Genomic DNA, 99,639 nt, shown 5'->3' on the forward strand with positions numbered 1-99,639 from the left:
TTTCACTGGCTTCAACTGCTTTGACCAAGGCACTAAAATCACCCCCATCAAAAACAACTGCATTATCGGTTAATACGTCAATCAATGATGTGTTGGTAACAAAGCCAGCCTTATCAAGTGCCGCTTGGAGATTGACGCCGATTTCCTGCGAATCATCAATTGATGTTTCCGTAATGATTGCCTCAATAAACACTTGCCGTTGTGGTGTGTCGATACCGGAAATAAGCGCGTCAATTTTGGTGATTTGGTCATTGGTGCCGGTGACAATCAAACCGTTAGTTGTGGGGAGAATTTCAACCGTGTAATTGTCGATTGCATTATTGTTCACAATGGTTGTTCGAGTCGCTTTCAAGGTGGAGCCGATTAACTCAGCGACCTTTGAATTACGCACGTTTTTCAAGTGGTAGAGCTTGACGCTTGACGGTTCAATTTCTTGGATGGATTCATCCATTGGAACAACCGTATACAAACCATCGTGATACTTGACGCCGTAACCGTGAGCATAAAGAACAGAGTTAAAAAACGAGAGGTATTCGTCAGGCTGTAGGTTTGGAGCCGTAAAGCTCACCGTCCCAGATACGCCGCGACCAAGTACAATCGGTTGATTCATTTCACGCGCCGCCCAAGCCACAAATTCACTGATAGGCGTATTGGAGGTTTCAAACGTGCCAGCATCCTGAGCATGAGAGACAGGCGACAGCAACAAAAGCAGCGAGAGACTAACAGTTAACAGTTTCATTTTTGTCACCTTGACGGAATGTAATTAAGCATTTTGAAGAGGTTTCAAACGAATAGCCCATTGATGATAATTCGATGCTTGTAACTCGTTTTCCTGCTTTGTCGAGTTCGAAATAAACAGCTTGATTAGGCGCTTTCATATAACTAGCTATTCGATATCCTGAAAAATCAAAAGATTGCGGTTCGATAGTTTCGACTTGCTGAACGTCCGATTCATCAACAAGGTGAGGTATCGTGAGATAGCCAACGCCAAACGAGATCAACGCACCCACCGAAAACGCAGTGAGCCTAGACCACTTGCGGGCATAGATTTTTGTAATTCGCATAATGTTTCTCAGTGTGTAAGGGACAGTGTAACGCCCGTGTGTGTACCAAGGCGGTAAAACGGAATACGTAGTGTGTGGGTAGTTATCGGAGAACGCCTGTTTAGTGTCATAAGTGGCATAGAGGTCAGTGCCAAAAAGTATCCACTTATCAACAGTGAGTGAATTAGCATTATCACCATATTTCACAATGCCAACATGCAGTTTGGGGAGAGGCAACCGCAGTTGACCAAGCGTGACGATACTGACGATGGACGAGAGAAAAGGTATTTTCATACGGTCAAGGCGGCGACAGATAACAAGATGTTCGCCGAGTGCTAACCGCGCTTGTTTATCAACGATTGATATATCTTGAACAATGAAAATAATATCCCAGCCCAGTTTACGAGCATGAAGAAACCAATTAATAACGTCTTGCCGTGATTTATCGTTCCAAGTACGAGAGTTAAACCAAGTACCACATTCATCAAGTACCAAAAGACCATTTTTGGATTCATCATAGGATTTGTTACCACGCCCGAGAGCATTTAAATCAGCTAAAGTTGGCTTATCAGGAACGCGATATAAACGGGTATTTTTTTTGTTGCGTCCTAACATCTGCGCCAGATTAATGTTTAGGTTAGTGGCAACAGGCACACCGCGCTCAAACGCTTCACGGATGCGCCCGACAGAAGTAAGAGATTTACCTGCGCCTAATTTGCCAGTAACGAAATAAACAGCCATTAGCTGGATACCTTCATAATGGTAAAGAACTGCCATTCCCACACCCAGCGGATGATACGAGCAGAGCCAATAGCGGCAACACACGGAATTGCATTATCGGGAACAAATAAAGAAATACCCTCTGACAAATAGCTTGGAATCACAAAAGACAAGCCATTCACTATCCCATAAAGGGCAGCAGAGGTAGTCACTGTCAAACCAGCGACCATTGTTAGAATGGTAAGGTTAACCGCTAAGCGGCGGCTCATACGCTGGACAAACCAGCCTAATACCTGCGCAGCAAGATTCCCCAAAAACATTGCAATAGCTGGAATGCGCAGTGCACCGCTAACCGTACTTAATATCGGAAGTAAAAACGCGCCCATGTAACCCCCTTAGCGTCTCATGTAAGGAACGGTGCCAGCAACAGGCGTGACCGTTGCAAACAGAATGTTGATTAACTGATAGATGGTGAACATATAAAAAACAGCCGAAAGAATGGATTTCGTATTGTTTGAAAACTCGCAAGTAATAACAGCTCGTTTGTCGAAAGGTAGTGAAAATTCAAGTGCGGTACATTGACCAGGCTGTGGCAGTGCCCCCGTCAAAATGGACAATGACCCCTCAACATTTTCTCTCGCAGCAGAACTAACAGCGTTATTCATTTGAGCTTCAGTTGAGGCAATAAGGTTTCTTTCTTGCTCTTGGTATTCAGCACTGACTACGCCAACCATCTCACTAAAAATAGTGCTGGACGTTGAGAGGTCTAATCCATGGGGATTTTCACAATAATTGTTGCTTGCGGTAGGCTCACATAATTCATCACCTTGAGATAAGAGATCCTTTATTTCTCCTAAATTGCCATTGATTGCATCAAGTTTATCGCCATTGTTACCAACTGCATTAGCGACCAGTGCACCATTAGTGCCGATAGCATCGACAATGTTTGAACCAGCATTTAACACCGCGCCCGTTGTGGCGTTTTGTGCGTCACGGTTAGCCTTAGCAAGTTCATAATCTTGGTTCATTTGGTCAATGATGGATTGACCAATCGCATTGCTAGTCGAATTAAGCTGATTAAGCGCCGTGTTGGTATCAGCAAAGCCTTGATTCATGTCCGAGCTAATTTTCCCAAGGGCTTGGTTTTGGTCACGGTTCATATTTTGAATTGCATCGAGCACGGCAGTATCCGTGGTTTCGGTTGGGGTCACCGTATCGGGTTCGTCTTTTTCCCAAGGGTCATTTGGGTTTGCTGTATTTCCTGTGCCACCATCAAAGCCGCTTGGCGGTTCATCAATTGGCGCAGTGGGGTCAATATCACCTAAGCATGACGGCCAATTTTCCGCACCAAATACACACTTAGAGCCATCGACACATTTGAACTCATACGATTCGAGAAAGTTACTACAGGAGGACTCAAAGACGCCGCCAGTCTCCGAGCATTGAGCGCGAGAAAGGGCATAATCTTCTAAATAAGAATCACGCTCACAATAGGGCGTTGGCTGACACGACCACGTTAATTCGTCAAAGTATTCATCTTGAGTGCACTCCTCATCAGGCTCGATACATTCACCCGTTGAGGTATTTTCAAAAGTACCAACGGGACAACCAGAAGCAAGAGAATAAATTCCTAAATAACCAATCAAAGACCCGCCATTAGTCACAGTAACTCTACCAGAACTAAGGTAAACGCTAGTAGCATAAGCGCCAGAGCTACCACGCCAGAACCTTTTACCAATAACGCAAGATTGAATACCTGATAAGGTATACGTTGCACCTATTTTTATCGGGCACTCAGGAACGGTTGCCTTATACGAATTATGATGTTCTGTAATATAGAGATAATCCTCAGCCTGCGACTGAAAGGAAAACAAAGAAAGAAGCAAAAGTAAAAAGAGAGGCATGTATTAACCCCTATGTGAGTAAGAGGTATAAAACATCGGATGCCTTGACCATCCGACACAAAGAGAGCAGAGCAGTGATTAGGTAGCTTTGTTGATTGCTTTTTTGAATAGCTTGATTCCCGCAAATCCAGCAACAACAACGACAGCGATACCCCATGCAGCGGAAACAAAATCAGTACCCATACCGCTAACACTATCGACAGCCGCTTGAGCATCAACAGGTAACTCAGCATGAGAAGATGAAGCAACAGCAACTAGTGAAGCACCAACGACATTTTTAAGTGACAAAATTTTAACTTTCATGGTTATTTCTCCTATGTATTAACCAGATGTTGAAATCTCGACAGCACGCTTGAAAATCAATATTTGCTTTCCAATAGTGAAGCCAAGGATAAATGCTGCCGCGAATGCGCCGACCATAAACTCGATACTCAACATTTATCTTTGACCTCCAACGAACCAACCGACACCAATCAAGATGAAGAGAATCCCGATAAAAACCATGAGTTGGAGATTATCTAGACGCGCCATAAGTTCTGTAAATTGAGTGTCGGTCATAGTGATTTACTTTTGGTTTGGTTGTGGCAAAGCGAACAGATGGAAACCGTCCATTGAAACGTGTTTTCCCTCTTCATTACCAAAACTAAACTTGCGGTATTCGACATCGAAGAACATTCGATTTCCAACGCATTGCTTGAGAATTTCACCGGCTTTACCGCCATTCCAAAGGTCAGCATTGATTTTGACCTCAATGGTTTCAGTGGGATTAGTGGTAATAAGTTTAACTTTACCGACTAGCTGAGATTCACCGGTACCACGTACGGCTTTAGTTTCTTGAATGATGTCAGAGACATCGAGGATAAGACCTTCAGTTTTCATTTTGTGTTTTCCTTTCTTGACGTGAAAATTTAAAACGGGGAGTTATTGACACAAGTCCAAGGGCGAATCAATGCCTTGTGTCCGGCGGGGCTGCGCCCACCGAACACAAGCCTTCGATATCGCCTAAAAGAATAAGTGCCTCAAGCTCCTCGTAATACGCGGCTTGCGCCTCATATTCTTCATAACGTTGCTCACACATACGCTCGTACTCTTTTTCCGCTTCCAGTGCGTCAAAGTAATCAACGACGCCTGTCATAATGCGTTTCTGAGCGGCTAAGAATTTCTCTTTGTTCTCGGTTTGCCAGTTGCGGAAACGAGTAAAAAGAAAGATTTGACGGAACATAAGACCAGAGACGCGACCTTGAGCCGTATCGCCAAAACGGGTAGGAGAGAATTCGCCCGATTCCATCAATTTCTGAATGGTGTCCGGTGCGTTGTACTGAACGCGAACGGGTTGGTCTTTGCGTTTTACAAACACACCGCCCATAGCCGCGCAAAAATCTTTCCAGTCGCCGACATCCGCAGAGCGGCGAATTTTCTCAAGCAAAAAATGCTCGGTTTCGTTGAGGTCAGATAACACGGCATCTTCCTTTTCAAATTCTTCTCTTAGTCGGCGCATTTCACGCCATACAGTGACAGACGGGCCACCAATGAATTGAAATTGGCGAATCTGATTGACGCGAGACCAACACACAACACGTTCAGCCGCCTCGATACCGCTTAAAGACGAACCTTTGTCTGAATCGATGTGTTGACCGTCAATGTTTTTGCTAAGGTACTTGGCGACATAGCCAACCGCGCTTCCTTTAGAAAAATCAATATGCTCAGCCTTAAAGCGGTATTTCGCTGCGCCTTTTTCGTTTGGGGAATCTTGCAGAGCTAAACGGTGGAATTCATTGGTGACGATGTCACGATGTTCATTCGACATGAATAACAAGTAATGATGGTGCGGCGTACCGTCCTGATGTGGCTCGACAATGCGCAACCCATAGACTTTGATTTTTTGGTTAGCCATAAACTTGCCAAGCGCTTGCCAAACGCCAATCAAATGCGCATGACCTTGACGCGCATCGGGACGACCCGCTTGAACCCATTTTGAATTCACGCGACCGTTTGAAATTGGATGAAAACGGCTAGGGCATGTGGAGGTAAGAAACACCGCTGCGTGACCATTTTCTTGAGCGATTTCCTCAAAGCCGCGCAGACGAACGAACATTTCACCGCGGCGAAGTTCAGGGTTAGAAATCGACTTATCAGAAAGTTCAGCAATGGTGAACCAGTTGTCTAGGTCAGACGCATCAAACGCAACGGTATTTTCCAGCGCCGAGCGATTAGCTGTCGCACGTTCGCTTTGACGCATTACCGAGAAATCAGAACAGTAAACCTGTTTGTGCCGTTGAACCAGAGCTAAATCTCGCGCAACCTGTTCAACCTCATAAGCGTATTTACGGCGCAGTTGGCGGCGTAGGTAGATTTCATCACAGACGCGATTGACCAAAGAAAAAAGCTCACCAGCCCAAGCCTTTTGCTTAATGGTTTGCTCGGAGAACTCTAAACCGATGGAATCCAAACATTCACAGGCTTTATAAAATTGTTCCTGTTCTGTGGTAAGTTTGGATATCTCAATTTTAAATTGACGTGCCTTCGCCGCCGCAAATTGCACAATCTCATCGTCTGACATAGCGGCGCTATGACCGGACGATAACAAGCGGTCGTTCGCCGCTTGCACCATGAGAAGCGCCTCAGAGTAATTGCGTTTATCGCAGACATCGAGGAACGAGCGCGTCATGTGGCGTGAAAAATCACGGTGACGGAAGCAGGCACGGTAAACATCGTCTTTCCAAGACGTCAGCGTATTGAGTTTGGAAAGTTGGTAGCGCTCAGGTAAACGGAAATCTTCCATATATTGAGCGAATTGAGAAAGGCGGGCTTTGGTTGGGAACGCCGATTTAGACACATAGCGTTTGTGCGCAACTGGAGTTAGCGGCTCCGAGTAATGGCGCACAGGTTCAACTTGTGGCGTGTATAAATGGTTCATTCTAAGCCCTTGACGTTATGGAGATGACCACCCAACAATCGAGTCAAGGTCGAGAGTCGAGCGGTCAAATACGCGAATATGCGTAATTAAATACGCAGTTTTGCGTTGTGTAAATACGCTAATTAGCGTTGTAATGCGCTAGAATTCACTCATAAGTAAAGGTATAGGGATGCCCAAAAATGTATATAAACAAGCTACTTGACGCCTATAAAGAGCAAAAAAGCTATATACAAGACAAGCAAATTGCTCATGATTTAGGTGTAAGCACACAAAAGCTATCCGACATAAGAAACGGGCGCAGATATCTCACTGAATCAGAAGCACTTTTTCTCGCTAAGGAAGTTGGCGAAGATACAGAAACGGCATTGGTGTTCTTAGCCGCTGATAAAGCAAAAAGTTTCGAAGCCCAAGAAGCATGGAAGAACATTACAAAAAAGTTTGAACGGCTAGGATTATCAAGAATATCAGCAGCTTATGTAGGCTTAACAGTGGCATTTGCCACCCATGTTGAATCACTCTCACAGTACGCATTATATGTATTATGTTAAATAAAAGCCTAATAAGCCGCTTTATCACCATGCTTTGTTCCCTCTTGTTGGTTAATGTCTGGAAATTGGTAAATGGTATGTGCGTTAAACATAACTATTTACCATAAAATACCTAATAACCAGTGTGTTAATCTTCGAATCTCATCCTGATTATTAGGTGTCGTATCTCTATAGGCTTATTATAAGCAAATCGGCTTTAACTCAGTCACAAAATATAATGAGCAAATTAAGCTTGGTAACCATCCACACCTTTGAACGCGGAATAACCATCGTCAACCATTACCGTCGTTCCGTTAATCGCACTGGCTTCCGGCAGCGACATTAAGTAAATCGCGTTGGCAATTTCCGTTGGTTCAATAATTCGGCCTTTCATGTGTAGTTTTCCGCCAATTTCAGCAATGGGCGCGTCGATCATGTCGGTGTTCACCCAGCCAGGCGCGACAGATAACACTCTAATTCCATGGGGAGATAATTCACGTGCTAACGCTTGAGTCACCATTTTCACTCCACCTTTGCTGGCGTGATAGCCCATATTTTCAGTATTTGCTATCGTGCCACAAATTGAGCCGACATTAATAATCACCCCTGATTTTTTCTCGACCATCGCTTTACCTGCAAACTTACCCAAATTTATGGTGCCCATCAGGTTGATGTTTATGGTGTTAAATATATCATCGAGGTCGGCTTCAATCAGTTCTTCACGCTTACCGACCACACCAGCGACATTGGCCACAACATCCAGCTGTCCATACTGTTCAACAGCTTGCTCTACCGCATATTCACACTGAGCAGGATCAGCAATATTACACTCCGTAAATATCACGTCTCCGATTGCTTTTAACTCGCTCATCGCCTGTTCGATCACTTGGGGAGAATCAATGCTGGCAACAACCACTTTATCGCCGTTATTGAGAAACGTTTTCGCCGTTTCCAAACCGATTCCCCGCGTTCCTCCAGTAACAATCACAACTCGATTCATAGATACCTCTATATAACTAAAATAGTTGGTTCATTTTTGTTGATAGTATGGATAGTCGATGTATCCACGATTATCACCACCGTAGAAAAACTCTCTGATCGATTCATTTAAAGGCCAACCGTTGGCCATACGTTCAACTAAATCTGGATTACCAATGTACGGACGTCCGAAGGCCACCATGTCAACCATTCCAGTAGACAGATACCGTTCAGCAGACGACTTATCAAAACCTCCCGCAATCATTAGCACGCCCTTGTAGGCAGCGCGGAACTTTTCTACAAACCCATCTGGTAACGTGGTTGAGCCGTCTGGAACATCTTGGTTATTAAGGTGGACATAAGCGAGGTTTCGTGTTGCTAACTCTTGCCCTAAAGTCGTCCATGTAAGCTCTTCATCATCGAAAGCAGGCATATCACTAAAACGGCCAAAAGGCGAAATTCGAATACCGGTACGGTCGCTTCCAATTGCATTACATACAGCATCGGTGACTTCAAGTGCGAACCTTAATCGGTTATCTATCGTCTGAGCGCCATACGAGTCCGAACGAGTGTTAATACCTGCGTTGATAAACTGTTCTATCAGATAGCCGTTAGCGGCATGAATCTCGACGCCATCAAACCCTGCATCTATCGCATACTTCGCCGCTTTCACATAATCCGCAATGACATCTTTAATTTCGGCTACCGTCAGTCCTCTCGCACTAGACACCGCAACACGCCCTGCTTCACCATTCTCATCGAACGCAAAACAAGTACCATTTGCTTGAGTATCAACACTACTTACGGGAGATTGCCCCTCGGGTTGCAAACTGGTGTGCGACATTCGACCAACATGCCAAAGTTGGATAAAAATTTTTCCTCCTTTTTCATGCACGGCTTTTGTGGTTTGTTGCCATCCGTGCACGTGTTGGCGGTTATATATCCCCGGAATATACAAGAACCCCTGCCCCTGACGAGATATTGGCGACCCCTCAGTGGTCAGAAGTCCGGCTGAAGCTCGCTGTTGATAATAGATTGCAGTGTTTTCATCGGCAGCGTCTTGCGCGTTTTGGATCCTAGCGCGAGTCATTGGCGCCATGGCGACGCGATTATTAAGTTGCAGATGGCCTAATTGAATAGGAGAAAATAGAGAAGACATAATAACGGTACTCTTTGGCTAACCAATTGTCGTGTAAAGCTTTACAGTTACTATGAAACTTTTGATATCAAGAATAAAGTGACCAATATTCCTAACAGTTTGGAATTCAGTGCCACAATCAGACATGTGATAGATGGGGAGAATACAAGAACGAGAAGAACATGAGCAACGCGGTATCAGATAACCGCGCTGCTCAGGATGAGGTGAGTTTAGACAGAATTAGCCACCTGCTAATTTAACCGTAAACCCTTTCTTTTCTAAATGCGTTTTAATCTTATCTCTGGCATCGCCTTGAATTTCGATAGTGCCTTCTTTCACAGCACCACCACAGCCGCATACCTTTTTAAGCTCCGCTGCAAGTAATTTTAGTGGTGCATCATCCATATCCAAACCAGTAACGATGGAAACACCTTTGCCTTTTCTGCCTTTTGTCTGACGTTGTATTCTAACGATACCATCGCCTTTCGGACGTTCGACCTTCTCTTCTTCGGGCTTAATGCGCCCAGTTTCGGTAGAGTAAACTAATGCCATAACCGTACTACTTCTTCATTTGTTTCGCAGCAGCCTGCTGAGCAAGTAACTGCTGTTCTATGTGTTTTTGAATTGCGATTTTGTTACCTTTAAGCAATCGACCGTTAAAAAAACAGTACCAAGCTTTTGGATCTCCCGTGTCATTTTTTAAAACATGACCGTGGAAATTTTCTTGAGCAGGCTGAGAAGGCTCTTGACGCTTAGCTTCCAAAGAGCTGAACTCTTTGGGGTCGATAATACTGGCGGTGTCACAAAACCAATCAATACTTTTTTTAACCGCAGCCATGCTACCAGAAAGCTTATGTTTCTTGATTTTAACTTGCCATACATCAGTGGATGATCCGGCTGTAGAGAGGGTAAAACCTCGGTATGTTGCAACAGGCATAGTAATAATCAATTAAATCAAAGGTTAATTTTAATAATAATTCGATATTATGTGTTATCAAGTTTATCTGAGCAATTGTGAAAAGCGATTACAGTGCCATGCGAAAAAAAATCTTACAAATCAGCGATGAAAAGACCATCGCGACATTTATCAAACAACTTAGAAAACAGGCCACAATCGATATTCTTGATGAACTTACCGATGGTCAATATTCGAAAAATTCGCTTCTGGCGATGGTTAAAGATTGGAACTTGTTCATTGAGTTTTGCACACAAAAACACGTGTCTTCTCTTCCCGCTTCCGTTACTGCTGTTCGGCTATTTATCGAACATGAAGCGGCTCGCCGTAAATTTGCCACCATTAGGCGTTACAATGTCACAATAGGACTAATTCACCGTATTTTATCGTTAAAGGACCCCACTGCCAATCCTCAAGTTATTCATACTATGAACTTTTTTAAAGTTGAAAAGAAAAATGATACCAAAGATACCGTGCCATTCGAAAAGCAGCACCTTGAAAAGCTTAGCGCTAAGCTAATGGACTCGACGCACCCGATTGAGCGACGCAACCTAGCGGTCTATTACATAATGTTTGAGTGTGCTCTGAAACGTTCAGAATTAAAATCGCTGACGGTCAACGACATTATCTCCGATAACGGCAATAAACAGCTGGCTGTGTATGTCGGCGCTCAGCGTTATGACTTGAGTGAACAAGCTCAGCGTTCACTCAGACAGTGGCTGAGTTTATTACCTTCCATAGAAAACAATCTTCCCTTATTTTCAGCTATTGATCGTCATGGCAATATTAACTCAGTCCCGCTCGACGATTCATCGATTTATCGCATTCAACGCTATGCAAGTGATTTGCTGGGATTAAAAGTCGGGTTTTCCGGTCAATCGTCAAGAGTTGGTAAAGTAAAGGATTTAGCAAAGCAAGGAATGACGCTTAGAGACATTCAACATTATGGACGATGGCTAAGCCCTGCGATGCCAAACCAATACCTCGGTAATATTGGCAAAGCAGAACTCGAGAAAATGGTCTTTAAACGTTTTAAACCACTCGGTTAAAGTGACGACGTAACGCACTCTGCAAGGAAGTCTTTAAACTTATGACCATTGTTTTCAAGCATTTTAGGGAACATCGAAATGGGCGTCATTCCAGGAAACGTATTGACTTCATTCAGGTAAATTTCACCCTTCTCGGTCATAAAGAAATCGATACGTGATAAATGACGAAGCTTCATCTGCTCAAAAACGCGTTGGCTATAATGGCGGATCAATTCGACCTGTTGCTCGGTGAGGTTTTGAGCTTCAATATCCGTTGTTGAGTGGCTGTCTGCACTGTATTTTTCTTCATAAGTGTAAAACGCATCAGCTGGTGCCTTGACCTCTCCAGGCTTGGTGACAAACAATTCGCCATTCATCTCATATGCGGCCACTTCGAGTTCACGTGGTTTTAACGCTTTTTCAACCAACACTTGCTCAGAGAAACCAAACGCACTGTCTATGGCGTCTTTCAATTGTTGCTCACTCGTCACTTTATAGCACCCAACCGAAGATCCCTGACAAGCAGCCTTCACAAATAGCGCGCCCCACTCGTTCAACGCATCGCGGCTGCGCTCAAATGCGTTCTGACTATTTTGTGACAAAAATAGATAAGGCGTATTCGGGATACCAATCGCATCGTACCAAAGTTTGGACGTAATTTTATTGAAGCTATTGGTGCTGGCTTCGGCTCTGCAGCCTAGGTAAGGAATCCCAGCTAACTCGAGCATCGATTGAATATCGCCCGTCTCACCAGGGAAACCATGAATACAAGGCACAACAAAATCGATGTGTAATGACGTCTCGGCGAAGTTCAGACTGCCACTGTTTGTATCCAAATAAGCCAGTTCGCCATGCTGGGTATACCAACCATCCTTTTTCATCTCAACACGCACAACCTCAAAGCCATTAGTCAGTTCAAGTTGTTGTTGGATAAAATCGGCAGAAACTAGTGAGACTTCGTGTTCCGAGGAACCGCCGCCGCATAATAAAAGAATGGTAGTTTGAGTCATTGAATGCTTTCCATGAAACTGGATTTTAAAAACGATACGTCAATCATAATCAATAAGCGTGAAAGTTACACGAGTTTGAGCTGATAAAAACGTGTTGTGGATACCAATTGGTGGGGAAATAAACGAATTTGACACTAAAAATACAAAAAGGGGGCATGCGCCCCCTTTTTCATTCAAATTCAAATTAATTTAGCTTATTAAGCGCTGGGAATTCAGAATTCTTAATTTTATCAATGCTTTTGACGAAAGGCTTAAGTGATTGAAATTCTACTGGAAGTTGAGAAATCGCTTTCTTAGCCTCAGTACGCGATGCATAGTCACCGAATAGGACGGTATACCATTTTGTGCCATTAACCACTTTGTAGTTTTCCCAAATTGGCTGTCCATTCGCCGGCAATTTTTGAGCAAAACGATCAACTTTAGCTTGCGAACCTACCGCGACCACTTGGATGGTATAACCAAATCGTGGGTTCATTGCGACTTGCTTCTCTGAAGGCGCGGAAATGGCGACCGCGGGTTTAGGCTCTTTCTTAACGTTAATCGTATCTGACTTAGGCGACATAGCAACAACCGTCGGTTCAACATTTTGTTCTGAAATGCCATCCGCTGTGCCTTGAGAGGAAACCACTGGCTGTTCAATTGTGCTGTCTGCGGTTTGATAATCTTCTTGGTAACTCTCCGAAGTAACATCTGTGACATAGTCTGATGAGACACATGCAGAAAGTAGAGCCGATAAGCCAACAATTGCTATTTTTTTCATGGGTAATCACACGCCTTATGTAGAAATTACTGTAAATCATGCCGTTAGAGAGACTCAGAATCAAGCAAACAGGTTAATTATATGTCAGTACATTGTGATTTGAGGCACAAAGTCTCTTTTCTCACTGTTTGTTCGCTCAAACGCTTTCAATTTGTCACAGTCAAAACCGATAATTTTGAATACTCTTTATTATTACATATTCTGTCTTTTCGCATTTTAATGGTGCTCGTGCATGAATAGCTTAACTCAAATATTGAAACCTCGCTCTATAGCGGTCATTGGTGCCTCCACCAAGCCATTTCGAGCAGGCAATGTGGTGATGAAAAACCTGCTTCAAGGCGGGTTTGAGGGCGCTATCATGCCGGTCACCCCCAAATACTCTTCAGTCTGCGGGGTTTTGGCCTATCCAAGTGTTGCTGCACTTCCTGCAACGCCAGACATGGTCGTCCTTTGTACTCACGCCTCCAGAAATATCGAAATCTTTGAACAACTGGCAGAAAAAGGAACCAAATGCGCCATCGTCTTGTCATCGGATATGTACGCCATCTCACAAGACAACACCACATCGATACAGCAGCGCTGCGCCGAAATCGCTAAGCAAGCCAATATCCGAATGTTTGGACCGAATAGCTTGGGGATCATGCTGCCATGGATCAACTTAAACGCGACGTTTTCCCCCTCTCCCGCACGTAAAGGAAAGATCGCCTTTATCTCACAATCGGCGGCGGTATGTACCACTATCCTTGATTGGGCGAACGACAAAGATATCGGGTTTTCAGCCTTTATTTCACTCGGTAACGCCGTCGATATCGATTTTGCCGATTTACTCGACTGTTTAAGTACAGATAGTCACACCGATGCAATTCTGCTGTACGTCGATACGATAAAAGATGCTCGGCGTTTTATGTCCGCTGCGAGGGCCGCATCACGCAACCGACGTATTCTCGTATTAAAAGGCGGAAAAACCGAAGCCGGACGCAAGGCTGCCCACGCCCATACTGGGGGAGACAACACCCTTGATGTGATCTATGACTCGGCGATTCGTCGTACTGGCATGCTGAGAGTTAACAACACTCATGAATTATTTGCGGCTGTAGAGACTTTGACGCATTCGGTGCCGCTTCGCGGAGAGCGTCTTGCCATTGTCACTAATGGCGGAGGGCCTGCCATCATGGCAGTGGATACACTGATTGAACGTGGCGGAAAATTAGCGGAATTTGATGACGCGTTAACTGAACAACTTGATCAATTTTTGCCATCGAGCTGGAGCCGGGGTAACCCCATCGATATGGTCGGCGATGCTGGCGATGACCGCTATGTTAAAACCTTGAACGCGATTTTGGATCATGACTGCGCAGACGCGATCTTGGTCATGCATAGTCCATCCGCGGTCGCTGAATCTGAGAAAACCGCGAACGCGGTGATAGAAGCATTCAAAAAACACCCGAGACACCGCCGATTCAATCTACTGACCAACTGGAGCGGCGAGTTAACCGCGCGTCCTGCTCGACAAATGTTTACTCAAGCTGGCATTCCAACCTATCGCACTCCTGAAAGTGCGGTCGTGGCATTCATGCATCTTGTCGAGTACAGACGAAACCAGAAGCAGTTAATGGAAACACCAACGACCGCAGAACCGGTTCAAAGCACGGAACTCAATGCAGCCAGACATTGGGTCAATCAAGCATTAGCGCATTGTGACCACATCGCGTTGGATACACATCAGTTGGGTAATTTCTTGAAGTGCTTTGATTTTAAAGTACTGCCTACTTGGCTCGCTTCTGACCCAAGTGAAGCGGTCCATGTTGCAGAACAGATCGGGTATCCCGTTGCCGTCAAACTTCGCTCACCTGATATCGCACACAAATCGGATATCCACGGCGTCATGCTCAACCTCAGAAACAGCCACGAAGTTGCCAATGCAGCTCAAGCGATATTAGACCGAGCTCACCTCTCCTATCCTTCTGCCAACATACACGGTTTGTTGGTTCAAGGAATGGCAAAATCTGCCGGAGGCGAAGAAATCCGCATCAAAGTAAAAACCGACTTACTGTTCGGCCCCGTGATATTAATTGGACAAGGTGGCTCCGAATGGAATGAATCCATAGATGCCAGCTCAGCACTTCCTCCTTTAAACATGACACTTGCTCGCTATCTGATCGTTCGCGCCATTAAACAAGGGCACATTCGCCCCCATAAGCAGCCAGAGCCATTAAATATCGACGGGCTTGCAGAATTTCTGGTGCGCATTTCCCAACTGGTCATTGATGTTCCTCAAGTCCATGAACTGGATATTCATCCACTGTTAGTCAATGGCAAGGCGTTTACTATTCTGGATACCGATTTAATTCTTCATGCTTATCAAGGGGACGCGCATCAACGGCTGGCCATTCGGCCCTATCCTGTCGAGTATGAAGAGGTGGTGACATTACGCTCTGATGAACAAATTCTACTCAGGCCGATTTTGCCCGAAGATGAGCCCAAACATGCCGATTTTATTCATCATGTATCAAAAGAAGATCTCTATCGCCGATTTTTTACGGAAGTGGGAGAATTCAATCATGAAGCCCTCGCGAATTTAACCCAAATTGATTATGACCGGGAAATGGCTTTTGTTGCGGTTGCTGATCTAGGCGGTGAACGTTCCATTATTGGGGTTTCGCGCGCACTGATTAACCCAGATAACACTGACGCTGAATTTGCCATTTTGATTCAAACTGATCAGAAAGGGAAAGGCCTTGGTCAATTGTTGATGCGTAAAATCATTGATTACTGCCAACAGAAAGGAACTCGACAAATGTCAGGAATGACCATGCCGAGTAATAGCGGCATGCTCGGATTGGCTCGAAAGTTAGGATTTAAGGTTGATATTCAATTTGAAGATGGCGTTGCAGACATGGTGTTGCCCTTGCTCACAACGCCGCCTCACGAGTCAACACCAACACTTAAGTGACATTGTCACTTAAGTTTCCAGTTTTTCTTCAAATATTGAATACACCAAGATTTTGCTTCGCCCAACTTATTACGTCGCCAAGCTAGGATTATCTCCATATCCGTAAGTTGGGTGTCTTTAATGGGTTTCAGTATGCCTTGTTCAATTAAAGGATCAGCCACTTGTTTTGGTAATGTACCAATCCCCAAACCTTGTTTTAACGCTTCTAATTTAGCGCTAAAATTGGTGACGGTCAGTCGAGGCTGCTTGTGGAGAATGTTCACACTCAGTGAAGGTTGCTCACGCGCCGTATCAGCGATAGCGATCACTCGATATTTTTCACGCGCTGCTTCATCAAAAACCCCGGTCCGCTTATGGACATAATGGTCACTTGCCGCGACCCAAACCATCGACATGGTCCCAATCGACTCTGCTTTGACATCATGCGGGTAACTTTCTGGTTTTGGACACACCAACAAGTCAGCTCGCCCCTCTGCCAACGATTCCCAACAGCCAGCGAGGATTTCCTCCTGTAGCCTGACGCGCGTTGAACTGACGTTACCCAAGGCATCTATCATCGGGAAAAAGTTATCAATCGGGATAATACCATCAAAAGCGAGCGTAATATCTAACTCCCAACCATTAGCGAGTAAACTTGCATCGTTCACTAACTTCTCGGTGGCGACTAAAATCGCCCGGCCACGTTCAAGAATAAGCTTTCCTGCATCAGTAAAATTCGCTTTATGACCGGAACGGTCAAAAATCATCAAATCTAAATCTTGCTCTAACTTTTGAATTTGATAGCTCAGCGATGAAGGCGCTCTGTCCAACTCATTGGCGGCGGCGGCGAAACTGCCTCTTCTATCAATGGCATCGAGAATATGTAACGCCTCTAGTGTGATTGGACTTTGCACTCAAATGCTCCTTAACTGAGTGATTTACGTGACACGCTTCACAAATTTTAATCTACAAACTCAACAGTTAGCCGAGCCATAAACAAGTTAACTAACTGTAAAGTAAGAAAAACAATAACAAAAAGCAAGCGTTCAATACGATTAACCACAATTTATTTGTTAATACAAATGATAGTAATTATCATTTGTATCCACTAAAATCCGTGCTGCTCAAATAGTTCAATAAATCAAAAACATAATTAGGTATGTTGTCTATGTATAAAGTCAGTCTACTCTCTGCGTCGATTGTCGCTGCGCTATCATTCCCTGCGCTGGCGGAAGAAAACTCAAAAAGCGACGCTGAAAACGTGGTGGTATTTGCCACTCGTTCAAATGAAACCATTGATAACGCCGCCGCGTCCGTCGCCATCATTAGCGACCAAGACATTGAAAAACGGATGGCGAAAGATCTTAACGACCTCTTTGACTATACACCAGGTGTCACTTTAAACAATGCAGGTCGACAAGGTGTTCAAAGTATCAATATTCGCGGAATGGAAGGCAAGCGCGTTAAGATTATTGTTGATGGAACCTCTCAACCAAGCCAATTTGATGGCGGACGTTATGAGTTTATCAATTCAAGCGCCGTCACTATCGATCCAGATATGGTTAAATCGGTTACCGTGGTAAAAGGCTCTGCATCAAGTTTGCAAGGAAGCAACGCTTTGGGTGGCGTGGTCGCATTTCAGACCAAAGATCCAAGTGACTTCCTAGCGGGTAACAAAACCTTTGGTGGTCAGGCTAAACTGGCCTACTCGTCAGAAGACAACTCTTTCAGTGAACACGTTGCATTAGCAAACCGCTCGGGTGATCTCGAGTCATTGGTGGCGTATACCCGTCGCGACGGGGAAGAAACAGATAACTTTGCTGATAACAACGATCTTCAAAACTATTCGTTGAAATCAAAAGACACGAAAAACAATGATCTTTTGCTCAAGCTCCAATACCAAGTCAACCCAAGTCATCGCTTAGAGTGGACCGGTGAAGCTATCCATAATGACAGCACTGGCGACGTACAAAACAGCTTCTACCCTCAGTATCAGGGCGATGATGAAACCAAACAATACCGTTTGGCCGTGAAGCACATCTGGCAAACTCCCTACGCGTTTGCAGATACCATCGACACGCAAGTCTCATGGCTGGACAGAGATCAGTCTGCCGTTACAAATCGAAGTAATAGCTCTAACACGCAGCGTAAAGATTATTACTACAAAGAGCGTAAGATAGAAATCGAATCTCAATTTGATAAGGCGTTGGACAATCACTACATCGTTTACGGATTTAGCTACTCACATAATGACATTGATAACACCAATAACGAATACAACACCTCTTCTGCTGATCAACAGCTGATATATACCCCAAAAGCAAAAGAGCAAACGGCTGGACTGTTTATTCAGGATGAGATCTATCTCTTTGATGATGCGCTGAAAATTATTCCTGGTCTTCGTTACGACTACTATTCGACTGAACCATCACCTACCGCGACCGAATCATTTGAAGATAGTAGTGACTCAGCGTTGACCGCTCGTCTTGGTGCTAACTACGCTTTAAACGCGAAAAACTCTGTTTATGCGCAGATAAGCCAAGGGTTTAGAGCGCCTGCGTTTGACGAACTGTACTATACGTACGATAACCCCACTCGCGGTTATATCAATACTCCTAACCCTGATTTAAACGCAGAGAAAAGTATCGCTTACGAACTTGGTTATCGCTACCGTGGAGCTCTCTCTTCTATAGAGTTCAACATGTTCTACAGTGACTATGATGACTTTATTGAGAGAACCGTAGAAGTCCTGCCTTCAGGCATTCAAAATATGTATTACGACAACCTCAATAAAGCGACGATAAAAGGCGTTGAGTTAGCCAACAGTATCCAATGGTATGATTCGGGCCTATCTACCCGAGTAGCGGCGACCTATGCCGAAGGCGAAGATGGCGATGGTAGCCCAATCGATAGTGTCAATCCGTGGAATGGTGTTATCGCACTTAACTACAATGATGACCAAGGTCTGTGGGGAACAAGCTTAACATTCAACTATACCGCCAGTAAGCAAAGTAAGGATATCAGTGAGAGTGCACGCTCAAGTCAAACCACCTTGCCAAGCTCACAGGTTATCGATTTAACGGCTTACTACAAGCCAATCAAAGACGTAACGATTCGTGCAGGGGTATTCAACCTCACCAATGAGGAATATTACTTGTGGAATGATGTACGCGGTGATAGCGACCTGTTCAAAGATAACTCCCAAGCGAAGCGCAATTACTCGTTGTCTGTGATGTATCAATTTTAAATCTGACCAATACGACAAAAGCCAGCATACGCTGGCTTTTTACTGTCATTCATTCAAAAACGGTTTAGCAAAAGACACGAATGAATACGGTGTTGGCTTTTTAGTTTGTTGCCATCTCTTTTTTAACCATTACTGCTGCAGCAACGATAAAAGCGACGATGAGTGCGAGTTCCATGAAGTACCTCTATTAGCTTCTTTAAGGAAAAAGTGAACTTTAAGCACGGTAATTGTACCAGTGTTCGCACAAGTTGATAGTGAATTATTCGAATTTCGTACATTTTATCGACTTAGATCAACTCTGTCCCGGTGCTAAATAGTGAGATTAACGAAATGTTTTTAACCACTGACAGCAGTTTATAAAGTCGTCATCACATTCTCTATTTCACCACGACTTTGCCGCCAATGATTTTATACGCGGGCGTCCCGCGGACGAGAGTGTCACGAGCAAAAACATTCTGGCATTTAGGACATATACACGGTGTCTGAGTGTGATCGTCAAGAATTCTCTGCTTAAAGCATTTGACCATCGCCCCCTTTCCTCCTTTTGCGTATTTATACAAAAGCGCGCGGCATTGAGAGCAGTAGATAGCGACGGTTTTTGTCGGCAGTTTTTTATTGGGTTTGGCCATGGCTTGACTCTAATATTTCTGGTTTTACCCACACTTGGCTAAAGTCAAACCAACCTAAAGCGTTGCATTTGGCATTTTGCAGTGATCCACACTGATCTTTACTGATCCCTAACCAGCAATGAAAGAGAGGAATAATTTGTCGGCTCTCGATTAACGAGCGACTGAGGTGTTTAGCGGGAAACTCATTAGATTCATCTGCCATCCAATCTTCCACCAGCGCTGTCCACTCAATAAAATCCGCGCGCGGACTAAACTGCTCGATATCGCTGGTATTTAACAACCATCCCGCCAATGCATCATCACGATTTGAACTGATTCCCATCGGTTTGATCCAGATATCGATATCATCTAGCTGTTCAGGAGCCAACTCATAAGTAATTTCTTCCACGTCCAAACCGTCAGCCTTAAGCAGATTGCTCATCGCTTTCATTACCGTGGCAAACATCGGGTGCTGCGCGTGGCAAGCAATTTTCACTCGGCCACTATGCGGAGGATGAGTCGCCTTAGCGGAAGGTTGTTGCTGATACCAGCCTGGTTTTAAGCCGTGGGCTGGTAATACACCAAGTTCAATAATTTTATCTTGCGGCAATTGCCCATAGATATTCAGTGAGCTGAGAGTTTGGGAGAAGTATTCAGCCCAAGCGGGATCTTTTGGTAAACCGTGAGACCGATTGAGCAACAGATACGAACAACCTGGGTCCAGCTCAACGTCGTCGTGAACCAAGCCTGTGGTCGTATGTTTGATGGGTTTAGCCAAGCTTGGAAAAATCAACGATGAATGCTGATCGTCAATAACCCAGACCTCCACACTATCCATCAGAGGACGAAAGCCATAATAGCTATCAAACGCACTGAGTACCAAGCGTTGCTCATCGTTACGCACAACGCGATAAGGTCCAGTCCCAATTGGCAGCAAATCAAAATCATCCCCCCTTAGCGAGGCCGCTGGCAAAATTTTTGCGCATGATTCCGATAAGAAAAACGGCAATTTAGTGTCTGATTTACTCAGTTGAATATCGACAATCAGGTCACTTGGTGACGTCACCGACGCGATATGATCAAATAACGCTTTACACTTCAAAGCGAGTAATGATTCAACCACCATTTGAGTTGTCAGTAAGTCACCATTGTGAAATCGCACACCCGGGCGTAGATAAAAACGCCAAACCTGCGGAGTAAGTGCGTGCCAAGTATGAGCGAGGTCAGGTTGTAATTGCTCCTGACTATCAAGCCGCGTAAGCCCACTGAAGACTTGATGCACAATATGTTGCTCTGAACGACGCATGGGTTTGAGCGGATTAAGCATTGATAGAGGGCGATAATATGGCAAGCGTATAACATGTTGCCCTTCTCGCTGCACGACACCTAAGTAACTCTCGATCACTTGGGCGAGTTTACTGGTATCACCATCTAAAGCATTGAGTGCTTGAGCAATCTTTCCATCTTCGAGATAACGCCGGGCAAGGTTCTCACTGACATCACTACGACTGCGTTTGAAGATGAGTTGAGATAATTTGCCACGCCCAGGCGCAGGGTGCCACTCAATCCATCCTTCTTCTTCAAGTTTATTCAGTACGATACGAGCATTACGCCGAGTACAAAATAGAATGTCGGTAATCTCATCCAATTGAACACCACAATCTTTGCCATGGTAATGTTCGAACAAGGTTTCAAATTGTGACCGTAAACGTGGGCTACTCATAAAGGGGAAATTTTCTAAAACGACACGTCCCCTAAGTTTCCGTATTTTCTGGCAAAGCGCAAGTCTCGTCTTGCAGTTAGTCTATTTCAACACCAATTTCTTGGGACAGTACCTGTAATTGCTGTTCATTATCGAGTTTAATTGACCACTTTGCTTCACCTGTATTACACGCAACGACATTGGCACCGCGACCAATTAAGTTTAAGGTGTCACGGCTTGCTTGCAGCGTCACCATTTGGCTACCTTCAAGCTTTATCACCACTTCAAACGGGGTCACAATCACTTTCCCAATGCTAATAGGAATGATCATGCTTGCAGCCCTTTGATAGCATGCTGTTGATTCCGCTTTTGTTTGACCGCAATGGTCAGCCGACTGCTGCACACCAAACGATCTCGCTCATCGTTCAAATTGATTTGCCACACTTGCGTCGACACCCCGAGATGAATCGGACTTGCTTTGCCGGTAACGGTACCTGTACGCATGGAACGTATGTGGTTTGCATTAATATCTAATCCCACGCAATAACAATCATCGTCAACTGCAAAATTAGCCGCAACCGACCCTAAGGTTTCCGCCAACACCACCGAAGCACCGCCGTGTAGCATTCCAAGTGGCTGATGAGTAAAATGACACACAGGCATGGTCGCGCAAATGTAATCGTCGCCGATGTCGCTATAAACGATATTGAGGTGGGAAATTAATGTATTTTCAGAAGTACGATTTAACGTATCCAGATCAATTGGACGTTTCCATATAGCCATATTAGGATTCCACAAGTTAGGCAAAGTAATTTTAACAAGATGTTTTACATCAAATAAATGGAGAATGCTATGCGAGCATGGCAAACAACGTCATGGGTTTCAGCCGTATTATTAAGCTTAGCGGCGTGCAGTTCGTCCCCAACAGGACGCAACCAACTGATTCTTTTTTCAGATTCAGATATGAATAACTTGGGTTCACAATCATTCGAGCAGATGAAGCAACAATTGAAGATTGAAAAGGATCCGGGCGTGAATCGGTATGTACAATGTGTCGCAAAGCATATCACCGACCATGTACCTCAAAGTAAAGGTTTTCAGCAATGGGAAGTGGTGGTATTTGACAGTGAACAGGTCAACGCTTTTGCTTTGCCCGGCGGTAAGATCGGTGTCTATACTGGCTTGTTAGATGTTGCTGAAAATGAGGATCAATTGGCTACGGTGTTAGGCCATGAAGTTGCGCACGTCCTAGCGGACCATAGTAACGAGCGTTTATCACAAAATCAGATCACCAATGCGGGCTTACAAATCACGAATGTTGCGATTGGCGCTTCTGATTATGCGCAATACTCTGATCTGACCATGGCGGCGCTTGGTCTGGGTGTACAATACGGCGTCATGCTCCCCTATGGACGAACTCAAGAGTCCGAAGCCGATATGCTGGGCTTAGATTTAATGGCACAGGCCGGCTTTAACCCTCAACAAAGTATCGAATTATGGAAAAACATGGCGGCGGCATCAAAAGGACAACAACCACCGGAATTACTTTCTACTCACCCTTCACATCAGACTCGAATTAAAGATCTAACTAATAAAATGAAGGCGATGCCGAGCTACAATGTGCCCCATCCCACATGTCAGTCATAGTGTGTAGAAGGCTTAGGCGCTAAAATGGCGCCTAAGCTTAACCGTCTTCTTTCGTTACCCCACGCCGCATTTTGTGTAAAAGGCACAAAAACCCCACTCTTTCTTTGGTAATTGGGGCTAATCCCTTTATTTTCTGTGTATAAAGTGGATAATACGCGCTCACAATTTTTCCTAAGGTGAGAACGATGTCTACTGAAGCAACTTTGCTTGAACGCAGCCAATCAAAATGCGAACTATGCGGCTCTGAAAACTCTCTAGCGCCATTTGTTGTTAGCCCTCATACCCAGCTAACCGTTGACCATGCCGTCATGATTTGCAGTACTTGCAAAGATCAAATCGAAAATCCAGAAAACGTAGATGTAAATCACTGGCGTTGTCTTAATGACAGTATGTGGAGTCAAGAGCCACCTGTTCAGGTTCTTGCATGGCGTCAACTGAAAAAACTTTCAGCGTCAGAAGGCTGGGCTCAAGATCTTGTCGATATGATGTACATGGAAGAAGAGACAGCAAAGTGGGCAGAAATCGGTATGGATGATGACGCCGATAAGCCACTAGATGTTAATGGTGTTGAACTTAAAAAAGGTGACGACGTAACCGTCATTAAAGATCTACCCATCAAAGGCTCTAGCCAGGTCATTAAACAAGGCACGGTGGTTCGCAATATCAACGTATCAGACACAGACCCGACTCACATTCAAGGCAAAGTGAATGGGCAAGCGATGTACGTTATTGCTGAATACTGCCGAAAAAAATAAATTAATCTAATCCTTTTGATTGGAAAATTAACAAAAAAGCGCCTTAAAGGCGCTTTTTTTACATGAGCACTTAACGGTAAACACCGATATCTTTTTGCATATGTCCAGACAACTCATTCGTGTAATAAGCTCGAGGAGTTGTGTCAGTAAATAAAATATCCAAAAGGTGCGCAATCAATCCTTTGACGCTAACCGAATAGGTTTTTCTATCCATAGAGTGGGTTGTTGCAACTGAATCAAATTGAAGTGTTTGAGCCATAACAGCAGCCTCTCTCAATAAAGGGTTAAACGTATTTACAGCGCAGAGTTTAGGTGAATCAAACTCAATCCCCTAATGACAAATCTTTTCCATTTGGATTAGATTAACTAATGAAACAACTCGATAACACTTTAAAATATAAATGCGTTGTTGCAGTGCATGGTTACCTATTTTAAATGCACTTTATTGAATACTTTCTCATTAGACTACCAGACCCACTACCACTTATAACAAATCAGTTACAACGCGTTTTTCAGACCAAGATCATACTTGATTGGTTTGATTCTCTTTGTGCTCAACATCAGACGACTTGCGCTCTTTTAAAATTGAGGCAATGACAGCGAGCATCATGATGCAAGCAATAAACCCTAATGACCACTGAGTCTCGATTGCCCACGCCGTGGTGCTCAGAAGCATTTTAACACCAATAAATAGCATGATGACCGCAAGTGCGGGTTTGAGGTAGACGAAGCGACTGATTAGCCCTTCTAGGACAAAATACAGCGATCTTAATCCAAGAAGCGCAAAGACATTCGCCGCAAGAACCAAAAAAGGCTCTCTGGTCACAGCAAAAATAGCGGGGATGGAATCTAACGCAAATAACACGTCCATAAATGCGATAACCGCAATGACAACCACCAGAGGCGTCGCCATGCGCTTCCCGTCATTCAATCGCATTGTTAAGTGATGTTGGTGAAAATCTCGAGTCATTGGTAACCAGCGCCGTATCAGCTTTTCAGGCAGAGGGTTGACCTCTTCTTGCTGGTCTTGTTCTCTAAACAGGGATATCCCGGTCCAAATTAGGAAGGCGGCAAATAGGTATAATGTCCAATGATAGCGATTAAGTAACTCGGCACCGAGTACGATCATCATCATTCTCAACACCAATGCTCCGATGACACCATACAATAGTGCCCTTGGTCTCACATTGGTTGGAACCGAGTATTGAGAAAAAATAATCGCAAAGACAAATAAGTTATCAATACTTAATGACTTTTCAAGCAGGTACCCTGTGGTAAATGCCATCGCAGCTTGGTGTGGTGTGTACGGACTATAAGGGGCATAGAAATCCCAAAACTGGTAAATACTGGCAGCAAATAGCGCCGCTAGCACAACCCAAAACACGCTCCATAAGGCTGCTTTTTTTACACTAATGACGCCACCGCGTGTTTGCCAAATATCGAGGCAAACCATAAGGACAGTCCCAAGGAAAAAAGCAAAATAAGTCGTTGCTGGCATTCTTATCCTCCACAGCGAAGGTAAGAATCAAATAGATAGACCTTCGCATACAAATAACACCATCAAACAAGATGGCTTTGTGCGCGTTGGTCTCGTCGAAGTCAAACATCAAGGCGATGACTGACTCTTATTTGCCGGATAGGAAACAACCTAACGAGATGACGACAAATAAACTGAGGCGACTACTCCCCAAAACAAGGTAATTATAAAATTAAACGTCTGGACTCTCAAACGTTATTAGTCCTGCGAATGGAAATAAACAAAGGAGCGATAGTCTCATTGTCGCTCCTTTCATTCGCATCTCATACACCGCTAATCGGTGTAAAGTAAACTAACGCGGCCCAAATCGCGACCCAGCATAGAACGATTGCCACATCGGCCCAATCTTTACTCCACATATTTGTTCCCCTAAGTGATTGCATCAGTTTATAAATGCGACCGAATACATAGAAGATTTAGCAACCTTTATGCCATTAGATTTGGTTTTGTAACAAATGTCTTTTGGTCAGTAAGCCAGGGCGCTCTTGGAGCAACTCAATGAAGCAATCTGCCATCGATAGCTGGGAGACAAAACCGTCACTGACCATATTCAGTATCGCTTCGTACCCTTCTTTACCTTTCATGGTATAAGCCGATGAAGTGCCTCGATAAATTTTTTCATTTTCAATAGGTTGCCAGCCTTTCTCGAGAGTAAAAATAGACAACCCGGTGATCCGACTGCCCATTGGCGCATCGCTCTGATAATCAAATTTAAGGTTGTAGGTATAAGGATAGGAGCCTGACCCTGTGCCCTGGACATCATTGTTGGTTGCGTTGTTGATTGCCCCTTCTAAAATAGCGGCAATGGTTTTCCCCTTTACATCATAGTGGCCAATCGGAACCACAAACGGAAGCAGTTTTCCGGCAACATCAGCAACGGACACTTCCCCTTCTCGAATGGATGTTCTGACGCCTCCGGCATTATGAATCGCAAACGCCACCTCATGACCCCGTTTATTTAACGCGTGAACAAACGACTCGGCTACTAAAGGCGCAACTTGGCTAGGGCCTTTTTCATCCGGGACACGAATATGACGAAGCGGCTGCTCGGAAATCGCCACCACTTCTGATTGGAGCTTTCTTACTTGAGGAATGTATTTATCCGCGAGAATACTTTGAACATGAGGATCTTTTTTGCATACAACAACATTAGGGTGCTGATGAATAAACTCGCAAGCCTGACGATGATGCTGATCCTCGCCCGTTTCACTCATACTTGCATCTAAGAATAACCGCCTGCCGAGCAACAGTTCATTCCGTCCTTCAAACTGCGTAATTTTTCCATCAGCCGCAAAATGAATGTCCGCATGACCTAAACTCAAGGCATGGAAACCGGCCTGAACAACGTAAGTATCGTTAATGCACACGCCATAAGGATCGTCTTTTTCTAACCCTAGAGAACTGAAGTCGCCCTGCAAGCGATGACTATGACCACCAACAATAAGACTAATACCAGCGACTTTCTCGGCGACTTCGAGATCCATTTCATAGCCCAAGTGACTGAGCAAAACCACTTTATTGATGCCCGTTCGTTGAATGTCTTGCACCGTCTTTTTAGCCGTTGTCAGCGCATCGACAAAGGGTGTATCGCTATCGGGGTTGGCAATATCGGTCATCTTATCGAGCGATAAACCGAATATAGCAATGGGTTCACCATCAAATTCTTTGGTAATCCAAGTTGCACAGGACTTTGTGACACTGTAGCTTTTAACATAAGCATTGCCACTGAGTGTCACTGGTTTTTCACCATTCTCTTGGCTTAGATCCCAGTTGCCTGCCAACAGCGGAAAATCGATGCGCTGCGCAAACTGTGCCACCGGTAAGTTACCCATATCTAATTCATGGTTACCCAGTGCCATCGCATCTATTTCGAGCGCGTTTAACAGCTCAGAATTAGCTTCACCTTTAAAGATAGAAAAATACAATGTGCCTTGAAAACAGTCGCCAGCATGAAGAAACAAAAAGCCACGGGATGCCATTTTAGCTTGCTCCCGAAGTTGCTTAGCTCGAGTTGCTATCCGTGCGAATCCACCCGCACTCACGAACGGGTTAACCGATTTGCCATCAAGTTCAATGTTTAAAGGTAATGACGTTGGCTCGAAGTAGGAATGGGTATCGTTGATATGTGCCAGTGTAATTTTCACTGGTCTGTTATTGTGCTTTTTCATTATGTCTTCATCTCTTTCCATACTTCATTGTAGCTTGGAAATGATGACAGATTCGTTACTTTTATGAAATACGTTTGAAAGACGAATTTCTGGTTCGATGCTTCAAGCACACATAAGGCTGATCATTTTACAACCAAAGAGCCATCCCATGTTTTTTTCTAAAGAATTACTGTGAGTTAGCGTTTATCTCAATCGCCAATAATCGTTTATGCTTAGCATACGGCGGTTTGAACTGGCTCAACTGGGAGTGTGCCTATGAATTTAGAGCGAATCGAGATTTCAGGGTTTCGCGGTATTAAGCGCTTGTCTCTCGCCTTTGATGAGCTAACAACGCTCATTGGTGAAAACACATGGGGCAAATCTTCTCTGCTTGACGCATTATCTGTAGCACTGCCATCTGACGGCATACCGTATCAATTTGAAATGCTGGATTTCCACGTCGATTACGCGATATCTCATCCACAAACTCAACACTTGCAAATCGTTCTAACGTTTGGCGCTTCAGATAAACATGAACATAAGAGTGGCCGTTATCGAAAAATAAAGCCTGTATGGATTAGTGATGCTCAAGGTAACCAAAAAATATATTACCGATTAAGCGCCTCTCGTGAGCGCTATGATATTTCTACTCGCTATGCATTTCTCGATGCCGAGGGTAACGCTCTTGCTCTTCATCACTCTCAAAAGCTTGCTCAAGAGCTGATGGCATTGCATCCGGTGATTCGAATTAAAGACTCGCGACGGGTCGATAAACCAAAAGAGAACCCAGCTTTAAGCACTCGTACTGAAAAGCGGATCAATAATACCTGCCGTCGACTGATGGCCATTCCTGGTCATGTTAATAAAGGAGAAATGCGCAGCAGTTTGAATTCAATGCATACGCTTATCCAACACTATTTTTCTTTTAAAGGCAGTGCCAAATCAAAAAATAATCCCAGAACACCAAGAGACGGCATTTTTTTTACCAATTCAGGTAGTGATAAGAATGTATTGGAGGCCATGGAGGAAACTCGAAGTCGACAAACCAAATTGCTGTTTATGGGGTTACTTAATGCTTATCTGCAAGCCAAAGGCAATAGTGATCTGCGCCGCTGCGCTAGACCACTATTGATTATTGAAGATCCCGAAGGACGTCTTCACCCAACACATATGGCAAGGGCTTGGAGCTTACTGCAACTACTGCCCATGCAAAAGATCCTAACGACCAATAGTGGCGATCTTCTCGGTCAAGTTCCGCTGCACAGCTTACGACGCTTAGTAAGACATTCGGATAAAACGGTTGCCAACTATTTACCCAAACACATGTTAGGACACGACGAATTGCGACGTATTGGCTTTCATATTCGATTTCATCGTTCGAGTGCACTGTTTGCCCGCTGCTGGCTGTTTGTTGAGGGAGAAACTGAGGTATGGCTGTTTAATGAACTCGCTAACCAATGTGGCTATAACCTAACAGCAGAAGGTGTGCATATTATTGAATTTGCTCAATCGGGATTAAAAGCTTTAATTAAAGTAGCCAAAGCGTTTGGTATCGATTGGCATGTTGTAACGGATGGCGACGCAGCTGGCAAAAAATACGCGGCGACCGTGAAAAGTCAATTAGATAACGAACAAGAGAATCATCGTTTAACCGAGCTACCCGACCGCGATATTGAGCATTATCTATACAATAATGGCTTTGAATTTTTCTTTAAAGATATGGTGAAAGTCCCCCATGACCACCCTATTCCAGCCAAAAAAGTGGTGAACCGAGTACTTAAGAAATACGCTAAACCTGATTTAGCCTTGGCCATTGTGGAACATTGTGAATCCTATGGTAAGGAATGCATTCCGTTATTGCTTCGCTGGACACTCAAGCGCATTGTAACCATGGCCAACGCCAATACATAGTGCTCTAAGAGCGGTTCACAACTTGCTTTGATGCGTTCACTGGGCTTTGTTTTTTACGCTGTGCTAACCACAAACCTGAGCTTTTCATTAAGTACCCAAAAACGCCACCAAAGAGCAAAGATGGAATTACAAGTTGCCAATTACCGCTAGCGGCAAACGTCGCTCCACATCCGATGAACGTACCAGGAATGTAGGATAGCCAGGATTTTTTCGCCTGAACGCACATAAAGAAAGACACTAAACCAGTGATGATATAGCCAACAATATCCAGCGCAGCGTATTGTGAACTGGCTATAATAACCAGAGCCCAGCACACACCGGTTAGATTCGTAACAAGACTTTCTATTAGTCCTCGAACACCATCTCTAGGTGATGCAAAGTAACTGGTGCAGCCTAAAAAACCAGCCCAAGCCAATAGCCCGAGAGAAACCGCAATCCAACCCCAAAGGCCGGATAAGATACCTGTCGTCAATGCAATAGCAGTAAGTGTACTCATGGTTTCCTCGTCAGCTTGGCGGCCATTTATACCGCACGAAATCAAGGGCGTGATATTAGCGATCTGGAGGAAATTATCTAGTGATTTATGTCACATTTGGAATTTATAATTACAATCAATTTCACAAGTAATGTGATGCAAGCGATAAAACAACAGTATTTGATGGTCATTACTGCGAAAAAAGCGCCTCTGATCGACATCAGAGGCGCTTCTCGTATTTCGAACTATAGACTATAGCGTCTAAGCGTTACTGCTTAACACCTTCAACATGTAATTCCATATCAGCATAGCTTGACGCGCCCATGACTGGAATATCGAAGTCGGCCAGTTCAAGACGAGTTGTTCCCGTGAAGCCAGCGCGCTCACCGCCCCATGGGTCTTCACCTGCACCAACCAGTTCTGCGTCTATCGTGATAGGTTTCGTCACACCGTGCAAAGTGAGATCGCCGTTAATTTCCAGCTGGCCATCCCCTTTGTCCTTTACTCTGGTGCTATTGAACGTCGCAGTTGAGAACTTACCGGCATTGATAAAGTCACCACTACGAATGTGCTTATCACGCTCAGCGTGATTTGAGTCTAAGCTTGTTGTGTCAATAGTGACTGACACTTTAGATGCTGCAACATCCGCAGGGTCGTAAGAGAAATTACCTTCAAAGGTATTAAAGCGACCTTTAATGAAACTGTACCCAAGGTGGCTCACTTTAAAGTTAACGGAAGCGTGAGCACCTTTCGTGTCAATCACATAATCCGCTGCGCTGGCGCCCAAAGGCATCATTGTTGCCATTGCTAGTCCTGTCGCCAATAACGTTTTTTTCATTTTGAAGCTCCTATCATTTTGCGTAGCGTGTTGTCTTTGTTGATAAAATGGTGTTTCAAAGCAGCTGCAGCGTGTCCTGCAGCCAAGATGATGAGTCCCCATGCGGCGTAACTGTGAATCACACCGGCTTTGTCAGCTTGGCCATCAAATAATGCGCCAGCGCCTGGAATGGAGAACCAATTGAAAACATCAATTCCGCGTCCATCTTCAGTCGAAATCAAGTACCCTGAGGTGAATATAGTCAGCAATAATAGATAAATCGCTCCATGAGCAAGAATAGCCAGGCGCTTTTCAAGCAACGCGCCCTCTATCTCTGGTGACGTTGTCACAAATTTCCAAACTATACGGAATAACGTCAATCCAGTCAGCAATAGACCGATTGATTTATGCCAGTGCGGCGCGGTTCGATACCATTCGCTGTAGTAGCTGAGGTCTACCATCCATAGTCCGACAGCAAACATACCAATGATGACAATGGCAGATAACCAGTGAATCATCCTCGCTGTACGGTTGTATCGTTTAATTTCTGTGTCCATTTTGGTCCTCAACCAAGTACTTGTATCTATGTCCAGAGCTGAAACATCAGCGTAGAATTTAGATAATTGTTATCAAGAATCGTTCAGCGACCACCGTGATAGAACTGTTCATGTTGTTCTAAAATTTTGAACAACATGCATTAATACGTGATGGTTTCCACTGCCGATAGCACTACGCAAGCTTAATATACCCACCATTACGAGAGTATAATCGCTCCACACGAAATTAGGTTAACCAATTGTTAAACAATGATTTTCTTTTCCAAAAGTTGATACACGACCCATTATATTCCGACGCTATTTGATGAATAACCCACTAACACTTCCTCATAAGCGATGGGCACAAATACCGTATTTGAGCATGAAATTGACGTAAAATAAGGCCTATTTAATGTGTAACAAATCTTATCAAATTAAACTGAGCCTTGGGCTGTAGCATTGAGAAAAGTGGCCAGGATCATGAAGTTGTTAATATTCAATGGGAGATAACAAGGATTGTGATAGGCTTAGCGGGCTTTTTATCGACAAGGAGAAATTGATTGTTACTCGACCTGCTCATTCAGAGTGTCAATGAGTTTCAAGCAGATTGCATGAAACTGTGTGAAAAACACTACCCAACCATTCATAATAAAGGAATGAGCGAACATCATTTGGGGCTTGCGTTTGCGCGGCGACTTGCTCGTACGTTATTGGAGTTTGGGCATCAATGTGAGTATACATCGATCGAAAGTGCCCTTCAGCCCAGTGATCTACCCCATCATTTCCGAGTCAGTTCCGATGTGGGTACTGTATGGATACTCACGGGTCACCTCGTCAGTGCCAATGCAACGTATAGAAATAAGTTGCTCAAATCAGTTGCCCAATGGCAATCGGAGTACAGTTATGCCATTCAACCAAATGATCTTTTGCTTCTTCTCACGGATCATTGGATATCTCGTAGCAAACAAAGCCGGGAGCTACTTCACTGGTGGACAGGCCATCTTCCCGATGAAATTGATCAGTACAACGCACAAGGCATCAGCCTTTATGAGAGTGACTCGCAATTATCAACGACGTTAGAACAACAATTCGGACTTAGTCCGTATTATGTCAAGTTTACTCACCCACTAAAACGCTCGACCAACCAACAATTGGTACGCAAATACCTGCAACTGTATTCGGTGATTCAACTCAGTTAAACTTGTCATCTTTTGTTCATCCCACTGTCTTATGCTGAACGTTGCCTCCATCTGTTATCGAACGACGTGAAAAAGCTTAAACGTTATCAATATGAACGCTATGCCGTGTTGTGTAATTTGGCTTATCAAAAAGTCTTAAAACAAACCCGCTACGGCTTTGCTCCAAATGGTCAAAGAGTAATTGCCAATCGATTTGGCCAACCGATGATTCGAGTACTTTGGGGGCACCATAATGATGAGGTTATCGTGGTTATCAAAGGCTCCCATAACGTTTGGGATTGGTTGCTAAATGGACATTGCTGGTTTACCTCATGTCGAGAATGGGGATTAAACTACTCAATTCACAGCGGTTACCACAAGTTGATCTCTCAAGAGAGCATGCCGACGCATAAACATGATCATTTGGGCATTAACGTATTTGAGAGACTGCTTGAGATTCTTAGCCAATTAATTAACCAACAGAAAAAACGCATTACGTTTACCGGTCACTCTTCAGGAGGCGCAGTAGCATGTGTACTCGCAGACGCGATAGAAACGCATTTTCCACGCTCAGTGAAACGCGTGGTGACGTTTGGGCAACCCGCGGTTGGTGGGTGGAGCATGAAACGTCATTATCAACTTGGGCATAAGACTTATCGTGTCTGCTGCGATTTGGATGTCGTCACCTTCCTTCCTCCTCTGCCCTTTGTCTATTGGCACATCGGTAAGATTCTTTGGCTGTATAACGGACGTATTTATGAAAATACATCAACACTAATACGTTTGGGCCGTTCACTCACCTCTTGGGTGATTCGCCCTTTTTCTTATCACCTAATGAGCAAATATATTCGAAATAAGGATTTTTTTGACGAACGTTGAAGTAAAGTTCAAAACCTTGCCTAATATCACCCTATACTGAAAATTATGAGTTAACATTTCATTAAATATGAGCGTGAACTCATATCGTACAGTAGTCTATAACTGACATTTAATGCATAAGTTTAGAACGTCGCCTTACAAGCCTAAATGGCTTTTGATTCTTCGATTGTTATAAATCAATTAGTTATACTTACCAATTTGTAAGCGTGCATCAAGATTCAGGTGTCAGTGAATTGACTTTGACAGGTTTATGTCAATAAAATGTCAGGAAACGAACAAGCATAAACAACCAAATGTTTAAGGTGGGTTCAGTATGGCGATACACGACATCAGCCAATGTACACAATGGCTTGATATTAATAGCAATCTGCAATTTATTGCCAATTACAAGCAATGGAAACTCACCAGCGTATTCCAACCTATTTTTGATAAATTAGACAATGTCATTGGTGCTGAAGCATTAGTGCGTATTACTGATTTGGAAGGACAGATTATTCAGCCCGATCATTTCTTCCATTCAAAAACCACTCAAGAAGAAGACAAACAAAACGTCGAGCGTTTAAGCCAAGCTATCCACCTACGTAACTTCTCATTATCTAAATTTCGTGATTTAAAATTGTTTCTCAATCTGCTTCCAACCGTCGGTGAACATTACGCAACAAACGGCTTAAATAAAGATCATTTGTATCAACGTTTACGTAATTTGCATCTTAGAAGTGATCAGTTAGTCATGGAGGTCGTTGAGAGCCAAGCTAAAGACGAACGACTATTGCAAGTGGGAATGAATCGCTTAAGCGTGTACGGGGTGAATATCGCGATTGACGACTTTGGCAGTGAAGCATCGAATCAACGAAGAGTAGAAATGCTAAGGCCGCATATCATGAAGTTGGATCGCAGCCTGCTGGCTGAGTACATGTGCGGTAAGCCGTTTCGATTACTTGATGGACTTCGTCTCGCTAAGCGTGTTGGCGCGCAGACCGTCATTGAAGGCATAGAAACCTTGGATGAATATGATGCCATGCATGAATTAGATATCGATATGTTCCAAGGTTATTATCTTGGGGTTCCAGAGGCGCTACAATCGAAAATCTTTGTAGAAGCAAGTTAGCTCTGCGGATCAAGGCAGAAAAGGCGCCATAGCAAGGCGCTTTTTATTTAACATCACCGTAGCGAGCCAAGTACAGCACGGTAGCGGCCGTTCTTGATGGCACTCTTAGCTTTTTGAGCAAGCTTTTCATATGAACCTTCACCGTCGACTCCGAGATAAACAATCGATCCGCAATTTGTTTATTACGATACCCTCGAGCCACTTCTTTTAATATCTGCTTTTCACGCTCTGTAAGCTCTTCAAACACATCATGTTGATGACTACGTGTCAGCATATATTGGGCGACTTCACGGCTATAGGCCTGCTCTCCCTGTAATGAGCCACGAAGTAGCCGAATCAGTTCATCCGGTTCGGTATCTTTTAGTAGGTATCCATCGGCACCTGCTTTGATGATCGCTTCGATATCCGCAGGGCTGTCCGATACGGTGAGAATAACGATTTTGGCATCACACTCATCCGCTCGTAGCGCATTCAGCGTATCTAAACCCGACATTCCTTTCATATTGAGATCAAGCAGAATCAGGTCTGGTGATAACTCATGATTTTTCGCCACTGCATCGCTGCCATTACTGACATCGGCCACGACTTCAAAATCTTGTTCGAAACTTAATAACTGATTCAATCCTCGACGCATCAAAGGATGATCGTCGACTAATAGAACACGGCATATAGACAAAATATTATTCCTTTACTCTTGGATAGGTTAAGACGATTTCACATCCATGATCAGCAGAGGACGTCACCTTCAACTGGCCATTTAAGCGTGAGGCGCGCTCCTGCATAATGCTCATTCCATAATGATCCTGTTTCAACTCCAACTCGTCGAAACCAATACCATTATCTTTGACTGACATCACGATCAGATCGTCTTGTTCATAGCAATTGATATCGATTTTGGTCGCTTGGGCGTGCTTAATGGCATTAAGCGTTGCTTCACGGATTAATTGCAGTAAATGAACTTGCTGATGGGCATCGAGCTCCATGGAAGACAGCTGGTTTTGGCATACGATGGAAACGCTGGATGAACGCTGATCAAGTTGTTGAACCATTTCACTTAACGCCGCGCCGAAACTCCCCTCTTTTAACGACAATCGAAAGGTCGTCAATAATTCGCGCAATTGGATATAAGCCGATGATATGCCAGTATCCAGCTCAGCAATGACTTGCTCTGTTTGCGCACTCGTCTCTGTCGATGGACACGACGACAGCTGTTTTTTCAAAAGCGCAACTTGGATCTTCAAATATGATAAGGATTGGGCGAGCGAATCATGAAGCTCACGAGCAATGGTCGTCCGTTCCTCCATAAGTAACAGCTGACTTGCCTGTTGCTGGGCATGATTGTAGTAAATCGCTCTAGAAAGGATTTGTACAAAGTTATCAATCAACTCTGGATCGGGACAAGGTAACCCTGGTTTCCAAAATAACGTGCCAAGTTGCACATCGTCTAACACCAATGCTTTGGATTGAATCTCATCACTAGGCTGAATATCACCTTGAGTAAAAATCAACGGACGTTCTTCTGGCGTTGCAATTTTTAATCTTGCGGCTTTAATGCCTTCCAAACTCACCATATTTTCCAAAATCGCTTGAAAATTTTCAGCGGTAATTAATGATGCGGTGAGTTGTTGTGATGAGCGGTATAACACTTCAAGAGACTGATTGGCGATTTGTAGGCGTTGTGTTTTCTCATTCACCACATGCTCCAAACCTCGATAAAGCTTACCAAGATCACTCGCCATATTATTAAACGTACGTGTTAAAATCCCCATCTCATTATGACTATTCACACTCAGCTCAATATCAAAGGAGCGGGATTGAATCTGTTCACTGGCTAATACCAACGCATTGAGAGGACTCACAATCTCTTTGCGTATAAATCGCACCACAAACACACTAATCAAGAAGATAACCCCAAGGCCTATCCCGCCAATCCAGGCAAGCTTGATCAACTTTAACTCTGAATATTGCTGCAATTTAAAAACAAAGTCGTCTATTTGATCGACAAATCCTTCAACCAATGCCAAATATTGCTTTTGGTTGTCGCTTAAAATCACCGATTTCAACGCAAACCAGCGCTTAATCAAGCTTTGATAGTCCTCAGTAATGTCACTGGGCACCGACCAATGATTCAGTGCTTTCATTGATGGAGAAAAAATGGATTGTTCAAACATCTCTACATGAGGTAAATAGTCAGGCAACTCACTCCTTATGTCATACGCCAAACGGTAACTTTGCATACGCATAGAGCCAGATACATTTACCGCTTCCGCATCATCCAAACTCGACGCCAAAGTAAAAATAGCAAAGCCTGTCGTTGCTACCGAAAACAGTAGAATAAAAAGCAGTGATAACGCGATTGTTTTCGTCACTGACTGATTTTTTGTATGCAAATCTATTCCTTATAGGCGAAAAAGCCGTCTCAGCTGCGACTTCCAACCCAGACAAATAACAATATGTGATCACTCACCAAGTCATTTATTGATCTAAAACAACTCGACCTTTCATTACCCCTAAGGGGGTATTTATCCCATTGAGACAAAAACTACAATTTCTCTATGGGTAAAGCACCTTACAGATTAACGACTTTAAACTACGCTTTACTCATAATTTATAAAACAAAGCTCATAAACTAGGTGTTAAGTGATTGATTTTAAGAGAAGGCGCTTATTCAGTCGAACTCAAACCGATGATAAATCGCCACGTCTTCCCTGGTTGAAACAACCAGAACAGTTTACTGACCAATGCACACGCTGTGGTAAATGCATTGCGCATTGCGACACCCAAATCATCGTAAAAAGCGATGGTGGCTTTCCACGCATCGATTTCTCGATTGATGAGTGCAGCTTTTGCTACCAGTGCGCCGAAGTTTGCCCAGAGCCACTGTTTGCTGAACAAAGCCAGCTTCCCTGGGGAGCTAAGGCCAATATTAACAACGCATGTCTCGCGTTCAGCAACATCGATTGTCGAAGTTGCTCAGACAGTTGCGAAGTGATGGCAATTCAATTTCAGCTGATGGTTGGCAAAGTTGCTCAGCCGACCATCAATACCCAGCAGTGTACGGGTTGTGGAGCATGTGTCTCCACTTGCCCTACCTCAGCGATTTTGGTTCACAACCCATAGAGGGAACTTTATGTCACTGAATGAAGTGCACATTTCTAGTTTAGTCGTTCATGTGTTACCTGAACACTTAACATCAATAAAAGCGCAAATTGACCAATTTGAGAACGCCGAAATCTACGGTGACAGCCCAGAAGGCAAGATCATTGTGGTATTGGAAACAGAAAATCAGGGTTTTATTACCGATACCATTGATGCAATTAACAATTTTCCGAACGTCTTGAGTACGGTGTTGGTTTACCACCAGATCGAGACTGAACTCGACGACGAAAATAACAATAACACTGGAACGACTAACTCGCATATTGAGGGCGATGTATGAAAATGACAAGACGAGCGTTTGTAAAAGCAAACGCAGCAGCCTCAGCCGCCGCCGTTGCAGGCGTAACACTGCCAGCCAGTGCCGCAAACTTAATTACCACCTCAGATCAAACCAAAATAACGTGGGACAAAGCACCTTGCCGATTTTGTGGTACCGGTTGTTCGGTACTCGTTGGTACTCAAAATGGCAAGATTGTCGCAACACAAGGTGATCCTGAAGCTCCGGTCAATAAAGGCCTAAACTGTATCAAAGGCTACTTTCTATCAAAAATTATGTACGGCAAAGACCGTTTAACTCAGCCTTTACTAAGAATGAAAAATGGTGAATACCACAAGGATGGCGATTTTCAACCTGTCTCTTGGGATAAAGCCTTTGATGTCATGGCTGAAAAATGGAAAGCCTCACTGGCCAAAAAAGGCCCGACCAGCGTCGGTATGTTTGGTTCTGGCCAGTGGACGGTTATGGAAGGTTATGCGGCTTCTAAACTAATGAAAGCCGGCTTTCGTTCAAATAACATTGATCCAAACGCGCGCCACTGCATGGCGTCTGCCGTGGTTGGTTTTATGCGTACATTTGGTATCGACGAACCCATGGGCTGTTATGACGATCTCGAAAACGCTGATGCATTTGTGCTTTGGGGGTCGAATATGGCCGAAATGCACCCGGTGCTATGGACACGTTTAACGGATCGCCGTTTAAGCCACCCTCATGTTAAAGTCAACGTCCTTTCAACTTATTACCATCGGTCGTTTGAACTGGCAGATCACGGGTACATTTTTCATCCTCAATCTGATCTTGCGATCGCGAACTTTATTGCTAACTACATTATTCAAAACGATGCGGTCAATTGGGATTTCGTTAATAAACATACACAGTTTAAACAAGCGATCACTGATATTGGCTATGGATTGCGTGACGAACATCCACTGCAACAAGCAGCGAAAAATGCCAATTCTGGCAAAATGGATGCGATCGATTTTGAGGCTTATAAAGCCTCAGTCGCAGAATATACTGTTGAAAAAGCCTCTGAATTATCCGGGGTTTCAGAAGAGAAACTGATCACGCTTGCGAAACAATATGCCGACCCAAATACCAAAGTGATGTCACTTTGGACCATGGGAATGAACCAGCATACGCGCGGCGTATGGATGCAAAGTTTGGTGTATAACCTGCATTTGCTGACCGGTAAGATTGCGACACCAGGTAACAGTCCATTTTCATTGACCGGCCAGCCATCCGCTTGCGGAACGGCCCGTGAAGTGGGTACCTTTGCTCATCGTCTTCCAGCAGATATGGTGGTTGCCAATCCAAAACACCGTGCGATCGCCGAACAAATTTGGAAATTGCCAGAAGGCACAATTCCTCCCAAACCCGGATTCCACGCGGTACTTCAAGATCGTATGCTCAATGATGGCGTCCTTAATTGCTACTGGGTGCAATGTAATAACAACATGCAAGCAGGTCCAAACATCAACACTGAGCGTTTGCCAGGCTACCGCCGTCCTGAAAACTTCATCACAGTATCCGATCCTTACCCAACAGTCACCGCTCAAGCCGCGGATCTAATTCTTCCCACCGCAATGTGGGTAGAAAAAGAAGGGGCTTACGGCAACGCAGAGCGTCGTACCCAGGCTTGGTACCAACAAGTTGGTACTGTTGGCGACGCAAAATCCGATCTTTGGCAGCTTATGGAGTTTGCTAAGCGCTTTAAAGTAGAAGAAGTTTGGCCTGAAGAGTTGATTGCCCAAATGCCAGAATATCGTGGCAAAACGGTTTATGACGTGCTGTATCGAAATGGACAAGTTGACCAGTTCCCATTGGAACAAGCTCGTGAGCTCAATGATGATGCTCATCACTTTGGTTTCTATGTCCACAAAGGCTTGTTTGAAGAATACGCCAGCTTTGGTCGAGGTCATGGTCATGACCTCGCCCCCTATGATACCTATCACCAAGTGCGAGGGTTACGCTGGCCCGTTGTCGACGGTAAAGAAACACTTTGGCGTTATAAAGAAGGCAGCGACCCTTACGCTAAGAAAGGATCAGGATGGGACTTTTACGGTAAGCCCGATGGTAAAGCATGGATTATCTCCGCACCGTATGAAGCCCCACCAGAGTCCCCGGATGAAGAGTTTGATCTATGGCTCTGCACCGGACGCGTACTTGAACACTGGCACACAGGCACCATGACTCGACGTGTTCCTGAACTGTATAAAGCATTCTCAGATGCCGTGTGCTTTATGCATCACGAGGATGCCAAATCACGAGGATTACGTCGCGGCGATGAAATCGTTATCGCCAATAGACGCGGCGAAGTACGAGCGCGTGTAGAAACACGTGGGCGCAACAAACCGCCAAAAGGTTTGGTATTTGTTCCCTTCTTTGATGCTCGTATTTTGATCAACAAGCTGATTCTCGATGCAACGGATCCACTGTCTAAGCAAACCGACTTCAAGAAGTGCCCGGTAAAAATCACTAAGGTAAATCAGGCCTAGTTATCACTGTATTAATGGGCAATCTCATCGATTGCCCTGTGAACGAATTAAGCCATGACGGCGGAGAATTTACTCATGAAAAAATTGCTCGTTGCATTACTATCAATCGGTGCGCTGGTGACGGGGCTCGCTCAAGCAGAGCTTGACAATCCTGGTGGTGTTGGTGGCCTTGAATCATTGCGAGGCACAACGCCTATCGAGGACACGCGCGCTAGCGACAATATGAAAAAATACCCACGCGAGCAGGCTCTTGATAGTGATTTTGTCTATCAGCCTCCTCTTATCCCTCACAACATCCGTAACTATGAAGTGTCATTGAATGCCAACAAATGCCTTTCATGTCACAGCTGGAAAAACGCCAAGCAGATGGGCGCCACCAAAATCAGTGTAACGCACTTTATCAACCGTCAAGATGCGGTTCTTGCCGACGTCTCCCCTCGTCGTTACTTTTGCTTGCAATGCCACGTGCCTCAGGCCGATGCAAAGCCATTAGTTGAAAACGAATACGAAAGTGTTGATTCACTACGTTAGTCAAGCGCTTAGATATTAAATAGAGGCGAATTATGAAATTACTCAAAGCGTTTTGGAAACGATTAACAAGCCCAAGTAAAGCCGCCGTCGGCTTAGTACTTTTCATGGGCTTTGCAGGTGGTCTTCTTTTTTGGGGCGCATTTAACACTGGAATGGAAGCCACCAACACTGAAGAATTTTGCTCTGGGTGTCATGCACCCATCGTAGCTGAAATTCAGGAAACCATTCACTACTCTAACCGCTCAGGCGTTCGAGCGATATGCTCAGATTGCCATGTTCCGCATGAATGGACAGATAAGATTGTACGTAAAGTACAAGCGTCAAAAGAATTGTTGTTCCATTTTATGGGAACTATCGATACGCCAGAAAAATTTCAGGCGCGTCGTTCGCACTTAGCTGAGCGGGAATGGGCTAGATTGAAAAAAAATGACTCACTTGAGTGTCGCAACTGTCATGAATTTGAGTACATGGATTTTTCAGAGCAAGCGACTCGCAGTGCTCGGCAACACTCCACAGCTCTAGCCTCTGGAGATAAAACATGTGTCGACTGCCACAAAGGAATTGCACATAACTTACCTGACATGCATGGCGTTGAAGGCTGGCAATAAGGAGCATTACTATGAGTACATTAGAGTCTGTCATCTGGCATATTTTAGGTTACAGTGCGATGCCAGTGATCATTCTTGGTGGATTTCTCGGCGTGGCGATTGTCTCGGTGTGGCTTTTATCTTTAACTAAAGACAAACAGCCCTAATAAAGTAAAGTTGCCCGTTAGCATAAAAAAGCGGCTGTTATTCACAGCCGCCTTTTACGTTATAAATGCCTTAAATTTTATAATGCGACAATTTATCAGATAGCTCTTGCGCCATGGAGCTTAGTTTATAGCACGCATCATATGTTTCCTGAGCGTAATTGGTATTCTGAGAGCCAATATCTTTGATTCCTTCAATACTTTCACTCACCTCAGAACACGCTTGATGCTGCTGAGCTGCAGCGCTGGAAATATCGGTATTGCGATGAGATATATTCTGAACAGCCGCCAACACATCTTTCAACGCCTCACCCGCTACCTTGGCATGTTCCAGGTTATTAAGGGCCACTTTACGGTTTTCATCCATCTGTTTAGAGGCTTCCTTCCCGCTACTTTGCAAACGCGCGACCGTTTTACGAATTTCTTCGGTAGAAACCTGAGTACGGCTTGCCAATGAACGAACTTCATCGGCCACCACCGCAAAGCCACGCCCCTGCTCTCCAGCTCGAGCCGCTTCAATCGCTGCATTCAATGCCAACAAGTTTGTTTGGTCGGCAATGTCACTGATCACCTCAAGGACGCTGCTAATACTCGAGCTCGCGTCAACCAGTTCCTGTACGACTGTACTTGATGTTTCGATGGTCGTCGCTTGCTGCTCGATATTGGTAATGGTGATGTTCAGTGTTGTCCCCACTTTGGTTACTTGTTCATTGGCTTCATGGCTGTAGGACTCTGCCTCCGCTGTGTTACGCGAGACTTCTTGCGCTGACACTGACATCTCATGTGTCGCAGAGGCAACTTGCTCGGTTTTTAAGCTCTGTTCTTTCGCTGAATGACTCGAATTGGTCGCTAAACTGGACAGCGCGTTTGCCGCGACGGAAACATTCTCTGCAGAGATTTTCGCTTGTTTAATCGTCTCGTGAAGGCGATCGAGCAGCCGGTTAAACCCAGAAGCCATTTGTCCGAGTTCATCATTCGACTTTTGCGTAAATCGCTGAGTTAAATCGCCTTCACCCTCTGCAATATCGGTAATCGCTTTGACATAAGTCTCCAGAGGACGCCCCACGAGCACTTTGATCAATAAAGAGATGGCCAAAAGGATAACTGCGCCCATGCCAATGACAAAACTAATGCTTTTTAATGCCGCCCCAAACACCAAGTCGCTAACTTCTTGCTTAGAAACACCAACAACTACTGTGTAACCCCATGCTTCATATGGCGTTTTAATTATGTCCCATTCATCGCTGGTCATGGCATTTTCAACCGCAGAACGTTCGATATTCGTCGAGTGCATGCGCAATTGGTCTTTGCCATCGAGCAAAGCCACAAACCCATTGTCCAAAATTCTGGCATTCGAGACGGCATCATTCAGTTCACTCAGATCCGCTGAGTAACCCACATACCAGATACCAACCGTCCCATTATCACCCTGAATCGGCTCATAGCCCGCTAAATAAGGATTTCCAAGAATATCAACTTCGCCATAATAGGCGTTACCTTGCTGGATCGCCTTCATCGCTTTGCCATTAGGCGCAAGCTTAGTGCCTATCGCCCGCTGGCCATTACGTTTTACATTGGTCGAGACACGTATGTAGTCGCTATTATCCCGGCTAAACAGCGTTGCCGTGCCACCTGCAAGTTTCGTTAGATTATCCACCAGCTCAAATTGATTGGCTTGAGGCTTATCGCCCAAAATTAGGTTCGGCGCTGAACTGCTCCCCACATCCACACGCTCACCTAACGTCGGATTACCAATAGCAAGCCCCCTTTCTTTGAGCAATTTCATACTGCTTTTTACTCGCTCCAACATAATGCTGTTGGTCACATTGAGCAGCCTAATGACATCGTGAGCGGCATCATCACTTTGTTCTGTGACTTGATGATTGATCTGAGTGATTTGTGAGGAAACTTGAATGGATGCGAGCGCAATGGCCATTACCAAGATTAACGCTGATATAGCAACGATAAACTTACGATTTATACTCATAACTATTGATATCCTTTAGGTATCGCAATAACCGAGCGATCTGACATCACTTGTTACTGCTCCAGGTATGACAAAAGTTATTCGATGAGGCTGACTAACCTTCTACTCTTAGCTCTAACTGGCTGTTTATAGAGTTTAAAAATATCGAATAAGCTAGGTCTAACATAATATGAATATAGAATACGCCTTGGAATCTAGCACTAAAATGTGATATTTAGCGAAGGAATTTAACCAATAAAAAAGCAGCCATTCAATAATGGCTGCTTTTTTACTTCTAAGTATCGTAATAATTACGACTCAGGATAACCTTGTGGATTTTTTGATTGCCAACGCCAGGTATCTGCGGTCATTTCTTCGAGCGTACGAATGGCCTGCCAACCCAACTCTTTTGTTGCTTTAGCCGGATCAGCCCAACATTCAGCGATATCGCCAGGGCGTCGGTCCACTAATTGATAAGGCACCTCTTTACCACTCGCGGCTTCAAATGCCTTAACCATATCCAACACGCTGTAGCCATTGCCAGTGCCTAGGTTATAGACATGTAGCCCTTGTTTACTGCCCACTTTTTGCAGCGCAGCAACGTGTCCATCTGACAAGTCCATCACGTGAATATAATCACGGACACCCGTGCCGTCTTTGGTTGGGTAATCGTGACCAAAGACCGATAGAAATTCACGTCGTCCAACGGCCACTTGCGATACAAATGGCATTAGGTTGTTTGGAATCCCTTGAGGATCTTCACCCAACTCGCCTGTAGGATGAGAACCAACAGGATTGAAGTAGCGAAGTAGCGTAATACTCCAATCTGGATTGGCTTTTTGGAAATCCGTTAAGCACTCTTCGACCATCAACTTACTACGCCCATATGGGTTGGTTGCGCTGGTCGGAAAATCTTCCGTAATCGGCACCGATGCTGGATCACCATATACCGTCGCTGACGAACTAAATACTAAGGTTTTGACATCACAATCACGCATTGCATCAACTAAAACCAATGTGCCATTTACATTGTTGTCATAGTATTCAAGCGGTTTTTGCACCGATTCGCCAACTGCTTTCAGCCCAGCAAAGTGAATAACTGCGTCAATGTTGTGTGCTTTCAACACATCAACAACAAGTGATTTATTGCGTACATCACCTTCAATGAACGTTGGCTTCACGCCAGACACTTTTTCAATACGTTCGAGTACTGTATTTTTACTGTTGTAGAGGTTATCCAAAATCACAGGATTCATTCCCGCATCAATCATTTGGATACAAGTGTGGCTACCGATGTAACCCATGCCGCCAGTCACTAAAACGTTCATCATTTCTAACCTTTAACGATAAATTTATATCTATGCTACTGAGTTGCAATATAAAAATATAGGATAACTTTTGAGACAACGAGCCAAGTGTTTATGTGACAACCACTCGTCCTTTGCCAGAACTTTTGGCCTTATACATTGCCGTGTCTGCCGATTTTAAGATGGTATCAAGCGATTCTTGCTTGTGGATGATCGGATGAACCCCAACACTCGCACCAACATTGAGAATGCGTCCTTTGTAAACGACATCTTGATTAATGAGGTTTATCAATCGGTTACCAAGAAGTTCTGCATCACCCGGCTCTGACGATCGAATTAAAACAACGAATTCATCACCAGAAAGGCGAGCCACTAAATCAATCGAGCGCACCTGTGATAGCAGTCTCTCCGCCACTTGTTTTAACACTTCATCACCGGCGTCATGACCATAGGTATCGTTCACCTCTTTAAAACCATCTAAATCAATGTACAGCAGTGCGGCACCATTGAGGTAGGCGTCAGTCTCCAACATATCATCCAAGATACGATATAACTTCGCTCGGTTTGCAAGTCCAGTCAACGAATCATGATGGGCAAGATAGTCTAGCCTTTCCATTTCTTTCTTGTTGGATAGATCAGACAGAATAAACACCAGGTCATAACCGGGCTCACCATCTTGCTTCTGTATACAACTCACTTTGACAAACATTGGCACCATGTGGCCATCAAGATGTTTCTCCCAGATCTCTCCCTGCCACTGATTGAACTTGAACACACTATTTTTAATTGCCGGCATCAAAGAGGAGAATTGCTTCCAATCAAGAATATCTTGTGGTTGATTATCGAGTAACAACTCTTGTGAGTAACCCAGTAGTGTCGTCACAGCCGGGTTGACCATCGTGATGTAACCTTTATGGTCTATAACCATTAGGCCATCATGACTATTTTCAAATACGCCTGCCGCCAACCGTTGACGCCCTTGGGCGGCTTCAAACTCAGTGATATCTTGGATAGCAAACAGAGTTTGACCCGCTTTTGATAACGTTGTACTGGTAATTTCTAATAATTGAGGGCAATTAAACGCGTCTTTAATCCACAGTTTGCGGTCGAAGAATTCGGAATTATTGCGAAATGCTTGGTGAAACAGCTCGTCATCCGTACGAATGATATCGGTGATTTTTGAGCTTTTCAGATACGCTTTCGTACATTTGAAAATATCACAAGCCGCGACATTAAAGTGCACCATCGCACCTTCATTATCGACAACGATAAGCGCGTGTTGCACCGTTTCTACCACTTCATTCGCAAAGGCTTTTTCTTCTTCAAGTTTATCTAGGGTGTACGAAACCTGCTTATCACGAAGCCGCAAACGTTCAATCATGGTATTAAATGCATCCACCAAATCACCGATTTCATCGTAGGCTGCCGGCTTAATTTTCATCTGCTGGTTATGACTAATGAAGCTGCGCATCCCTTGGTTAAGGGAAAATACCGGGACAATGATGAATTTTTGTATTGTTAAATACAAAATGGTGGCCGCAACCACTAACAGCGAAAAGTAAATCAACGCATTATTGAGCGCTTTTTCGTAAAGCTGAGTTAATGAGGATTTGGAGATAGTGACTCTCAGCTTGGCGATAACATCATCTTCAACTTTAACCGGAATATTAAGGAATATGTGCTTATCGGCAAAAGCGTATTGCTGCGACTCCATCTGCTCTTGTTGCCTGACGGTAGGAATGGGCGCGTTCGCTCCTTCACGCTCATACATTGCAAATAACTGCCCTTCTTTGGTATAGAGCTTAACGCGCGAAATTTCTTCATCTGCTGAAAAGGCCGATAACACTTCGTTGGCCGCCAGACTGTCATTAAAAATAATTGCTGCTTGCAGGTTATAGGCAACGCCGTTAGCTAAAACGGAAACTCGCCCTAGTAGGTTTTCTTTTTGCGTTTCATAGGCCAAGAAAAAGCTATACAACTGCGAAACAACAAAGATCAACGTCGTAAAAAAGATGATCGGCAGCATCAACTTTGTTTTTAGCGATATTGAACCTACAGACCTCATCATTTATTGCCCTCGATTTTCGCGATACGCAGTAAATTTGATGAAACAGAGTAGTCACCTATATTGTCTAGGTTAATTTTGGGTTTGATTCGTCCATCTTCGTTATACAACTCTATCACTCCACCATATCGTGTGAATTGTTCGAGATCCCCTATTGTGACCGTATTCGCTCCTGCGGCTTCAACGTAGTGAAGATTCTCCTGTTTAGTCACAAACAAGATATCACAGTCACTATCAGCGATATGTAATGGAAGATGGCGCACGGTCTTATTCGTGACAATTGATTGTAAAATTTTCTTAACTTCCGGACTATCTGGCAGGCAAAACTCTACTGATTTCATCTGAGGTTCGTGTTTCCAATAGATAAAATTGGCAATACGAAACAGATAAACGGCCTTTACCTGCTCAGGGGTATAGGCTGCCGACACAGAATAAGAAAATAACGTTGACCAAAACAGTAAGCCAAGCGTTTTAAAAAACATACGAAATCCTTAGATAACTTTGTTGCTCACTTGGGTATTGTTGAAGGGTATTTTGATAATATCCATGCCGACCTATATCTTTGATAATCCACTCGACCATTGGCCAATGAGTATTATATTGCCACGCCAATCGCGCATCCCAACTTAAATAATCTGGAATGGAGTAGTTTGAATCTGGGGGATACTCCAGTAATTGAGCCATCGCAGTTACATCGAAGCTCCACTGCTCATTGATATCCCACAGGCTTTGCAGGCTAATATTATGTTGATTTTCAATAGAAAATGCATCCGTGGTTTGCACTTGCTGCATTGTGTCCATTTGCAAGTAGTAGTCCGTATGCAAATAGCTATAACTCGCATAAATATCGTATGTGGAACTGAATTGCCACCTCGCAGCAACTTCAACGCCATAAGATTTCATATTGTAGTCATCACTGATTTGAAACTGATAACTGTTGTTTACGCCTTCAATTGCGCCTTTATACTGGGACCCGCGAACATTATGGTGCTCACTGAAAAATAACGTTGTATCCAGTTCAATGTTTTCCCCCACGAAACGATGCCCGACTTCGCTGGTAATCACACTTTCTATATCCATATTGGGGTTTGAATCGCGTTTAACAAATACAGTTCGATTCTGTTGGGGGTCATCAATCGTCAAGTAATAATCGCTGTTACGATTAAGGTACGAAGGCGCGCTTACCGCGCGAGCTACCCCTGCCCAAAGCGTATTCCGCCCATCATCGAAATGGTACAACGCGCGAAGCTGTGGCGAAAATTCCGTATCTCCAGTCGCACTAAAGTATTCGGCTTTAACGCCAGCCCATAACGACCACTGCTCTGTAAGGTGCCAATTTCCCTGAACATAGCCATTACTGATCACATCATCCACTTTATTCACATCATAAGTACGCAGGATATACGGATATATGTACTGCGATTCCGGCGAGTGGGTTGTCGAAAAATCGATATCATAGCGCCGAACCCCTCCACCAAATGAAAATGTGACGCGGTCACTTAATCCGTAATTAAAATTAGCCTCGAGATTCACATCCGAGTATTCGGCTGGAGCATCAAACCGTTGGTCTCGACTGTGCTGGTACCAAGCCGCATATTTCGCTTGCCACTCACTGTTAATGGTTTGATCAAAATCGAAATGAAGGTATTCACCATGGCTATCAATGGTCGTCGCCTGCTCACTGATGTCATCGACAGCACCAACAATACGATCAATCCTATAATTAGAGTGATTGATTCGATATTGGCTACGATGCCCTCCCAAGCGCAGCGTCCATTTATCATCGCCTTCGTAAGACTCAACCACCATGCCCGCGGTTTGACGCAGCCAACGATTCTGATAACGCCCTGAATGATGGTTTTCCTCATCACGCCGTTTATAAAAGGCACGTGCATACATATCATCACCTAACTTAAGGCCAGTTCGACCGCTTGCAATATAGTCACCGTGTTCATCAAAGGTGCCATTTAACATCGAGAACTGCGTTTGCTTAGCCGATTTGGTAATGATATTAATCACACCATTGAGTGCATTGCCTCCCCACATCGTCCCTCCAGGGCCGCGTAGCACTTCAATACGTTCGATATCGGCCAAATTGTAATCCACACTTGGCCAGTAAATACCACCATATACTGAGTTATTCAGGCTGCGCCCATCAAGCAGTACCAACATTTTGTTATACAAACCGTCGTGAAAGCCACGAATTGACGCAACTTGCTGGGTATTAGACACATTAGTAACTGTAATACCTGGAACCAATGCCAGCACTTCTGCTATAGAGCGTGCGCCACTGCGCTTGATTCTTTCTGAACCTAGTACATAAACTGAGGAAGGAGTATCCGTTAGTTTGTGGCTAGAACGAAACGCCGTTTGCATCTCAGTTTGCAGCATTGAAAGCTCTTCGAGTGACATCGACATAAGGTGTTGAATATCATCAGATGCAGAGACATTTCCGCAGACTAAAACTAAAGATGGTAAAAGATAACGACGCTTTTTCATTAAGTGAACCCAAATTCATATAATGAAGCATTATTTCATTTGGGTATATAAATGTATAGAAATGATAAGGGTGGATAATGCGATTAAGCCTAAACAATGAATTGGATCACTATTTATTGAATTTACTAATGATTTTCGCAAATTAGGGACAAGACGATGACACGACGGACAATTACCATCAATTGCGATATGGGTGAAAGCTTTGGCCCTTGGACAATGGGTAACGATATCAAGGTGATGCCTGCTATTGATATGGCGAACATCGCTTGTGGCTTCCATGCTTCGGATCCGATGATAATGAGTTATACCGTCGGGCTGGCGATGCAGCACAACGTAAAAATTGGTGCTCATCCGAGTTATCCTGACATGCAGGGATTTGGGCGACGTCATATGGCGATGAACGTTGAAGAAATCACTCAAATGGTTATTTATCAAGTTGGCGCGTTGAACGCAATGTGTGAGAGTCAAAATACACAATTAGAATACGTCAAACCCCATGGTGCACTTTATAACGATATGATGAGCGATATGAATGTGTTTGAAGCTATCGCTGATGCCGTTTCCTGTTTTAATGTCCCTTTAATGGTCTTAGCACAACCAGACAATCAAATGGTATTAGACATCGCTGATCACTACGAGTTACCACTGCTATTTGAAGCATACATCGACCGAGCATACTCACCTAATGGTCAGTTAGTCTCTCGCAGCGAAGCCGCCTCAATCATTACTGATGAAGATGATATTCTCAACCAAGCTTACCTGCTCGCTCATTTCGGTATTTTAAAAGCCATCGACAATTCCGATCTTGCCTTAGAAGCCGACACCATCTGTGTCCATGGCGACAGTCAACACGCTGTAGATATTATCCATAAGCTGCGTCGTGTGCTTAACGACACAAAGCGCTGAAGTTCAGCGCTTTTTGCAAGAAGAATTTTGTTGCTAGAATAATTTGATGCTATTTCGCAATATCGTATGTTATTGACCAAAATACTGCGCTAACTCGATCGGATATTCTCGAGCCACTGCCATTTGCTCGGCGCGTGTTTCAACGGCTTGCGCCGATAACATCATACTCTGTGGATGAAGCACTTCTATTGACTGACCGTCGTATTCATATAAAGCCCACTGCTCAACAATCTTACGTGCCGCTTCTAATGCCGAAGAACCTTTGACAATTTCCACCCTCGCGTAATTGTCTCCGGCAAATGTCACGTCTGCAGCTCGTAGTGTGTCATCTTCACCTGGGATCTGCTGGGCGCCAAACAGCGGCTTTCCTAACTCAGTAGCAGTTTGGTACTGAGGAATAAACTGGCTCATGTGTTTGATCGCTTTATGCGTGCGTTCAATGCGCTCAGATTCAAGCCACCCTTGCTTAATTTTACTTTCCAACTCGGAAGGTAACTTAGGTTGAGAGGATTCGGGCGTCGAACCAACGAGGCCATTATTAAATAACGTAATATCTTTGGTCATGCCATGCAGCTGAAATACACCATTTGGGTATGGCGTTAGCTGAGCCATGCCCTGCTCAGTCCCTCTTGGGCCATGAAAAATGACTTCCGGCCACTGCTCATTGCAATCCCAGTGCGTCACATAGGCCGCTTTAAATTCGACGAGGCGAGTACGATGCTCAGAGACGAGGTCGTCAATCATACCCGTCTCATAGCCACAGGCATTGATCAGGTAATCGGCATGAACTTCAAAGCGACTGTCATCTTGACGTCGGCACCCAACTACCCATTGTTCCCCTGCACGTTCCAATGCATAGACCTCTGTTTGGGTCAAAGTTTGACTATTGGGTAACTGTTCAAGCACTAAGTCCGCGCTTGAGGCTAGACGAAATACGCTCCAACCATACTCTTGAACCGCAATCACCGGATATTTTAACGCATCGAGGTCACTGTGCTTTGCAAATGGTATTAACCAGTGTTCTATCGTGTTGGGATGACTTGGCTGGATCTTATTCGCCAACGCTTCGAGCTGCTGCTTTGAAAACAGCTGATAATAGTCTCCCGGTTCACCCAATACCTTATTCGCCGAATCCGTTTCGACAAATTCTTGATAACACTGTTTGATGATTTCCAACCGGGGTAAGAGATCGTCAGGGTTTCCCGCATCCGACTGCGGCACCGCTATGACCGTTGGACGAACGTTAAGAGAGTGCGGGTACAGTCTAACAGTATCAATCGACTGTTTAAGAAGCTCAATGCACTGCTGGGTCGAGATTTCACGATATAGGTTTCCCCCAGCATGCAAGTGACAAATAGGCGGTCCATTCACAAGCCCTTCACCGCGCTCGATCAAAGTCACCTTTAAGCCAAGCTCAGCCAGATGGACAGCCGCCGTTGCGCCTGCCACACCACCGCCAATAATGGCGACAGATTTGGGTTCGTGCGTGAATTCTTTCAATAACATTAATGTGACCCGCTATATTCCCCAATGAAACATCAATAAGTGTACTGATTTAAAACTGTTAAAAAAATCACATTTTTCATCCGGTTTTAAACTATCTCGCGTTAATCTTACGAACGCCAAGATCATACGTATCAACCAAGATGCTTATTTTACAGCAAGTTTTCTACCAACGCACATAACGATTACGATGATAATGAATGCAAATCCATATATTACAAAGACCTATAGATAGCCCCTAACGAAAAACCTCCCGACTATTTCCATAAAAGCGCTAGCCAAAATCCCATTAGCACCAAAAGCACGCTATCTGCGTGCTAACTTGGTGCAGTGAAGATCTCATATCAAGATCGTAAAAGAGAATAAATTGATATGCGCTTGAAACCAATGACAGACCGAGTCGTTCAAACTCTCAGGCCAAAAAAACCGGAAAAGGCCTTTTCCAAATCCTTGTCGTAACACTGAAAATCCGCACGCAAAAATTGAGAACAAAAAATCAAAAAAATGCTTGACTCAATTCTTGTCAAAAACCGCTAATCGGTCGATTGTGAATAACCATTTTTGCCAATCCTATGTCTTGTATGGCTTCGACCGATTTAGCCAGTTATCTACAGGCAAAGTTATCCCAAACTTTATCCACTGATTTTGTGGATAACTGAATCAATAAAGCGTCATAAATTCATATAAACGCTTTATTTATAGGCCTTAACAGCTTTTTAATCAGACTGTTTACAACAATAAAAAGTGTGCAAAAAGTGATGATCGGCAGTAACAGCCAAAGCTCAAAATGGAAGCTAGGCGCGAGATCAAATCCATATTTCATGATCCCTCCAACGACCGTTTCTGCACCAAAACTGGCCACCACACCAGCGATCAATGCCATCAATCCATATTCCGCCCAGACCGTCGCTGTCACGCGTTTTTTACTTGCTCCTAGCGTACGATATAGTTGGATTTCTTGCTGGCGCTGGCTCAGGCTTAATCTGAGTAACGTGAAGATAAGCAGTAGCCCAGCTAACACTCCCAATGCAGCCAACAACGTAATTGCCCAGACGATTTGAGTTAACAACTCCTGAATTTTTGCTCCCATAGAACGAATATCAAGCAAACTCACCGTCGGGTGTTGCCGAGATAGCTGATTCACCAAGGCATCGTCTTGGTCAGTTAATCGAAAACTCACGAGCCATGTCGATGGTATATTTTCAAGCACATCTGGCGTAAAGATGAAATAAAAGTTCGGTTTCATATCTCGCCACTCAACATCACGAATTGAGTTCACGGTAGCGGTCACCTGTTGGCTGTTAATGACAAAGGTCAGAGAATCGCCAACATTTAGCCCCAATTCACTCGCTACCTCAGACTCAACCGACACCCCATCACGTTGAGTCCATTGCCCATCGATAAGCTGGTTGTAATCGGGAATGTGGTCGCTCCAAGTAAAGTTAATCTCACGGCTTAACGCGTCAGTATCGCCTGAATTGCCGGCATATAGCTTCGCATCTTGTTGATTAATTTGACTGACTCGGCCCCGAATAATCGGATACGCTTCAGAACGGTCGATATTATTGTGATCTAACGTTTCGAGATATTGGTCTTTTTCATAAGACGCAATGTTAAGTGAGAATGCATTAGGAGCATCTTCAGGAATGGTTCTTTGCCAATCAGACAGCAGGTCGGTTCGAACTAGCCACATAGTGGCTAACAGCATTAACGACAATGCTAATGCGCCAAATTGGATGCCAGTGTTCCAAGACGAGCGGTTAATGCGACTTAGCGCCAACTGAAAAGCCGTGGATAAAGGCAGGCGAGTCAAAGACTTCGCAACGAGAAGGCTGATTATCGCCAACACGGCAAATAACCCGACAATCCCAGCAAGCATCATCCACACTAAACTGTTATCCCAATAAAGAATAAGCATCGGAATCAAGGGGAACAGCAATAACCATACGTATTTCTTTACCGCAACTGGTTTATTTTGTGCCTGCAATACGTTGACTGCACTGACATTGATAAGGCCAAGCAGTGGCATCCCCAGAGCCGGAATAGTGATCAGAACACTCGTAAAAATGGCAAACAAATACGGTTTAATCCCAAAACTTGGCAAAGGGTTGGGTAATAAGTCACTGAGGGGAATACGTAGCAAGTATTCGAGCAATAACCCAAGCCCTAGCCCGCATACGGATGCAATAACAAATAAAATCAGTAACTGAAGCAGCAACCAGCGCGTGACCCATTGTTTGTTTGCCCCCAAACTTTTTAACATAGCAATGGTACGAATACGTGTAGAAACATAATGTTGGCATGTGAGTACCAAAGTCGTTGCCGCCATAATGATAACAATCGCAACACTGAGAGACAGATATTGTTGTGTACGGCTAAACACATCGCTGGTACGGCTCGCGGTATCTTCATTCCGCCAGCGATCACTCGGTGTCAACTCAATCGATTCTTGAACGGGTTTAAGCTGCGCGTCTTCACCATTGAGATACAAATCGTAACGCACTCGGCTGCCAAGTTGCACCGCGCCCGTTTTGTCGACATCACCAATATGAATATAGGCCGAAGGCATTTGTCGAAATGGATTAAAACTCAGGCCCGGCTCTTCAAGAACACTTCCGGTAATCCTATAATCAGCATCTCCAATTGTGACAGCGTCACCCACTTCAACGTCCAGTTGACTGAACAAACGCTCATCGAGCCACAACTGCCCCGGCGCAACATGTTGAAAACGTGACTCCCCGTCAGAAAGCACCATGTCGCCCTGCAGTGGGTAATTATTGGTCACCGCTTTAACGGTAATCAGTTTCATCCCATTGTCACTAAATGCCATCGTTTGAAAACGCACGCGCTGAGCTGAGGTTAACTGACTCTCTTTAACTGCGGTTAATAAAGGCGCAGGCAGCGGATTATTGGACGTGAACACTGAATCTGCCGTCAACGCTTCTTTTCCTTGTTTCACGATGACTTGTTCCATACGCTGGGTAAGCGCAGTCAACGCAAAGATGCAGGTAATAATTAACGTTAACGCAACAGACACTGGCCAAAGCTGGCCGTGACGAATTTCGTTCCAGCTCCAAGACCAGAGCTTTGGTGATGCAAACGTACTATAGGACATTACGCTTCCTCCAAATGACCTGCTGAGATATGTAAGCGGCGATCGCAGCGGTCCGCCAGTGCCATATCATGCGTCACTAACACCAAGGTGGTTCCATGTTGTTTGTTGAGCTCGAAAAGAAGTTCAATGACACGCTCTGCCGTGTGCTCATCAAGGTTCCCCGTTGGCTCATCGGCAAACAAAATTTTCGGCTGAATCATAAATGCGCGCGCTATCGCTACTCGCTGTTGCTCACCACCAGAAAGCTGAGCGGGTGAATGTTCAACACGGTGTTCTAAACCAACAGATTTAAGCAGCCCTAAGGCTCTCGCTTTATCCTCTTTCTCACCGCGCAGTAAACAAGGCAAAGTCACGTTATCAATGGCGCTTAAACTGGGTATAAGAAGGAAACTTTGAAACACAAATCCAATTGATTCAGCGCGAATGGCCGCACGCTGCTCATCATCAAGTTGCGCCAAATCTTTACCGAGCAATTCAACCACGCCCTGCGATGGAACATCGAGGCCCGCTAATAAGGTCATCAATGTTGACTTACCCGCGCCTGATGTCCCGACGATCGCGATGCTTTCCCCTTCCTTCACATCAAAAGAAATGTCCTCAAGGATTGTCAATTGCTCTTCTTTGGTAGAGACTGTTTTAGACAAAGAAACGGCTTTAATTACGGATGTTTGCATGTTTAGACTCTTTTCCCTTGTTGTAATTTTCCTAGTAACAGCACCAGCTTATGCGACTAAGTTATTGATTGTTGGCGACAGCTTAAGTGCAGGCTATCAAATGCCAATCGAAAAAGCATGGCCAACTTTGTTGCCTGATGTTTTAGCTGATAAAAATCATGATGTTACAGTTATTAACGCCAGCATCTCCGGTGATACTAGCGGCAATGGTCTAGAGCGACTACCCAGTTTATTAAGTCAACATCACCCAGATTATGTGCTCATCGAATTAGGCGCAAACGATGGCCTACGCGGTTTCCCACCCAATGTAATAGAACGTAACCTCACAGAGATGATATCGTTGATCAAGCAAGACGGCGCATCGCCAGTTTTGATGCAAATACACGTTTTGCCTAATTACGGTAAACGCTATACCGAAGCATTTTCAGCCATTTATCCCAAACTTGCAGACAGCCATGACCTGCCTTTGATTCCCTTTTTTCTTGAGCATGTCATTACGCGTCCTGAATGGATGAAAGACGATGGTTTACACCCAAGAGCAGAGGCACAACCGTGGATAGCAAATTTTGTTGCTGATCAGTTAATAACTCACCTTCAATTGCCGTAGCTCAATAATTGGCAAGCTCTTTTCGGTTATTCTATTTCCTAGTTTGGCTAAACTAGGAAAATAACATGATAATAGAGCCGGTGATTAAAGGGGTTGTTGCTCGCGCCTCTCACCCTTACGGATGCGAACAATCCATCCTTAAACAAATTAATTACGTAAAATCAGCAAAATCGATCCAAGCTGGTCCAAAACGTGTGTTGATCATCGGAGCTTCATCTGGATTTGGACTCGCTGCGCGCATCGCATTAACGTTTGGTGGTAGCAACGCTGACACGATTGGTGTGTCTTTCGAACGTGGCCCCAGCGATAAAGGAACCGGTTCTGCGGGTTGGTATAACAACCACTTTTTTAAGAAATATGCCAACCGTGAAGGCCATACTGCTGTCAATATTCAAGGCGACGCCTTTTCTGATCAAACTAAAGAAGAGGTCATTGAAGCGATTGAGACTTACTTTGAAGGTGAAGTTGATCTGATTATTTATAGTGTTGCCGCAGGCGTGCGGCCAGATCCGAAAGGCAGTGACGACATGCTGCGCTCTGCCATCAAACCTATAGGGCAATCGTTCTCTGGCGCAACCATTCAGTTAGAAAATGACCAATGGCAACAGCAAACGATTTCTCCAGCCACTGAAGAAGAGATTGACGCAACCTTACAAATTATGGGCGGACAAGATTGGGAAGCCTGGGTCGATGCACTGATTAATGTAGAGTCCATCGCGCAGGGCTGTAAAACCATTGCCTTTTCCTATATTGGCTCGGAAGTCACCCATCCGATATACCTAGATGGTACTCTCGGCCGAGCCAAGGTCGATTTACATCAAACCAGCCACTCTCTTAACCTTAAACTCGCCAATTATCAGGGCAATGCTTACGCCACTGTGTGTAAAGCGTTAGTCACCAAAGCCAGCGTGTTTATTCCGGGTTTAACTCCTTACCTCACCGCGTTATATAAAGTGATGAAAGAGAAAGGAACGCATGAAGGCTGTATCGAGCAGATGCAACGTTTATTTAGCGATAAACTCTATACGCAAGACAGTGTTCCTGTTGATGCTGAGCGTTTAGTGCGCATGGATGACTGGGAGATGAATGTTGATACGCAGGAGCGTGTTCAATCCTTACTCGCTCAGTTGAATAAAGATAACTTTGCGCAGCTGGCTGACTACCAAGGCGTAAAAACCGAGTTCCTAAATCTCAATGGGTTCGGTTTTGACAACATAGACTACTCAGAGCCTGTGGATTTGAGTGTTTTTCATAAGTAGAGCGTATCAAGTGTGAGACAGTTGCACGGAATGGAACCGCGGTTGCGTGGTCAACACGCGGTTCTTTGGTACATTGAGTCAGATTATTAATCCGCTGCAACACGCAAGTTGCATCAGTAGTGAGCTGACTCGATTTATGATGCCTAAAGTAAATGTAAACCAAATCAATATTCCTATCGAAGTTGTTTGTGGCTGGCAAACCATTGCCAACTTGCTCACTGAGTTAGTCTCTGTCCCTGCTGCAATGATCGTTCGAGCTCATAAACAACATCTGGAAATTTTTTGCTGCAGCGACGGCTCGCCACGTGAATTTCAGGTCGGAGATACGCACAACTTAGGGACGGGGCTGTATTGTGAGCATGTAATAAGCCAGCGCACGACGCTTAAGATAGCTAACGCACGTGATGATTTATATTGGCGTCAAACGCCTTTAGAGCAAGAAGGCTATATCGCTTACTTAGGTATTCCTATTCGCTGGCCTACAGGTGATATTTTCGGCACGTTATGTCTATTAGATACATCACCAAACAACTTTGATACTACCTTTCAAAACTTGATGGAAAGTTTTCGTGATGCCATCGAGTCTCAAATGACCACACTGTACCAAAAAGAGCAGCTTACAGCAGTCAATCAAGAGCTAAGTAATCGCGTTCAAACTCGCACCAAAGACCTTGTTGAGCTTAATTACTCACTCAATCAAGAAATCGGCAAACGTATTGCTGCTGAAGAAAAAGTACGTTATCAAAATCATCATGACTCAGGCACTGGGTTTCTTAACCGGCCGGGTTTAGAGCAGAGTTTGCAAAGCTTTCTTGATCACAAAAAACCGGAATGCGCGATATTGGTTTTCTATATCGGCTTCGCCAATGGCGCGACATTGCAATCCAAACATGGATATGTTGCTTGGGAGCAGATACTGATTCACTTTCGTCAGCGCTTAAACAATTTATCCCACCTTGATTTTATTACCGCTCGCCCTGCCAGTAATGATTTAGTCATCGCCGTCACTGTCGCGACGAATCAACTCAACAGCCTCACCGAAGAAGTATGTCGCCACGTTATCAATGTCAGCCAATCGGAATTTGAACTTGAAGGGCAGCGCATTCATTTGCATGCTTATATTGGCATTACCACCAGTGAAATGAGCGATAACCCAATGCAAATGCTCAAACAAGCACAAGAAGCCATGCGTTCTTGTAAGGATTTGGGTCATAAATTTAATCATCACTCCCAAGCACTGGCGGATTTTCAACAAGAACTGAACCATCTGGAAAGTTATCTGTTAAAAGCATTACGTAACGAAGATCTATTACTTTACTTTCAACCCAAGGTCTCTCCAACCACCAAACAGTGGATAGGAGCAGAAGCCCTGCTGCGTTGGCGTCATCCTGTATTAGGTGATTTTTCCAACGAGTCGCTGATCCATATCGCCGAGCGAAACGGGCTGATCTTTGAAGTTGGCACTTTTGTGCTCCATTCAGCGTTCAAAAAATCAGCACCATGGATAAACTCACGCCCGAATTTTAAAATCTCCGTCAACGTCTCTGCGGTGCAGTTACGTAACCCCCAATTTGCCGAACATGTCGAATCGATACTAAAACAACATCAGTTTCCTGCTAAAAACCTCGAGCTTGAAATTACAGAAAGCAGTTTGATAGCCGATGAGCACGCGGCACACAGCACATTGACTGCCTTACATACACTTGGAGTCACGCTGTCTTTAGATGATTTTGGTACCGGTTACGCAACGTTCAACTATTTAAAAAAATACCCATTTGATGCACTAAAAATTGATAAAAGTTTTATCCAGCATCTCGACAGCAGTGACAACGACAGAGAGATTGTCCATTCGATCATCTATGTGGCCAAAAAACTCAATTTAGCGGTGACCGTCGAAGGTATAGAAAGCGCATTTCATGAGAACTTTATCATTCAAGAAGGCTGCGAATACGGACAAGGTTTTTATTATGGAAAACCAATGACAGCGGAACAGTTTGAATACTCCCTGCTCAATCAAATTCAGCACCAGAGTGCACCACCGATGGTTGAATCGTGATGTATGCTTTACGGAAGTGGATTGGCTTCTTATAATCCTCGGCTTCTGTTCAAAGTGGATAACCTTTTATGGATCAACTTACTGCGATTTTGAAAAAAATCGAAAAACAAAATTATCGCGCATATCAGCAGATCAAAGGTCAGTATGACTTTAAAGATTTCACGCTTTTTATTGATCATGTCCAAGGCGATCCGTATGCCTCTTCCTCACGTTTACGCGCCTTACGCCCTTGGCCGTTGACAGACCTCGCTTGGCTTAAAGAAAAATCTCCCGCTTACCAAGTGGCGGCACGTGATTTTATCGCACGCCAATTTGCAAACTTTGCCAAGCAAGACAACCACATTAATATCGCGACCACAGGACAAACGGTATTGGATAACACAGCGATACTGTTTCAGGAGTCGGGAATAGAGCTGCGTTTTCGAGTCGACCTGCCTGCCGAAGGCCGCTCAGTACTCGGAAAAAAAGCGCTTAATCTTTTAACCTTCCACTTACCTAAATTCATCCGTCGCTGCACCATCGAACGAGAGCTCGATATTGAGGCGCTGAAACACCACTGTGAAGTGATCGAGGATCAAGAAGCAATGCGTGCACAACTTGAATCACTGCAACTTTCCGCGTTTGTCGCTAACGGTTCAATACTGCCACGAGCTGCTGGTAACAGCGACTTACCAATGAAAGACGCGATCGCGTTTAACGCGCCTGAGTCTTTGTCGGTCACATTGGATACCCCAAATCAGGGCCCGGTGACGGGGCTCGGCATCAAGAAAGGGATTACCCTCGTGGTGGGTGGTGGGTTTCATGGTAAATCGACATTGCTGACCGCGATTGAACGTTCAATCTATAACCATATTCCCGGTGATGGTCGAGAAGCGATTGTGACCAACTCTCAAGCGATGAAAATTCGCGCGGAAGATGGACGCTGTGTTCACCGCCTCAATTTATCAAATTACATCAATCACTTACCTCACAATAAACAAACCGACGACTTTTCCACCCAGGATGCTTCAGGCTCTACTTCGCAAGCCGCTTGGTTACAAGAATCGATTGAGGCCGGCGCGAAGGCTCTGCTGATTGATGAAGATACCTCCGCCACCAACTTTATGATTCGCGACGAACGCATGCAGGCGTTAGTTGCCAAGTCTGATGAACCCATTACTCCACTAGTGGATCGTATCGGTCAATTACGTGACCAATTCGATATCTCTTCCATTATTGTTATGGGAGGCTCAGGTGACTACCTTGATATCGCCGATACTGTGATTCAAATGCACGATTATCAAGCCATTGATGTCACGGAGAAAGCGCAGCAAGTCATCGCTCAGCATCCGACGCAACGCCATAATGAATGTGAAAAACCACTGCTGGACTTTACGCCACGAGCGTTAAATGGCGCTGCCATTCAGAAAATCTTGGTTGAAGGTAAATATCGCGTGACGGCAAAAGGAAAAGAGTCGCTAAGGCTTGGTAAAGAGTTTACGAATTTAAGTGCATTGGAACAGTTAGAATCCTCCAATCAAGTCAATGCGATCGGTTGGCTCTGCTTCCAGATAGCGCAGCAACCGGGCTGGACACAAAACCCTGCTGAATTTGTTGAGCGCCAGTTGCATGACCAATGGCACCATCAGATGCCTGAGCAAGGTGACCTGGCAAAACCGCGTGTACTCGATGTACTCGCCACGTTAAATCGTATGCGCAAAGCTCAGTTTTCAGCGTCAAAGTGTTAAATACACTACTCAATACATAACAAAAAAAGCGCCTAATGGCGCTTTTTTACTTTTAACCAATGTTCATTAAATATGTTCACATTGACGAAGCACATTCCATGCTTCACACAATACGCGAAAGCGTTCACTGTCACCGTTATCTCTGTCTGGATGCCATTTCAAAGCCAGCTTACGCCATGTTCTGCGAATTTCAGTTTTGCTGGCATCCTGAGGTAAATTAAATAACCTCAAAGCACGATGCCGATCAATGCTCACGACATTACTGCTACCACCAACAAAATCGTGATAGCGTGTCCAAAATTCATTGAGCAGTCGTTTCACTTCGCCTTCTTCAGCTTCGTAATTTTCCCAATGGGTGTAATAGTCACGAAGCGGGTCTTCGTTATCTATGGAATGGCCTGGAACATAATGAACCGGTAACAACGCAATATCCATGGCTTCGACCTGAACCCAGTTATCTGGAAACAAGGTTTCTTGAAGTTGATAGAGTGCATTCATTATCAGAAAGTTACGTTTAAAAAGGTCTTTATCCGCGGCTTCATCTAAAACCGGAATTAGCTCCATATCACGTAAATGAGCTGCGAGCGTGTGAACTTTCCATCCTCTGGGCTGCTTACGCAACACTTCAAGTGTTGGCCAAACCAAAGGATTCTCCATGTAAGACTGAAATTGTGCGCGAACCGCGTTTTGCTCTTCCATTGCTCATACTAAATGATGACCCATGGATATAATTCAAATCTATTGTTGGAGATTTGTCGAGAAACGAGACCATAAAAGAGCGTAGGAATTGATCTCTGCGACAAAAGAGCAGCCCGAGACCGCTCTTTTCATCGGTTTATAAAACGCAGGCCGAATTAAATGACGCCTAACTCGCGTAAACGCTCCATTAGATAGTCATGTGCTGTATAGCGCGGAGATAACACAACCTCAGGCTTGGGGTGCAAAAATAGCGGTAATGAAATGCGTGAATGAGTTTGACGCTCACCGCTTGGATTAATGACCCGGTGAGTCGTTGATGGAAAATAGCCGCCAGATGCCTCTTGCAGCATATCGCCAATGTTAATGATCAAATTGCCAAAATCACACGGTACGTCAAGCCAGGTGCCATCTTTGCTTAACACTTGCAGGCCAGGCTCATTGGCCGCCGGTAAGACAGTCAATAAGTTGATGTCTTCGTGAGCGGCCGCTCGAATCGCTCCAGGCTCTTCACTGCCCGTCATCGGCGGGTAGTGCAAGATACGCAGCAGCGTTTTATGACTTTGGTGAATCATCTGTGATAGTCGTACTGAAAATTTCTCTTGTACGTCTTGTGGGGAATACGCTTCAACCCAGCCTAACAGTGTTTCTGCAAACGCATTAGCTTGTTGGTAGTAATCTAAAATCTGCTCCGATAACTCTTGAGGAATTTGCCCCCAAGGATAGACATGGTAGTACTCTTTGAGGTCCTTTACCGAGTGGCCTTTTGCCACTTCAGAAACACTGGGAGGAAAGTAACCATCTTGTGTATCAACATTAAATTGAAATTGGTGCTTACGCTCTGACAGAAAGAACCCCTGCCAATTGTGGTAAATCGATTCAACAAGTGATTTCGGTATAGGATGGTTTTTAAGGACCCCAAACCCGGTTTCGTGAAGTGATTTAACAAATTGCTCAGCAGCATCTTCAGCAAGAAAATCGACTGTTTTAAGTTCCATGGCGTGACTTTATCGTAGTAATCGTTAGGCGTAGAATTGTAATCAGCTTGTAAAACCAACGCAAACATTTGCGCTACAAACTATAGTAAGCGTTCGAGAACTGTGTGTACGTTTCACTTTTCAACAAAGTTAGAAAAAGGTAAACAACCTAACTTAAGCTTTTGTCGAGGCAGAAAGCCATTGCAGATAAGGATTAGCACCATCTGAAAATGGGATTTTAACAATTTGAGGCGTTTCATAATCATGCAGTTGGGCGATTAAATCTGCCAATTCTTGATAACATCGGTCGGTGGTTTTGAAAATCAACAAGGTTTCCTGATCACAGCAAGTTTCACCTTGCCACAGATAGTGGCTTTCAATTGGCATGGCCTGGATACATGCAGCCAATTTCTCCTGTAAAACGGAATCAATAATCAGCTGACGATTTCGCTGATCGTTGGTGGTGGTTAACACGATGCAGTAACCTGACGACATAAACACTCCTTAGCGAAAAATGATAATTAACTCGAACTATTTAGTCGGAAAATCATTATCCTACTTCTTGCTAAATCAATTTACGCTACACTGGCAATGAGCTCAATACACAACATCATGAGCCTAACTATAAAAAATAAATCCCACCCTACTCTTTTTTCGCTTGTTAACGGAGACTCCAATGACAGACACCCAAAGCTCATTATGCTGTCCGCTATGCGGTAGCGATGAATATCTATTGTCGGACAAAAATCAGTTTTTGTGCGCAGGTTGCGGCACTTTTCTTGATGATGTATCCAAAGCCGCCACCAGTGTTGCCAACGCGAAACGCTTTACTCGCATCACGCCAATCATGACCAGTAGTTTGTGTCACTAAACGGGTATTAAGGCATTCAACTCTTTTAAGTTGCCAATGGCGGTGACATCTTTGGAATAAAGCTGAGAGTTGATGCCTAATAGTTGAATCGTCTCGACCCCAGCACGAAGCCCGGCCTCAAGCCCTTTCGCCGTATCATCGATATACAAACATTGGGACAAAGAAAATCCCATGTTCATCGCTGAGTATTGGATTAAATCGGGCTCTGGTTTCCAGCTGTTTGCATCGAACGCAGAGAAAATACGCCCTTGAAAATACGGTAATAATCCGGCTAAAAACAGTGAACGTTCAATTTTCTCTCGCGGACCATTCGACGCCACGCAATATTCAATCCCCCTTGCCTTGAGCTCAATAAGAAGCTCGGTGGCGCCTGACATCGGTTTCAAATGTTGACGAAACAGCCGGTCGACCTCTTGTCGGTAACAAGGCTCAAGTTCGTCGAGCGACACGCTAATGCCTAAACGCTCCGCTGTCGTGAATAGGATATCCGCAAGCTTACCGCCTTCAAAATGGGCCAAGGCATCTTGAACACTCATTTGTGCGCCATAATGGTTAAACACCGTTGCTAAGGCACGGCAGCACAATTTTTCGCTATCAATTAATGTCCCATCACAATCAAAGATCACACATTGGATTTGATTCATTGCCACTCTTTGTTTTTTGTATTTGCTTTTACAAATACTATATTTCGATTTTCAGGCTAATGAGGATGAAATGCGGAAAGCGTGCACTTTAACCAGATTAAAGTGCAAAAATATCGACTGGGTCACTCAGCACTTGGTGATCAGCGCTGATGAGAACAAGATCAAGAAAAGTATTAAAAATAACGAAGAATTAGCAGGTTACGAATAACGTAGAAAAAAGCATGAATGACATTAATCCGCAATATAGATTGTCGAAGACTGGCAGTCGATGCCTAAGCGATGGATGAGCCCTTGCACCCAGTCTTGTTTCACCTGCTCGGTCTTTGGCTGTGCAAACGCCAAATCTGAAATGAGCACCTCGTTGTCTAAACGAGTAACGATTGCTCCAGCTAACGGTCTGCCTTGCTGGCAGGCCAAATATAACTCACAAGGTGGCGAGTAGATAATTTGAGTCAAAAACTCGATGATCAAAGCTTGATGCTCGGCATCCGACCAACGCATTGATTGTAATTGAGCAAATAGGATCGTCAATCGATGAAAATCGACCAAAAAAATGTCGTCACTGGCAAAGGTCGATGCCAGTGAAGAGGTTTCCCACATAGTGACATCCGCTTCTTTTTCAAGATACAACGCCCTACCTTCTAGGCTTTCTTTAGTGGGAAACTCAACCTCCACTTGTTGAAACAACCATTGCTGCTTAGCAGCCATCAGTGGGTGAGAAGATGGAGACATGACAAATTCCTTGGTATGACGTTGTCGCTAGGATACCCACACCGTATAGGCGTAACAAGGTTTATTTAAATAATATGTTGTAAAACGGACAGTTACCACTAGGCGTTGGTTGGTCAATGTTTTGCGACACTAAACCTGTTATCATGCGAGCGAAATCGTTAGAGGAAAGAACTATGTATAAAAAGTTGGCCGTTAGCTTATTGCTTGCACTTGGCTTAACCGCTTGTGATAACAACGAAGTCGGTGATGTATCACTTGGTATGTTTACCATGAACGACATAAAAATTGGTTCACTGAAGGATCCAATTGTAACGGGTGTCACCTGCCATATCGCATCGATCGAAGCTGATTTAAGTTTTTCCGACCCAAGTGATGGCTCTATTTCATGTCGACAAACTGGAGATATTACGCCAGAGATGATCAGTAAAATTGATAAGAGTAAATCTGGTGATGTGGTGTTTAAAAAATCCAAAAGTATTTTCTTTAAGTCCATGAAAGTGCGCCGAATTTATGACTCAGAAAACCAAACTCTGCTTTATCTATCCTACTCAACGAAAGAAACCAACGGTAGCTTCAAACATAGCTTATCAACGGTGCCATTATGGGGAACCAAAGCTTATAACCAAGCGATTCCCGCAGAATAAGGGCCTAATTTGTGCCTGAGCGCGTTCTCAATGGACGCGCTATTCCCTGCAATAAAATGTAAGAGCGTCGCAACAAATGTGATACTATTCTAAAAAATTTTTCACCGATCACTGCTAATGAAATTTCCAGGCCAGCGCAAATCCAAGCACTACTTCCCGACCCATGCTCGCGATCCACTTGTTAATCAAATCCAGCAAACGCCAAAGCTGCAACGTCCTACGATTGTCGGAATTGGTCAAACCATTGTTGATATAGAAGCTCGTGTCGATGATGACTTCCTTGAGCGATACCAATTGAGTAAAGGCCACTCTTTGGTACTGGAAGAGAGTAAAGCCAACGCACTTTATAAAGAACTTGTTGATCGCCAACTGATTACCCACCAGCACCCTGGGGATACGATTGGCAACACGTTACACAACTATTCGGTACTGGCAGACAGCAAATCTGTGTTACTTGGTGTGATGTCGCGCAACATCGAAGTTGGCTCGTTCGCCTATCGCTATTTGTGTCGCACCTCTTCACGTATGAACCTCAATCACCTGCAAACCGTTGAGGGTTCGATTGGTCGCTGTTACACCCTCATCTCTCAAGATGGCGAACGTACGTTTGCGATTAATGAAGGTGATATGAATCAGTTACGCCCTGATAGCATCCCTGAAAACGTGTTTGAGAAAGCGTCCGCGTTGGTCGTCTCTTCTTATTTGATGCGTGGTAAACCTGAAGACCCGATGCCGAAAGCGGTGGCTCGCGCAGTCGAATTGGCGAAGAAGCACCATGTTCCTGTGGTCCTGACCTTAGGGACCAAATGGGTCATTGAAGGAAATGCATCATGGTGGCAAGACTACTTAAAACAAAACATTACGGTGGTCGCCATGAACGAAGAAGAAGGCCAAGCGCTGACTGGCGAAAGTGACCCACTCGTTGCCGCCAATAAAGCCTTAGATTGGGTCGATTTGGTACTTTGCACTGCCGGCCCAATTGGCTTGTATATGGCAGGTTACACTGATGACTCAGCCAAACGTGAAACCGAACTGCCGCTGCTACCCGGCAATATCGCTGAATTTAACAAGTATGAGTTTAGCCGAGCAATGCGCCGTGAAGACTGCCAAACACCGCTCAAAGTCTACTCGCATATTGGCCCTTACTTAGGCGGTCCGCTGGAAATTAAAAACACCAATGGTGCTGGCGATGGTGCGCTTTCTGCGTTGCTGCATGATATGGCGGCAAATCGTTATCACGCGGAAAATGTGCCTAACTCAGCAAAACACGTTCAACCATTTTTAACTTATTCATCGCTATCGCAAGTCTGTAAGTACGCCAATCGAGTCAGTTATGAAGTATTAACACAGCACTCTCCTCGCCTATCTCGTGCACTACCAGAACGAGAAGATAGCCTTGAAGAAGCTTATTGGGATCGTTGATTCTCACTATCTCTTTGCATAAAAAAAGACCGCATTGTGCGGTCTTTTTTTATCTTCGATGTGATTATTGACTGTCGTGCTTGTCTTGAATGTATTTTTGGCTAACATCGACAACGGCGACATCTTTAAAGAAACTACGTCCGAGTAACAATGGGAAAGATAAATGGGTTCTATCCGCGAGAGTAAATTCGGTCTTTTCTTTTAAATCACCAATTTGAATCCACGCCATAACAACCGCTCGGCGGTCAGTACCATTACTGCTCGACTGACGAATTTTCACCCAACGCTCGACTGGCAAAGCAATATCACGGCTTTTAACCCCTTCATGCTCGATTTTAAATTTAACCCAATCGTTGCCATCACGCTCAAACGGCTCAATATCAACCGCGCTGATTGAAGAGGTCGTCGCACCAGTGTCGACTCGCGCATCAAAATTTTGCTCAAGGCCTGGCACATATACCCACTCTTGAGCTCCTAGAATAAGCCGACCATCTTCCGTTTTCTTAGCCTTAAGTTTCAACTTCGTTTGTTCTGATACACCCGTTTTTGAACTTGAACTGGTCTCTTTTGCTTGCTCCGCCTCTTGAGTCGCAGAAGACGTTTCAGGCTGTGTTGGTTGTTCCGTTGTTGTGGTTTTTTCCGGTGATTGTTCGCTGCCTGTGGTTTCCGGTGTTGTGGAACAGGCTGCGAGACCACTTGTTAAGATCAAAGGAATCAATACTTTCCAGTTCTTGTTCATGCCTTACTCACTCTGTTGAAAGGTGCGCTAACTGACTGCAATCATCGCTTGAGCCACATACGGAATATCTTTCTCCGTTAGACCTGCGATGTTAATTCGCCCGTCGCCAACACCATAAATACCATATTGCTCGCGAAGTTGGGTCATTTGTTCTGGGCTAAATCCTAGCACAGTAAACATCCCTTTGTGATTCGCGATAAAGTCGAATTGTGAAGTATTGTGTTTATTTCTCAATTCGTTACAAAGAGTTTGACGAAGGTTTAACAAACGCTGCTGCATTTCACTTAATTCTTGCTTCCAGATCGCCGTTAGCTCTTGATTTTGCAACACAGTTTTGACTAACGCTGCGCCGTGATCCGGTGGCATTGTGTACGTCGCACGCGCCAGAGTCAGCAATTTGCCTTTGGCATTGTTGGCATCAGAAAGCGTATTTGCGACCACAATTGCAGCACCCGTTCGCTCTCTATAGAGTCCAAAGTTCTTAGAACACGACGTAGTGATAAGCATCTCTTCAACATGACTTGCCATATGACGTAGCCCGCGAGCATCTTCATCTAAACCATCACCAAAGCCTTGATACGCAATATCGACAAACGGAGTAAACCCGTTTTTCTGTGACAATTCAGTAATCGCTTTCCAAGCATCGAAATCGATATCTGCCCCCGTTGGATTGTGGCAGCAGCCATGTAATAACACGACATCTTGACTTCCTGCTTCGGCAAGCGAACTCAACATTCTTTCGGTATCGACTTGTTTGGTTACTGGACTAAAATAATCAAAATAGCGAACTTTAAGGCCTGCGGCCTCCATGATTGGCTTATGGTTAACATAGCTCGGGTTGGAAATCCAAACCGTGGTTTCTGGCTCTGCAAATTTTAATAAATCCGCCAGCATACGCAGCGCACCGCTGGCGCCAGGCGTCTGAATTGCAGAAACACGGTCAGTAACCGATGTGCCGCCTAGAAGAAGATCCACCATTGATTGGTTAAACTCCTCGCAGCCAGCTAAGCCAACATACGCTTTGGTTTTTTGGCTCGCCACCACCCTATCTTGCGCACGTTGAACCGCTTGCATAATAGGCGTTTCACCTTGGCTGTTTTTATACACGCCAATACCAAGGTCAACCTTGTTGGGGCGTTCATCAACACGATAAGCAGCAGAAAGAGACAGAATGGGATCTAAAGCAGGAGCAGGTAAACGAGAGAACATGAAAGTCACAACCCTTTGAAATTCAAGATGAGGAAATTCAAGTAAACACCATAGTTCTCAAGAAAGAAACGTCTTTTTAGTCTACACGGCAAAAATTGATGTTTTGGTTGTTTGTTCGCCTAAAAAACCAACAGGTTGTTAGCTTGATCAACAAAACCACCCAGGATAAGAACACTTTTTGACCAGTTTTTATTTTGCGTTTTGAGTATGGCTATTTAATTGTGTGATGTTCAAAGTAATGAATGATTTGATTCGCGCTTCCACGCCATTCGAGACGAGGATCTGCCAAAGCTTGTTCAAATTTTCCGTCTATTAATGCATCAACGAAACTGACGATTTCCTTTTGCTGTGTTGAGAGTTCATCGATACGATAACCACTCCATAGCCAGATATCTTTCCCTGGGCACTCTCGACGAACACGTTTCACTAATTTCAGTACGGCTTCGACATTGGCCGGGTGAAGCGGATCACCGCCTGAGAGTGAAAGCCCACGGCGTTTGATTCGCGTATCGTTCAAGTCTGCGATAATTCTATCTTCGGCTTGCTGAGTGAATGGTGAGCCAGAGTCGAGGCGCCACGTCGATTGGTTATAACAGCCTCGGCATTGATGTTCACACCCAGACACAAATAAGGTGCAGCGAGTCCCCGGGCCGTTAACAACATCGATGGGATAATATTGATGAAAATTCATAGTGTTCTTAGGCAAGAGCAGCCGAAACTGCTCTTGATGTTGTCGGTTTATAAGTGTTTGACTCGGCGTTTAACTTCTTCTTGCTTGCCAAAGTTAAACGGCCTTGCGTCTGGGCTCCCCAAGTAGCCACATACTCTTCGAGTTACCGAGACCTTACTTGAATCATGATTACCACACGCCGGGCAGGTGAAACCCTTACTGGTACAATCAAACTCTCCGGTATAACCACACTCGTAACACTCATCAATCGGTGTATTGGTACCGTAATACGGCACACGGCTATAGCTGTAATCCCAAACATTTTCTAACGCTTCGATATTACGCTGCATGTTTGGAAACTCACCGTAACAGATAAAACCACCACTCGACAAACTTGGATAAGGCATTTCGAAATCAATTTTGTCGTACGGATTCACTTTTTTCTCAACATCCAAATGGAAGCTATTGGTGTAATAGCCTTTATCCGTTACCCCTTCTAAAACGCCGAATTCTTTTGCATCCAGACGACAGAAACGGTTACACAAATTCTCACTTGGTGTGGCATAGAGGCTAAATCCATAGCCTGACTCTTCGGTCCATGTGTTGACCGCTTGTTTGAGTCGCGCCACAATATTTACCGCTTTTTGGCGTAATTCACCGTCATCATAGAGGTGAACCTGGTGGCCAAATAACGCATTGATCGTCTCATGCAATCCGATGTAACCCAGAGAAATTGAAGCCCGGCCGTGTTTGAAGATATCTGCGATAGAATCTTCGGCTTTCAAACGTACACCACACGCTCCCTCCATATACAAAATAGGCGCAACACGTGCTTTGACGTTTTCAAGGCGGCTGATTCGCGTCTCGAGTGCTCGGCGGGCCAGATGCAGTTTTTCATCCAGCAATTGATAAAAGCGAACTTCATCCCCTTGCGCTTGGATAGCAATGCGCGGCAAATTCAGGCTAACGACACCTAAATTGTTACGCCCATCATGAACAAGTTCACCATTTTCTTCATAGGTACCGAGGAAGCTACGACAGCCCATCGGCGTTTTAAATGAACCAGTCACTTCAACCACTTTGTCATAATTGAGGATATCTGGGTACATGCGTTTAGACGCGCAATCGAGAGCCAGTTGTTTAATGTCGTAGTTTGGATCGCTCGGGTTGTGATTCAGCCCATCTTTAATCGCAAAGACTAATTTCGGGAACACCGCTGTCTTGTGATTTTTACCTAACCCCGCAATACGATTTTTCAGGATAGACGTTTGAATCAGACGCGATGACCAAGAAGTACCTAACCCAAAACCAAAGGTAACAAACGGCGTTTGCCCATTCGCCGTATGCAGTGTATTCACTTCGTATTCCAGTGATTGAAATGCGTCATAACACTCTTTTTCAGTGCGCGCAGTCGCAAACGCTTCAGGATCATGAATATCCCACTCTTGAGCCACAGCCAGATGCTTTTCATAGCTGGCTAAAACATAAGGCTCAAGAATCTCATCAATACGGTTAATCGTGGTCCCACCATAAATATGGCTTGCCACTTGAGCGATAATTTGTGCTGTGACGGCCGTCGCCGTCGAAATTGACTTCGGCGTGTCAATTTCTGCATTACCCATTTTAAAACCATGCGTAAGCATACCTTTAAGATCGATAAGCATGCAGTTAAACATTGGGAAAAACGGCGCGTAGTCTAGGTCATGATAATGGATGTCACCCTGCTCATGCGCATTAACAATATCACGCGGCAAAATATGAGTTTTTGCGTAATGTTTTGCAACGATACCCGCCAGCAAGTCACGTTGAGTTGGAATCACTTTGCCATCTTTATTGGCGTTTTCGTTAATCAGTTCAACGTTACTTTCTTCAATTAAGCCTTCAATTTCACGCGTAAGCGCACTCTGCTTTTCACGTGCAATATCTCGGTCATGGCGATATTCAATATAGCCACGCGCCAATGACTTGAAAGGCCCTTGCATCAGTTCGTTTTCGACCAACGTTTGGATTTCATGAATATGAACTTCCGACTGTTCGGCTAACTTTAACTCGACGGCTAACGCCACATTAAGAGCATAAATGGCGGTTTCTTTATCCACGTGATCGGCAGCCGCTTCAACAGCCGCTTGGATGCGATCACGACAAAACGGGGCTTTAGAGCCATCACGTTTAATTACTCGAGTTTTCACTGTTTCTCCTTACCCTAACGATACTCACAGAGTTATCCACAAATACACTATATAGGGTTATTTTTTGTTCTTCTGACACTACATATTGTGGCGTATTTAACGAAAACACCCAAATGAGAGTATTGATTTAGATCAACAAAGTTAGGTGATTCACTAATAAGATCGTGAAGTTATGGGGATTGATCTCAGATAGAAAATAAAAGGTGAAAATGTTGAAAAAGCGGCATTGACCACTTGAATTTTTTTGGAGTCTTGTAGGATAAAGGCTGAATGAGGATGAGGAGAGAGACGTCATGCGGAATGTTAATCTTAGGTTGTGTATCGCAGCATTTTGTTTACTTAGCTCTGTGTGTTCACAGGCTGCGCAAATTGCCCAATATCGCGTCGCAACTTGGAACATTGAGTGGCTAACCGAGCAACCCATACCAAAATCATCCACTTCCGCACGCCACAATGATGACTTGGAACGATTAGCGTTTTACGCAAAGCAGCTCGATGCCGATGTCGTTGCTTTTCAGGAAGTGGAATCCGTCGCATTGGCAAAGCGCGTGTTTGGCGATAAATACCAAATCATTCTCTCCGATCGCGCCAAACCTCAATTCCGCTTCAATCAATTTGATGATGCAAACCAATACACTGGCTTTGCAATAAAATCGACGATTTCGACGAACGACCCTGCCGACATTAAACTTGAACAAGACAAAAATAGTCGTTTACGCTTTGCCACTTATATCGTACTCGAACCCGAAAATAAGCCAGCCATCCATGCACTATCCATTCATTTAAAAGCCGGCTGTAGCGGCGCATATCGACAAAAACGTTCATGCCTTAAAGTACTCGAACAAGCAAAGCACCTTAATGCTTGGATATTACAGCAGGAAGCGGCGGGCCATCAGTATTTGATCATGGGCGATTTCAACCACAACCTTGCCTATGCCGGTGATTGGCTTTGGCGCGCCATGAGTGCGAATAGCCAAGCACAGCTGCTCACCCAGACGGCACCAGCCAAGTGCAAAGTCCGTTCAAACAAGAAACCGAATCAGCTTCACCAATTTCGTTCGTTAATCGACCATATTGTTGCCAGCAAACAATTAGCTACAACCGCGCAAAATACGGAGCAGTTGCTCTATACGTCACAAGATGTGCTCACTTATAAATTGAGCGACCACTGCCCTGTTCGCTCTGAGTTTCAGTGGTAAAAACCTATGCTATAGCAATAGTTGCAGGTTAAGCCTTGCTTGCGCTTGCCACGAACAAATTGGTCAGGGCTAATCCAAGCATGAGACAAACAAAAAATAGCCAAGCGCCGAGGTTGCCTAACCCTAGGCTTGCCACTACGGGCCCTGGGCAAATACCGGCAATTCCCCAGCCTAAACCAAAAATCGCCGCGCCAGTAATTAAACGCCAATCAACAGTTTGCTTCGTGGTTAGGCAAAATTCATCGCCATTCAACGGTTTAACTCTTGGCTTGATAATAAAAAAATACCCGGGCATAAATACCAACAACGCGCCACCCATGACAAACATCAAACTAGGATCCCATTGCCCAGCAACGTCCAAAAAACCAATCACTTTGGCAGGGTTTGCCATACCCGATATCACTAAACCAACACCAAAGAGCACGCCACAAAGCAGCGCCGTGATTTTGTACAGCCAATTACTCATCAAAAATACCTCGAACCACTACATGACATGGAGGCGAAGAAAAACGGTCAACGCCGCTACGCCCATAAACACACAAGTTGCAATGATAGAGCGCTTTGACAATCTCCCTATACCGCAGATGCCATGACCGCTCGTACACCCATTCCCTAAACGAGTACCAACGCCAACCAAAAAGCCAGCAACGGCCAGCATCATCATTGAACTTGAATAGACAATTGGCACCGCGGTGGTGTAGACACTCGCGGCCCAAATGCCGCCAGAAATCAATCCAACAACAAATAACAACCGCCAGCTAAAATCTGCCGATTTAGTTTTTAAGAGACCAGCCAAAATACCACTAATACCGGCAACTTTGCCGTTAAGTAACAACATCAAAATGGCGGAAAGGCCCAGTAAGATACCGCCTGCTAGTGATGCCCAAGGTATGGAGAATGTCATAATTCACCTCTGAAACTAAAAATGGAATACGCTCATAAATGCTACAAATTAACGGCAAAAGTGCGTCTGTAACGTCTCGATCAATGAGGTAATGCGCCCATCCGAAAGGGAGTAAAAAACCTGCTGCGATGCCTTTCGCGCTCGAATGACTCCGTACTTACGTAAAACCGTTAAATGTTGCGAAAAGGCGGATTGACTCAGTGACGAACTTTGTTGAAGCACACCAACACCAACCTCCCCCTGAGTTAACTGGCATAACACCATCAATCGCTCTGGATGAGCCATAATTTTCAGTAAGTCAGCGACTTCAGCCGCATTTTCTCTCATGGTATTAATGTCTGTTGTATGCACCTAAGATCCCCTTGTCGCCAAACACATTAGAGCTTACTAATTAATTTAAATTAGTCAATGCTTATTTAGTATTTGTAAATTTAGTATATTTAACATTAGACAATGCTAATTTAAAGTTTTATAGTCGTTGGTATAAGCATGAATCTGTACGGACGAAAGATAGGCGTCAGTACTGGAAGCGTAAGCCTAGTCACTGTATTATCACGCGTTTTTATCTTCTGCCCTTTTCCAATTAGCGGCGTTGACGATGTTAATCATCACTAAAGTGTGTCAATTAGCGTCCGCCCAGCAGAGTATGTTTTACCAACGGATTTAAATTAGCCCCTCCTTCACACCCGCGTAAAAGTTCGCAATGTGATAGGCAGAAACTTGGAGTAAATTATGACGAAGATAGTGATCATAGGCGGCGTGGCTGGCGGTGCATCAGCCGCTGCACGAGCGCGACGTTTAAGTGAAGACGCAGAAATCATCATGCTTGAGCGCGGGCCTTTTGTGTCGTTAGTCAACTAGATGATGGACGACATTTAAAATAGTTTTACATTGCTCTTATTAACATCTTAAAAACAAACAAAAATTCACTTGTTTTTGAGTGTGTTATTGTTTGTTTTTTACTCGCTAAGTTGGAGTGTCTATATGACCAAAATTCTCATTGTCGGTGGTGTGGCTGGCGGTGCATCAGCAGCAGCCCGCGCTCGTCGTTTAAGTGAAAATGCAGAAATTATTATGTTCGAACGAGGTAGTTTCGTGTCTTTTGCTAACTGTGGCCTTCCCTATCACATCGGTGGCGACATCAAAGATCGCAGTAAATTATTGCTACAAACACCAGAAAGCTTTTTAGCGCGTTTCAACGTTGATGTTCGTGTAATGAATGAAGTGATATCGATAAACCGTCAAGACAAAACAGTGACAGTAAAAAATCTTCTTGATGGCTCAGAATATGAAGAAACATACGACTTCCTATTACTTAGCCCAGGTGCAGGCCCTATCGTTCCACCAATTCCTGGTCTGGATAATCCGTTGACTCACTCACTACGTAATATCCCTGATATGGATCGCATCATTAAAACGATCCAGATGAACAAACCAGAGCACGCCACGGTTGTAGGTGGCGGTTTCATTGGTTTAGAAGTAATGGAAGCCTTCCATCAACTGGGTATTAAAACCACTTTGCTTGAAATGGCAGAGCAAGTCATGACACCTGTTGACCGTGAAATGGCAGGTTTTGCTCACGCAGAAATCCGTGAAAAAGGGATCGACCTTAAATTGGGCGTTGCTCTTGAGTCTGTACAATTTATTCCAAATGAACATGTGGCTAGCATAGATGCAGGTGAGAGTGAGAAACATCAACACTTAGAAGGTGAATTGGAGCTTACGCTTAATAACGGTGAAAAACTAACCACCGATATCCTGATTATGGCTATTGGTGTTCGCCCAGAAACTAAATTAGCAAAAGAAGCGGGATTAGAAATTGGGACGCTTGGTGGTATCTACACTAATGAATACATGCAAACCAGCGATCCTTCAATTTACGCTGTTGGTGATGCAGTTGAAGAAAAAGATTTTGTCACTGGCGAGCAGACACTTGTTCCTCTAGCGGGTCCAGCCAACCGTCAAGGTCGTATGGCAGCCGATAACATGCTTGGTCGTAGCGAGACTTATCAAGGTACACAAGGTACGGCGATTTGTAAGATCTTTGACCTTGCTGTGGCTTCAACGGGTAAAAATGAGAAACAGCTAAAACGCTCAGGCATTGAATACGAAAAAGTTTACGTACACACCGCAAGCCACGCGAGTTACTACCCTGGCGCTGAAATTGTTTCATTCAAAATGTTGTTCGATCCGAAATCAGGCAAGATTTTAGGTGCTCAAGCAGTTGGTAAAGACGGTATCGATAAGCGTATCGACGTTATGGCTGTTGCTCAGCGTGCAGGTATGACGGTTGAACAGCTACAACATCTAGAGTTGACTTACGCGCCCCCTTACGGCAGTGCAAAAGACGTAATAAACCAAGCTGCATTTGTCGCAAATAACATCATCAAAGGGGATGCGACAGCAATTCACTATGATGAAATGGATTCCTTAACCGAAGACCAGGTGCTACTTGATGTACGTAACCCAGGTGAACTTGAAAACGTTGGTTTTATTAAAGATGCAATCAACATTCCTGTCGACCAATTACGTCATCGTATGGACGAACTTCCAAAAGACAAAGAAATCGTGATTTATTGCCAAGTTGGGTTACGTGGTAACGTCGCGTACCGTCAATTAGTGAACTCAGGCTTTAAAGCTCGTAACTTGATTGGCGGTTATAGAACATATAAATTCGCTCATTTATAATTAGAAATGTAGAAAGCCGAGTAAGCCTCGGCTTTCTCTATAATACCAAGCAACACTACAGTTAAAATAGCATACGACTATCTACCAAATTTTACTATAAGTATCGCCCTAATTTACTTACCAGTTATTAAAACTACTCTTTTGATATGTTACCTTGTCACATGTATTTATTTACAATTGTGCAATTAACGACCTATTAATAAATAGGAGATCCACCTCTACTCTGTAAATTCAAGAGATAGAGTTCAAAACAATTAACTTTTTGAACTTAACCAAGCTATATATTCTATTTGTAAGTTATCATTGAGCAGAGTGCTTAAGTCAGTAAAAAATCTTGTTAAGCTCAGTTTTTACCAATCCAATTGGATTTACGCAATTTGATTAAATTTCTGATTTTGGCCTTCGAGAAAAATAAAAACAAAAAATTAAGAGGAACAAATGCTTACTTTTAATACGTTAAAAGAACGTCACCGTCGTGAGCGAAATAGCTATTCGCAATCACTTTCTACTCGTGTGCATCGCTCTCTAAGTTGGCTAAAGAAAGCGGAAGCATGTGAAGATGATGATTCTACATTTACTTTCCTTTGGATAGCTTTCAACTCTGCTTACGCTCAAGATTTTGAACAAAAAGCAAACTACGGTGAGCGTGGCTTGTACCAAGAGTTTTTATGTCGCCTTGTTGAACTAGATTCTGATAACTTGTTAGCTGAAATTGTCTGGCAAAACTACTCAGGTGTAATACGAGCACTGCTCGATAACGAGTTTATTCTTGAAAGCTATTGGAGCTACCATGCGGGACGCATTAGTGAACAAGAATGGAAAGAAGCTCGCAGTAAAGCTAAGGTCGCAGCTAATACAGCACTTGGGCATAACAACACAGCGTCAGTGCTTTCTATCGTATTCTCACGCCTTTACACGCTGCGTAATCAAATAATTCACGGTGGTGCGACTTATAGCAGCTCTGCGAATAGACAGCAATTAAGAGATTGCACCGTGCTCTTGGAAAAGGTTCTACCAGTTATCATCAAGATTATGATGGATGGTAGTAGTGAGCTATGGGGTGACCCTGTTTATCCTTTTATTACTGAGCAATAATATAGATCGAAGCGACATTCTATGAATGTCGCTTTTCTATTTCTGAACATCCAGCTAAAGCTACAACTTCACGACAGATGGTTTAATAACTTTACCTGTTTTGGTATTAACGTAACCATGAAGCATGATCTGGGTGATAGAGCCACTTGTGTTGTGGCTAGAGCTATGTTTTATGTGACACTGAGTGTCAAACGAGTCCCCAGAGCTAACCTCTTGAAGTGCGAACATAGGATAAGCTAAGGTAAAACGCTTAAATAACAGATTGAATAGCGAAATCACATTAGCTATATCACCATTATTTCCGTTGACTGTTTCACTCTTCGCATAATCCCATAGATTAGAAATATTTTTCTCTTGAATCCCACAAGAAATCAAACCTTGAACTGTTGTATCTTTAAAGATTCCAGATAAAGACTGAAGTGTTTGCTCTGACAATCGGCTATATAACTCAAGAACTTGTAGATCATCACGGAAATTATTTCTGTAATACTCAAGCTTCTGGTTTAACTCGGTCACATCATTCTGTAACTGATTCTTCGTCTCTGCTAGTAGTTTAAGATCAGCCTGTAGTTTCACAACCAACAGATCCTTATCCCCATTTTGTTCAGAAAGTTGCCCAACCCTAACTCCAGCCTTTTCTTTAGCTTCTTTCTCCATACAAAGCAAAGACTTTAACTTATCAATAAATTGCTTCAAATCTTCGTTCTCACTCTCAACCTTTTGTAGGCTCGCTTTCGCACACTCTAATTCAGAATCATCAAACCTGGATACTTGCTCTTTTTCTGACGGTGGCTCTACGCAATCATTTTTTTCAACAACTATCTCACGTACCTTTGCTCGCACTGTTTCGTCTTCCAGAGCCTTTAACAGGGCTTGAATATTAATATCCATAGCACTTACCTACGTCCGTATTCTTTGGTTTTTTTTCGATAAAAAGCTTGGAGGCTAGTTCCAACTGATAATTTCTCACTCTCCACTGAGTCATCTGCTTCAATGTCATCTGCTTCAATGTCAGATGCTACAAGCGAAACATAAGATGCTGTATACGCAGTTAGAGTTTCAATTTGGGGATAACTTGTTATAACAGCCCCTGAAAAGCTCAACTCTTCTGTTAACCAACTAATCTCTTTCACAGAACTAACAAAGCTCTCTGCAATGCTTATATCAGAATCAACCTGGAAGTCGTTATCGTCCGAAACAATCACCAAAGCTAAGGTTTCACCATCAACGTACTCAATCTTCTTCTTGAAAATCTCCCAGAAGTTTTCTTGAGGAACTGCCATTTCACCAGCAAATAGAATTAATTCAAGCTCACCGCCAATAACTCGGTTTGCTTTAACTCGATTCTTCTTTGCCTGAATAATAAAATCAGACATTTAAGATTTTAACTCCATAACCTTGTCTTCGATTTGCTCAGTAGTCAATTCTGGCTCAAGCTTTTGATATGCCTCCACTAGAGCGCTACCGTGTTTATGGCTCTCATCAATGCTCAACTCATCTTTTAAATACAAGCTGTAATCATCTGTATTAAGGTTTTTCTCTTTGTAAGCCTTAATCATGCCAATAATTTTTTTCGCTTCTAAATCTTGTGCGGCAACTGTTGCCATAAATGATGGACTCACAACAGTATTAAGTTTTTCATTAATACCTTCTAATGTGATAGAAGCACCAATAGATGATCTCGCTAATTTTTCAGCATCACTAAGGCTGTCGAGTTTTTCTTTGTCAATCACCACATCATTTCTTAAATGGTCGATATATTCACTTATTGAGTCGAAGTCATTGGGTGTCTTCTCACTCAACATCGCTTTCTCACCAAGTTCTTCCATACTCTCTTCAGGACGGATAATACCTAGAGAAATACCCACGCTTTTTATCGCCTCTCCTACTTTTTCAGCGAGGCTGACCCCGAGGCTAGTAATAGATGTCGCAACCTTGACAATCTCTGAACCTATTTTCGATACAGCACCACCAATTACACTACAAGCACTACTTACAAAACTGCTAACGCTACTCCAAAACCCCATAATTCCTAACCTCTCACTTTGATGTCTTTTCTGAATTCATCTCGCTGATGCATTGAAATACGAGTTTCGCTATCTTCATTTAAGTATGAGAGGAAGTCATACAATGTAGCTTCTCGGGTCTCTTTATCTTTTGCACTACTTGGGTTGTAGCAACATAAAGAAATATATTGATACATAAACTCCCATCCAAATTTATCCAAACATTGAATAAGTCTGCGTTTATCTTTTTCTTTACCTAACGAGTCATACCACGCGTCTGCAATTTCACCATGAAGAAACTTACCCACGTCATCTCTAGATGGCTGCTCATCTAATAGCTCTAAGCCCTGAATTAAACCTGACTTATAATTCTTAGCATAGTAAGCAAGAGCAAGTTGACGAATGTCACTAGGAGACACGTCTATTTCGTTGGTTTTACTAGCAAGTTCTTTGATCTGAACTTGAAGCGGTTTACTCATGCCTGAACTGGATAAAATCACTCGGCCAGGTTCAAGGTTGGATAAAAAATCTTTCTGCTCATCAGAAAGAGCCATCGTGTTACCTACCGCTTCTTTGTCATCTTTTGCGAAAAGCTTATGAATGATCTTTGTATTGGTATTCTTTAACACTTCTGGTGTGAGTTTATTCGGAATTTGGTCAACGATAATGAGTGACTCACCGTATTTACGAACTTCTGCCAACATATCAGCAAACGTTTCCACACCTTGCTTTTTATTCTGACTATCACCTGGTTCAAACTTAGATAGCAATCGGTGTGCCTCTTCGATGAGTGTTATGTGACGGAACTTCTTACCTTGACTCTGATATTCATAATAATTAGCTCGAATTGCTTCATTTAGGTTTGCGAGAACAAAGCCCATAATTAATGACTTTTCACTTGGGTTACGGATCTCTTCAAGCTCTAAAATCACACTTTTAGTCGCTAGATCTTTAAAGTTGATAGAACGAGGGGTATCTAGCATTAGCCCTTTTGAACCAATAAGTAGACCTTGTAATCTAGCCTTAATTGAGCCGATATAATCTTGTTTCAGCCTGTCATCAAATCCCTGATCCACCACAACTTGTTCAGTCATAGCCATCAGTTCACTCAAGGTAGGGAACGCATAAACACCTGGTGCGAACGGATCATCAAATCGCTTGTTCTTAGACGTCGCAATATTCCAACCTTTATTCTCGTAGCATCTATAGATTGCAGCTTCTATTAACTGAGGTATTGCCGCTTCCATATCAAAAGCAGATTCGATACTTGCTTTGATCATATCAACACGAGAAGTAATGTTTTCGTGAGGGAGAAACTCAAAAGGATTCAGCCTGAAGGGAGCAACATTATCGTTACCAAGAGTAAAAATAAGAATGTCTTTGTTCTTCTTGGTTAATACCCGATACTCTGTTTTTGCAGGTTCGATTACAAGGAATGGCATTTTTGCTGATTCAAGTATACGATGACAAGTCGTTGTCTTACCACTACCCGTAACTCCAGCGATAAAGGTGTGCTTATCAAGATCTCTCTTGTCTATATTGACGTCGATATTTTGGTGTAAACCACTTTTCACTAGATTACCTAGATAGAGTTGGTTCTCCTCTTCGATCTCTGAACTCACGTTCAAACCAAATTCGACTTCTTCTTTTAGTGTTAAGCCGACTACCTCTTTTTGGGGCAAACCTGCAACGACACTCAGCTCATTAGTCGATAACCAGTTACACAAATAACGATTAAATGGCTTTCTAGAAAAAAGTAAATCTAGTTGCTGTTCATTACTAATACTTCCATCAAGCGAATCCTTATAATTTCTTTTAAGCATGGGGAATTGGAAATTCTTTACCGCATTTAGCTCATTTGGATTGGCTACGCTCTTAAACGTTAAAGGTGATTTATTTATGTCCTCACCAGAAAATATAGATCGAGCTGTATTCCCAAGTTTTAGTACACTTGCTACCGAGTCAGAAAAAAGATAAACATTCGATAAATAAAGACCTTTATTTTTTCCAACCTGTACGCGTTTCAATAATACCTCATCAATATAGGCAAGCCATTCTTGTATTGATTTATCACCATACTCTCGTGACTCACTTGATGACCTGCCTTTTTGATTTGATGTATTGCTACCCACATTTTTAGCAATTGATTTTGAAGTCGTAGTCCCTTTAGTTTTCGCTTCAGAACCATTTTCATGTTTATGATGGTCAATTTCAGCAGCGCTTTGTGAGGTTTGCTCGCTACTGCCAGTTTTGCTTGTTCCAGTAGTTATTGTTACTGATTTCCCTGTATTCTTAGTAATACTAATTCCGTCATTTTCCCCTGTTGATGTAGTGTCAGTTGACCCTTCCGACGTGCCTTGAGTCGTTGAAAAACTATCTCCATCCTGAACACTTTTTTTCGATAGAGGCAAAAGCTTGTTGTAAATACTATATAACTGGCTCTCTATCTGATTGATTTCTCGTAGAGATAGAGGATCTGCCATCACCATCAAGCAGAAATTATTACCATTCATAATGTCAACTAGGCGGTCAACGCCTTGGAATTGTTCATTGTCTTCATGAACACTCGGTACGCCGTCTAACTTTGCTATATGAGCATATGACTCTATGGTGCTTTTTACCACGACACGCTCTACTTTATCTAGGCGCCTTACAACACTACCTCTAAAGTTACCTTCGAGTGAGGGCTTTAGAATTGATTCGCCTATATCATCAACATCAAGAACTAATTCACCTTTGTATTTTTTATCCTTAGCTATACCAAATAAGAAATTGACCTTTTTACCATCACTTAATAGCACATAGATGAATATAACCCCTTCAATGCTAAGTGAACTCAATACATTCTCAAACGCTTCTTTTCTCGGTGAGTCTTCATCAAAGGTGACTTCTTTTATGTGATATAAAGTAAAGTCATGGTCATTAAGCCAGGTTGGCTTCTCTAAGTATTCTCTGGATTCAACTTTATGCTCTGCTGTTCGAATTAGTTCTGCTAACGCTTTGTCTGACATCATAAATCCTTAGCGTAAATCCATTACAGCGTCTTCTGCTTCTTCCACACTCATCGTCGGATTGGCAGTCTGATAAGCATTAACGAATACATTACTATGTCGGTGAGTGTCCTCAATACTCAAAGAATCACCTAAATACTTTTGAACATCATCTGAATTTAAACCACTTGATTCATAAGATTTCACAAGGGCAACGACGACTGTAGGATCGATATCATGCTCACTGATAGCGTTTAAGAATGGAATCGAAACATCTGCTTCCAAAGCTTGTCCTATACCTTTTACGGCAATTGCAACACCAACAGCTTGACGTGTTATTACATCAACAGGATCAGTGCTAAGGTTTTCTTCATCAATTTCTACATTATTTCGCAAATAATCGATGTAATCATTAATCTGTTCGAAATCTTCTGGTGTTTTTTCCGCTACCATTGCCTTTGCGCCAAGTTCGTCAGCACTTTCGTTAGGTTTAAATACATCAGCCACCAGGCTGATGGCCTCTACTGTATTGACAACTTTTGGCAAGTTTTTACCAACAATCTCAATGACCATCGGAGCATACTTGGCAATCATGGGACCAATGCTAGATGCAATTTTAGTAATTGTTGTAATAATACTTGGGATCAGGGTTGGAGGAACAATCATCTTCTTACCTTATAGCTCAATACGTTGAATTTCATTTAGGTACTGCTCGTTTGCAATATCTTCTTCATTTGCGACAACGTACTCAATTGCAGTTGGCGACACGACTCGAATGTAAACCAGTGCATCCTCATCCGTTATATCAAGCTTAACCACTTTCTTCTTAATACTGCTATCACCAATCGAAACCTGACCTGTACTTGCACTTGGCTGATCGGTAAAGAAGATTTCAAACGTGTCATAGTAGGCATCAATAAAGTCATTCCACTGGTTAAACTTCACTTCTCTATCAATTAGCGGTTTGAACTTCTTCTTTCGGCTCTCACCCAAGTAGTATTTGAAGCGTACATCTTCATCAGCAATGTTATGGTCTACAACTTTAATTCTTCCACCGTCTCGAGACTCAATTAGACCAAACGCCACGCCTGTTTTACCTGTAGGTTTTTCAACATCATTCTTATCAGCCCCTAAAGGAGCAAACAACTCAAAACGGCTTTCACCTTCAGACATCCCCATCTCTTGGTGCTGCAAGGCTATATGTTTTTCAAATAGAGTATTTACAAAGCTTGACTGACTAGAGTTACCAGCAAGGAAGATTTTTACGCTACTGATATCTGCTAGAGATAAACGGCTGTTGCTAAATGCCAAACGTAACGCATCAAAGAAATTCTCAACCCCTCGTTCAATACGATCCGACAGGATTTTATTCAGCTCTTCTTCATCGAAGTCTAGATCAATAGCAGCGTGCTGGACACCATTAATGTCTGTCAACGTCACCGAAAGCTTACCAGACGAACCGTATGAAAAGTCCTCATGCTCTTCCCAGAATGGACGTAAAGCAATACAAAGCTGCTTGGTATTCCTTCTTGCTTCTTGAGAATTACTGAGGAGCTGCTCACTCCCTGCAAACGCATCTCTTTCTGGATGTTTTTCAAACTGAATGCCTTTTTCAAACAGAGTGTTCTTGCTCTTTTTAAATACTTCAAAAGCAAGAAGCTCCAATAGGTTTTCTCCTCCTAAGAACTTGTCACCACCCGCACCAAAGTGTTCAATCACGTAGTCAAAGCGTCTTTTATCTTTGCGATCTGTTGGTTCGCTGTAGATGCCAAAATCAAAGTCTGTCGTGCCACCACCGAAATCAAATACGCCATAGAACACACGCTCATCACCTTCTGGATCAAAACCGTACTGTTGTAAAGCAGTCAATGCATAAGCAGCAGGTTCACTTGCACCTTTGGTCACAGTGATCTGGTTAATCGTTCCTTCGCCAAGTTCAGCAGGAAGCGACTTCTTAAGACCTTTTTCAAAACTCTCGATAATCTTGTCACGGATTGGCATTTCATACGTAACAGGGAAAGAGAGAATGTAATTCATGAAGATACCGTTATTGAGGTTGTTAATATACAAACCTAAGTAATAGGCATAGATTTCAATTGGGTTGAAATCATCATCTTTTAACTCAAGAAATGGAGGTAAATCGATAACCTTTCCATTCTGACCTACGATCTTAAGTTTTCTGTTTTTATCACCCGCCCACTGCTTAATTTCATCTAAGAAAGTGTTGAATTTGCTTGACTCACTACCTTGCATTGAGTTTTGTGCAGTGTGAGATATTGTTAGATCTTTCCAACGAGTATAAGGTTTGTTTGCTTTAGCATTATAGGCACTCGTAAATGACTCTAGATTGATAAACTCCATGATGGTTGGGTTTTCATAGTGATGAGAAGCAATCTCTTTACTAAGGTCACCAGTACCAATACGCATCGGGTGAATGTTGACGTTATCTTTCTGATATACAACAACTGTGCTTTTTGTACCGAAGTCAATTGATACCACACCATCATTGATGCTTGTCTTTGGATCTCGTGCAACGAGTTTGGTTGGTAGATCGATGTTAATAGAAGCATCAGTATCTAGCTCATCTTGCCACAATGACCAATGACCCAACTCGGTATCATCAAGGATTTTCTTATGGTAAGGGCTAATATCGGCCCGTATTGTATCTTCAATAAGAAGCGAATTAACTACCTTCTGTGTTACTGCTCTGTCTATTACTTCATCAGCAATATTTGTATATTTGTTGAAAAGGCTCTTATCCCCAAGATGGAAAATTTTTAATAGCGTTTCATAATCTTCGTTATTTTTTAGCTCTACTAGCCTAAAACCGCGCTGGAGAATTTCTATAAACAGATCTCTATCTGACATCTCTTTCAAATCTGAAGATAAAAATGGTAAAGCTTTACCAGTGGAACAATCATGTCTTTTTTCTTTATCAAAATGAAAACCAGTCACTAGATCATTGTAATCAAAAAGTGCATGCTGGTAGTTTAAAGGTCGCTTACTATACGTATTAAATGGAGCATTACTTAACTCAGTCAAAGAGTCTAGTTCAGCTAAATTTGGAATTGACCATTCATTAACTGGATCAAGGATTATATTATTTATATCATCTTCGACATAACTTAACTCTGTTCCTGAGTGATAATCTTTAAAGCAATTCGGCTGCGACTTAATCAACCAAAAGCCAACTACCCGCTTATCAAAATATATTTCATTATCTAAACTGACCCAACGTTCTGCTGACAAGACATTCTGAACTGTGCTATAGCAACTATTTAGTAGCTCAAGTATAGGACTAAACGAACTAGCTTCTTTTTTAAACAGCTCCACATCTCTCGCTAGAATAGTGTCAAATGTTTTGTTGGGTTCCACGAATAATCCGACTTTTTCTGACAATTCAGATGGAATTTTCCATTTAGATATTAGTTTAGTATACATATTGTTCTCTTTTCTAATACTTAACAATTCCGCCTATTGATAAGCTTCGACTCTTACATTGTTGTTTTTAAAAACGAAACCTAATCATCTGCTATTGCGCAGTTTTTATAAGGCTTAGGCTCTGGGATAACATGTTAATTTTCAATGCTTGCCAAATTCACATCCCAAATATTTTCTTTGAAGCCATCTAACCAATGCTGGAGTTGCTTAGAACGAACTACTGTCGCAAACACGTTATAATGTTTGTCTGACTCAGTAATAGTTTGATCTGTTGACAATGGTGTTTCGGTAAGATGGAAACCAGCTTCCTTTGTGATAAAGAACGACAGAGAGCACTTCTCCCCTTCACCAAAACGAAACCTGCCATCAGCATCATACTGACTTAGCTTGAATGTTTTGGGGCGCTCAAATGTGAACGTCGAACTAGCTGCTTTTGTAATTCTATGAATGGCTAAACTACGCTCATTATCATATCCATCAAAACGACAAACAAGGTAAAGTCTATGCCCTTGTTGCGCTAACCCCAAGGGCATCACTATTCCTGACTTATGTTCTTGTCGAGCATTATAGTACTCGATGTTTAATAGACGATTATGATAAAGCGCGTTGCTAATTTCTTGAAAAACACAAGAGTCAATTTTAGGTGGAAGTAAAGGTTGAGTTTCACTAACAACAGCAACCTTTTTTAACCACTGACGCTCCTTACTATTGATTAAGCTAGGATTAAGTTGGTATTTAGCTTCTTGGAAGAACCCATCAAGTGACGAAAGTAAGTTAGCAGGTAGAAGATGCGTCAAATACTCTTGGGACAATGCCAACAGTAGCGCTTCTTGAGGTGTTAGGTTTTGTAACGCCAGACTTTCACTGTTTCTATCCCACCGATAACCATATGGCTTACTACGATCATCGCGCACAATATCAAAATGTTCGCAAAGCATCTCCAACGTCCGTTGGACACTTCGCAAATCACGTACTAAACCTATTTGACACAGTTGTTCATGTAGTTCTTTTGCTGTAGTTTGATGAAATTTAGGAATACGTTTCAAAATTTCAAACGCAATTACTAAAGATTCTTGGGTGCTTGCTCGCTTAGCCATCTGATCCAACTTGTATAGAATATGATGATTCAAAAGATATCCGACTCATTGTGAGGTTCGTGAACACTACGCGTGAAACGGATAAATTTCATACAACACATTGATTTTTTTATTTATAATTCTAAATATTAATACGCTTTTTGTTCTTTTTATGCAACTATGAGTTCGTCACTTCGCCTAGCAATTCAACAAAATGAAGAGTACATCAACTTCTGACATAATGTGTCGTATATAACCTGGCTAGGTCCCCTTAATCTAATTCAGTTAATATCGAGCAATGTGCATATATCCAAAAAAAAACGCTCAATGAAAAGCAAACCATTGCCATTTTAGAGGGAGCGAAAGAAGGTATTTCAGCCCGAGCGCTTTGCGGCAAGCTTTGAATCTAGGATGGTTTATATACGCTGCACTGGATGCCCTCTGAAGCTCATCTAAAAACACTAAAAGAAGAAATGCCAGACTCAAAAAGTTACTGGTTGAGAAACTGCTAGATGCTGAAGCCCCGAAGATTGCTCTCCACCCAAAGTACTGGCCGCAGATGACAAGCTCAAGGTTGATAAAGTTCCCCTAAAAGATATCGCCCTTTCTAAGCAGATAAACTGTCTATTCTTCAGTATTCAACACGTATCAATACGTTATTAAACCACAAGCGAATTCACCTCTTGAACTATCATTAGGCGTAATGGTCAACAAACGAAGACAGAAAAAGTCACATGAACGCAAATCAATATCTCGATATGGATTACAATAAGAATCACCTCCACATAGCTCAGGTTTAGATCAGCTCTCTATGCAAATTAAAATCTGTTATTGATACTTCTGTTGGATAATAAGCAAAACAAATACGACACATTACGACGTAGTACTATGTATTCTCAACGCCTGTGTTAAAACTGATGTTGGGTGAATGATGGTATTTGATTCTATTGAGAGACACGAAGACAGAGTTAACTCTCGCTACGAGAAAACGCTGCAAGAAACGATTTTTCATTTAGAGCAAAAAAACAAAGAACTTATGCAAAAAATCACGCAACTTGAATCACGACTTAATCATGATTATCTAACAAAGCTTAAGAGCCGTGAAGCTGCCCTGAACGCTATAGATTCGTCTTTGAAAAACAATGAGATTCATACTATAGCTGTAGTATTTATGGATATGGATAATTTAAAATTAATCAATGATTATGGTGGTCATATCTTAGGTGATGAGGCGTTGAAACTCTTTGGTTCAACTTTAAAATTATTAGAAAAGCCTGCACACTGCATATCCCGTCTAGGAGGAGACGAATTTATTGCGATCTTACCAAATTACACAGAAAGTCAAGTACATGAATGGTGCTTGGCACTAGATGAATTACTTAAACAAACCAACCCACTGAGCTTCAATGCACAAAAAATCAAAGTTACAGTTTCAACAGGATATTATTTATACGACAAGCACTCTGATAACCCAACTAAAACCAGTCAGGATATGATTGAACTGGCTGATTCTTCTATGTATGTGTCTAAACGAGAAAAGTTTACAATAAGGAAAAGAACTCCAACAACACAGACGATTTAACATATAAACAAACCAATAACATATTAGCCCTCGGTTAATAAACTTATTATTATCTTATCAAGGTAACATTAAAAATTATGGTTTTTATACCTACATTCAACCAAAAGTTAAACCATAAAATATAGACACCCATAAGAAAGGTAATTTAATTTACAAAAAATAAATAGCATAATAAATAGTGCATGAAAAATATAAATAGCATTTACTTTGTTATTTTAAAATTTAAAACAAATCACCTTTTATCATTTTAAATAATCTAAATATTTATATTTATTAGTGCGATAGCTTTTAAAACAACCAACAAATTAAACCTGGTTATATAAAGTAAAGAATAAAAATAAATTATAATTTCATAGTATTTATGGTTATAATATAAGAAAAAAGAAATTAACAAGCGGATACTGCTCTTCCCAATTTGTTCCAATTTGGTCGTTTGTAGCTTTAGCCTCCTGCTAGTCGGTTGCGCTAACATGCTTCGCAGTTATCGCTAAGTCGCACGCTGTTGCTTTCTAGATAATAAAAAAAGAAATAATAAAATGAAGATTTCAGAAAAAGAAGACTTAAATAAAATAATAAGAGAAGTAGTAGTTAACACAAAAAGAGAAAATATAGATAAACTAAGAGCGCTTATCGAGCAGACAGATTACAGCCTAGAAGAGTTACAATTTATTGTACTATCTTTACTTCCGCAATTTTCAAACACATCAAAAATTACATTTAGTTCTCATGCGCATTTTTGCAACTTCATAGTAAAAAGTATTTACGTTAAAAATAATCCAGATAACTATGACGAAAATGCTGTTGCTGACTCGCATAACATCCTGAATGCAGTCGAAAACGGCTTCAAAGAAGAGCGTAAAGAAACTGAAGACTTATATAATGTAGCAATAAAAACACATGTAACTAAAGAAACCAAAAGACGCTTTACAGCGTGCAAAAATAGTTACAACTACCGCTCTGATGCTGCTTTTCTGAGGGACATTATCTCAAACCAAATCGAGCCGCGCCCGAGCAATGACGAAGCGTATTTACAGTACTTTAAAGAAACTAAAGAGCTATCAAAAGCATTGCAGGTGCTTGCAGAAGACATTGAAGATGCTGACAGCGCTAAATTAGCTAAACTAAGTAAATGCATTAAAGAGCTTAAGAAGAGCGTTGATGCTACACGCAAGCTAGCCATAGATTCTCACTCATCAGCAACAGCCAAGGTACTAGCTTTAAAATACTTATCTTCGCGTCAGTTAGATGAGATATGCAAACAAAAGATACTAGAAGAAGCTGAATTATAAAGCCTGAATTCTCGCCTTATTTTTAAGGCGGGTTTATCTACCCTTTCTTATTACTTTCTCACTCACAATAATAATAAAGAGACAATAAAATGATATTTACAGAATTAGAATGCACAAGAAGTCAACAGACAGCTAGGGACGCACAGAATCTTGTCGAATATGGCGCTAAACAAAAAGACGCCGACAACCTGGTGAAATATGGCGCAGGTAAAACAAAACACGCTCAAGCAAGTGAAGGACATTCCTTTTTCATCTGCGCTAACGAAATAGACTCTATCCCTGTTGAGATGGGCGAACTGGCTACAGGTGCGGACTGGCACGATGCTATAACTGAACTACAAAGCAGCTACAAACATAATCCCCACGTCAAACACCCTTTTCGCCACTTCGTCATCTCTATAGACGAAAGAGAGCGACTTACAGACAAGCAATGGCGTAAAACAGTTAGAAAGACAATGAACCGCCTGGGTTACAAAAACGCACGCTACATCGCATTTAGACACGAAGATACTGATTCTCAGCACGTACACATAACAGTATCAACACAAGACTTGGAAACAAACAAAGCCATCAGCAACTGGATGTCTGTTGAAGCTGCACAAGAAATCATGCGCGAACAAGAAAAAGAGTACGGATTAAGGCAGCTAGAAAACTCAGCATCAGTACTAGCAAAAGGTGAAGCAGTCACTTCTGACATGTACTCTCACTCAGTGAAGTTGATGATGAGACGCTTAGTTGAATCAAGCATTAAAGAGCTACCGATGCTAGTGCAAGCCAGGGCAAATAATCTAACGAAACTAGGTGTAAACGATGAGCACACTAGTAAAGCGAGCTTGGATCTTTATCAAATAGCACTGCTACGGAACGGCGTTGAGATAATACTTAAAGAAGACAGAAACAACGAAAAATTCATCGGTCTTGTTTACAAATACAATGACTTCATCATACCTGCATCAAAGCTTAGAAGCGGGAACAAGTTTACGCTAGGCGGCTTGATAAAATCAGGAATTCTAACAAGTGATGCAAACATTATAAGTAGTTATGATGAGTCACAAATTGAAAATTATGACCTTAGAGAAATGTTTGAATCGCAAAAAGATTTTGCAGAGCAAAGATTTGAAACAGTAAGAAAAGACGCTGAAGCACATGCTGATAAGGTAAAGAAGCAAGCCGAAGAATGGGATAAGCACATGCTTAACTGCTTCATTATCTCATGCAGAAAGCAGTATCAAAGAGAGGTAGAGGATGCTATCGCTTTCTGGTTATATCACGGCAAGCGCATCAACAAACGCGACAAAGCTTTCGTTCACGCAATTTACGAACAAGAAAAAGGCATATACTCAGCATCTAAGACGCTAAGTAAATTCTTCTATCATCTGCTTCTAATCCTCTTCGAACTGAACAAAAAAAATCATTGGGAATTGAAAATAACCCCTGTCGCGGCGCATGAAGATCAAGACCTGGCAATTAACCAAGCCATTGAACAAATAGAAAAAACATATAAAAACGAAGGTATCTTTGCTGACAACAAAAAGCAGAACAGAAGACGCAACATCAAGAAGAAACCAAAAGATATCGCTGAAAATACATATTAATTTAAAAAAGAGGGCTGAAGCTATATTTTTATTTTTGTAATATAAATAGAAAAACCCACCATCATTTAAAAATAAAAAAACCAACTGAAGAATTTAATACAAACAATAACATTATAGTTTATATTATAAATTTAAATGTTATAATTAAAATATAAAAATAATAATAAGAAGATAATAATATGAGTATTTTTAAAAAAATAAACAATGAATTAACTGATAACGTTACAGTAACACCAAAACAAAAGAAATCTCCCCTACCGCGATTTCAAAAAAACAAAAGCGGCAAGATACTTTACATTATTGTCCGAGATCCTGAGTTAATAAATGGTAGCGGCAACGCAACACATATAACATTAATAAAGCTACCGATCACTGCCCCCTCCTCTCCGCGTTCTATAAAACACCTCATTGCCAAATATGGCACTGAAGAAGCGAAATCTGGAAAGTACGAAATCACTGAGCACAACTTTGAAGAAATTATGTCTCACTTCAAACCCGCAAATGCGCTATACAAGAAGTACAGAAAAGAAGAACTGCATGAAAAGCAAAGCGTTGTTATTAATTCAAAAGAAGAGCAAGTCTGCAAGATTGCTGCATTGATACATCAAGCATCAGATGCTTTTGACGAGCTAGAGGGTGAAGATGAGATTGATGTTCTTGAAGCACAAGAAATCCATCAGGCTTTGTACCGAGTGAAAAACAGACTCAGAGCTGCAAGAATGCCTGATACTTACTATAACGAGTTTCTCTTTAAAGAAGATGATAAAGAATCTGTTGAGCATATGCGCAGTAAGCGTAAGTTTAACCTTGAAGACAAAGCTAGCCTTATGAGATTCGTTAAAGTCTTTTCTAAGCTAACCCCTCTAAAGCTTCGTGACCGTGACTCATCAAAAACTGATACAAAAGCAGTAGCAATAAGAAGAAAAATCGAAGAACTCAAACAAAAAGTAGAATAGAACCAACAGCCCCGATGGGGCTGTTTTTCCTTTTTACCCTTGACTGCGGGTAAAGCACAAACTACCCTCTATCGTGGGTAGATACGAGGAATTGTTATGTTGATAACATCATCTAGGCAGTTAGCAATACATCTGCGTGACGAAAGAAAACACAAGAACCTGTCGCAAGCTAAGGCTGCCGACCCCGTGGGTCTAAAACAAGACACTATTTCCAAGTTTGAGATTAATCCAGAGACCACCAGGATTCAGACGCTATTTCGCATCTTATCATCGCTAAATCTGGAAATGCATATAGTGCCGAAAGGAGAAAGTATCGAACTGAAAGCCTACAGTGGGATCGAAGAGAAATGGTGAATAAAGCCATTCCCACTCATGAGAATCAACAAAATCAGCATGTTCAACGAAATAAAGTGCCGCTTATTTTAAGCAAGCTACCCCATTCCCATGCATGGGAATACAATTAGACATCTGATCGTCATATTAACTCTGAAAAGTTATGGCTAGATCGTACAAATCAACCTGCTGGTATCGTAGCTCACAACTGGACAAAAGTGAGTTAGAGTCGATGCTCTAAATAACCTTCTATTCATTACTTGATGTATTCTGACCGAACCAATCCCCCCACTAAAGTGGAAGTCAATGATAACCCCCCTATGTCATCACCGCTCTAACCATCACAAGGGATAAGATCGCAGAACTCCAAAAAGGTTCAACTGATTTAGGCAACAACGCCATGTTCACTCTAACGACTTGAGTTTCCGTCAAAATCATCAGATTTTTCTTTGAAGGGAGTATATATTGATGCGACTGAATGCATTATGAGGAGAATAATATGTCAGTTATGGATTATCAAGATGCTTCGAAAGAAGAGCTTCAAGAACTAGAAAACGAAAGACTTGAGCTACTGAACGACTTTAAAGAGCAGTTGGCAGTGTTCTGTGATTACCTAAAAGTTGACTTAGACCAGCAAGCGACCTTTAAATCACTAGACACCGCAACAGCACTCACGCTTTCCTCTCCACGTTATATTCCTGCACAAAAGGGAATTTTAAAAATCTCAGCTCAAGGCTATTTAAGTATAAAATTGGTTGAGAAAGTCAAATCAACCACTACAGACATTGTTAAGGCGCTGGCCAACAAAATTGCAGACTCTTCCCAAAAACTGCCATGCAATGACATTGCACTTAAAGGTTCCGTTGATTCCATCGCCGCAAAGCTGACTCAACGCTACTTGTTTGGCCATAGACGCTTTTATGACGTTGAACCAATTCCAGAAGTCCCAACATTGAGGAACAACGACTTAAGAGCTTTATGTGAACGTCACCTTCTCGATCGAGTAAAGGAGCGTTATACGTCTCACTACCACCGCTACAGATTATGGGACGGAAGAGCCATCGATTTATTTTCTAGCTACCTGTTTAATGTCAAAAGTGAAGAGCATAGTTTCTTTGATTCTAAGAACTTAATTCATCTTCTGAATAACACCCCTGCGCCAATCAAAAAAGAATGGTTTAAAGATGAATGCATCGAATGTTGGGAAGCGCTTTATGCAGATGGCCCACGTTATGCGTATACCGAGCTTGCCTACCCTGATGAGAGTGGTGTCATTTTTGAAGAATACGTACCACTAGACATGGTAAGTGAAGATGTATGGGATTCGCTTTATGAGCGCTATAAAAACAAACTGAAAGAACATGTCGAGTTCGCCCAATAACTCTTGTGTGTCTTATCTCTAATCAAAATTAAGCAAATAATTGTCAATAAAAGGAACAAAGAAAAAATGACCGCGACAATTTCAGTCAGCAAAAGTGCGATATTTGAGCTAATCATGGCTGGTTTAGAAGCTTATGCTGTAAAACATCAGGGCAGCAAGAGTATTTCTGTAGAAACCGCCGCTCACCTTTGGGGGTACGTGAACAAAACACATCCATTTAAATGTACGATAAATCATGTCTCTGTAGAGACGTCTGCAAAGCGAAAGCGCTCTTCAGTTGAATTTAGCTCTGAATCTCTTTTGATTAAAAAAGACATCGCGAAAGTGTTCGGAGACCAGTATCAATATATAGGAACCGCTCATTCTCACCCTTATTTGCGGGAAGAAAGCATCGATGCCGCAAGAATTAGAAAAGACAAGTTGTATGAATTATCTGATACTGATCATAAATGTGAGATTGGATATCCCGAAATTGAGGTGACTGGTAAATCGTACAGTGTAGCTTTGGTACTAACGGTTCATTCGATGCTTAAGGCTGATGATAGAAAAGATGGAACAAGCTTCGGAGAACCACTTATCGAGTTTTCTCTCGGCAATATCAAATTCTGGCTGTATGGCCGAGTTTTTGAGCATAAATCGAAGTCATCTTTGAGCGACGAGGAACGTCATTCTTATGAACGTTATAAGTTGGCCCTAAGTAATGTTCCCAACGATAAAATAGTTCCTGTGCCTCTAGAGACTGTGTTAGAAAGTGGTGTTTTTATAGATACATTGTGTAAAGACTTTGGCAGATTGAGGTTTTTAGATAATGAATCAGAATATGATTTAGCCACTGTTGCAGAGCGTAGATGGGGATAACGTTTCTGGCGTAGTCTCAGCTTACGCTTGTTTTGTTAGCGGCACTGGTTCAAGTGCTGCTATATCGTCTAAGATGTTTCACATTCTAAGTTAGTAGTTCTAACTCGCTTTTGTCCCCGAGTGGACTAAATCACCGAGTGTCGTAGACCTGAAGCAAGAGCTAAAGGATAGACCTACTACAACTGTTACGGTTACTGAACCAAGCAAAGGTTTCAACTTCTTCACTCCATTCAAGACAGAAGAACAACTCAAAAAAGCATACAATAGCTTATCTCTTGCGTATCACCCTGACAGAAGCGGTGACACAGAGATAATGAAAGAGCTTAACGACCAATACAAATCTGCTTCAGCTAACTAAATAACTGGAACTAACTTACTGGAAAAAGTGCATTGCTATGGAGTTGGACGCTAAAGGCAGTATTTACAAAAATGCGGCGAATTCGACTCGACAGTTTCGGATAGGGTTATCCGAGTATTTTCTCTCATTGCAAGCGGTGTGAGAGCTGACCAATCACATGTGGGATGTGTGTAGCTTTACAGCTTTAAAACAAGAGCCTGTTATATAAGAGCTTCCGATTAGTATTATCCCATATTTGATTGTGATCTCATGGGCTGGCAGCTTCGTTCTATCTATGTTCACCTTCAAGCAGTCCCTGCACGAAATCAACCAATCGCTAGATAACTCTGGTTCTGGCGATTTGATAGATAGAGTTAGCTCACACTCTTTTTTACCAAGGCTGGCATTTACTACATGAAACAAGTTCATTCTGTCTTCAGAGTTTAGCTTATCAATATACCGAACAAATTCCTCCACTTTAGGCTCCTTCTTAGAATTCAGTAACGATGGATTAAAACAGAGATTTCTTTAAATCCAAACTGCTTTATGTTTCCGAACTACCTTTAGAAGGTAGGCTTTGGTGTGTATGATGGTGGCTTTGATGTGATGGACGCACCTCCCTTCTAGCATCGCTGTACCACACTACAGGTACAGCCATTAACGGGCGATGAGCGAATTTTAGAGCGGGTGTTCTATGGCGCTTTTGTCCCTGAGTAATACTATACACCGATTAATTGAAAAGAGGGGACGTCTCCATCCCCTCTAAGCCTATCCATAGTACGTATCGTCCATACTGTAACCACCAAGTTTTGATAGAGCTTCGCTTTCTTCTTCTGTATGCGGGGTATTTAACATTCTGAAATACTCATCCATTTTCATTTGAAATGCTGCACTTTCGATAACCTCTCTAGGTACATCAGGAAGCTTTGAAGAAAAAATGTCAATAATCGCAGTTTGAAGTTGATCATCATCACAGAACAAATATAGCTCTTCAGCAGTATCGGAGGCATGACAAGACTTTGCGAAAAGGTGAGGTCACTATGGCCTTTATGGCCTAAAGCGTGAGAAAGCCAATCATTTCTCTTGAAAGCTGAAATTAGAGAAGTTTCTGATTCATCAGAAATCAGAACTGCGAACTGTTTAGCTGATTCTTTAAGCTGTTTAAGCTGTGAAGGGTAAACTGGATACTTGTTTTTTTAGACATACATCAATCCTCGTTTATTGGGCTAAAGACATGCAATGTGACTCTCACGCACTATTCCCAATGAGCACTGATTCATTAGTTAAGTAGAAAGCGCCTTGACCACGAGTCAGGTCTAGGTGGCGTCAAACCTAGCCTGTAAGGTATCAGGTGGATAATAAGTGTGTCAATGGCCTTACAGTAGCCTCCACAACTTGCTTTTGTTCCATAGCTGGGTTGTTAAATGCTAATCCTGATCTGGAAGCCTCTGATGGCATTGACGACTTTCTTGAGGTACCGTCAACGCATGTGTCGGGATTAGAACCAAGCTACTTGTGCTGGTAACAAAAGCCTCACAGGTCGTATGAAATTTCAAAACTGGCAAGACTTGTAATTTGTCAACACCAAGGTGTAATAGCTTACCTCAATGGCGTTTGAGCTAGCTCAGATTTGGGCATAAACACGTTAGGTTTTTCCTGCGTTATCTGCCAATTTTGTTTCGCAATGAATCGCTAACGCCATCTAAACTACGGTGCGTGAAATCGTGTTTTAGTACCAATTCATCTTCAATACTTTTACCTTGAAATAACACTTGGCAGTCATCTATAGTCGCAACGAAGATTGGTCTGGATTCAAGCATAGCTTTGGATATGCCCGATGCATCACAATAAGCGTTCAGACCTTCAATGCTTTTTGCCCATGAACACCCTAGGTCATCCACACATTCTGTCTCCCTACCTATTCTGTATAATGTAATGACTTGATTAGTCGGAGTATAGGTTTGTGGGAATTTAGATAGATCAAAGCGAAAACAATCATAACCACCTGAAATTACATCTGAAGTGTACAGTTCAGTAAACATTTCGTCTTGAGCATTTCCATGCATAATCTCAATAATTATGTCTTTATGGCATGTAAAGAAATGCAGTAAACACTCCAAATTATCGCCATGCTCGCTAGTAAGAAAATCAAGTTCTAAATCTTTACCCGATTTTAATGTTCTGTTGAGGTAATCTAGTTCGCTACTGCTCAGGAACTCACGCTGTAAGTGTTCTATATCGATAGCTATAGCATTGAGCAATGAAGTTAAATATTGATTCAAACTGGTATTCTCCAACGAATTAATCACTTATAACTGTATTGTAATTCAAACATTAAAAATGAGAATCAATTTACTGATTATGATAACTTACTTGATTAGGGCATAAACAGTTAAAGAATAGGGTCAGGAATGTCAATATTACCAATCACTAAATGGAGTTGAGAAAGAGGTACTGCGGTGAAGAAACCTGAAATTCTAAGTATGGGAGTCCACGAACTTCAAACGCGTTACGGCTTCACGAGCCTATCATCGAAGACGTTCCCTGAAGCAATGCGAAAAGCAAAGCAGGTTGCTGTTGTAGATTGCGTACAGACTTCAGTAGAGTCATACGAGCATGAAGAGTCTACAGCGGTAGGTTACTCGTCTGAAGGGGAGCAAGTTGGCGGCGAACTTTTGTACGAGACTCGCTATAGAGTTGTCACCAAAGAAATCAAAGAATATGAAGCCAATCAAGTAGAGGAATACAACGCTAGATATGAAGAAGAACGACGCGAACATATATTGAACTGCACAGATCCTGATTGCGAGAGTTGTTTTTGGTATAACCTACCAGACTATACCAGTTAATTGTCGCTTGTAATGCTTTTTTAATCCGACGACTGAATGCTCCCTAATTCCGCAGAAAAACTCAAGACATGAAGACAAGTATGGGAAAAGACCATTAGCCTCCATCTTTCCCAACTTGCTCAAACACACAATGGGGCAAAGGTGATTTAAGCAACTACGAAGGATTCCTTCCTAGTTGCCAGCACGGAATAAGAGCAATTCGAGTTATCTTTTTTCATTTAGTACAAGTAAAACATTGAATTAACTTATATGGAAGCGGAACCGAGTCAGAGTTACGAAGTCCGCTTAACTTTATTTATTCAAGATTAGCTCTTACAACTTACACTACTGATTACACAGAGTCTTGATCATATTAGTTTCATGGTTAAGGATATTTTCTCGCCCTACTCCATCAGGACCCCACTTATAGTAGCTCATCATAATTGCTTGCTTTAAGCTCTCTGCACGATTGTTCTCTTGATAGAACGTCTTCTTATCTTTCGGAGAGTAATTACTAAGCCTTGAGTTACTGCTTGGCGAAATAAGACAAAGATTGCCGAAGCGATCAACGTCTTCCATCTTACTTGCGCCCGATGGATCGGTTTGTGGAAAGTAATGTTCAACAGAGGTTCGGAATGAAAATTGGAATTCCTCAAAGTGTTTTCCAAGTTCTTTTTTACTTATACCATCAAATGACTCATTGTCTGATAGACGCTTCCACAATAGGTAGTCTAAACGGTTGAAAACAAAGTTTTGTACGTCAGTCCCCTTATGTAAAACACCTACATTATTCTCTGTAAACTACAGACAAAACTTCGGAAGCAAAGTCGATAGCTGTAGTGGTCAACTAAAATTGGCCACGGTTTTAGAGTTTTCCCAATACAGTCGTTCAGACTCATTAGGTGTCAGCCCACCATTATATTGATGTGGCC

Annotated in this window: 90 protein-coding genes and 2 pseudogenes (1 of these 92 cut by a window edge); 36 read left to right on the plus strand and 56 right to left on the minus strand. The window is 43.0% G+C overall.

Features of this window, described 5'->3' with window-relative positions; translation table 11 throughout:
* From ACFFUV_RS17790 to ACFFUV_RS17820, 7 genes are all read right to left on the minus strand, one after another.
* Positions 1-739, minus strand: the 5' portion of a protein-coding gene (locus ACFFUV_RS17790; protein ID WP_390195340.1) for a secretin GspD/PilQ domain-containing protein. 464 nt of this gene lie to the left of the window's left edge; the window shows 739 of its 1,203 coding nt (coding positions 1-739); it begins with the start codon at positions 737-739; its stop codon lies beyond the left edge, outside the window.
* Positions 720-1,820 carry a zonular occludens toxin domain-containing protein gene (locus ACFFUV_RS17795; RefSeq protein WP_390195342.1) on the minus strand — a complete coding sequence of 367 codons (1,101 nt, stop codon included), beginning with the start codon at positions 1,818-1,820 and terminating at the stop codon, positions 720-722. Before ACFFUV_RS17795 ends, ACFFUV_RS17790 begins: the two co-directional genes overlap by 20 nt.
* Positions 1,784-2,149: a DUF5455 family protein gene (locus tag ACFFUV_RS17800; protein ID WP_390195344.1), complete on the minus strand. Its 366-nt coding sequence runs from the start codon at positions 2,147-2,149 to the stop codon at positions 1,784-1,786. The genes ACFFUV_RS17795 and ACFFUV_RS17800 overlap by 37 nt, the downstream gene beginning before the upstream one ends.
* Before the next feature lie 9 nt (positions 2,150-2,158).
* A complete protein-coding gene (locus tag ACFFUV_RS17805) occupies positions 2,159-3,667 on the minus strand; it encodes a hypothetical protein (RefSeq protein ID WP_390195346.1) in 1,509 nt (502 codons plus the stop codon).
* A gap of 78 nt (positions 3,668-3,745) precedes the next feature.
* Positions 3,746-3,970 carry a major coat protein gene (locus tag ACFFUV_RS17810; protein WP_390195348.1) on the minus strand — a complete coding sequence of 75 codons (225 nt, stop codon included), beginning with the start codon at positions 3,968-3,970 and terminating at the stop codon, positions 3,746-3,748.
* Positions 3,971-4,231: 261 nt separating this feature from the next.
* Positions 4,232-4,546 (minus strand): chemotaxis protein, encoded by a 315-nt coding sequence (locus tag ACFFUV_RS17815; RefSeq protein WP_390195350.1) that lies wholly within the window; start codon positions 4,544-4,546, stop codon positions 4,232-4,234.
* 67 nt (positions 4,547-4,613) lie between these two features.
* Positions 4,614-6,584, minus strand: coding sequence for a replication endonuclease (locus ACFFUV_RS17820; RefSeq protein ID WP_390195352.1), 1,971 nt, complete (start codon positions 6,582-6,584; stop codon positions 4,614-4,616).
* A gap of 179 nt (positions 6,585-6,763) precedes the next feature.
* On the opposite strand from ACFFUV_RS17820, the gene ACFFUV_RS17825 reads away from it, so the two are divergent.
* On the plus strand, positions 6,764-7,132 hold the full coding sequence (locus ACFFUV_RS17825) for a DUF3693 domain-containing protein (RefSeq protein ID WP_390195355.1): 369 nt from the start codon (positions 6,764-6,766) through the stop codon (positions 7,130-7,132).
* A gap of 226 nt (positions 7,133-7,358) precedes the next feature.
* On the opposite strand, the gene ACFFUV_RS17830 is transcribed toward ACFFUV_RS17825, so the two are convergent.
* The 4 genes from ACFFUV_RS17830 to ACFFUV_RS17845 form a co-directional block, all read right to left on the minus strand.
* Positions 7,359-8,111, minus strand: a complete 753-nt coding sequence (locus ACFFUV_RS17830) for an SDR family NAD(P)-dependent oxidoreductase (protein ID WP_390195357.1) — start codon at positions 8,109-8,111, stop codon at positions 7,359-7,361.
* Positions 8,112-8,141: 30 nt separating this feature from the next.
* Positions 8,142-9,248, minus strand: coding sequence for an alkene reductase (locus ACFFUV_RS17835; protein ID WP_390195360.1), 1,107 nt, complete (start codon positions 9,246-9,248; stop codon positions 8,142-8,144).
* A 219-nt stretch (positions 9,249-9,467) separates the two neighbouring features.
* Complete coding sequence (yciH, locus tag ACFFUV_RS17840; protein ID WP_390195362.1) at positions 9,468-9,779, minus strand: stress response translation initiation inhibitor YciH; 312 nt, start codon at positions 9,777-9,779, stop codon at positions 9,468-9,470.
* 7 nt (positions 9,780-9,786) lie between these two features.
* The gene (locus ACFFUV_RS17845) at positions 9,787-10,164 is read right to left on the minus strand and encodes a DUF3319 domain-containing protein (RefSeq protein ID WP_390195548.1); all 378 of its coding nucleotides are present in this window, start codon (positions 10,162-10,164) and stop codon (positions 9,787-9,789) included.
* A 98-nt stretch (positions 10,165-10,262) separates the two neighbouring features.
* Here ACFFUV_RS17845 and ACFFUV_RS17850 point away from each other — a divergent pair, with 98 nt between their 5' ends.
* A complete protein-coding gene (locus ACFFUV_RS17850; protein WP_390195364.1) occupies positions 10,263-11,231 on the plus strand; it encodes a tyrosine-type recombinase/integrase in 969 nt (322 codons plus the stop codon).
* Here ACFFUV_RS17850 and ACFFUV_RS17855 read toward each other — a convergent pair.
* Positions 11,228-12,220: a D-alanine--D-alanine ligase gene (locus ACFFUV_RS17855; protein ID WP_390195366.1), complete on the minus strand. Its 993-nt coding sequence runs from the start codon at positions 12,218-12,220 to the stop codon at positions 11,228-11,230. The genes ACFFUV_RS17850 and ACFFUV_RS17855 overlap by 4 nt on opposite strands.
* 184 nt (positions 12,221-12,404) lie before the next feature.
* Positions 12,405-12,980: an SPOR domain-containing protein gene (locus tag ACFFUV_RS17860; protein WP_390195368.1), complete on the minus strand. Its 576-nt coding sequence runs from the start codon at positions 12,978-12,980 to the stop codon at positions 12,405-12,407.
* Positions 12,981-13,212: 232 nt separating this feature from the next.
* Here ACFFUV_RS17860 and ACFFUV_RS17865 point away from each other — a divergent pair, with 232 nt between their 5' ends.
* Positions 13,213-15,933: a bifunctional acetate--CoA ligase family protein/GNAT family N-acetyltransferase gene (locus ACFFUV_RS17865; protein ID WP_390195370.1), complete on the plus strand. Its 2,721-nt coding sequence runs from the start codon at positions 13,213-13,215 to the stop codon at positions 15,931-15,933.
* Positions 15,934-15,938: 5 nt separating this feature from the next.
* Here the strand turns inward: ACFFUV_RS17865 and ACFFUV_RS17870 are convergent, their stop codons facing one another.
* Complete coding sequence (locus ACFFUV_RS17870; RefSeq protein ID WP_390195372.1) at positions 15,939-16,826, minus strand: LysR family transcriptional regulator; 888 nt, start codon at positions 16,824-16,826, stop codon at positions 15,939-15,941.
* A 254-nt stretch (positions 16,827-17,080) separates the two neighbouring features.
* On the opposite strand from ACFFUV_RS17870, the gene ACFFUV_RS17875 reads away from it, so the two are divergent.
* Positions 17,081-19,159 (plus strand): TonB-dependent hemoglobin/transferrin/lactoferrin family receptor, encoded by a 2,079-nt coding sequence (locus ACFFUV_RS17875; protein ID WP_390195374.1) that lies wholly within the window; start codon positions 17,081-17,083, stop codon positions 19,157-19,159.
* Positions 19,160-19,536: 377 nt separating this feature from the next.
* Here the strand turns inward: ACFFUV_RS17875 and ACFFUV_RS17880 are convergent, their stop codons facing one another.
* The 4 genes from ACFFUV_RS17880 to ACFFUV_RS17895 all read right to left on the minus strand — a co-directional run bounded on the left by ACFFUV_RS17880 (position 19,537) and on the right by ACFFUV_RS17895 (position 22,252).
* A complete protein-coding gene (locus ACFFUV_RS17880) occupies positions 19,537-19,788 on the minus strand; it encodes a hypothetical protein (protein WP_390195376.1) in 252 nt (83 codons plus the stop codon).
* Positions 19,772-21,490: an SgrR family transcriptional regulator gene (locus tag ACFFUV_RS17885; RefSeq protein ID WP_390195379.1), complete on the minus strand. Its 1,719-nt coding sequence runs from the start codon at positions 21,488-21,490 to the stop codon at positions 19,772-19,774. Before ACFFUV_RS17885 ends, ACFFUV_RS17880 begins: the two co-directional genes overlap by 17 nt.
* A 76-nt stretch (positions 21,491-21,566) precedes the next feature.
* Positions 21,567-21,800, minus strand: coding sequence for a DUF3389 family protein (locus ACFFUV_RS17890; RefSeq protein ID WP_390195381.1), 234 nt, complete (start codon positions 21,798-21,800; stop codon positions 21,567-21,569).
* Positions 21,797-22,252, minus strand: coding sequence for a hotdog fold thioesterase (locus tag ACFFUV_RS17895; protein ID WP_390195383.1), 456 nt, complete (start codon positions 22,250-22,252; stop codon positions 21,797-21,799). The genes ACFFUV_RS17890 and ACFFUV_RS17895 overlap by 4 nt, the downstream gene beginning before the upstream one ends.
* Positions 22,253-22,321: 69 nt before the next feature.
* Here ACFFUV_RS17895 and ACFFUV_RS17900 point away from each other — a divergent pair, with 69 nt between their 5' ends.
* The gene (locus tag ACFFUV_RS17900) at positions 22,322-23,116 is read left to right on the plus strand and encodes a M48 family metallopeptidase (protein ID WP_446697915.1); all 795 of its coding nucleotides are present in this window, start codon (positions 22,322-22,324) and stop codon (positions 23,114-23,116) included.
* Positions 23,117-23,301: 185 nt separating this feature from the next.
* Positions 23,302-23,871: a PhnA domain-containing protein gene (locus tag ACFFUV_RS17905; protein ID WP_390195388.1), complete on the plus strand. Its 570-nt coding sequence runs from the start codon at positions 23,302-23,304 to the stop codon at positions 23,869-23,871.
* A gap of 70 nt (positions 23,872-23,941) precedes the next feature.
* Here ACFFUV_RS17905 and ACFFUV_RS17910 read toward each other — a convergent pair whose 3' ends face one another.
* The 3 genes from ACFFUV_RS17910 to ACFFUV_RS17920 all read right to left on the minus strand — a co-directional run bounded on the left by ACFFUV_RS17910 (position 23,942) and on the right by ACFFUV_RS17920 (position 27,576).
* The gene (locus ACFFUV_RS17910) at positions 23,942-24,130 is read right to left on the minus strand and encodes a hypothetical protein (protein ID WP_390195391.1); all 189 of its coding nucleotides are present in this window, start codon (positions 24,128-24,130) and stop codon (positions 23,942-23,944) included.
* A 264-nt stretch (positions 24,131-24,394) separates the two neighbouring features.
* Complete coding sequence (locus tag ACFFUV_RS17915; protein ID WP_390195396.1) at positions 24,395-25,369, minus strand: TerC/Alx family metal homeostasis membrane protein; 975 nt, start codon at positions 25,367-25,369, stop codon at positions 24,395-24,397.
* A gap of 473 nt (positions 25,370-25,842) precedes the next feature.
* Positions 25,843-27,576, minus strand: coding sequence for a bifunctional metallophosphatase/5'-nucleotidase (locus ACFFUV_RS17920; protein ID WP_390195401.1), 1,734 nt, complete (start codon positions 27,574-27,576; stop codon positions 25,843-25,845).
* A gap of 255 nt (positions 27,577-27,831) precedes the next feature.
* Here ACFFUV_RS17920 and ACFFUV_RS17925 point away from each other — a divergent pair, with 255 nt between their 5' ends.
* A complete protein-coding gene (locus tag ACFFUV_RS17925; protein ID WP_390195405.1) occupies positions 27,832-29,466 on the plus strand; it encodes a DUF2813 domain-containing protein in 1,635 nt (544 codons plus the stop codon).
* Positions 29,467-29,470: 4 nt separating this feature from the next.
* Here the strand turns inward: ACFFUV_RS17925 and ACFFUV_RS17930 are convergent, their stop codons facing one another.
* The 3 genes from ACFFUV_RS17930 to ACFFUV_RS17940 all read right to left on the minus strand — a co-directional run bounded on the left by ACFFUV_RS17930 (position 29,471) and on the right by ACFFUV_RS17940 (position 31,315).
* Complete coding sequence (locus ACFFUV_RS17930; RefSeq protein WP_390195408.1) at positions 29,471-29,962, minus strand: DUF1097 domain-containing protein; 492 nt, start codon at positions 29,960-29,962, stop codon at positions 29,471-29,473.
* 247 nt (positions 29,963-30,209) lie between these two features.
* Positions 30,210-30,779: a YceI family protein gene (locus tag ACFFUV_RS17935; RefSeq protein WP_390195411.1), complete on the minus strand. Its 570-nt coding sequence runs from the start codon at positions 30,777-30,779 to the stop codon at positions 30,210-30,212.
* A complete protein-coding gene (locus tag ACFFUV_RS17940) occupies positions 30,776-31,315 on the minus strand; it encodes a cytochrome b (protein WP_390195414.1) in 540 nt (179 codons plus the stop codon). The genes ACFFUV_RS17935 and ACFFUV_RS17940 overlap by 4 nt, the downstream gene beginning before the upstream one ends.
* Before the next feature lie 539 nt (positions 31,316-31,854).
* Between ACFFUV_RS17940 and ACFFUV_RS17945 the strand changes: the two genes are divergently transcribed.
* From ACFFUV_RS17945 to ACFFUV_RS17955, 3 genes are all read left to right on the plus strand, one after another.
* Positions 31,855-32,493, plus strand: a complete 639-nt coding sequence (locus ACFFUV_RS17945) for a hypothetical protein (RefSeq protein WP_390195417.1) — start codon at positions 31,855-31,857, stop codon at positions 32,491-32,493.
* Between the two features lie 66 nt (positions 32,494-32,559).
* Positions 32,560-33,351, plus strand: a complete 792-nt coding sequence (locus ACFFUV_RS17950) for a lipase family protein (protein WP_390195420.1) — start codon at positions 32,560-32,562, stop codon at positions 33,349-33,351.
* A 313-nt stretch (positions 33,352-33,664) separates the two neighbouring features.
* Positions 33,665-34,459 carry an EAL domain-containing protein gene (locus ACFFUV_RS17955; protein WP_390195423.1) on the plus strand — a complete coding sequence of 265 codons (795 nt, stop codon included), beginning with the start codon at positions 33,665-33,667 and terminating at the stop codon, positions 34,457-34,459.
* 43 nt (positions 34,460-34,502) lie between these two features.
* On the opposite strand, the gene ACFFUV_RS17960 is transcribed toward ACFFUV_RS17955, so the two are convergent.
* Entirely contained in the window at positions 34,503-35,135 is a 633-nt protein-coding gene (locus ACFFUV_RS17960) for a response regulator (RefSeq protein WP_390195426.1), read from the minus strand.
* A gap of 4 nt (positions 35,136-35,139) precedes the next feature.
* Complete coding sequence (gene narQ, locus ACFFUV_RS17965; protein WP_390195430.1) at positions 35,140-36,849, minus strand: nitrate/nitrite two-component system sensor histidine kinase NarQ; 1,710 nt, start codon at positions 36,847-36,849, stop codon at positions 35,140-35,142.
* Between the two features lie 250 nt (positions 36,850-37,099).
* On the opposite strand from narQ, the gene napF reads away from it, so the two are divergent.
* From napF to ACFFUV_RS17995, 6 genes are all read left to right on the plus strand, one after another.
* Positions 37,100-37,579 carry a ferredoxin-type protein NapF gene (napF, locus tag ACFFUV_RS17970; protein WP_390195433.1) on the plus strand — a complete coding sequence of 160 codons (480 nt, stop codon included), beginning with the start codon at positions 37,100-37,102 and terminating at the stop codon, positions 37,577-37,579.
* A gap of 10 nt (positions 37,580-37,589) precedes the next feature.
* Positions 37,590-37,898 (plus strand): chaperone NapD, encoded by a 309-nt coding sequence (locus ACFFUV_RS17975; RefSeq protein ID WP_390195435.1) that lies wholly within the window; start codon positions 37,590-37,592, stop codon positions 37,896-37,898.
* Positions 37,895-40,390: a periplasmic nitrate reductase subunit alpha gene (gene napA / locus ACFFUV_RS17980; protein ID WP_390195438.1), complete on the plus strand. Its 2,496-nt coding sequence runs from the start codon at positions 37,895-37,897 to the stop codon at positions 40,388-40,390. Before ACFFUV_RS17975 ends, napA begins: the two co-directional genes overlap by 4 nt.
* 75 nt (positions 40,391-40,465) lie before the next feature.
* Complete coding sequence (locus ACFFUV_RS17985; protein ID WP_390195440.1) at positions 40,466-40,921, plus strand: nitrate reductase cytochrome c-type subunit; 456 nt, start codon at positions 40,466-40,468, stop codon at positions 40,919-40,921.
* A gap of 32 nt (positions 40,922-40,953) precedes the next feature.
* Complete coding sequence (locus tag ACFFUV_RS17990) at positions 40,954-41,529, plus strand: NapC/NirT family cytochrome c (RefSeq protein WP_390195442.1); 576 nt, start codon at positions 40,954-40,956, stop codon at positions 41,527-41,529.
* An 11-nt stretch (positions 41,530-41,540) separates the two neighbouring features.
* Positions 41,541-41,675 (plus strand): TIGR02808 family protein, encoded by a 135-nt coding sequence (locus tag ACFFUV_RS17995; protein WP_390195444.1) that lies wholly within the window; start codon positions 41,541-41,543, stop codon positions 41,673-41,675.
* Positions 41,676-41,745: 70 nt separating this feature from the next.
* On the opposite strand, the gene ACFFUV_RS18000 is transcribed toward ACFFUV_RS17995, so the two are convergent.
* The 5 genes from ACFFUV_RS18000 to ACFFUV_RS18020 all read right to left on the minus strand — a co-directional run bounded on the left by ACFFUV_RS18000 (position 41,746) and on the right by ACFFUV_RS18020 (position 49,509).
* The gene (locus ACFFUV_RS18000) at positions 41,746-43,659 is read right to left on the minus strand and encodes a methyl-accepting chemotaxis protein (protein WP_390195446.1); all 1,914 of its coding nucleotides are present in this window, start codon (positions 43,657-43,659) and stop codon (positions 41,746-41,748) included.
* A gap of 290 nt (positions 43,660-43,949) precedes the next feature.
* Positions 43,950-44,966 carry a UDP-glucose 4-epimerase GalE gene (galE, locus tag ACFFUV_RS18005; RefSeq protein ID WP_390195550.1) on the minus strand — a complete coding sequence of 339 codons (1,017 nt, stop codon included), beginning with the start codon at positions 44,964-44,966 and terminating at the stop codon, positions 43,950-43,952.
* Between the two features lie 91 nt (positions 44,967-45,057).
* A complete protein-coding gene (locus ACFFUV_RS18010; RefSeq protein WP_390195554.1) occupies positions 45,058-47,010 on the minus strand; it encodes a sensor domain-containing diguanylate cyclase in 1,953 nt (650 codons plus the stop codon).
* On the minus strand, positions 47,010-47,492 hold the full coding sequence (locus ACFFUV_RS18015) for a YfiR family protein (protein WP_390195449.1): 483 nt from the start codon (positions 47,490-47,492) through the stop codon (positions 47,010-47,012). Before ACFFUV_RS18015 ends, ACFFUV_RS18010 begins: the two co-directional genes overlap by 1 nt.
* On the minus strand, positions 47,482-49,509 hold the full coding sequence (locus ACFFUV_RS18020) for a TonB-dependent receptor plug domain-containing protein (protein WP_390195452.1): 2,028 nt from the start codon (positions 49,507-49,509) through the stop codon (positions 47,482-47,484). Before ACFFUV_RS18020 ends, ACFFUV_RS18015 begins: the two co-directional genes overlap by 11 nt.
* Before the next feature lie 156 nt (positions 49,510-49,665).
* On the opposite strand from ACFFUV_RS18020, the gene ACFFUV_RS18025 reads away from it, so the two are divergent.
* Positions 49,666-50,415, plus strand: coding sequence for a 5-oxoprolinase subunit PxpA (locus tag ACFFUV_RS18025; RefSeq protein ID WP_390195455.1), 750 nt, complete (start codon positions 49,666-49,668; stop codon positions 50,413-50,415).
* 69 nt (positions 50,416-50,484) lie between these two features.
* Here the strand turns inward: ACFFUV_RS18025 and ACFFUV_RS18030 are convergent, their stop codons facing one another.
* The 3 genes from ACFFUV_RS18030 to ACFFUV_RS18040 all read right to left on the minus strand — a co-directional run bounded on the left by ACFFUV_RS18030 (position 50,485) and on the right by ACFFUV_RS18040 (position 55,707).
* The gene (locus ACFFUV_RS18030) at positions 50,485-51,921 is read right to left on the minus strand and encodes an FAD-dependent oxidoreductase (RefSeq protein ID WP_390195458.1); all 1,437 of its coding nucleotides are present in this window, start codon (positions 51,919-51,921) and stop codon (positions 50,485-50,487) included.
* Positions 51,922-52,597: 676 nt separating this feature from the next.
* Positions 52,598-55,033 (minus strand): ABC transporter permease, encoded by a 2,436-nt coding sequence (locus ACFFUV_RS18035; RefSeq protein ID WP_390195461.1) that lies wholly within the window; start codon positions 55,031-55,033, stop codon positions 52,598-52,600.
* Positions 55,033-55,707: an ABC transporter ATP-binding protein gene (locus ACFFUV_RS18040; protein ID WP_390195464.1), complete on the minus strand. Its 675-nt coding sequence runs from the start codon at positions 55,705-55,707 to the stop codon at positions 55,033-55,035. Before ACFFUV_RS18040 ends, ACFFUV_RS18035 begins: the two co-directional genes overlap by 1 nt.
* Here ACFFUV_RS18040 and tesA point away from each other — a divergent pair.
* The 4 genes from tesA (at position 55,706) to ACFFUV_RS18060 (ending at position 61,356) form a co-directional block, all read left to right on the plus strand.
* On the plus strand, positions 55,706-56,314 hold the full coding sequence (tesA, locus tag ACFFUV_RS18045; protein WP_390195467.1) for a multifunctional acyl-CoA thioesterase I/protease I/lysophospholipase L1: 609 nt from the start codon (positions 55,706-55,708) through the stop codon (positions 56,312-56,314). The genes ACFFUV_RS18040 and tesA overlap by 2 nt on opposite strands.
* A gap of 65 nt (positions 56,315-56,379) precedes the next feature.
* Positions 56,380-57,573, plus strand: coding sequence for an enoyl-ACP reductase FabV (gene fabV, locus ACFFUV_RS18050; protein ID WP_390195469.1), 1,194 nt, complete (start codon positions 56,380-56,382; stop codon positions 57,571-57,573).
* A 139-nt stretch (positions 57,574-57,712) separates the two neighbouring features.
* Complete coding sequence (locus ACFFUV_RS18055; protein WP_390195557.1) at positions 57,713-59,629, plus strand: bifunctional diguanylate cyclase/phosphodiesterase; 1,917 nt, start codon at positions 57,713-57,715, stop codon at positions 59,627-59,629.
* Between the two features lie 68 nt (positions 59,630-59,697).
* Complete coding sequence (locus ACFFUV_RS18060; RefSeq protein ID WP_390195473.1) at positions 59,698-61,356, plus strand: P-loop domain-containing protein; 1,659 nt, start codon at positions 59,698-59,700, stop codon at positions 61,354-61,356.
* Between the two features lie 66 nt (positions 61,357-61,422).
* Here the strand turns inward: ACFFUV_RS18060 and ACFFUV_RS18065 are convergent, their stop codons facing one another.
* The 3 genes from ACFFUV_RS18065 to cutA all read right to left on the minus strand — a co-directional run bounded on the left by ACFFUV_RS18065 (position 61,423) and on the right by cutA (position 63,524).
* Positions 61,423-62,055, minus strand: coding sequence for a DNA-J related domain-containing protein (locus ACFFUV_RS18065; RefSeq protein WP_390195476.1), 633 nt, complete (start codon positions 62,053-62,055; stop codon positions 61,423-61,425).
* A 155-nt stretch (positions 62,056-62,210) separates the two neighbouring features.
* A complete protein-coding gene (locus ACFFUV_RS18070) occupies positions 62,211-63,050 on the minus strand; it encodes an isopenicillin N synthase family dioxygenase (protein WP_390195478.1) in 840 nt (279 codons plus the stop codon).
* Between the two features lie 153 nt (positions 63,051-63,203).
* Positions 63,204-63,524 carry a divalent-cation tolerance protein CutA gene (gene cutA, locus ACFFUV_RS18075; RefSeq protein WP_390195480.1) on the minus strand — a complete coding sequence of 107 codons (321 nt, stop codon included), beginning with the start codon at positions 63,522-63,524 and terminating at the stop codon, positions 63,204-63,206.
* Between the two features lie 181 nt (positions 63,525-63,705).
* On the opposite strand from cutA, the gene ACFFUV_RS18080 reads away from it, so the two are divergent.
* Entirely contained in the window at positions 63,706-63,900 is a 195-nt protein-coding gene (locus ACFFUV_RS18080; protein WP_390195482.1) for a hypothetical protein, read from the plus strand.
* Here ACFFUV_RS18080 and ACFFUV_RS18085 read toward each other — a convergent pair.
* Complete coding sequence (locus ACFFUV_RS18085; RefSeq protein WP_390195484.1) at positions 63,897-64,544, minus strand: HAD-IA family hydrolase; 648 nt, start codon at positions 64,542-64,544, stop codon at positions 63,897-63,899. The genes ACFFUV_RS18080 and ACFFUV_RS18085 overlap by 4 nt on opposite strands.
* Before the next feature lie 231 nt (positions 64,545-64,775).
* The gene (locus ACFFUV_RS18090; protein WP_390195489.1) at positions 64,776-65,276 is read right to left on the minus strand and encodes a flavodoxin; all 501 of its coding nucleotides are present in this window, start codon (positions 65,274-65,276) and stop codon (positions 64,776-64,778) included.
* A 173-nt stretch (positions 65,277-65,449) separates the two neighbouring features.
* On the opposite strand from ACFFUV_RS18090, the gene ACFFUV_RS18095 reads away from it, so the two are divergent.
* Together ACFFUV_RS18095 and ACFFUV_RS18100 are read left to right on the plus strand one after the other, a co-directional pair.
* A complete protein-coding gene (locus ACFFUV_RS18095; RefSeq protein WP_390195492.1) occupies positions 65,450-65,920 on the plus strand; it encodes a CreA family protein in 471 nt (156 codons plus the stop codon).
* Positions 65,921-66,037: 117 nt separating this feature from the next.
* Positions 66,038-67,342 (plus strand): inosine/guanosine kinase, encoded by a 1,305-nt coding sequence (locus ACFFUV_RS18100; RefSeq protein WP_390195495.1) that lies wholly within the window; start codon positions 66,038-66,040, stop codon positions 67,340-67,342.
* A 64-nt stretch (positions 67,343-67,406) separates the two neighbouring features.
* On the opposite strand, the gene ACFFUV_RS18105 is transcribed toward ACFFUV_RS18100, so the two are convergent.
* The 4 genes from ACFFUV_RS18105 to nrdD all read right to left on the minus strand — a co-directional run bounded on the left by ACFFUV_RS18105 (position 67,407) and on the right by nrdD (position 72,149).
* Positions 67,407-68,081 carry an ATP-dependent zinc protease family protein gene (locus ACFFUV_RS18105; protein ID WP_390195498.1) on the minus strand — a complete coding sequence of 225 codons (675 nt, stop codon included), beginning with the start codon at positions 68,079-68,081 and terminating at the stop codon, positions 67,407-67,409.
* A 27-nt stretch (positions 68,082-68,108) separates the two neighbouring features.
* The gene (locus ACFFUV_RS18110; RefSeq protein WP_390195501.1) at positions 68,109-69,290 is read right to left on the minus strand and encodes an amino acid aminotransferase; all 1,182 of its coding nucleotides are present in this window, start codon (positions 69,288-69,290) and stop codon (positions 68,109-68,111) included.
* Between the two features lie 211 nt (positions 69,291-69,501).
* On the minus strand, positions 69,502-69,981 hold the full coding sequence (nrdG, locus tag ACFFUV_RS18115; RefSeq protein ID WP_390195504.1) for an anaerobic ribonucleoside-triphosphate reductase-activating protein: 480 nt from the start codon (positions 69,979-69,981) through the stop codon (positions 69,502-69,504).
* A gap of 47 nt (positions 69,982-70,028) precedes the next feature.
* Positions 70,029-72,149 (minus strand): anaerobic ribonucleoside-triphosphate reductase, encoded by a 2,121-nt coding sequence (gene nrdD / locus ACFFUV_RS18120; protein ID WP_390195507.1) that lies wholly within the window; start codon positions 72,147-72,149, stop codon positions 70,029-70,031.
* A 293-nt stretch (positions 72,150-72,442) separates the two neighbouring features.
* Here nrdD and ACFFUV_RS18125 point away from each other — a divergent pair, with 293 nt between their 5' ends.
* Entirely contained in the window at positions 72,443-73,348 is a 906-nt protein-coding gene (locus ACFFUV_RS18125; protein WP_390195512.1) for an endonuclease/exonuclease/phosphatase family protein, read from the plus strand.
* 28 nt (positions 73,349-73,376) lie between these two features.
* Here ACFFUV_RS18125 and ACFFUV_RS18130 read toward each other — a convergent pair whose 3' ends face one another.
* The 3 genes from ACFFUV_RS18130 to ACFFUV_RS18140 are packed head-to-tail and all read right to left on the minus strand — an operon-like array spanning position 73,377 to position 74,579.
* The gene (locus ACFFUV_RS18130; RefSeq protein WP_390195515.1) at positions 73,377-73,814 is read right to left on the minus strand and encodes a DUF6691 family protein; all 438 of its coding nucleotides are present in this window, start codon (positions 73,812-73,814) and stop codon (positions 73,377-73,379) included.
* An 18-nt stretch (positions 73,815-73,832) separates the two neighbouring features.
* Positions 73,833-74,252: a YeeE/YedE family protein gene (locus ACFFUV_RS18135; RefSeq protein WP_390195518.1), complete on the minus strand. Its 420-nt coding sequence runs from the start codon at positions 74,250-74,252 to the stop codon at positions 73,833-73,835.
* Positions 74,253-74,300: 48 nt separating this feature from the next.
* Complete coding sequence (locus tag ACFFUV_RS18140) at positions 74,301-74,579, minus strand: metalloregulator ArsR/SmtB family transcription factor (RefSeq protein WP_390195560.1); 279 nt, start codon at positions 74,577-74,579, stop codon at positions 74,301-74,303.
* 405 nt (positions 74,580-74,984) lie between these two features.
* On the opposite strand from ACFFUV_RS18140, the pseudogene ACFFUV_RS18145 reads away from it, so the two are divergent.
* The 3 genes and pseudogenes from ACFFUV_RS18145 to ACFFUV_RS18155 all read left to right on the plus strand — a co-directional run.
* A pseudogene (locus ACFFUV_RS18145) lies at positions 74,985-75,110 on the plus strand (pyridine nucleotide-disulfide oxidoreductase); the annotation flags it as partial.
* 126 nt (positions 75,111-75,236) lie between these two features.
* The gene (locus ACFFUV_RS18150) at positions 75,237-76,940 is read left to right on the plus strand and encodes an FAD-dependent oxidoreductase (protein WP_253658065.1); all 1,704 of its coding nucleotides are present in this window, start codon (positions 75,237-75,239) and stop codon (positions 76,938-76,940) included.
* A gap of 438 nt (positions 76,941-77,378) precedes the next feature.
* Positions 77,379-78,035 carry a HEPN domain-containing protein gene (locus ACFFUV_RS18155; RefSeq protein WP_253658064.1) on the plus strand — a complete coding sequence of 219 codons (657 nt, stop codon included), beginning with the start codon at positions 77,379-77,381 and terminating at the stop codon, positions 78,033-78,035.
* Between the two features lie 60 nt (positions 78,036-78,095).
* Here the strand turns inward: ACFFUV_RS18155 and ACFFUV_RS18160 are convergent, their stop codons facing one another.
* The 7 genes from ACFFUV_RS18160 to ACFFUV_RS18190 all read right to left on the minus strand — a co-directional run bounded on the left by ACFFUV_RS18160 (position 78,096) and on the right by ACFFUV_RS18190 (position 87,569).
* Positions 78,096-78,926, minus strand: a complete 831-nt coding sequence (locus tag ACFFUV_RS18160) for a hypothetical protein (RefSeq protein ID WP_253658063.1) — start codon at positions 78,924-78,926, stop codon at positions 78,096-78,098.
* A gap of 5 nt (positions 78,927-78,931) precedes the next feature.
* Entirely contained in the window at positions 78,932-79,411 is a 480-nt protein-coding gene (locus ACFFUV_RS18165) for a hypothetical protein (protein ID WP_253658062.1), read from the minus strand.
* Positions 79,412-80,062, minus strand: coding sequence for a hypothetical protein (locus tag ACFFUV_RS18170; protein WP_253658061.1), 651 nt, complete (start codon positions 80,060-80,062; stop codon positions 79,412-79,414).
* Positions 80,063-80,067: 5 nt separating this feature from the next.
* A complete protein-coding gene (locus tag ACFFUV_RS18175) occupies positions 80,068-83,052 on the minus strand; it encodes an ATP-binding protein (RefSeq protein WP_253658060.1) in 2,985 nt (994 codons plus the stop codon).
* 9 nt (positions 83,053-83,061) lie between these two features.
* On the minus strand, positions 83,062-83,697 hold the full coding sequence (locus tag ACFFUV_RS18180) for a hypothetical protein (RefSeq protein ID WP_253658059.1): 636 nt from the start codon (positions 83,695-83,697) through the stop codon (positions 83,062-83,064).
* Between the two features lie 9 nt (positions 83,698-83,706).
* Entirely contained in the window at positions 83,707-86,472 is a 2,766-nt protein-coding gene (locus tag ACFFUV_RS18185; protein WP_390195527.1) for an Hsp70 family protein, read from the minus strand.
* Positions 86,473-86,606: 134 nt separating this feature from the next.
* A complete protein-coding gene (locus ACFFUV_RS18190; protein WP_390195530.1) occupies positions 86,607-87,569 on the minus strand; it encodes a helix-turn-helix transcriptional regulator in 963 nt (320 codons plus the stop codon).
* 907 nt (positions 87,570-88,476) lie between these two features.
* On the opposite strand from ACFFUV_RS18190, the gene ACFFUV_RS18195 reads away from it, so the two are divergent.
* The 7 genes from ACFFUV_RS18195 (at position 88,477) to ACFFUV_RS18225 (ending at position 95,542) form a co-directional block, all read left to right on the plus strand.
* Positions 88,477-89,130, plus strand: a complete 654-nt coding sequence (locus ACFFUV_RS18195; protein ID WP_049879076.1) for a GGDEF domain-containing protein — start codon at positions 88,477-88,479, stop codon at positions 89,128-89,130.
* A gap of 536 nt (positions 89,131-89,666) precedes the next feature.
* Positions 89,667-90,419 carry a chromosome partitioning protein ParA gene (locus tag ACFFUV_RS18200; protein ID WP_253658057.1) on the plus strand — a complete coding sequence of 251 codons (753 nt, stop codon included), beginning with the start codon at positions 89,667-89,669 and terminating at the stop codon, positions 90,417-90,419.
* A gap of 89 nt (positions 90,420-90,508) precedes the next feature.
* Positions 90,509-92,014 carry a relaxase/mobilization nuclease domain-containing protein gene (locus ACFFUV_RS18205; RefSeq protein ID WP_253658056.1) on the plus strand — a complete coding sequence of 502 codons (1,506 nt, stop codon included), beginning with the start codon at positions 90,509-90,511 and terminating at the stop codon, positions 92,012-92,014.
* A 179-nt stretch (positions 92,015-92,193) separates the two neighbouring features.
* Positions 92,194-92,970 carry a hypothetical protein gene (locus ACFFUV_RS18210; RefSeq protein WP_226420693.1) on the plus strand — a complete coding sequence of 259 codons (777 nt, stop codon included), beginning with the start codon at positions 92,194-92,196 and terminating at the stop codon, positions 92,968-92,970.
* Positions 92,971-93,066: 96 nt separating this feature from the next.
* Positions 93,067-93,324, plus strand: a complete 258-nt coding sequence (locus tag ACFFUV_RS18215) for a helix-turn-helix domain-containing protein (RefSeq protein WP_226420694.1) — start codon at positions 93,067-93,069, stop codon at positions 93,322-93,324.
* A gap of 478 nt (positions 93,325-93,802) precedes the next feature.
* Entirely contained in the window at positions 93,803-94,684 is an 882-nt protein-coding gene (locus ACFFUV_RS18220) for a hypothetical protein (protein WP_253658055.1), read from the plus strand.
* A 66-nt stretch (positions 94,685-94,750) separates the two neighbouring features.
* A complete protein-coding gene (locus tag ACFFUV_RS18225) occupies positions 94,751-95,542 on the plus strand; it encodes a hypothetical protein (protein ID WP_025576842.1) in 792 nt (263 codons plus the stop codon).
* A 1,105-nt stretch (positions 95,543-96,647) separates the two neighbouring features.
* Here the strand turns inward: ACFFUV_RS18225 and ACFFUV_RS18230 are convergent.
* Positions 96,648-96,860, minus strand: a complete 213-nt coding sequence (locus ACFFUV_RS18230; protein WP_253658054.1) for a hypothetical protein — start codon at positions 96,858-96,860, stop codon at positions 96,648-96,650.
* Positions 96,861-97,540: 680 nt separating this feature from the next.
* The gene (locus tag ACFFUV_RS18235) at positions 97,541-98,161 is read right to left on the minus strand and encodes a hypothetical protein (protein ID WP_253658053.1); all 621 of its coding nucleotides are present in this window, start codon (positions 98,159-98,161) and stop codon (positions 97,541-97,543) included.
* Positions 98,162-98,338: 177 nt separating this feature from the next.
* Between ACFFUV_RS18235 and ACFFUV_RS18240 the strand changes: the two genes are divergently transcribed.
* Positions 98,339-98,728, plus strand: coding sequence for a hypothetical protein (locus ACFFUV_RS18240; protein WP_253658052.1), 390 nt, complete (start codon positions 98,339-98,341; stop codon positions 98,726-98,728).
* Positions 98,729-99,052: 324 nt separating this feature from the next.
* Here ACFFUV_RS18240 and ACFFUV_RS18245 read toward each other — a convergent pair.
* Positions 99,053-99,439 (minus strand): annotated as a pseudogene (locus ACFFUV_RS18245) (GmrSD restriction endonuclease domain-containing protein); the annotation flags it as partial.
* Between the last annotated feature and the right edge of the window lie 200 nt (positions 99,440-99,639).

Origin of the sequence: Vibrio olivae, assembly GCF_042428525.1 — a bacterium.
Lineage (GTDB): Bacteria > Pseudomonadota > Gammaproteobacteria > Enterobacterales > Vibrionaceae > Vibrio > Vibrio olivae.

Excerpts from the sequence above, each read along its gene's own strand:
- ACFFUV_RS17795 (WP_390195342.1), bottom strand. The coding sequence starts at position 1,820 with ATGGCAGTTCTTTACCATTATGAAGGTATCCAGCTAATGGCTGTTTAT.
- ACFFUV_RS17800 (WP_390195344.1), bottom strand. The coding sequence starts at position 2,149 with ATGGGCGCGTTTTTACTTCCGATATTAAGTACGGTTAGCGGTGCACTG.
- ACFFUV_RS17805 (WP_390195346.1), bottom strand. The coding sequence starts at position 3,667 with ATGCCTCTCTTTTTACTTTTGCTTCTTTCTTTGTTTTCCTTTCAGTCG.
- ACFFUV_RS17810 (WP_390195348.1), bottom strand. The coding sequence starts at position 3,970 with ATGAAAGTTAAAATTTTGTCACTTAAAAATGTCGTTGGTGCTTCACTA.
- ACFFUV_RS17815 (WP_390195350.1), bottom strand. The coding sequence starts at position 4,546 with ATGAAAACTGAAGGTCTTATCCTCGATGTCTCTGACATCATTCAAGAA.
- ACFFUV_RS17820 (WP_390195352.1), bottom strand. The coding sequence starts at position 6,584 with ATGAACCATTTATACACGCCACAAGTTGAACCTGTGCGCCATTACTCG.
- ACFFUV_RS17825 (WP_390195355.1), top strand. The coding sequence starts at position 6,764 with ATGTATATAAACAAGCTACTTGACGCCTATAAAGAGCAAAAAAGCTAT.
- ACFFUV_RS17830 (WP_390195357.1), bottom strand. The coding sequence starts at position 8,111 with ATGAATCGAGTTGTGATTGTTACTGGAGGAACGCGGGGAATCGGTTTG.
- ACFFUV_RS17835 (WP_390195360.1), bottom strand. The coding sequence starts at position 9,248 with ATGTCTTCTCTATTTTCTCCTATTCAATTAGGCCATCTGCAACTTAAT.
- yciH (WP_390195362.1), bottom strand. The coding sequence starts at position 9,779 with ATGGCATTAGTTTACTCTACCGAAACTGGGCGCATTAAGCCCGAAGAA.
- ACFFUV_RS17845 (WP_390195548.1), bottom strand. The coding sequence starts at position 10,164 with ATGCCTGTTGCAACATACCGAGGTTTTACCCTCTCTACAGCCGGATCA.
- ACFFUV_RS17850 (WP_390195364.1), top strand. The coding sequence starts at position 10,263 with ATGCGAAAAAAAATCTTACAAATCAGCGATGAAAAGACCATCGCGACA.
- ACFFUV_RS17855 (WP_390195366.1), bottom strand. The coding sequence starts at position 12,220 with ATGACTCAAACTACCATTCTTTTATTATGCGGCGGCGGTTCCTCGGAA.
- ACFFUV_RS17860 (WP_390195368.1), bottom strand. The coding sequence starts at position 12,980 with ATGAAAAAAATAGCAATTGTTGGCTTATCGGCTCTACTTTCTGCATGT.
- ACFFUV_RS17865 (WP_390195370.1), top strand. The coding sequence starts at position 13,213 with ATGAATAGCTTAACTCAAATATTGAAACCTCGCTCTATAGCGGTCATT.
- ACFFUV_RS17875 (WP_390195374.1), top strand. The coding sequence starts at position 17,081 with ATGTATAAAGTCAGTCTACTCTCTGCGTCGATTGTCGCTGCGCTATCA.
- ACFFUV_RS17880 (WP_390195376.1), bottom strand. The coding sequence starts at position 19,788 with ATGGCCAAACCCAATAAAAAACTGCCGACAAAAACCGTCGCTATCTAC.
- ACFFUV_RS17885 (WP_390195379.1), bottom strand. The coding sequence starts at position 21,490 with ATGAGTAGCCCACGTTTACGGTCACAATTTGAAACCTTGTTCGAACAT.
- ACFFUV_RS17890 (WP_390195381.1), bottom strand. The coding sequence starts at position 21,800 with ATGATCATTCCTATTAGCATTGGGAAAGTGATTGTGACCCCGTTTGAA.
- ACFFUV_RS17895 (WP_390195383.1), bottom strand. The coding sequence starts at position 22,252 with ATGGCTATATGGAAACGTCCAATTGATCTGGATACGTTAAATCGTACT.
- ACFFUV_RS17900 (WP_446697915.1), top strand. The coding sequence starts at position 22,322 with ATGCGAGCATGGCAAACAACGTCATGGGTTTCAGCCGTATTATTAAGC.
- ACFFUV_RS17905 (WP_390195388.1), top strand. The coding sequence starts at position 23,302 with ATGTCTACTGAAGCAACTTTGCTTGAACGCAGCCAATCAAAATGCGAA.
- ACFFUV_RS17910 (WP_390195391.1), bottom strand. The coding sequence starts at position 24,130 with ATGGCTCAAACACTTCAATTTGATTCAGTTGCAACAACCCACTCTATG.
- ACFFUV_RS17915 (WP_390195396.1), bottom strand. The coding sequence starts at position 25,369 with ATGCCAGCAACGACTTATTTTGCTTTTTTCCTTGGGACTGTCCTTATG.
- ACFFUV_RS17920 (WP_390195401.1), bottom strand. The coding sequence starts at position 27,576 with ATGAAAAAGCACAATAACAGACCAGTGAAAATTACACTGGCACATATC.
- ACFFUV_RS17925 (WP_390195405.1), top strand. The coding sequence starts at position 27,832 with ATGAATTTAGAGCGAATCGAGATTTCAGGGTTTCGCGGTATTAAGCGC.
- ACFFUV_RS17930 (WP_390195408.1), bottom strand. The coding sequence starts at position 29,962 with ATGAGTACACTTACTGCTATTGCATTGACGACAGGTATCTTATCCGGC.
- ACFFUV_RS17935 (WP_390195411.1), bottom strand. The coding sequence starts at position 30,779 with ATGAAAAAAACGTTATTGGCGACAGGACTAGCAATGGCAACAATGATG.
- ACFFUV_RS17940 (WP_390195414.1), bottom strand. The coding sequence starts at position 31,315 with ATGGACACAGAAATTAAACGATACAACCGTACAGCGAGGATGATTCAC.
- ACFFUV_RS17955 (WP_390195423.1), top strand. The coding sequence starts at position 33,665 with ATGGCGATACACGACATCAGCCAATGTACACAATGGCTTGATATTAAT.
- ACFFUV_RS17975 (WP_390195435.1), top strand. The coding sequence starts at position 37,590 with ATGTCACTGAATGAAGTGCACATTTCTAGTTTAGTCGTTCATGTGTTA.
- napA (WP_390195438.1), top strand. The coding sequence starts at position 37,895 with ATGAAAATGACAAGACGAGCGTTTGTAAAAGCAAACGCAGCAGCCTCA.
- ACFFUV_RS17985 (WP_390195440.1), top strand. The coding sequence starts at position 40,466 with ATGAAAAAATTGCTCGTTGCATTACTATCAATCGGTGCGCTGGTGACG.
- ACFFUV_RS17990 (WP_390195442.1), top strand. The coding sequence starts at position 40,954 with ATGAAATTACTCAAAGCGTTTTGGAAACGATTAACAAGCCCAAGTAAA.
- ACFFUV_RS17995 (WP_390195444.1), top strand. The coding sequence starts at position 41,541 with ATGAGTACATTAGAGTCTGTCATCTGGCATATTTTAGGTTACAGTGCG.
- ACFFUV_RS18000 (WP_390195446.1), bottom strand. The coding sequence starts at position 43,659 with ATGAGTATAAATCGTAAGTTTATCGTTGCTATATCAGCGTTAATCTTG.
- galE (WP_390195550.1), bottom strand. The coding sequence starts at position 44,966 with ATGAACGTTTTAGTGACTGGCGGCATGGGTTACATCGGTAGCCACACT.
- ACFFUV_RS18010 (WP_390195554.1), bottom strand. The coding sequence starts at position 47,010 with ATGAGGTCTGTAGGTTCAATATCGCTAAAAACAAAGTTGATGCTGCCG.
- ACFFUV_RS18015 (WP_390195449.1), bottom strand. The coding sequence starts at position 47,492 with ATGTTTTTTAAAACGCTTGGCTTACTGTTTTGGTCAACGTTATTTTCT.
- ACFFUV_RS18020 (WP_390195452.1), bottom strand. The coding sequence starts at position 49,509 with ATGAAAAAGCGTCGTTATCTTTTACCATCTTTAGTTTTAGTCTGCGGA.
- ACFFUV_RS18025 (WP_390195455.1), top strand. The coding sequence starts at position 49,666 with ATGACACGACGGACAATTACCATCAATTGCGATATGGGTGAAAGCTTT.
- ACFFUV_RS18030 (WP_390195458.1), bottom strand. The coding sequence starts at position 51,921 with ATGTTATTGAAAGAATTCACGCACGAACCCAAATCTGTCGCCATTATT.
- ACFFUV_RS18035 (WP_390195461.1), bottom strand. The coding sequence starts at position 55,033 with ATGTCCTATAGTACGTTTGCATCACCAAAGCTCTGGTCTTGGAGCTGG.
- tesA (WP_390195467.1), top strand. The coding sequence starts at position 55,706 with ATGTTTAGACTCTTTTCCCTTGTTGTAATTTTCCTAGTAACAGCACCA.
- ACFFUV_RS18040 (WP_390195464.1), bottom strand. The coding sequence starts at position 55,707 with ATGCAAACATCCGTAATTAAAGCCGTTTCTTTGTCTAAAACAGTCTCT.
- fabV (WP_390195469.1), top strand. The coding sequence starts at position 56,380 with ATGATAATAGAGCCGGTGATTAAAGGGGTTGTTGCTCGCGCCTCTCAC.
- ACFFUV_RS18055 (WP_390195557.1), top strand. The coding sequence starts at position 57,713 with ATGCCTAAAGTAAATGTAAACCAAATCAATATTCCTATCGAAGTTGTT.
- ACFFUV_RS18060 (WP_390195473.1), top strand. The coding sequence starts at position 59,698 with ATGGATCAACTTACTGCGATTTTGAAAAAAATCGAAAAACAAAATTAT.
- ACFFUV_RS18065 (WP_390195476.1), bottom strand. The coding sequence starts at position 62,055 with ATGGAAGAGCAAAACGCGGTTCGCGCACAATTTCAGTCTTACATGGAG.
- ACFFUV_RS18070 (WP_390195478.1), bottom strand. The coding sequence starts at position 63,050 with ATGGAACTTAAAACAGTCGATTTTCTTGCTGAAGATGCTGCTGAGCAA.
- cutA (WP_390195480.1), bottom strand. The coding sequence starts at position 63,524 with ATGTCGTCAGGTTACTGCATCGTGTTAACCACCACCAACGATCAGCGA.
- ACFFUV_RS18080 (WP_390195482.1), top strand. The coding sequence starts at position 63,706 with ATGACAGACACCCAAAGCTCATTATGCTGTCCGCTATGCGGTAGCGAT.
- ACFFUV_RS18085 (WP_390195484.1), bottom strand. The coding sequence starts at position 64,544 with ATGAATCAAATCCAATGTGTGATCTTTGATTGTGATGGGACATTAATT.
- ACFFUV_RS18090 (WP_390195489.1), bottom strand. The coding sequence starts at position 65,276 with ATGTCTCCATCTTCTCACCCACTGATGGCTGCTAAGCAGCAATGGTTG.
- ACFFUV_RS18095 (WP_390195492.1), top strand. The coding sequence starts at position 65,450 with ATGTATAAAAAGTTGGCCGTTAGCTTATTGCTTGCACTTGGCTTAACC.
- ACFFUV_RS18100 (WP_390195495.1), top strand. The coding sequence starts at position 66,038 with ATGAAATTTCCAGGCCAGCGCAAATCCAAGCACTACTTCCCGACCCAT.
- ACFFUV_RS18105 (WP_390195498.1), bottom strand. The coding sequence starts at position 68,081 with ATGAACAAGAACTGGAAAGTATTGATTCCTTTGATCTTAACAAGTGGT.
- ACFFUV_RS18110 (WP_390195501.1), bottom strand. The coding sequence starts at position 69,290 with ATGTTCTCTCGTTTACCTGCTCCTGCTTTAGATCCCATTCTGTCTCTT.
- nrdG (WP_390195504.1), bottom strand. The coding sequence starts at position 69,981 with ATGAATTTTCATCAATATTATCCCATCGATGTTGTTAACGGCCCGGGG.
- ACFFUV_RS18125 (WP_390195512.1), top strand. The coding sequence starts at position 72,443 with ATGCGGAATGTTAATCTTAGGTTGTGTATCGCAGCATTTTGTTTACTT.
- ACFFUV_RS18130 (WP_390195515.1), bottom strand. The coding sequence starts at position 73,814 with ATGAGTAATTGGCTGTACAAAATCACGGCGCTGCTTTGTGGCGTGCTC.
- ACFFUV_RS18135 (WP_390195518.1), bottom strand. The coding sequence starts at position 74,252 with ATGACATTCTCCATACCTTGGGCATCACTAGCAGGCGGTATCTTACTG.
- ACFFUV_RS18140 (WP_390195560.1), bottom strand. The coding sequence starts at position 74,579 with ATGAGAGAAAATGCGGCTGAAGTCGCTGACTTACTGAAAATTATGGCT.
- ACFFUV_RS18150 (WP_253658065.1), top strand. The coding sequence starts at position 75,237 with ATGACCAAAATTCTCATTGTCGGTGGTGTGGCTGGCGGTGCATCAGCA.
- ACFFUV_RS18155 (WP_253658064.1), top strand. The coding sequence starts at position 77,379 with ATGCTTACTTTTAATACGTTAAAAGAACGTCACCGTCGTGAGCGAAAT.
- ACFFUV_RS18160 (WP_253658063.1), bottom strand. The coding sequence starts at position 78,926 with ATGGATATTAATATTCAAGCCCTGTTAAAGGCTCTGGAAGACGAAACA.
- ACFFUV_RS18165 (WP_253658062.1), bottom strand. The coding sequence starts at position 79,411 with ATGTCTGATTTTATTATTCAGGCAAAGAAGAATCGAGTTAAAGCAAAC.
- ACFFUV_RS18170 (WP_253658061.1), bottom strand. The coding sequence starts at position 80,062 with ATGGGGTTTTGGAGTAGCGTTAGCAGTTTTGTAAGTAGTGCTTGTAGT.
- ACFFUV_RS18175 (WP_253658060.1), bottom strand. The coding sequence starts at position 83,052 with ATGTCAGACAAAGCGTTAGCAGAACTAATTCGAACAGCAGAGCATAAA.
- ACFFUV_RS18180 (WP_253658059.1), bottom strand. The coding sequence starts at position 83,697 with ATGATTGTTCCTCCAACCCTGATCCCAAGTATTATTACAACAATTACT.
- ACFFUV_RS18185 (WP_390195527.1), bottom strand. The coding sequence starts at position 86,472 with ATGTATACTAAACTAATATCTAAATGGAAAATTCCATCTGAATTGTCA.
- ACFFUV_RS18190 (WP_390195530.1), bottom strand. The coding sequence starts at position 87,569 with ATGGCTAAGCGAGCAAGCACCCAAGAATCTTTAGTAATTGCGTTTGAA.
- ACFFUV_RS18195 (WP_049879076.1), top strand. The coding sequence starts at position 88,477 with ATGATGGTATTTGATTCTATTGAGAGACACGAAGACAGAGTTAACTCT.
- ACFFUV_RS18200 (WP_253658057.1), top strand. The coding sequence starts at position 89,667 with ATGAAGATTTCAGAAAAAGAAGACTTAAATAAAATAATAAGAGAAGTA.
- ACFFUV_RS18205 (WP_253658056.1), top strand. The coding sequence starts at position 90,509 with ATGATATTTACAGAATTAGAATGCACAAGAAGTCAACAGACAGCTAGG.
- ACFFUV_RS18210 (WP_226420693.1), top strand. The coding sequence starts at position 92,194 with ATGAGTATTTTTAAAAAAATAAACAATGAATTAACTGATAACGTTACA.
- ACFFUV_RS18215 (WP_226420694.1), top strand. The coding sequence starts at position 93,067 with ATGTTGATAACATCATCTAGGCAGTTAGCAATACATCTGCGTGACGAA.
- ACFFUV_RS18220 (WP_253658055.1), top strand. The coding sequence starts at position 93,803 with ATGTCAGTTATGGATTATCAAGATGCTTCGAAAGAAGAGCTTCAAGAA.
- ACFFUV_RS18225 (WP_025576842.1), top strand. The coding sequence starts at position 94,751 with ATGACCGCGACAATTTCAGTCAGCAAAAGTGCGATATTTGAGCTAATC.